This window comes from Neobacillus sp. DZ-9 (assembly GCF_059587065.1).
On record NZ_JCAIOL010000009.1, the window covers coordinates 1 to 115,343 of the forward strand.

General features: G+C 38.7%; 87 protein-coding genes, 7 pseudogenes and 1 riboswitch (1 of these 95 running past the window's edge). Of the genes and pseudogenes, 82 read left to right on the top strand and 12 right to left on the bottom strand.

The annotated features are described in order from the left end of the window. Positions 1–1,035: pseudogene (locus AC59HZ_RS22505) on the top strand (beta-galactosidase); the annotation flags it as partial. A 225-nt stretch (positions 1,036–1,260) separates the two neighbouring features. Here AC59HZ_RS22505 and AC59HZ_RS22510 read toward each other — a convergent pair. Continuing rightward, positions 1,261–1,437 (bottom strand): annotated as a pseudogene (locus tag AC59HZ_RS22510) (hypothetical protein); the annotation flags it as partial. 314 nt (positions 1,438–1,751) lie between these two features. Between AC59HZ_RS22510 and AC59HZ_RS22515 the strand changes: the two are divergent. The 16 genes and pseudogenes from AC59HZ_RS22515 to AC59HZ_RS22590 form a co-directional block, all read left to right on the top strand. Next, complete coding sequence (locus AC59HZ_RS22515) at positions 1,752–2,018, top strand: hypothetical protein (RefSeq protein ID WP_496548005.1); 267 nt, start codon at positions 1,752–1,754, stop codon at positions 2,016–2,018. A 41-nt stretch (positions 2,019–2,059) separates the two neighbouring features. Further along, positions 2,060–2,689, top strand: coding sequence for a hypothetical protein (locus AC59HZ_RS22520; protein ID WP_496548006.1), 630 nt, complete (start codon positions 2,060–2,062; stop codon positions 2,687–2,689). 25 nt (positions 2,690–2,714) lie between these two features. After that, positions 2,715–5,009 carry a helix-turn-helix domain-containing protein gene (locus AC59HZ_RS22525; protein WP_496548007.1) on the top strand — a complete coding sequence of 765 codons (2,295 nt, stop codon included), beginning with the start codon at positions 2,715–2,717 and terminating at the stop codon, positions 5,007–5,009. A gap of 236 nt (positions 5,010–5,245) precedes the next feature. Beyond that, positions 5,246–6,217 carry an ABC transporter permease gene (locus AC59HZ_RS22530; RefSeq protein WP_496548008.1) on the top strand — a complete coding sequence of 324 codons (972 nt, stop codon included), beginning with the start codon at positions 5,246–5,248 and terminating at the stop codon, positions 6,215–6,217. A gap of 11 nt (positions 6,218–6,228) precedes the next feature. Beyond that, positions 6,229–7,125, top strand: coding sequence for a carbohydrate ABC transporter permease (locus AC59HZ_RS22535; protein WP_496548009.1), 897 nt, complete (start codon positions 6,229–6,231; stop codon positions 7,123–7,125). 73 nt (positions 7,126–7,198) lie between these two features. Beyond that, positions 7,199–8,848, top strand: coding sequence for an extracellular solute-binding protein (locus AC59HZ_RS22540; RefSeq protein WP_496548010.1), 1,650 nt, complete (start codon positions 7,199–7,201; stop codon positions 8,846–8,848). 78 nt (positions 8,849–8,926) lie between these two features. Then, on the top strand, positions 8,927–10,834 hold the full coding sequence (locus AC59HZ_RS22545; RefSeq protein ID WP_496548011.1) for a right-handed parallel beta-helix repeat-containing protein: 1,908 nt from the start codon (positions 8,927–8,929) through the stop codon (positions 10,832–10,834). Positions 10,835–10,864: 30 nt separating this feature from the next. After that, entirely contained in the window at positions 10,865–13,234 is a 2,370-nt protein-coding gene (locus AC59HZ_RS22550; RefSeq protein ID WP_496548012.1) for a glycoside hydrolase family 95 protein, read from the top strand. Between the two features lie 29 nt (positions 13,235–13,263). After that, on the top strand, positions 13,264–13,674 hold the full coding sequence (locus AC59HZ_RS22555; RefSeq protein WP_496548013.1) for a Gfo/Idh/MocA family protein: 411 nt from the start codon (positions 13,264–13,266) through the stop codon (positions 13,672–13,674). A 243-nt stretch (positions 13,675–13,917) separates the two neighbouring features. Further along, positions 13,918–14,502 (top strand): DUF624 domain-containing protein, encoded by a 585-nt coding sequence (locus tag AC59HZ_RS22560; RefSeq protein ID WP_496548014.1) that lies wholly within the window; start codon positions 13,918–13,920, stop codon positions 14,500–14,502. A gap of 332 nt (positions 14,503–14,834) precedes the next feature. Beyond that, positions 14,835–15,995 (top strand): amidohydrolase family protein, encoded by a 1,161-nt coding sequence (locus tag AC59HZ_RS22565; protein WP_496548198.1) that lies wholly within the window; start codon positions 14,835–14,837, stop codon positions 15,993–15,995. Further along, positions 15,992–17,152 (top strand): UxaA family hydrolase, encoded by a 1,161-nt coding sequence (locus tag AC59HZ_RS22570; protein ID WP_496548015.1) that lies wholly within the window; start codon positions 15,992–15,994, stop codon positions 17,150–17,152. The genes AC59HZ_RS22565 and AC59HZ_RS22570 overlap by 4 nt, the downstream gene beginning before the upstream one ends. Before the next feature lie 24 nt (positions 17,153–17,176). Then, entirely contained in the window at positions 17,177–17,992 is an 816-nt protein-coding gene (locus AC59HZ_RS22575) for an SDR family NAD(P)-dependent oxidoreductase (RefSeq protein ID WP_496548016.1), read from the top strand. Then, positions 17,989–18,762: an SDR family NAD(P)-dependent oxidoreductase gene (locus AC59HZ_RS22580; protein WP_496548017.1), complete on the top strand. Its 774-nt coding sequence runs from the start codon at positions 17,989–17,991 to the stop codon at positions 18,760–18,762. The genes AC59HZ_RS22575 and AC59HZ_RS22580 overlap by 4 nt, the downstream gene beginning before the upstream one ends. 14 nt (positions 18,763–18,776) lie before the next feature. Continuing rightward, on the top strand, positions 18,777–19,685 hold the full coding sequence (locus AC59HZ_RS22585; protein WP_496548018.1) for a fumarylacetoacetate hydrolase family protein: 909 nt from the start codon (positions 18,777–18,779) through the stop codon (positions 19,683–19,685). Beyond that, a pseudogene (locus AC59HZ_RS22590) lies at positions 19,678–19,761 on the top strand (RbsD/FucU domain-containing protein); the annotation flags it as partial. The gene AC59HZ_RS22585 and the pseudogene AC59HZ_RS22590, both read left to right, overlap by 8 nt. A gap of 305 nt (positions 19,762–20,066) precedes the next feature. On the opposite strand, the gene AC59HZ_RS22595 reads toward AC59HZ_RS22590, so the two are convergent. After that, positions 20,067–21,086, bottom strand: coding sequence for a LacI family DNA-binding transcriptional regulator (locus tag AC59HZ_RS22595; protein ID WP_496548019.1), 1,020 nt, complete (start codon positions 21,084–21,086; stop codon positions 20,067–20,069). Between the two features lie 565 nt (positions 21,087–21,651). Between AC59HZ_RS22595 and AC59HZ_RS22600 the strand changes: the two are divergent. The 7 genes and pseudogenes from AC59HZ_RS22600 to AC59HZ_RS22630 all read left to right on the top strand — a co-directional run. Then, a pseudogene (locus AC59HZ_RS22600) lies at positions 21,652–21,799 on the top strand (RbsD/FucU domain-containing protein); the annotation flags it as partial. Positions 21,800–21,868: 69 nt separating this feature from the next. Then, a complete protein-coding gene (locus AC59HZ_RS22605) occupies positions 21,869–23,374 on the top strand; it encodes a sugar ABC transporter ATP-binding protein (RefSeq protein ID WP_496548020.1) in 1,506 nt (501 codons plus the stop codon). A gap of 40 nt (positions 23,375–23,414) precedes the next feature. Then, positions 23,415–24,413, top strand: a complete 999-nt coding sequence (locus AC59HZ_RS22610; RefSeq protein ID WP_496548199.1) for an ABC transporter permease — start codon at positions 23,415–23,417, stop codon at positions 24,411–24,413. 106 nt (positions 24,414–24,519) lie between these two features. Further along, on the top strand, positions 24,520–25,455 hold the full coding sequence (locus tag AC59HZ_RS22615) for an ABC transporter substrate-binding protein (RefSeq protein WP_496548200.1): 936 nt from the start codon (positions 24,520–24,522) through the stop codon (positions 25,453–25,455). 21 nt (positions 25,456–25,476) lie between these two features. Beyond that, positions 25,477–25,683, top strand: a pseudogene (gene fucI, locus AC59HZ_RS22620) (L-fucose isomerase); the annotation flags it as partial. A gap of 164 nt (positions 25,684–25,847) precedes the next feature. After that, positions 25,848–28,397 carry an alpha-1,3-galactosidase-related protein gene (locus AC59HZ_RS22625; protein ID WP_496548021.1) on the top strand — a complete coding sequence of 850 codons (2,550 nt, stop codon included), beginning with the start codon at positions 25,848–25,850 and terminating at the stop codon, positions 28,395–28,397. A 246-nt stretch (positions 28,398–28,643) separates the two neighbouring features. Next, positions 28,644–32,114, top strand: coding sequence for a glycosyl hydrolase family 95 catalytic domain-containing protein (locus tag AC59HZ_RS22630; protein ID WP_496548022.1), 3,471 nt, complete (start codon positions 28,644–28,646; stop codon positions 32,112–32,114). A gap of 562 nt (positions 32,115–32,676) precedes the next feature. Here the strand turns inward: AC59HZ_RS22630 and AC59HZ_RS22635 are convergent. Then, the gene (locus AC59HZ_RS22635) at positions 32,677–33,564 is read right to left on the bottom strand and encodes a DMT family transporter (protein ID WP_496548023.1); all 888 of its coding nucleotides are present in this window, start codon (positions 33,562–33,564) and stop codon (positions 32,677–32,679) included. 967 nt (positions 33,565–34,531) lie between these two features. On the opposite strand from AC59HZ_RS22635, the gene AC59HZ_RS22640 reads away from it, so the two are divergent. The 7 genes and pseudogenes from AC59HZ_RS22640 to AC59HZ_RS22670 form a co-directional block, all read left to right on the top strand. Then, positions 34,532–35,986 (top strand): YfcC family protein, encoded by a 1,455-nt coding sequence (locus AC59HZ_RS22640; RefSeq protein WP_496548024.1) that lies wholly within the window; start codon positions 34,532–34,534, stop codon positions 35,984–35,986. Between the two features lie 32 nt (positions 35,987–36,018). Beyond that, positions 36,019–37,143 carry a M20 family metallopeptidase gene (locus AC59HZ_RS22645; RefSeq protein WP_496548025.1) on the top strand — a complete coding sequence of 375 codons (1,125 nt, stop codon included), beginning with the start codon at positions 36,019–36,021 and terminating at the stop codon, positions 37,141–37,143. Positions 37,144–37,370: 227 nt separating this feature from the next. After that, complete coding sequence (locus AC59HZ_RS22650; RefSeq protein ID WP_496548026.1) at positions 37,371–39,467, top strand: sigma-54 interaction domain-containing protein; 2,097 nt, start codon at positions 37,371–37,373, stop codon at positions 39,465–39,467. A gap of 518 nt (positions 39,468–39,985) precedes the next feature. After that, positions 39,986–40,231, top strand: a pseudogene (locus tag AC59HZ_RS22655) (NAD(P)-binding domain-containing protein); the annotation flags it as partial. 97 nt (positions 40,232–40,328) lie between these two features. Next, positions 40,329–41,219, top strand: coding sequence for a LysR family transcriptional regulator (locus AC59HZ_RS22660; protein WP_496548027.1), 891 nt, complete (start codon positions 40,329–40,331; stop codon positions 41,217–41,219). A 58-nt stretch (positions 41,220–41,277) separates the two neighbouring features. Continuing rightward, positions 41,278–41,409: a hypothetical protein gene (locus AC59HZ_RS22665; protein ID WP_496548028.1), complete on the top strand. Its 132-nt coding sequence runs from the start codon at positions 41,278–41,280 to the stop codon at positions 41,407–41,409. An 85-nt stretch (positions 41,410–41,494) separates the two neighbouring features. Beyond that, positions 41,495–41,576, top strand: a pseudogene (locus tag AC59HZ_RS22670) (DDE-type integrase/transposase/recombinase); the annotation flags it as partial. A 570-nt stretch (positions 41,577–42,146) separates the two neighbouring features. On the opposite strand, the gene AC59HZ_RS22675 reads toward AC59HZ_RS22670, so the two are convergent. Further along, positions 42,147–43,451, bottom strand: coding sequence for an ArsR family transcriptional regulator (locus AC59HZ_RS22675; RefSeq protein WP_496548029.1), 1,305 nt, complete (start codon positions 43,449–43,451; stop codon positions 42,147–42,149). A 403-nt stretch (positions 43,452–43,854) separates the two neighbouring features. Here AC59HZ_RS22675 and AC59HZ_RS22680 point away from each other — a divergent pair, with 403 nt between their 5' ends. The 19 genes from AC59HZ_RS22680 to AC59HZ_RS22770 all read left to right on the top strand — a co-directional run bounded on the left by AC59HZ_RS22680 (position 43,855) and on the right by AC59HZ_RS22770 (position 70,252). Further along, positions 43,855–45,288: a histidine kinase N-terminal domain-containing protein gene (locus AC59HZ_RS22680; RefSeq protein WP_496548030.1), complete on the top strand. Its 1,434-nt coding sequence runs from the start codon at positions 43,855–43,857 to the stop codon at positions 45,286–45,288. Positions 45,289–45,291: 3 nt separating this feature from the next. Continuing rightward, positions 45,292–45,864 carry an ANTAR domain-containing response regulator gene (locus AC59HZ_RS22685; protein ID WP_496548031.1) on the top strand — a complete coding sequence of 191 codons (573 nt, stop codon included), beginning with the start codon at positions 45,292–45,294 and terminating at the stop codon, positions 45,862–45,864. Positions 45,865–46,059: 195 nt separating this feature from the next. Next, positions 46,060–46,950: a LysR family transcriptional regulator gene (locus AC59HZ_RS22690; protein WP_496548032.1), complete on the top strand. Its 891-nt coding sequence runs from the start codon at positions 46,060–46,062 to the stop codon at positions 46,948–46,950. Positions 46,951–47,814: 864 nt separating this feature from the next. Then, positions 47,815–47,991: a Spo0E family sporulation regulatory protein-aspartic acid phosphatase gene (locus tag AC59HZ_RS22695; RefSeq protein ID WP_496548033.1), complete on the top strand. Its 177-nt coding sequence runs from the start codon at positions 47,815–47,817 to the stop codon at positions 47,989–47,991. 366 nt (positions 47,992–48,357) lie between these two features. Next, complete coding sequence (locus AC59HZ_RS22700) at positions 48,358–48,528, top strand: hypothetical protein (RefSeq protein ID WP_496548034.1); 171 nt, start codon at positions 48,358–48,360, stop codon at positions 48,526–48,528. Between the two features lie 398 nt (positions 48,529–48,926). Then, positions 48,927–49,658 (top strand): GntR family transcriptional regulator, encoded by a 732-nt coding sequence (locus tag AC59HZ_RS22705; protein WP_496548035.1) that lies wholly within the window; start codon positions 48,927–48,929, stop codon positions 49,656–49,658. Positions 49,659–49,918: 260 nt separating this feature from the next. Further along, on the top strand, positions 49,919–51,034 hold the full coding sequence (locus AC59HZ_RS22710) for a LacI family DNA-binding transcriptional regulator (protein WP_496548036.1): 1,116 nt from the start codon (positions 49,919–49,921) through the stop codon (positions 51,032–51,034). Positions 51,035–51,128: 94 nt separating this feature from the next. Beyond that, positions 51,129–52,403 carry a Gfo/Idh/MocA family protein gene (locus tag AC59HZ_RS22715; protein ID WP_496548037.1) on the top strand — a complete coding sequence of 425 codons (1,275 nt, stop codon included), beginning with the start codon at positions 51,129–51,131 and terminating at the stop codon, positions 52,401–52,403. A gap of 204 nt (positions 52,404–52,607) precedes the next feature. Further along, on the top strand, positions 52,608–53,861 hold the full coding sequence (locus AC59HZ_RS22720; RefSeq protein WP_496548038.1) for an ABC transporter substrate-binding protein: 1,254 nt from the start codon (positions 52,608–52,610) through the stop codon (positions 53,859–53,861). A gap of 59 nt (positions 53,862–53,920) precedes the next feature. Then, positions 53,921–54,868: a carbohydrate ABC transporter permease gene (locus AC59HZ_RS22725; RefSeq protein ID WP_496548039.1), complete on the top strand. Its 948-nt coding sequence runs from the start codon at positions 53,921–53,923 to the stop codon at positions 54,866–54,868. 90 nt (positions 54,869–54,958) lie between these two features. Further along, a complete protein-coding gene (locus AC59HZ_RS22730) occupies positions 54,959–55,717 on the top strand; it encodes a carbohydrate ABC transporter permease (protein ID WP_496548201.1) in 759 nt (252 codons plus the stop codon). Positions 55,718–55,897: 180 nt separating this feature from the next. Continuing rightward, the gene (locus AC59HZ_RS22735) at positions 55,898–56,797 is read left to right on the top strand and encodes an ROK family protein (protein WP_496548040.1); all 900 of its coding nucleotides are present in this window, start codon (positions 55,898–55,900) and stop codon (positions 56,795–56,797) included. A 25-nt stretch (positions 56,798–56,822) separates the two neighbouring features. Next, positions 56,823–57,989: an SIS domain-containing protein gene (locus AC59HZ_RS22740; protein WP_496548041.1), complete on the top strand. Its 1,167-nt coding sequence runs from the start codon at positions 56,823–56,825 to the stop codon at positions 57,987–57,989. A 52-nt stretch (positions 57,990–58,041) separates the two neighbouring features. Further along, positions 58,042–59,220 carry an N-acetylglucosamine-6-phosphate deacetylase gene (gene nagA, locus AC59HZ_RS22745; protein WP_496548042.1) on the top strand — a complete coding sequence of 393 codons (1,179 nt, stop codon included), beginning with the start codon at positions 58,042–58,044 and terminating at the stop codon, positions 59,218–59,220. After that, positions 59,217–60,152 (top strand): tagatose-6-phosphate kinase, encoded by a 936-nt coding sequence (lacC, locus tag AC59HZ_RS22750; protein ID WP_496548043.1) that lies wholly within the window; start codon positions 59,217–59,219, stop codon positions 60,150–60,152. The genes nagA and lacC overlap by 4 nt, the downstream gene beginning before the upstream one ends. Before the next feature lie 15 nt (positions 60,153–60,167). Next, positions 60,168–61,154: a tagatose-bisphosphate aldolase gene (gene lacD, locus AC59HZ_RS22755; protein WP_496548044.1), complete on the top strand. Its 987-nt coding sequence runs from the start codon at positions 60,168–60,170 to the stop codon at positions 61,152–61,154. Between the two features lie 249 nt (positions 61,155–61,403). Next, complete coding sequence (locus AC59HZ_RS22760; protein WP_496548045.1) at positions 61,404–65,765, top strand: endo-alpha-N-acetylgalactosaminidase family protein; 4,362 nt, start codon at positions 61,404–61,406, stop codon at positions 65,763–65,765. A 339-nt stretch (positions 65,766–66,104) separates the two neighbouring features. Next, a complete protein-coding gene (locus tag AC59HZ_RS22765) occupies positions 66,105–68,861 on the top strand; it encodes a dynamin family protein (RefSeq protein ID WP_496548046.1) in 2,757 nt (918 codons plus the stop codon). 161 nt (positions 68,862–69,022) lie between these two features. Further along, entirely contained in the window at positions 69,023–70,252 is a 1,230-nt protein-coding gene (locus AC59HZ_RS22770) for an RtcB family protein (protein WP_496548047.1), read from the top strand. Between the two features lie 44 nt (positions 70,253–70,296). Here the strand turns inward: AC59HZ_RS22770 and AC59HZ_RS22775 are convergent, their stop codons facing one another. Together AC59HZ_RS22775 and AC59HZ_RS22780 are read right to left on the bottom strand one after the other, a co-directional pair. Then, the gene (locus tag AC59HZ_RS22775; protein WP_496548048.1) at positions 70,297–70,704 is read right to left on the bottom strand and encodes a DUF1761 domain-containing protein; all 408 of its coding nucleotides are present in this window, start codon (positions 70,702–70,704) and stop codon (positions 70,297–70,299) included. A gap of 198 nt (positions 70,705–70,902) precedes the next feature. Beyond that, positions 70,903–71,859 (bottom strand): D-2-hydroxyacid dehydrogenase, encoded by a 957-nt coding sequence (locus tag AC59HZ_RS22780; protein WP_496548202.1) that lies wholly within the window; start codon positions 71,857–71,859, stop codon positions 70,903–70,905. Positions 71,860–72,066: 207 nt separating this feature from the next. On the opposite strand from AC59HZ_RS22780, the gene AC59HZ_RS22785 reads away from it, so the two are divergent. The 11 genes from AC59HZ_RS22785 (at position 72,067) to yfkAB (ending at position 87,967) form a co-directional block, all read left to right on the top strand. Beyond that, the gene (locus tag AC59HZ_RS22785) at positions 72,067–72,834 is read left to right on the top strand and encodes a 3-hydroxyacyl-CoA dehydrogenase (protein ID WP_496548049.1); all 768 of its coding nucleotides are present in this window, start codon (positions 72,067–72,069) and stop codon (positions 72,832–72,834) included. Positions 72,835–73,140: 306 nt separating this feature from the next. Continuing rightward, complete coding sequence (locus AC59HZ_RS22790; protein ID WP_496548050.1) at positions 73,141–74,886, top strand: sigma 54-interacting transcriptional regulator; 1,746 nt, start codon at positions 73,141–73,143, stop codon at positions 74,884–74,886. A 153-nt stretch (positions 74,887–75,039) separates the two neighbouring features. After that, positions 75,040–76,563 (top strand): class I adenylate-forming enzyme family protein, encoded by a 1,524-nt coding sequence (locus tag AC59HZ_RS22795; protein ID WP_496548051.1) that lies wholly within the window; start codon positions 75,040–75,042, stop codon positions 76,561–76,563. 38 nt (positions 76,564–76,601) lie between these two features. Further along, positions 76,602–77,747, top strand: a complete 1,146-nt coding sequence (locus tag AC59HZ_RS22800) for an acyl-CoA dehydrogenase family protein (RefSeq protein ID WP_496548052.1) — start codon at positions 76,602–76,604, stop codon at positions 77,745–77,747. A 16-nt stretch (positions 77,748–77,763) separates the two neighbouring features. Continuing rightward, entirely contained in the window at positions 77,764–78,921 is a 1,158-nt protein-coding gene (locus AC59HZ_RS22805) for a thiolase family protein (RefSeq protein WP_496548053.1), read from the top strand. A 192-nt stretch (positions 78,922–79,113) separates the two neighbouring features. After that, complete coding sequence (locus AC59HZ_RS22810; RefSeq protein ID WP_496548054.1) at positions 79,114–80,688, top strand: fatty acid--CoA ligase; 1,575 nt, start codon at positions 79,114–79,116, stop codon at positions 80,686–80,688. A gap of 15 nt (positions 80,689–80,703) precedes the next feature. Next, positions 80,704–81,798 carry a CaiB/BaiF CoA transferase family protein gene (locus tag AC59HZ_RS22815; RefSeq protein ID WP_496548055.1) on the top strand — a complete coding sequence of 365 codons (1,095 nt, stop codon included), beginning with the start codon at positions 80,704–80,706 and terminating at the stop codon, positions 81,796–81,798. An 89-nt stretch (positions 81,799–81,887) separates the two neighbouring features. Then, positions 81,888–84,017 carry a DNA helicase RecQ gene (gene recQ / locus AC59HZ_RS22820; protein WP_496548056.1) on the top strand — a complete coding sequence of 710 codons (2,130 nt, stop codon included), beginning with the start codon at positions 81,888–81,890 and terminating at the stop codon, positions 84,015–84,017. Positions 84,018–84,125: 108 nt separating this feature from the next. Continuing rightward, positions 84,126–84,920 (top strand): ABC transporter ATP-binding protein, encoded by a 795-nt coding sequence (locus AC59HZ_RS22825; RefSeq protein WP_496548203.1) that lies wholly within the window; start codon positions 84,126–84,128, stop codon positions 84,918–84,920. Positions 84,921–85,000: 80 nt separating this feature from the next. Then, entirely contained in the window at positions 85,001–86,557 is a 1,557-nt protein-coding gene (locus AC59HZ_RS22830) for a hypothetical protein (protein WP_496548057.1), read from the top strand. A gap of 297 nt (positions 86,558–86,854) precedes the next feature. After that, complete coding sequence (gene yfkAB / locus AC59HZ_RS22835; protein ID WP_496548058.1) at positions 86,855–87,967, top strand: radical SAM/CxCxxxxC motif protein YfkAB; 1,113 nt, start codon at positions 86,855–86,857, stop codon at positions 87,965–87,967. Positions 87,968–88,112: 145 nt separating this feature from the next. On the opposite strand, the gene AC59HZ_RS22840 is transcribed toward yfkAB, so the two are convergent. Further along, the gene (locus tag AC59HZ_RS22840) at positions 88,113–89,327 is read right to left on the bottom strand and encodes an MFS transporter (protein ID WP_496548059.1); all 1,215 of its coding nucleotides are present in this window, start codon (positions 89,325–89,327) and stop codon (positions 88,113–88,115) included. Between the two features lie 195 nt (positions 89,328–89,522). Then, positions 89,523–89,630, top strand: a riboswitch (SAM riboswitch). Between the two features lie 124 nt (positions 89,631–89,754). On the opposite strand from AC59HZ_RS22840, the gene AC59HZ_RS22845 reads away from it, so the two are divergent. The 8 genes from AC59HZ_RS22845 (at position 89,755) to AC59HZ_RS22880 (ending at position 96,953) form a co-directional block, all read left to right on the top strand. Then, entirely contained in the window at positions 89,755–90,870 is a 1,116-nt protein-coding gene (locus AC59HZ_RS22845) for a sugar ABC transporter substrate-binding protein (protein ID WP_496548060.1), read from the top strand. Positions 90,871–90,953: 83 nt separating this feature from the next. Then, a complete protein-coding gene (locus AC59HZ_RS22850) occupies positions 90,954–92,438 on the top strand; it encodes a sugar ABC transporter ATP-binding protein (RefSeq protein ID WP_496548204.1) in 1,485 nt (494 codons plus the stop codon). 1 nt (position 92,439) lies between these two features. Further along, the gene (locus tag AC59HZ_RS22855; RefSeq protein WP_496548061.1) at positions 92,440–93,441 is read left to right on the top strand and encodes an ABC transporter permease; all 1,002 of its coding nucleotides are present in this window, start codon (positions 92,440–92,442) and stop codon (positions 93,439–93,441) included. A gap of 559 nt (positions 93,442–94,000) precedes the next feature. Further along, complete coding sequence (locus tag AC59HZ_RS22860; protein WP_496548062.1) at positions 94,001–94,744, top strand: alpha/beta hydrolase; 744 nt, start codon at positions 94,001–94,003, stop codon at positions 94,742–94,744. Positions 94,745–94,808: 64 nt separating this feature from the next. After that, a complete protein-coding gene (locus AC59HZ_RS22865; protein ID WP_496548063.1) occupies positions 94,809–95,039 on the top strand; it encodes a hypothetical protein in 231 nt (76 codons plus the stop codon). Positions 95,040–95,196: 157 nt separating this feature from the next. Continuing rightward, positions 95,197–95,802: a TetR/AcrR family transcriptional regulator gene (locus AC59HZ_RS22870; protein WP_496548064.1), complete on the top strand. Its 606-nt coding sequence runs from the start codon at positions 95,197–95,199 to the stop codon at positions 95,800–95,802. A gap of 14 nt (positions 95,803–95,816) precedes the next feature. Further along, the gene (locus AC59HZ_RS22875; RefSeq protein ID WP_496548065.1) at positions 95,817–96,476 is read left to right on the top strand and encodes a DUF2306 domain-containing protein; all 660 of its coding nucleotides are present in this window, start codon (positions 95,817–95,819) and stop codon (positions 96,474–96,476) included. Between the two features lie 138 nt (positions 96,477–96,614). Continuing rightward, positions 96,615–96,953 carry a YrdB family protein gene (locus tag AC59HZ_RS22880; RefSeq protein WP_496548066.1) on the top strand — a complete coding sequence of 113 codons (339 nt, stop codon included), beginning with the start codon at positions 96,615–96,617 and terminating at the stop codon, positions 96,951–96,953. Between the two features lie 41 nt (positions 96,954–96,994). Here the strand turns inward: AC59HZ_RS22880 and AC59HZ_RS22885 are convergent, their stop codons facing one another. Together AC59HZ_RS22885 and AC59HZ_RS22890 are read right to left on the bottom strand one after the other, a co-directional pair. Continuing rightward, complete coding sequence (locus tag AC59HZ_RS22885) at positions 96,995–97,198, bottom strand: YbdD/YjiX family protein (protein WP_496548067.1); 204 nt, start codon at positions 97,196–97,198, stop codon at positions 96,995–96,997. Further along, entirely contained in the window at positions 97,191–99,266 is a 2,076-nt protein-coding gene (locus AC59HZ_RS22890; protein ID WP_496548068.1) for a carbon starvation CstA family protein, read from the bottom strand. Before AC59HZ_RS22890 ends, AC59HZ_RS22885 begins: the two co-directional genes overlap by 8 nt. 201 nt (positions 99,267–99,467) lie before the next feature. On the opposite strand from AC59HZ_RS22890, the gene AC59HZ_RS22895 reads away from it, so the two are divergent. The 4 genes from AC59HZ_RS22895 (at position 99,468) to AC59HZ_RS22910 (ending at position 103,299) form a co-directional block, all read left to right on the top strand. Then, positions 99,468–100,229 (top strand): threonine/serine exporter family protein, encoded by a 762-nt coding sequence (locus AC59HZ_RS22895; protein WP_496548069.1) that lies wholly within the window; start codon positions 99,468–99,470, stop codon positions 100,227–100,229. Positions 100,230–100,241: 12 nt separating this feature from the next. Next, positions 100,242–100,685 carry a threonine/serine exporter family protein gene (locus tag AC59HZ_RS22900; protein ID WP_496548070.1) on the top strand — a complete coding sequence of 148 codons (444 nt, stop codon included), beginning with the start codon at positions 100,242–100,244 and terminating at the stop codon, positions 100,683–100,685. Between the two features lie 187 nt (positions 100,686–100,872). Beyond that, on the top strand, positions 100,873–101,619 hold the full coding sequence (locus AC59HZ_RS22905) for a C39 family peptidase (RefSeq protein WP_496548071.1): 747 nt from the start codon (positions 100,873–100,875) through the stop codon (positions 101,617–101,619). 651 nt (positions 101,620–102,270) lie between these two features. Next, positions 102,271–103,299: an ion channel gene (locus AC59HZ_RS22910; protein ID WP_496548072.1), complete on the top strand. Its 1,029-nt coding sequence runs from the start codon at positions 102,271–102,273 to the stop codon at positions 103,297–103,299. A gap of 368 nt (positions 103,300–103,667) precedes the next feature. On the opposite strand, the gene AC59HZ_RS22915 is transcribed toward AC59HZ_RS22910, so the two are convergent. Genes AC59HZ_RS22915 through AC59HZ_RS22925 form a run of 3 tightly spaced genes read right to left on the bottom strand, consistent with a single transcriptional unit; the run spans position 103,668 to position 105,557 of the window. After that, complete coding sequence (locus AC59HZ_RS22915; RefSeq protein WP_223589589.1) at positions 103,668–104,054, bottom strand: DUF350 domain-containing protein; 387 nt, start codon at positions 104,052–104,054, stop codon at positions 103,668–103,670. Positions 104,055–104,066: 12 nt separating this feature from the next. Continuing rightward, positions 104,067–105,287: a glutathionylspermidine synthase family protein gene (locus tag AC59HZ_RS22920; RefSeq protein ID WP_496548073.1), complete on the bottom strand. Its 1,221-nt coding sequence runs from the start codon at positions 105,285–105,287 to the stop codon at positions 104,067–104,069. Positions 105,288–105,290: 3 nt separating this feature from the next. Then, positions 105,291–105,557 (bottom strand): hypothetical protein, encoded by a 267-nt coding sequence (locus AC59HZ_RS22925; protein ID WP_496548205.1) that lies wholly within the window; start codon positions 105,555–105,557, stop codon positions 105,291–105,293. 137 nt (positions 105,558–105,694) lie between these two features. Here AC59HZ_RS22925 and AC59HZ_RS22930 point away from each other — a divergent pair, with 137 nt between their 5' ends. The 9 genes from AC59HZ_RS22930 to AC59HZ_RS22970 form a co-directional block, all read left to right on the top strand. Continuing rightward, positions 105,695–106,141: a hypothetical protein gene (locus AC59HZ_RS22930; protein WP_496548074.1), complete on the top strand. Its 447-nt coding sequence runs from the start codon at positions 105,695–105,697 to the stop codon at positions 106,139–106,141. Between the two features lie 92 nt (positions 106,142–106,233). Beyond that, positions 106,234–107,505 (top strand): ATP-binding protein, encoded by a 1,272-nt coding sequence (locus AC59HZ_RS22935; RefSeq protein WP_496548075.1) that lies wholly within the window; start codon positions 106,234–106,236, stop codon positions 107,503–107,505. Positions 107,506–107,597: 92 nt separating this feature from the next. Next, positions 107,598–107,765, top strand: coding sequence for a hypothetical protein (locus AC59HZ_RS22940; protein WP_496548216.1), 168 nt, complete (start codon positions 107,598–107,600; stop codon positions 107,763–107,765). A gap of 305 nt (positions 107,766–108,070) precedes the next feature. Further along, positions 108,071–109,486: a branched-chain amino acid transporter BcaP gene (gene bcaP, locus AC59HZ_RS22945; protein WP_496548076.1), complete on the top strand. Its 1,416-nt coding sequence runs from the start codon at positions 108,071–108,073 to the stop codon at positions 109,484–109,486. A gap of 186 nt (positions 109,487–109,672) precedes the next feature. After that, positions 109,673–110,914 carry an ATP-binding protein gene (locus AC59HZ_RS22950; RefSeq protein WP_496548077.1) on the top strand — a complete coding sequence of 414 codons (1,242 nt, stop codon included), beginning with the start codon at positions 109,673–109,675 and terminating at the stop codon, positions 110,912–110,914. A gap of 219 nt (positions 110,915–111,133) precedes the next feature. Next, on the top strand, positions 111,134–112,294 hold the full coding sequence (locus AC59HZ_RS22955; RefSeq protein WP_496548078.1) for an HD-GYP domain-containing protein: 1,161 nt from the start codon (positions 111,134–111,136) through the stop codon (positions 112,292–112,294). Positions 112,295–112,436: 142 nt separating this feature from the next. After that, complete coding sequence (locus AC59HZ_RS22960; RefSeq protein ID WP_496548079.1) at positions 112,437–113,618, top strand: hypothetical protein; 1,182 nt, start codon at positions 112,437–112,439, stop codon at positions 113,616–113,618. A gap of 149 nt (positions 113,619–113,767) precedes the next feature. After that, positions 113,768–114,856 carry a hypothetical protein gene (locus tag AC59HZ_RS22965; protein ID WP_496548080.1) on the top strand — a complete coding sequence of 363 codons (1,089 nt, stop codon included), beginning with the start codon at positions 113,768–113,770 and terminating at the stop codon, positions 114,854–114,856. Next, positions 114,843–115,343, top strand: the 5' end (the start) of a protein-coding gene (locus tag AC59HZ_RS22970; RefSeq protein ID WP_496548081.1) for a molybdopterin oxidoreductase family protein. It continues 1,680 nt past the right edge of the window; the window shows 501 of its 2,181 coding nt (coding positions 1–501); the start codon lies at positions 114,843–114,845; its stop codon lies beyond the right edge, outside the window. The genes AC59HZ_RS22965 and AC59HZ_RS22970 overlap by 14 nt, the downstream gene beginning before the upstream one ends.

A 115,343-nucleotide genomic window follows, 5' to 3' on the forward strand; every position in this document is an offset into this window, starting at 1 on the left:
AAGCTTTGTTTTTTTAGCGGAAACGTGAAAGAGGCTGACAAACCGCTTGATTTTAGCAGCTTCGGACAGTTTAGCGGCTATTTAGGTTATGAAAGTGAATTTTATGCTGAGGAAACAAAGGATACGACGATTGTTTTTACGAGAATCGAGGATCCCGTCATGGTCTTCTGTAATGATCAATACGTCGGCAAGCTTAGCAAGATTGGGGCTACAGCCATTGAGGTTCCAGTTAAGAAAGGGAAAAATACATTAACATGCCTTGTCCAGAATATGGGGAGATTCAATTATTCTCAAGCCATCGGTGAACCAAAAGGGATGAGTGAAGCGCCTGCTCTTAATGGAAAGTATTTATCAATACGGGAGGGATGGCAGGTTGAAGGGTGCGGTGTACCTCATCATTTATCCAAAATCCCAAAAATTGAAGGGCGTATTGGTTTTTTGAATTCCTTCTTCAATGACGGCTATGATCGTGCAATTCTTGTTGGTGAAGGAGTCTCACGAGTTCAGGTGAATGGAAGCTCCGTAAAAATATTGATGGAAAGTAAAACGGCTTGGTCTAGAGGCAGTTCTGTTCACGGGATTGCTGATATCAGCGATGCCTTAAAGCAGGGTGAGAATGTAATAGATTTAGATGCTCAGAACCTTTCTAGTATTAGTCGGTTTGATCTCTATTTATACAATGAAAAAGAGCAAATCCGTAATTGGAAAACAAAATCATTTGCTCAGCTGGGAGAAGAAAAGCAATGGACTATCGTCGCGAATCCACAATCGATTACTCCACGCTGGTATAAAAGTCAGTTTGACTGGATCCCAGAAAAAGGTCAGATTGTAAAGATTCGTTTTAATCATATGAGTAAAGGATGTTTTTGGGTCAATGGCCGCTGCTTAGGACGGTACTGGAACATTGGCCCGCAGGAGGAATATAAGATTCCGGCATCCTTATTAACTCAACATAATGAAGTTGTCATTTATGATGAAGAAGGCATGAGGCCAGATCAGGTGGTTATTCACTCATATATACCATTTGTAGAGTAAAAAATAGGAGTTCTTGCGTAATGGGATCCTGGTAGTTTTTTTCAGAGGTTATCAATATCCGATAGACAGTTATAATCATAGTTTGGCAGTTTAATAAAAAGCTTAGTATAAAAGCTGCAGTGACTTCACTATTGAAATCACTGCAGCTTTTATTGTAAGCCTTTAATTAAAGGTCGCTCTCATTGACGGGAATGTACGGAAATCAGATGTTGACTCTGATGTTCGCTAATTGATCGCGGACATGCTAAGTAAATGGGATAATAGCCGAATGGTTGTTTTTCGGATAAGCTTTGGAAGAACGTGAAAAGTATATGGCTTAATAACACGTTCTGTCCATTGGTGCCCGTCTTTGCCGTAGACGCCCATATTAATGGATGCGATGTTTAACTCGCGGATGTCCTTTTTATATTATCAGATTTTTTTGAACTGGTTTTATATTAGTATAGTGCTGAGTATCGATAAAATAATGTTATGGTTACCATAATGACTTTTGATTGTACATTAAACTCGTGAAAACTTAAAGTTTTCATATAAGCTGCAGCAGCCATTAACACGCACTGAAGCAGCTTATATTATTTATTTTAGGGAAGCAATTTTATTTGAAGTTTTCACAAACTATTGTACGCAAAATTAGCAAGAGCTTTGTAAACGGTCTAACAACAGTAGATTTGGGGAAACCCGATTATGAAAAAGCGCTTGAATAACACAGCAGCTATGTGGGTGCACTGAAGCAATGCGGTGTAAAAGTAACTGTCCTAGAGGCGGATGAGCGTTTTCCTGACTCTACTTATTTAAAAGACTCAGCGATTATTACGGAAAAATGTGCCATTATTACAAATCCTGGTGCAGAAAGCCGCAATGTGGAAATTGTAGAAATGCGAGAAGTACTCTCGAATTTCTATAGCGAGATAGAGTTAATTCAGGCCGGTACACTTGATGGCGGCGACGTAATGCAGATAGATAACTGTATTTATGTAAAGTAAATTTAAGGTACGCTAAATAGTATACAAGAGGTGACAGTATATTGAAAAAATTAAGAGAACGATTAAAACCTTTAACACTGAAAGGTAAAATAGAGTATTTAATTGAATATTATTCATTTCACATGATTGCCGTGATTGTGATCATTTTCTTTCTCGCCATGGGTATCCATACTTTTACGAATCAACCAAAAGAGATTCTAGGAGTACGTGTTGTTGGAGAAAATGTGAATGACACCCAAGCAAACGCTGTACAAAAAGTGCTAGAAAAATTATCACTTGAAAGTAAGCGGTTTCAAAATGAGAAACTGTCGGTTATTTCATACAACACAAGCAATGTATCGGGCAATCCCGAAGCAGTAGAGAGATTTCAAAAATTAGCAGCAGAAATGGCGGCAAAAGAAGTGGATGTGCTGCTAACAGATGAAGAGACCTTTCACCAATTTAATCAAGACGGCAATTTATATGATTTGAGCAGTATTAAGGACTTCAAAGATTGGAAAGGAACTATATTTTCTCCTGAACATGATCCTTCTAAAATTACAGGTGTGGATGTTTCAAGTGTGCCTTCTTTTTCTTCGTTATCTGATCATCATCAACCTCTCGTATTAGCGGTTGTAGCAAACACGGAGCGAATTAATGTTGTAAAAGAATTAAGCCATTTTCTAAAATAGATAAGTGGAGGAAAGGAGGAGGATTATGTTTAATAGACTTGAAAAAATAAATGTTTTTAAGAAGTTTTTATTATCTTATATTCTGATTCTAATTATTCCACTTTTAGCAAGTTTCATCATATATCAAGTAAATATCTATAAAATAAAAGAAAATGCAAGTGAGAACAGTCAAAATCTGCTGAATCAAACGAAGGAAATTATTGATCAAAAAAATGATGAGATTGAGAAATTTGTCTATCAGATGTCTTTGAATCCAGAAATTAATCAATTGATGGATCGAAAGTCAAATACTGATATGAATATAGCTTACGATATATATAAAGTTAAAAATAGTATTAATCCGTATTGGTATACGAATAAGTTGTTTAGAAATTTTTATATCTATTTTAACCAGATCGACACCATCGTATCTCCTAAGTCATCGTACACTCGAACAAAAGATTATTATCATACCCATCTCTATGAAGGATTAAGTTTTGAAAAGTGGAAAAAAGATGTCAATCAAACATATCTTTCCCGTTATTATTTTCCTTCTACAAAAGTAAAGATAGAGGGAGGTACAGAACCAATTATCACGTATGTGCAATCACTTCCTTTTAATAGCAAGGGAAAACCGTTAGCCAATATCGTGGTAATGATAAACAAAACGGAAATTACCAATTTATTGCATCGAATTTCTTCACAATATGATGGTTCAACTTTTATTCTCGGTGAAAACGGGAATTTACTTGTAGGAGATAATATGGATCGAAACCTGATTTCCTTAAATCAGTCTACCGGCAAATTTTCTCTGAAGAACCATGACAAGAAGTATATTTATATAGAAACGAAATCAAACACGAATAAGTGGACATATGTGGCCGTTATTTCAAAAGAGAAATTATCAGCGGATGTTAGTTTTATTCAAACGATCAGTTTCGTTATCGCATTTTTTACGCTGATTGTCGGATTATTTATGGCCTTTGTTTTTTCGTATAAAAATAGTATACCTCTTAATCGGCTTCTTAGTGTTATGAAAATAACAGATATTGGAAACAGTGCGGATCCGTATGATTTTATCCATAGCAATGTGGAAGATATCATCGCAAAAAATGATCTGCTAAAGGTTCAAATTCAAAACCAGTTACCAATCTTAAAGGATTCGGTGATTCGAAAATTAATGATGGGAAATTTGATTTCCCTGCAAAAAACACAGCTTTTAATTGATCAGGCTAAGCTGCCAATCAAAGGATCGTTTGGTTTTGTTGGGATCGTCCAAATTATTCACATGATGAATGAACTGGATAAGGATATGCTAGAAGAAATGAATGTTGCCCAACTATACATTCAAAATGAATTAACGGATTTTTTTAAGGGAGAGGTCATATGCTCCAATATTGATAAAGACCATGTCCTATTCCTATTATCATCTGATAAAAAGGTAGAACTTCGAGAAAGTAAAAAATTAGAAGAAACACTTCATTCATTTATTAAACAAATCGAAGAGAAATTCAGCTTGAAAGTGAATATTGGGATGGGCAGCCCTTTTGAACAGTTAACAGATATTCATCAATCGTTTGAAGAGGCAAAGCTAAGCTTACCATATAATCAAACTGTTCAGCATGGATCATTGTATAAGTATGAGCAGCAGCATCAAGAAGGTACGATAGATTTATACTATCCAATTGAGATAGAACTCCGCCTTTTTAATGCTGTGAAGAACGGAGAAATAACGGAAGTAAAAGAGCTGTTTGATAAGGTTGTTTATGAAAATGTAGAACGAAGGGTGTTAACATACCAAATTGGCATCCAACTTATAGCAGCTTTGAATGGAACGATTGTGAGAATTTTGTCGAAAAATATACAATTGAACGCGGTTAAGGTGGAAAACGTACGTGTTCATTTAGAGGAACTATTGTCAAACAAGGGAAGCTTTACGATAAAGATCGAGCAGATGAAAGAAGTGCTACTAGAAATAGCAGAGAATATTAATGAAAATAAGTCTGTTGGCAGACAGCAGGTCGTAAATAGGATGAAAACTTGGATTAAACAGAATTATAGTGATCCTGATTTAACGTTGTATAACATTTCCGAAGCTGTGGGCCTTCCTGAAAAAATGGTACCATTGACTTTCAAAGAGTCGGCTGGCGTCAATATTTCAGATTATATTGAGGAAGTACGGATTAATTTTGCCAAAACAAAATTGATGCATACAGAGGAAACGATTGAAGATATCGCTTTGCTTGCTGGCTATAATAGTGCCCATTCGTTTAGACGTGCCTTTAAACGGAATACGGGATCAACGCCATCAGAGTTTCGAAAAATGATGAACGATGCATAAATTATAGAAAAAAAACGAAAAAATTAAATTGTACCTTAGCGATTTTGTGTACGGTACTCTATCCTTTTACTGATAGAACCCTTGATACGAAAGGGTTCTTTTCTTGTACGTTTAAAAAAATATCGCCTCTTTCAAATTTTTGAAAATTTAATTATGATAGCGGTAACATTTGAAGTAACATTCAAATTAAAATTTTTTCAATTTAGTGAAAGCGTTTAAAAAATGGGGGGGGTTACATGAAAATAGCAGTAGTGAATGAACAAGGATTGAAAAAAGTAGATAGTACAATTGATGTTGTTTCAAAAAAATCGACGTGGAAAAAGATCAAGAAACACTGGCAATTGTATTTTCTAGTTGCGATCCCATTAGTGTTTTTGATTACCTTTAGGTATGTTCCGATGGCGGGGATTGTCATTGCCTTTAAAGACTTTAGTGTGGTAAAAGGGATCGCTGGAAGCGACTGGGTAGGATTGAAGTATTTCAAAGACTTTTTTGAGAGTCCGAACTTTTCCCTACTATTAAAAAATACACTTGGGTTAAGCGTTTACGGATTAATAGTAGGATTTATTTGTCCTATCATACTCGCATTGGCTTTAAATGAAGTCCAACATGCTCGTTTCAAAAAATTTGTCCAAACGATTACGTATGCACCTTATTTTATCTCAACGGTCATTATGGTGTCGATAATTATCTTGTTTTTATCACCAAATACCGGAATTGTTAATCATATTCTAGGTTTATTTGGAATCGAGCCCATTAATTTTTTAGGGAATCCATCATACTTTAAATCTATCTATGTATGGTCAGATGTGTGGCAAAACACCGGTTACGCAACAATCATTTATTTAGCAGCTTTAGCAGGTGTAGATACGCAATTGTATGAGGCAGCTAAGGTCGATGGAGCCAACCGCTTTCAAAAAATATGGAATGTGGACCTTCCGGGAATATTCCCAATTATTATTGTCTTATTAATTCTGAATGTTGGAAGTATCATGTCTTTAGGCTTTGAAAAAATCTATCTATTACAAAATCCATTAAATACGAATTCCTCTGAAGTCATTTCTACTTATGTATATAAAGTCGGATTGCTTGGAGCGAACTTTAGTTTTGCATCAGCAGTAGGGTTATTCAATTCATTTGTTAACTTCATTTTAATTTTTACTGCTAACAAAATATCCAAACGATTCTCGTCATCAAGCTTGTGGTAGGAGGGAAGCATATGGGGATTACGAAAAATACACGTATTAAAGAATCAAAAGTCGATCGTATTTTTGTGGGAGCTATTTACGTATTCTTAGCTCTAGTTTTACTAGCTGTTTTATATCCGCTTATCTATATTGTGAGCGCTTCATTTAGTAGTGCATCTGCGGTAACATCCGGACAAGTATGGCTTTTGCCTGTAGAACCAACCCTATTAGGGTACACGACGGTATTTAAGAACCCGCAAATTCTTCAGGGGTTCTCGAATTCATTATTCTATACAGTTGTCGGAACATTTATTAGCGTTAGTATCACGATTATGCTCGCTTATCCGCTTTCGAGAAAAACATTTTATGGACGCAAATTCATCATGATCTTGCTTGTTTTTACAATGATTTTTGATGGTGGATTAATTCCGTTATATCTCGTCGTAAAAAATCTCAACTTAATTGATACAATATGGGCTTTATTACTCCCTTCTGCATTAGCGGTGTTCCAAGTCATCATTGCTCGGACATTCTTCCAATCTACGATTCCAGATGAACTAGTAGAAGCAAGTGAAATGGATGGCTGCAGCGATATTGGCTTTATCTTTAAAGTGGTATTGCCGCTGGCGAAACCGATTATTGCTGTTCTTGTTCTCATGTATGCTGTTATGAAGTGGAATATGTACTTTGATGCATTGATATATTTGAAATCTGATGCGCTCTATCCATTACAACTTATTTTAAGAAGTATCTTAATTTTGAATACAGATCCATCAGCCAATATAGAAGATATATTGAAAATGCAAGGTCTTAAAGAATTAATGAAGTACTCCTTAATTGTGATTTCCAGCTTACCAGTTTTGGTGCTGTATCCTTTTGTCCAAAAGCATTTTGTGAAAGGAATGTTGATTGGATCAGTTAAAGGGTGATAAATAAAATCCTTTTTAAACTATGAACGTTAGAAGAATTCAAATAACGTAAAAAAACAAAGGAGAGGGTTAAATGAAGAAATTATCCATTAGTTTTATGCTTTTAGTTTTAGTTGTCATGCTTTTCGCCGGATGTGTTCCTAGTAAGAACACTTCATCAGAAAGTGCATCAGGTGAAAAGTCAGATCCAAATGGTCCGATGGAATTAAAGATTTTCACACCAAAATTATCGTATGAAGGTAAATTTGATAGCAAAGACAATGAATTTACAAGAATGATTGAAGAAAAATTTAATGTCAAAATTGACTGGGAGTATGTTAATGAAGATGCAGCAAAAGAAAAACGTCAATTATCTTTAGCTAGTGGTGATTTTCCAGACGCGTATTTGTTAGTCCCATGGATAGACAATATTTCAAAAGTGGATGCACAAAAGTATGGTAAAGAAGGTGTATTCTTACCTCTTAATGATTTAATTAAAGAACATGCACCCAATCTTAAAAACCTGATGAAAGATATTCCATATTTAGAAAAAGGGATGACAGCCCCAGATGGAAATATTTACGGATTGGCACCGGTAAACGAATGCTACCACTGTTCTAGATATGGTAAAATGTGGATCAATACTGAGTGGTTGAAGAAATTGAATTTAGAAATGCCTAAAACAACCGAAGAATATAAAACAGCGTTAGAAGCATTTAAGAATAATGATCCGAATGGAAACGGCAAGAAGGATGAAATCCCATTGAGCGGCGAAAGCACAATGTTAGGGGATAACCCAACCACATTTTTAATGAATGCCTTTATCCCGAATAATGGTAAGGATTATATTAATGTTAACGATGGGAAATTGTTATTAGGTGCAGTACAGCCGGCGTGGAAAGATGGATTGAAATACATTCATTCATTATATAAAGAAGGATTAATCGATCAAGGTGCATTTACGCAAAATCCAGACGCTTATAGACAATTGGGTACACCTAAAGGGGATGTAGTCCTTGGGGCTGGAGCAGCGAGTCACTTGGCTATCATTACAGATATAAAATTAGATGCAGCAAAACAATATGATGTTGTACCACCATTAAAAGGACCGGATGGAGCCCAATTCACACCATCTGATTACGGTAATGTTAATAGTTTTTCTTTTGCCATAACAAATAAAGCAAAAGGAAAGAAAGCAGAAGTATTAATGAAAATAGCGGATTACTTGTATTCTGAGGAAGGCACAATGTTATCCACTAGAGGGAAAGAAGGCGTGAATTGGAAAAAGGGTGGACCTGAGGACATTGATTTAACGGGCAAACAAGCAAAATATGCCTTCATTCCACAAGATCCTAATAAGAAAGATGAAGGTGAATTTGGCTGGGGAGAAAGAGGTCCTTTAGCATTGACTAGAGAACTTAGAGACTCGTTGGCAACTGAAAAGGATGAACTTTCTCCAAAAGGGTATGAGCGCAGATTATATAACGCAACACTGAAATATGATGGATTTGAACCAAAAGAACAATTTAATTTTGAAGCAGCTTGGGTTAGTCCTAAAGATGCTGAAGAAGTGGCATTGTTAAAAATAAATATCAATAAGTATATCGAAGAAAACATGATTCAATTCGTGACAGGCTCAAAAGACATTGATAAAGAATGGGATACGTATATTGCTGGCTTTAAAAATTTACAAGTTGATCGCTATTTAGAAATCTATCAAAAAGCATATGATTTAGAAAAATAAACATCAAACATAGTAAAAAAGAATACACATAAGTCTCGTACTAATGTGTATTCTTTTTTAAAAATTGAGGTGGCAGTGATGAAACCAAGGATCATTGATGTAAGAGAATACGGGGGAGAAGCAAATTCAGATAAAGATCATTCACCCATCGTGACTAAATTGCTGCAAGATATAAAAGAAATAAAAGAAGACATCATTCTTTCTTTTCCTACAGGAATCTATCATTTTTACCCAGATCATGCACTGAAGAGAGCCTTTCATACCTCAAATACGGATACGAGAAGGCACCCGATTAAAACGGTTTGCTTCCTCATTGAAGAACAAGAGAATGTTACCATTGAAGGGAATGGTTCATTCTTTTATTTTCATGGAGATGTGATGGGATTGGGGATTTTTCACTCGAAAAATATCACTTTACAAAACTTCTCATGGGATTATGAGGTATCAACACTATCAGAATTAGTCGTCGAGGGAACCGTTGCAGAGAATGGGCACTATTATGCTGATTATAAACTAGGAGAACATGTTCCCTATGAAATTAGTAAAAATCAGCCCTATTTTTACTGGTTAAGTGAAAAGAGTCCTTATTCAAATGAATATTATTGGAAAGAAGAAGGTTCTAAAAATGATATTGTCATCGTAGGATTTGATGAATCGACGGGAGTGAAAAGAAGATATTCAGTGAATGAAGGGCCTTTCGCAGATAATAGAATGAGAATAGAGGAATTAGAGAAAAGTAAAATTCGTATCCACTATCATCATACCCTTCCACAGGCAGTTGTTGACAATCGCGTGTTTGAATTTTGTAAAGTAATAGATCGGAATACGGCGGGTGCTTTTATTTGGGAAAGTGAAAGGATAAGTTTGTCAAACATAACTATTCATTATCTGCATGGTTTTGGCTTCTTAATACAAATGAGCGGTGATATTACGTTTCAGGCGACTGAGTTCGTCCCCAATAGTGCCATGGGTAAGCATGGATCAAGCTTTGCCGATTCTATCCATGCGTCAGGCGCTAAAGGTGTGATTACTGTGGACGGGTGTACCTTCATGCATCCCCATGATGACCCCATTAATATCCACGGAACGTTCACAAGAGTACAAAAAATCATCGATGAAAAATCTATAGAAGTCATTTATGCTCACCGTCAGCAAAGTGGGTTCCCACAATATCATATTGGTGATAGAGTGGCCTTTTTTAATCGAGCAATGATGGACGATGAATTCGGAGAAGAGTATGAAGTAACGAATATAGTGCATCCGGGACATGAAGGAAATGATCTTCAAACCATGCAAGTTACATTCAACAAGGAGCTGCCTTTTGATTGTGTGCATAATGAGACGGGTGAATTTTTATATGTTATGGAAAACGTGACGTATACACCAGAAGTAGTGATTAAGAATAATAGATTTGCCCATGTTCCTACGAGGGGGATCCTCTGTACAACACGGGGAAAAGTGTTGATAGAAGGCAATCATTTTCAAAATATTACAATGAGTACCATCTTCATTTCAAATGATTCGAACGATTGGTATGAATCTGGTCCTGTCAGGGATATGACGATTCGGGGGAACACCTTTCATGTGAATCCGGTTGAAGATTGGCAATATCGTAAACCAGCCATCTATATCCATCCGATCCCGCTTGGCGAGATCAAATCACCAGTACCAATTCATAAAAATATTACAGTGGAGAATAACACTTTTTATATGCAGCATGAATGTGTGGTTTCTGCAGAAAATGTGGAAAACTTAACGATAAAAGGCAATAAGATTATTAAGGTACTTCCATTTAGGAACTACGATGAAATTCAGGATATATTATTTGAATTTGATACATGTAAAAAAGTTTTACTAGAAGGAAATACCTATGAAGGGGACTTCACTGCGTACATTAGAATGAACGAAATGAATGAAAGTGATATAAAAATTAAGAATGAACAGACCGTTATTTTTGATTCTAGAAGTCTGTTTGAAACGAAATGAAAAAATAATTGAAAATGGGAGATTTGCCTAATGAATCTTTTAACCTATAAAAAAGCAGCAATGGAATGGACAGAGGCTCTGCCGTTAGGGAACGGGAGAATAGGCGCGATGCACTTTGGCAGAGTTGAGAATGAACGTTTCCAATTAAATGAAGATACATTGTGGTCAGGTCCGCCAAAGAGGAACCGAGAATACAACGATCAGGAATCTTTGCAAAAAGTAAGGAAATTGATTGATGAAGAGAATTATGAAGAGGCGGTCAGTGAAACGAAGAATATGTTTGGTCCTTATACACAGAGCTATATGCCGTTAGGGAATCTGACCATTCAATACTTGCATGGAGATGTGGCACGGAACTATGTGCGGACATTAGACATTAAACAAGCGATCTCTTCTGTAAAATATTCAGTTGGAAAAATCGAATACACACGGGAAGCATTTATTTCACATCCGCATCAGGTGTTAGCCGTCCGGCTTACTAGTTCCGTTGCCAACCAATTAAATGTGATCGTTTCATTAGATAGTACGTTAAAATATAAAACTTCCAATTCTTCAGAAGAGTTGGTTTTACAAGGAATTTGCCCTGAAAAATGTGCTCCAAACTATTTTCATGAGGACGAACAGCCAATTGTTTATGGTGATTTTGGTGAAACACAAGCGATTCATTTTGAAGGAAAACTAGGGGTTGTTATCGAGGATGGAAAGGTAGAGTCGTCGAATGGAAGACTATCCATCCAAAATGCAACAAATGCTGTTCTCTATTTTTCTATTTCCACCTCATTTAAGGGCTTTGATCAACTCCCTGGGACCGATTTTGAAGTATTAACTGGGCAAAATGAAGCCATTCTTTCAAAAGCCATGAGCATTCCTTATAAGCAGTTAAAAGAAACACATATTCAAGATTATCAAACTCTTTACAACCGTGTTGAATTTTCGTTAGGACATAAACAGACAGAAGAGCCGCTTGATACGGATGAAAGAGTGCAGAAATATAGTGCTGCTGATTTAGCGATGGTCGAGCTTTTATTTCAATATGGACGTTATTTGCTGATTTCCTCTTCACGAGAAGAAACGCAGCCGGCCAATTTACAGGGTATATGGAATGACTTGACTCGGGCACCATGGTCATCCAACTATACATTAAACATTAATACGGAAATGAATTATTGGCCTGCTGAGGTGACAAACTTGTCAGATTGCCATCGTCCGCTGTTAAAGGCAATCCAGGAGCTTTCGGTAACAGGGGAGAAAATGGTAAAGGAACGGTATGGCATCAATGGATGGACGGCCCATCATAATACCGATTTGTGGAGACATGCTGATCCTGTTGGCGGCGAGCGTCACGGAGATCCGAACTGGGCTTTTTGGCCGATGTCAGGGCCATGGCTGTGCAGCCACTTGTGGGAGCATTATCTCTATTCCGGGAATAAAGATTTCCTTCGAAAAGAGGCTTATCCGATTATGAAAGGGTCGGCACAATTTTGCCTTGATTGGCTGGTGGAGGATGAGGATGGCTATTTGATCACTTCACCATCAACCTCACCGGAACATCACTTCTATGCAGAAAATGGACAAGGGGGCTCGGTTACGAAGGGTTCCACAATGGATCTGCAGTTGATTTGGGATTTGTTCACCAATTGTGTGGAAGCAGCGGGGATCCTCGGCGTGGACGATGAATGGATTTATCAAGTAACTACAGCAAAAGAACGCCTTCATCCTTTACAGATTGGGAAGTATGGTCAATTGCAGGAATGGCTCCTTGACTATGAGGATGTCGAACCACGCCATCGGCATGTATCTCATTTGTATGGAGTCTATCCAGGTAAGCAAATTATCGATGGTCCATTTTTAGAAGCTGCTAGGCAGACGTTAAATCGACGCGGTGACGCTGGAACGGGCTGGAGTCTTGGCTGGAAGATGTGTCTTTGGGCTCGTTTGAAGGATGGGGAACGGGTAAATGCATTGCTTCATCAATTATTTAACATTTGTACAGCGAAAAGGGAAGTAATGGTTGGGGGAGGATTGTATCCGAATCTATTAGGAGCCCACCCGCCTTTCCAAATTGATGGGAATTTCAGTTATACAGCCGGGGTTGTAGAAATGATTATCCAATCACACAAAGGATATGTTGAATTATTACCGGCACTTCCTTCTACATGGTTGCAAGGTTCATTATCTGGAGTGCGGGTTCGAGGTGGATTTGAGGTCAATATTTCATGGGATAAACTGCAGGTCAGTCAATTGGGCGTAACATGCCATGCTGGAAACGAATTCATTTTCAAAACAAACAATGCTGTAATTGTTCGTGAAGAAGGAAAAGAAGATAAAAGAATAGAAGCTCTTGATGGGTTTATCGCCCTTAAGATGAACAAAGACCAAAAGCTCCTGCTGCTATTTTAAAAATAAAATCTATGAGATGAGGTACTAGTATGCAAACAGCTAGAATCGGTGTCATAGGCACAGGCGGGCGAAGTACAATTGTTGAATATTGGCATAAACCAGAGGGAAATTCGATTGTTGTTGGAGCGGCAGATGTGTCATTGGAAGCTCTAGAGAAGTTCAAAAAGGAAATTAATGAAGACGCTTTTGTTACAACCGATTATCGAGAGTTACTTGCAAGAGAGGACATCGATGCGGTTGCGAATTTATCACCTGATTATCTGTATGAAGAACATGCCATTGCAGCACTCCAAGCAGGAAAACATGTTTATTGTGAAAAACCATTAGCCATTACACCCGAGTCATGCGACAGGCAGGATGAGTGTTGCGGTCGGCTGTGCCGCAACAGAATCGATTCGCTCTGGCGGGAAGGTAGTCCATATCGACAAGGGAAGACATAAGCCAATTAAATCTGGGGAAGAAGGTGCAGTATGTCAGCATTAACCTATAATCATAAATCCCGCAACGAACACTTTATGTTCCAGCACCATTATCGCATGAAGGAGATATGTGAACATACATTTCCATTTTATGCTATAATAATCAGAATTAGTAGAAAATTAAGTCTTCTATGTTAAGAGGTGGAGGAAATTTTTAGTTTAGATAGTCGCTTGTATCGATTATGCATGTGGTTGTACAACTTCATGTATTTAAACATCCTATTTATTCTAAGTTGTATTCCCATTATTACTATTTTCCCTGCCATCGCTGCACTTTTTGGAGTAGTAAGAAGGTGGAGAATAACAAAAGAAGCAGATGTTTTTTCTCAGTATAAGGAAATGTTTGTTGAGAATTGGAAGCAAAGCTATTTAGTAGGGATTTTTTATACCCTTTTAGGAATGTTTTTAATTTTCGATTTACTGTTTTTACAACAAGTGACATTACCTTATAAAAACTTTATTCATGTTGCCATCCTATTTGTCAGTTTCTTGTTTGTTGTATCCTTTTTAAGCATTTATCCGCTTATGGTCAATATGGTCACATCCTTTAAACACTTGTGTCTTAATAGTCTTAAAGTAGGTTTATACAAAATTCATTTATCGATTTTTTGTATGATTATTCTTAGTGCATGGACCATTCTTTCATTACGCTTTTCATTTTTAATTTTCTTTTTCTTTTTCAGTGTTTCTGCTTTTCTGATTTACTGGATTGCTGATCTTAAATTCGCAAACTTAATACCACAAAAAGATTCTGGAAATAGGATAAATAAAACTCCGGCATTATACTGAAATCCAATAACCTTTTTACTAGTTATATTCGATAAAAAAGACAGATGGGCTGGGGAGCAAGGGCACTGAAACACTTGTGTTTTATATGACTACTAACAAAGACGACTTTACATTCAATATTTGAAGTAAAGTCGTCTTTTTCTTATCTCATCAGTAAAATTGATACCGTTTGGTCCTTTATCGAACTTACGAAGGACATTTTGCTTGGTTTTGAAGTGTGATTTGTCCTCAATAAGCATTATTTAATATATTGACAATTTCAAATTGTTTTGTTAATTTAGTGTTATCGATAACATTTAACTAACATTTAAGGAGGGAACAGTATCAATATCATTGATTCTCACCAACACTTTTGGAAACTGGAGCGAGGAGATTACGACTGGCTTACAGAAGATATGGGGATTCTTTACCAAGACTATTTTCCAGAGGATTTAAAACCTTCATTAGAAGAATACTCGATCTCTGGAACGGTCCTTGTTCAAGCGGCACCTACATTCGAAGAGACGTTATATCTCTTATCGTTATACGAAAACTATGAATGGATTTGTGGTGTTGTTGGCTGGTTAGATTTATCATCCCCTGCCTTCTCGAAACAGTTAGATTTTTTAATGAACCAACCAGGGATTGTTGGTTTACGCCCGATGCTGCAGGATATCGAAAATAGCGATTGGATTTTACAGGATCAGGTGGTAGAGAATTTGAGGCGTCTTATTCCATATGACCTGCCCCTTGATTTATTAATTACCGAAAGACATATTCCCTCTATTAAAGCTTTAATAGAGATGCTTCCAAATGTGCGCGTTGTCATTGATCATATCGCTAAACCGGCAATTTCAAAAAAGGATTTAAACAAATGGAAAGCGGATATGAGCAAGCTGGCAAAATTTCCAAATGTTTGGTGTAAATTGTCGGGTTTTATGACGCTGGCAGATTCTTGGGAGGCAGCCGATTTTAAGCCTTATATTCAACATGTTGTTCAAGCATTTGGTTCGGCCCGTATCATGTTTGGCAGCGATTGGCCGGTCTGTTTATCAGGAGGAAGTTATGAGAAAGCTTTACAGATTGTAACTCAAAACTTACCGAATTCGTTAAGAGACTCAGAAAGGGAGAGCATTTTTTCTGAAAATGCAAAAGCGTTTTATAAGCTGAATAAAGGAGTAAAAAATATGAAACTGGCAAATGATCAAGATGTAACTAGTATTGTAATGTCCGAGGTTGATAATGTAGCTACTCTTCTAAGGGAAGTAGAAGCTGGAGAAAGCTTACAGTACGTAATGAACGGTAAAAAAGGAGCATTAACTGCCAAACAAGTCATCCCATTTGGACATAAAATTGCCATCAAACCGATTCATCCATCTGAAAATGTCATAAAGTATGGGCAGGTTATTGGTGCAGCCACTGTGGAAATTTCCCCAGGTGAACATGTTCATGTTCATAATATCGAGGGAATTAGAGGCCGAGGTGATAAAAAGAAAGGGGATCAACATTCATGAACATGATCAAAGGGTATCGTCGGCCAAACGGGAAAATGGGGATTCGCAATCATTTATTAATTATTCCTACTGTTGTTTGTGCGAACCATGTAGCGAATCGAATTCAGCAAGCGGTACCCGATTCAGTGGCTATTCCGCATCAGCATGGCTGCAGCCAGATCGGAGAAGACAAGGAGCGTACCTTTAATATTCTCGCAGGGATGGGAAAAAACCCAAACGTCGGTGCTGTTCTTTTAGTCAGTTTAGGCTGTGAAGTGATTAACGCAAAGGAACTGCAAGAAGTAATTCAAGAAACAGGGAAACCAGTAGAGTGGATAGATATTCAAGATGCAGGTGGTTCAGTAAAAGCGATTCAAAGCGGAATGGAAATTGCGAAACAATTATTGAATGAGATTCAGAAAATATCACAGGTGGATATACCACTGGCAGAATTAATCGTTGGTGTAAAATGCGGCGGTTCCGATGCCACTTCTGGCTTGTGCAGTAACCCTGCATTAGGAAAAACATCAGATCTACTTTTGAATCAAGGCGGAACCATTGTCATGGGAGAAACAACGGAGATTATCGGCGCTGAACATATTGTCGCTCAAAGTTCGATCAGTGAGGAAGTAGCCAATAAGCTTTATGCCTTTGTAGATAAGTTTGAAAAGGAAGTAGAACGCATTGGAGCAGACATGAGAGGGGGAAATCCAAGCCCAGGAAATATTGAAGGCGGCTTGTCCACCATCGAGGAAAAATCCCTTGGCTGTATAAGTAAAGCGGGTACAGCCCCATTAAAAGATGTATTATCGTTTGCTAAAGAGATTCCGGGGAACGGCTATTACTTTATGGATTCTCCAGGGAATGATATTGAGTGTGTTTCAGGAATGGCTGCTGCCGGTGTTCATATGGTCTGCTTTACGACAGGTCGAGGGACACCAACAGGAAATCCGATTATTCCAGTCATCAAAATTACAGGGAATGACCATACGGCGGTCAAGATGAACGATAACATTGATATAGATACAAGTCCTGTGTTGAAAGGAAAAGAAACAATAGAAGAAGCGGGCAATCGTATTTTTGAAAAGATTATTAGGACGGCACAAGGTGAGTTGGTAAAAGCTGAAATTTTAGGGCATCAAGAATTTAGTATCAGCAGAATCAGTATTAGCCTCTAATCATTCATAGGGAGGAGAAGAGAGATGAGTAAATTAAAAAATCGCACAGCTCTTGTTACAGGCGGAAGCCGTGGAATAGGAGCAGCCATTGTAATGAGGTTAGCGGAAGAAGGCGCGAATGTGGCGATCAACTATGCTTTACCTAGTTTATTTGAAAAAGCAAACGCTTTAAAAGAACAAATAGAAAACCAGTTTCCTATTAAAGCGATGGTTGTAAAAGCAAACGTTGGGTTTAAAGAAGAAGTCGACCGAATGATAGACGAAGTGGAAGAAGAGTTAGGATCGGTTGATATTCTGGTAAATAATGCGGGCATTGCCCCATTTGAACCTTTTTTAACTCTTTCAGAAAAAACATGGGATGACACGTATCAGACGAACGTAAAATCTATTTTTTTAACGACACAGAGAGTGGCTCCTAAAATGATTAAAAACAAATATGGAAAAATCATTAATATCACATCAACTGCGAGTGTGCTGGTGACAAGCCCAGTGATCCCGCACTATATTTCGTCAAAAGCAGCAGCCGGACATTTAACAAAAGCGCTGGCGATTGAATTAGGTAAGTACAATATCAATGTAAACGCTGTCGGGCCGAGCACGGTTGCAACGGATATGTGCAAAGATTATCTCGAAGATCCTCATATTTTAGAAAAAGAGATTGAAGCGAATCCAATGAAGAGACTGGGTACAGAAAAACAAATTGGGGATGCTGTCGTCTTTTTAGCTTCAGATGAAGCCATGCAAATAAATGGGCATCTATTAATGGTCGATGGTGGATTAACCGTTAAGGCAGCGCAGCCTGAAGATCATATGAATCATGATATGGGGGTAATAGTATGAGACTGCTTGACAGAATAGCTGTTATCACTGGCGGCGGCAGCGGAATTGGCAAGGCAACAGCGCAATTATTCGCAAAAGAAGGAGCTTTTGTCATCATCACAGATATTCATCGTGAAAATGGACAGGGAACGGTATCTGAAATAGAAAAACAAGGCGGAAAAGCAGCCTTTTTCGAAGTCGATGTGGCGAACCCCGAAGTGGTTGAGTCTGCGATTCATCAGATCATAGAGACGTATAAAAAAATTGATATTTTATTTAACAATGCAGGGATCGGCAATGTGGGCAGAGTAGATGAAGTAGAGCCGGATGTTTGGGACCGAATGATGAATGTGAATGTGAAGGGGGTTTATTTGCCTTCTAAATACACGCTCCCTTATATGATGGAGCAAAGATCCGGAGTTGTCATTAATATGTCGTCGTGCGCTGCGGAAATGGGACTGGCAAAGCGGGCCGCATACTCTGCAACGAAAGGGGCGGTTCTTGCGCTGACAAAAGCCATGCAAGTGGATTATGCTCCATATAAAATTCGTGTTAACGCTTTGCTGCCGGGCACCATATTATCTCCATTTGTTGAAGATTATTTAAAAACCTCATACGCTGACCCTGAAGTTGCAATCGACGGTATTAAGAAAAGACAATTAAGCGGGGAATTAGGAAGACCTGAAGATGTTGCAAAAGCTGCACTTTTTCTTGCATCAGATGAGTCTTCTTTCATGATGGGCTCCCCTCTTTATATTGATGGCGGAGTTGTTTTTGGAAAAAATGCATAGGAGGAGATTAGAAAATGAAATTAGCTACTTTTATAAAGAATGAGAATGAAAGACTAGCAGTGAAGTTGGATAATCAATTAATCGATATCGAAGAAACGGCCAAAAAGGATCAATGGGATGAAGTAATCACAGATGTCATGCAGGTCATTCAGTTCAACCCATCACAATTACAGGATTTTGAGAAAAGGGTTAAAGAGGCAGTGGCAAGTGGCAAGGCGGTTGTAATAGAAGAGGAAGATATTAATTGGGGTCCATGTGTCACTCGTCCACATAAAATCATTTGCGTCGGATTAAACTATCGAAACCATGCGGATGAAACGAATGCCCCCTATCCAGAAGTGCCGATCCTATTTAATAAGTTTGATAATACACTAACAGGTCATCAAAGTGAAATTGCCATTCCATCCGTAACGAATGAATTGGATTATGAGGTGGAATTAGGAATCATCATTGGCCAAAAAAACAAAAATGTGGCCAAAGAAGAGGCGCTTTCTCATGTGTTTGGCTATTGTACCGTCAATGATTTATCAGCAAGAGATCTTCAAATGAGAACACATCAATGGCTGCTTGGCAAAACATGCGACGATTTTAGTCCAGCAGGTCCTTACCTGGTGACTGCAGATGAAGTAGGAGATCCAAACAATCTTAGTTTGAAAACATATGTTAATGATGAATTAAGACAGGACTCCAACACTTCTGACATGATCTTTTCATGCGCAGAGATTGTCAGCTATATTTCACAGCACATGACATTAGAACCAGGTGATCTTATTTTAACAGGTACACCTGAGGGAGTTGTATTTGGCCTGCCTGCTGACAAACGTGTCTATATTCAGCCAGGAGATGTGGTCACGGTTGAGATTGAAAAGTTAGGGAAGCTTACGAACAAATTTGTGCAAGAAAAGGCATTGACATATGCTTAAAGGGATTCCGCCAATTCTTTCACCAGAACTGATAAAAGTTTTGATGGAGATGGGGCACGGTGATGAAATTGTACTTGATAAAATAATGTTATGGTTACCATAATGTTTCTTGATTTTACAATAAACTCGTAAAAACTTAAAGTTTTAATATAAGCTGCATCAGCCAAGAACACGGACTGAAGCAGCTTATATTAATTATTTGGTGGTGGTGCAAGGACTTCAAAGCACCATTCCTACTCTGGAGTAAAAAAGCCGAACAATATTTTTTTAGTAGTGATATAACACCGTTATTAGTGGGGTGGTAACGTTAGGACAGGTGTATAGTCAAAAACTTGGAATTGATAGTGAAACAAAAGGGGGGCTTCAAAAGGTCCCACCCTTTTACTTTACTTGGTAAAGAGAAGATGCTCTTATATGGAATTCTGCAGGAAGTACAATTTTTCTTGGTTCCTCTGGACCTGTTTTTTCAATTCGTTCAATGAGCATTTGGGTTCCCATATATCCAAAATTATAGGAAGGCTGTTCGGCAGCTGTTAGAAAAAGTTCATTCTCAATATAATTGGGGACACCATCATAACAAACTACTGCCATATCCTCAGGAATTTTTATATTGTATTTTTTAAGAGCTTTTACTGTATTTAATCCCAAAAAGTTATTTGTTGCAAAAAGGGCTGTCGGGCGCTCATTAATGGGCAAATCAATGAGCTGCTTAATTTTACCGGAAACATCGCTATCATGGAATAATTGACTTTGATGAATCCAGCTATTATTGATTGTCAACCCATGTAAGCTAAGAGTATCACAATATGCTTGATGACGTTCCCTTGATGTGGCGACATCTAATGGACCATTTAGGATAGCAATTCTTTTATGCCCTTGCTTAATAAGATGTTCTATTAGCTTCCTAGTAGTTGTTTCATTATCACTTAAAACTTGATCGCACCTTAGGTCGCTGAGATATCGATCGATTAAAACAAAGGGGATTTGGTGTTTTGACAACTTTCGGATATTTTTTTTCGAAGAGTCGCTTGCAGGAGCAATTAGAACACCGTCAGTTCCCGTGGATATAAGCATGTCGATATATTTTGATTCTTTTTCAATATTTTCATCACTGTTGCAAAGCAATAGTTGATAACCCATTTGCATGGCTTTGTCTTCTGCACCACGTGCGACATTTGTAAAAAATGGGTTAGAAATATCTGTGATCATTAATGATAAAATTTTAGTCTTTTTTGAGATTAAACTTCTTGCTGAACTATTGGGTATATAATTCAATTCTTTAATGATCGCCTCCACTTTTTTTCGTGTTTTTTCACTTATTTTATCTGAATTATTAATCACTCTTGAGACAGTCATTGCAGAGACATTTGCTTTTTTTGCTATATCATAAATAGTTACCAATCGTAATCCTCCTGGTTATATCAAACTTTCATTTTTATTGTAAATAGTTATATAAAATATATCAAGGAATAATGTTAACGATAACATATGGTTGTTATTAGAATTGAGATTTCTATTCGAAATTTTTACGAAGTACATTAAAGAATTGATAATCGAGGTAGGTCATGGGACTGAAACATTTGTGTTTTATATGACTCTAAAAAAGACGACTTTACATTCAATATTGGAATAAAAGTCGTTTTTTTTTTGGATCTTATCAGTAAAAATAGATACCGTTTTTTATTGATCTTACAATGGAATTCGCTTAACTCCGAAACATTATTTTCCTAATTTACCAAATATATTGACATTTATTGATCTCTTTGTTATTTTAATGTTATCGATAACAATAATCAAGAGGGGGCACTATCAATAATATTGATTCTCACCAACACTTTTGGAAGTTGGATAGAGGAGATTATTATTGGCTGACAAAAGATATGGGGCTCCTTTACCAAGACTATTTCCCAGAGGGTTACAAAACCCATATTAAAAAAACTTTCTATCTCTGGAACGGTCCTTGTTCAAATATGAAAATCATTTTGATTGTTTTCAGATGGTTAAACCGTTTTGAATTTTATAAGCGGGCAAGGAAGGCTTATGCAATTGTTGCCACTAGTGAAAGCGCTCTCTATACCAATATTATTCTAAAAAAAGGAGTTGTTATCGATTAAAGAGTTAGTCAACTAATTAATATGAAAATAATTTTTGCTTACAAAATTGATAGAGTAGTAGGTGATAAAATGAGTAAATTGCTACTGAAAATGGAAGGGATAAGCAAATCCTTCCCGGGGGTGCAAGCGCTATCTAAAGTTCAATTTGACTTAAAAGAAGGTGAGGTTCACGCACTTCTGGGGGAAAATGGGGCTGGAAAATCCACACTTATGAAAATCCTGACGGGAATCTATCAAATGGATGCTGGAACCATTAAGTACATGGGTGAAGAAATTGCGATTCCAGACACAAAAGCGGCACAAAGGCTTGGGATCAGCATTATTCACCAGGAACTTAACTTAGCCCCGCATTTAACAGTTGCACAAAATATTTTTATCGGAAGAGAACCTAAAGGTTTTTTAAATCTTTTTTTAGATGAAAAGGAGCTTAATAACAGGGCAAAAAAATTATTTGAAAAATTAAATATTAACCTTGATCCTCGAGAACTGGTAGGTAATTTGACAGTTGCGAAACAACAGATGGTTGAAATCTCCAAGGCCCTTTCCTTTGATTCGAAAGTATTGATTATGGATGAGCCAACCGCCGCCTTGACTGATGCCGAAATCGATGCACTGTTTGTTATTATTAGGAAATTGCGTCAAGATGGTGTTGGAATTGTTTACATCTCCCACCGTATGGAAGAATTAAAGAAAATTACTGATCGTGTATCGATTATGCGGGATGGTACATATGTAGGGACCATAAATACCAAGGATGCAACCATTGATCAAATTATTTCGATGATGGTTGGGAGAAAAATTGATAATAATCAAAAACCAGAAATAAAACAACGAAATGGAGAAAAGGTGCTTGAAGTAAAGAATTTAAATAGGGGAAAGGCCATAAAGGATGTAAGCTTTGAACTTTATAAAGGAGAAATCGTCGGTTTTGCCGGATTGATGGGGGCCGGAAGAACTGAAGTAGCCCGTGCCATATTTGGGGCTGACCGATTAGATTCAGGGGAGATTCTCATAAAAGGTCAAAAGGTGAGCATGAAAAGTCCGACTGATGCAGTACAAAATAGAATTGGTTATCTTTCAGAGGACCGGAAACAATTTGGTCTATTGGTAGGGATGGATGTAAAAACAAATGTTGCAATTGCATCCATGAAAGACTATTTAAAACCTCTTGGGTTCATGAATGCTTCTAAGATAAATCAACAATCTGAGGAAATGATTAAAAAGTTAAGAATCAAGACCCCATCCGGTAACCAATTGGTAAAAAACCTTTCCGGAGGAAATCAGCAAAAAGTCGTAATTGGAAAGTGGTTGACGAGAGATTCTGATATTTTAATCTTTGATGAGCCTACCCGTGGAATTGACATAGGGGCAAAAGACGAGATTTACAGGCTGCTGAATGATTTGGCTGAGCAAGGAAAATCTATCATTATGATTTCCTCGGAGCTTCCTGAAATATTGAGATTGAGCCATAGGATTGTTGTCATGTGTGAAGGAAGAATTACAGGGGAATTGAAAAATGATGAAAAGGCAACGCAAGAATCGATAATGGCACTTGCTACAAGACGAATCGGGTAATGGGTACTAACTGATTTTAAAGGAGTGGACATGAATGGAAATGCAAAAAGCAGCAGTCATTCCAATTAAGGAGAGGAAGAAAAAAAGGATCAATTCAAATGCTCTTCAGCAAGTTCTAGCATTTGCAAGTTTAATTGTGCTTATTGTAATCTTTGCAATCTCTTCATCTAACTTTTTTCAATTTGATAATATAATAGGAATTTTTCTATCAACTGCTGTTACAGGAATCCTTGCACTAGGTGCAACGATTATAATCGTTACAAGCGGAATTGATTTATCATGCGGAACTGTACTGACATTGTCTTCGGTTATGACCGGCGTTTTTGCTGTCAACCTGGGGTTACCAGTTTGGTTAGCTATTATCGGAGGCATTTTAACAGGTGCCGTAGCTGGGTGGATTTCCGGCTCTGCGATCGCAAAATTCAAGATTCCGCCATTTATCGCAACATTAGCAATGATGATGATTGCCAAGGGGTTGGCACTTGTTATTTCTAAAGCTACTCCAATTTATTTCACTTCTCTACCGGGCTTTAACAAAATTGCTATGGGATCCATCATCCCCGGGTCTGGTATTCCAAATGCCGTTTTCATCTTTTTTGGAATGGCTATTATCGCAAGCATAATTTTAAATAAAACCATTATTGGAAGATTTACATTTGCACTCGGAAGCAATGAAGAAGCAACCCGCCTTTCTGGAGTGAGTGTTAATAAATGGAAGATCATCATCTACATGCTTGCAGGTGTTTTTACTGGTGTCGCAGGTATCGTAATGGCATCCCGGCTAAATTCTGCCCAGCCAGCTTTAGGAGCTGGATATGAGTTGGAAGCAATCGCGGCAGTAGTTATCGGGGGAACTTCCTTAAGTGGCGGGACAGGAACGATTCTTGGGACTGTTATCGGTGCATTGATTATGAGTGTGTTAACAAATGGTCTTCAAATCCTATCAGTACCTCAAGAATGGCAAACCGTAGTTGTTGGATTGGTTATCTTATTAGCAGTTTACGCAGATGTATTGCGGAACAAAAAAACAGCGAAATAACCGTGGCGATACTCTCTCAAGAGAATAAAAATTTGATCTTTCATAGGGGGAATTAAAGTTGAAAAAAAAATCAGGAATAGTTCTATCATCAGTTCTCGCACTCTCCATGGTTCTAGGTGCATGCTCTTCAAACAATGCAAGCACGGACAGTAATGCCCCGGCAAAAAATGACGGCAAGCGTTATATTGCTCTTATTTCAAAGGGCTTCCAGCATCAGTTCTGGCAGGCAGTCAAAAAAGGAGCCGAGCAGGCAGCAGACAAATATAATGTAAACATTACATTTGTTGGCCCTGAAACTGAAGCACAGGTTGATAAACAAGTTGAAATGCTTCGTAATGCACTTGATAAAAAACCAAATGCCATTGGCTTTGCGGCACTAGATTCTAAGGCTGCTCTACCTTTATTACAACAGGCACAAAGCAAAAAAATTCCAGTTGTAGCATTTGATTCAGGTGTCGATGGAGATATTCCTGTAGCAACAGCTGCAACAGATAACAAAGCTGCAGCGGCTCTTGCGGCTGATAAGATGGCTAAGTTAATTGGTGAAAAAGGGGAAGTGGCAGTTGTTGCTCACGACCAGACAAGTAAAACAGGGGTTGAACGCCGCGATGGCTTTGTAAATGAAATCAAATCAAAATACCCAAACATTAAGATTGTCGATATCCAATATGGTGCCGGTGACCAATTAAAATCAACTGATGCTGCCAAGGCTATTATGCAAGCGCATCCAAATATTAAAGGTCTTTTCGGTACTAATGAAGGTTCTGCGATTGGGGTAGTAAATGCTGTAAAAGAATTAAACAAAAAGAATGTAGTTGTGGTCGGTTTCGACTCTGGTAAACTACAAATCGATGCCATTAAGAGTGGCGTAATGGCAGGTGCGATTACACAGAATCCAATTGGAATTGGTTATGAAACGGTTAAAGCCGCTGTTGATGCTCTAGATGGTAAAAAAGTGTCTAAAACAATCGACACTGGTTTCTTCTGGTATGATAAAACGAATATCGATGATCCAAAAATTAAGGCCGTTCTTTATCAATAACATCTAAAATGGAGAGGATTTGGTGGAGTGGCCGAAGCAGCACAAACATCTGCAAAATTTGCGAGTGAAGGAGTGGGTGTGTCCATTACTGTGACACCATGTTGGTGCTATGGTTCCGAAACAATGGATATGACTCCGGATATTCCAAAAGCGGTATGGGGATTTAATGTCAAAGAGCGACCAGGTGCAGTGTACCCTGCAGCCGTTTTGGCCGGTCATAATCAGAAGTTTGGAAAAAGTATAATCAGCGGAGAAGACTGAACAAAACTACCTTACACCACACCTGGGCAAGATAACCACTCCAAGATAATTATTTACTCCCCTATCATCAGGACATTCAGAATCAGCACAATTATATACTAAACCAAGCAATTGGAGAAGGAAGGGAAAAAATGAATAAGAAAGTGCTGCAAAGTCTTATATTTACTGGGTTGGTTATATTTTTGATTTTTCAATCAAATGAAACCATTGCGGCTAAAGGAGATAATCCAACTATTATTAACGTAACTGATTTCGGAGCTGATCCTAATTCAGGTCAAGACGCTGGTATAGCTGTTCAAAAGGCCTTAGCAGCAGCAGACAAAGTTGAAGGACCTGTCATCTTAAATTTTCCAAAAGGTCAATATGATTTTTATCCTGAGGGTGCTATCAAAAAAAAGTATTATATCACAAATACCGCTTCTGAAAGTCAAAATCCAGATGTAACAAAAACAATTGGCATTTTAATTAAGGGAATGAAAGACGTTACGATTGATGGAAATGATTCACTTTTTCAATTTCATGGAGAGATGACATCGATTATAGTTGATGAAAGTGAAAATATTAAAATTCAAAATATTCATGTCGATTATTCACGTCCTACAACTTCTGAAATGGAAGTGCAAGAGGTTGGTAATGATTATTTAATTGCAAAGATTCACAAAGATTCTTTATATAAAATTGAAAATAAAAAAATTGTTTGGGAAAGCGAGCTAGATAAAAGTGGTAAACGGTACTGGACTTATACTTGGGGGAATGCTCAAGTATATGATCCTAAAAAGGACACACTTCGCAGGACATGGAACCCAGGTTATACTGCCAGTCAGGTTGAAGAAATAAAACCATTTTTACTTAAGTTTTACTATAAAAACAAGCCGGATGCAGAGGTTGGGCAAATTTTTACCATGCGCGAGGATGTGCGAGACCAAGTAGGAACATTTATCCATAAAAGTAAAAATGTCACCTTTAAAAAAGTGGGAATGCATTACATGCACGGTTTGGGTGTTGTGTCCCAATATAGCAATAATTTAACAATTGATACAGTCGATTTTGCACCGCGTGCAGAGACCGGCAGGGTGATTGCGGGATTTGCTGACTTCTTGCATGTTTCTGGTAATCGTGGACTAGTAAAGGTTATAAATAGTCATTTCTCAGGTGCGAATGACGACGCTATCAATGTTCACGGCACACATTTACGAATAGTGGATCAACCTGCTCCAAATCAGATTATAGTTCGCTTTATGCACCCTCAAACATACGGATTTGATGCCTTCAACCCTGGGGATAAAATTGCTTTTATTCATTGGGATAAACTAACAGAGTTTGGCAATGCAACAGTAATGGAAGTTGAAAAGAAAAGTGCAAGGGAAATACTGCTTACTTTAAATAAACCCGTTCCAAAAGGAATTGAAACAAATGATGTTGTAGAGAATGTTACCTGGACACCGGCAGTCGAAATTCGTAATAACTTTTTTGAACACATACCGACAAGGGGAGTTTTAGTTACAACCCGGAAAAAAGTCGAAATCGAAGAAAATGTCTTTCTCCGTCCACAAATGAGCTCTATATTAATAGCAGATGATGCCGGAAGTTGGTTTGAATCTGGGTTGGTAAAAAATGTTTCCATAGATAAAAATAAGTTTATTGAGGGTGGGAACCCGGTTATTCTTATTCACCCAGAAAACCATGTGATAGATTGGAACCATCCTGTTCATCAAAATATCCAAATTAAAGATAATATGTTTAAAATGATCAGTGGAATGACTGTAGATGTTAAAAGTACGAAAGGATTTAGGTTTGATAACAACGAAATTACCGCTAATGAAGTGAATTTAAATTTTGATGGAAGTAGAGATATTAAAATTGATAAAAACATGTTTAAAGGTGAAGTTGTTAATAAAAAGATAACCTTAAATCATTCATTTAGTAAAACATTCAATATTGATAAAAGACAGGGGTTTGAGGTTGTTGATTATGATGAATTGGCATCAGCTGATTTAACAACTCACTTTTTTGAGCTCGATAGATCAAAAATGTCTGCAACTGCAACGAGTTATCAAGGATTACCTTCTGGAAATTCCCCAGATAATGTGTTAGACGATAACAATTTAACGATTTGGCATAGTCAGTGGGATCCTTATTTGAAACTCCCTCAATCCATTACAATCAATTTGGGAGGAACATTTAATATTGATCGTTTAAGTTATTTACCTCGTAATGATGGTTCTATGAATGGAACCATTAATGCATACAACATATACGCTAGCACAAATGGAGAAAATTTTCTGAAAATTGCAAATGGCTCCTGGCAGAAAACAGTCGATCTTAAAGAGGCAAATTTTCCACCGATAGAAGCATCATATGTAAGACTAGAAGCAATTGAAGGCCAAGGTGGCTGGGCATCAGCTGCAGAAATTAACATTGATAGACCAAGAATAATTTCTCCTGGTGATCAAATCCCATTGGAATTAAACGTGAAGAAAAAGAATAGGGAAACTCAGGATTTAAAAAATGTAAAAATTGTTTATTCCAGTAATAATAATTCTGTAGCAAAGGTTGATAAGAATGGTGTGATTACGGCTATTAGCAACGGTACTGCAATAATAAAAGTTGAGGTTACAAAGAACGGAATAACAGTCGAGGATACGTACCCTGTTATGATAACCACTAATGGGTTAGAATAACTCTTTCTATCATCTTACCATTATGAAAGCTTCTTGCTGAGGATTGGCAAGAAGTATCAATTTCCTTTGCTTCTTTAAATCTTTGAATATATAACAACATGACCTAAAAGAAAGGAAAATTTATTAAAGGGGGAATAATAAGACGTCCTTTAATTGAGGATTTTACAATTTTCTATTTTAGAATTCTTAATTGGAAAAAGCTATGTAGCTATTTATTTTTAATATTTTTCAAAAGGAGATGGAAATTTGAAATTTAAAAACCTATTAATAGGAGGATTGCTTTCTAGTACTTTGTTATTTTCTTTAGGAAGCCCTGGTACGTTTGTTAAGGCAAAGGAAACATCACCTAGTTCCATTGAGACTCCAAAACATGAGGAAAAGAAACTATCACTCTGGTACAATCAGCCGGCAAAGGATTGGGAAACCCAAGCATTGCCAATTGGTAATGGTTATATGGGCGGAATGGTCTTTGGTGGAATCCAGCAAGAACATATTCAGTTTAATGAAAAAATGCTTTGGACTGGCGGACCAAACAGTACTAGTGATTATTCATACGGCAATCGGGATGGGGCAGCGGACCACTTGGATAGCATTAGGGGAATGTTATCAAAAGGTGATAAATCAGGGGCAGAAAAGGAGTCTTCACAATTTCTCACAGGTCTTCAAGAAGGGTTTGGTGACTATCAGAACTTTGGGGACATATACTTAGATTTTAATATGCCTGATCAGACTTCATTTTCAAATTATCGCAGGGAATTAAATCTAAATAATGGGATTGCCAGTGTGGCATATAACTATAAAGATGTTCACTATACTAGGGAATATTTTGCAAGTTACCCCGATCATGTTATGGTCATGCGTTTAAATGCTAGTAAATCCGGACAGCTTTCCCTAGATGTTAGACCCACTAGCGCACAGGGAGGTAAGATATCATCCATAGATAACACAATCACCATCAGGGGACAAATAGCGAATAATGGAATGAAATATGAGGCAGAATTCAAAGTCCTGAATGAGGGTGGTACGTTAACATCAGAGAATGGAAAAATTAAAGTGGCAAATGCAGATACACTAACAATTATTATGACTGCAGCTACTGATTATGAGAATAAATACCCTGATTATAAAGGGGAAGATCCACATCAAAAGATTGAGGAAATCATGGCCTCTATTTCTGAAAAGACTTACGATTCATTAAAATCTAAACATATTAAAGACTATCAATCTTTATTTAATCGTGTTTCTTTGGATTTAGGAGGAAAAGAGCCAACCATTCCAACAAATGAATTATTAGCATCTTACAGTAAAACAAACAATAAGTATCTGGAAGAATTATTCTTCCAATATGGAAGATATTTGCTCATTGCCTCTTCAAGACCCGGAACGCTTCCTGCAAATCTGCAAGGGGTATGGAATAATTCGAATACACCACCTTGGGATAGTGACTATCATTTCAACATTAACCTGCAAATGAATTATTGGCCTGCAGAAGTGACCAATCTTTCTGAAACCGCTTTGCCATTAGTGAATTATGTTGACTCATTAAGAGAACCAGGAAGGGTTTCAGCGGAAAAACATTTTGGTGTTACAGGCGGAGGATGGACCGTTAATACGATGAATAATCCATTTGGATTTACTGCTCCCGGATGGGGATTAGGCTGGGGATGGGCACCTAGTGCGAACGCCTTCATTTCCCAAAACCTTTGGGAACATTATAAGTTTACTGATGATAAAGAATACTTGAAAGAAAAGATCTATCCAATAATTAAAGAAGCGGCTGAGTTTCATAGTAAGTTTTTAGTCGAAGATCAAAATAAGAAGCTGGTCGTTTCTCCATGCTGGTCCCCGGAGATTGGTGGTATATCTGATGGATGTGCCTTTGACCAACAGTTAGTGTATGAGTTGTTTTCAAATGTAATTGAAGCTAGCGAGGTTTTGCATACCGATGAGGTGTTTCGAGATGAGTTAAAGGCCAAAAGGGATCAATTATTCCCACCGGTTCAAATTGGCAGATATGGTCAGGTGCAAGAGTGGAAGGATGATATAGATGATCCTGCGGAAACTCATCGTCATATATCCCAATTGGTTGCACTATATCCAGGAAGCATGATCAATCACAATACACCTGAGTGGCTTAAGGCAGCTAAAGTCACCTTAAACCATCGCGGTGACGAGGGGACAGGCTGGAGTAAAGCAAACAAAATTAACTTATGGGCACGTTTGTTGGATGGTGACCATGCCTATAAAATCCTTCAAGGACAGCTTACTGGAAGTACGTTGAGTAACCTGTTTGATACCCATCCACCGTTTCAGATTGATGGAAACTTTGGTGCGACATCGGGAATTGCTGAAATGTTAATTCAAAGCCATACCGACTCAATTCAAATATTGCCTGCACTTCCTAAAGCTTGGAAGGACGGTTCCTATAAAGGACTAAAAGCACGCGGTGCATTTACGATTGATGCAAACTGGAAAAATGGCGTCCCTAAAGTAATTCATTTGACTTCCGATCACGGAAACGATGCAAAGTTAAAAAGTCCAATGTTCAATGCACCTTTTACTCTGACAAGAATCGGAGATAATAAAAAGATGAAATTTACCAAGGATGGCGATACCATTTCGTTTAAAACTCAACCAGGTAAAACCTATAAAATTGAGTCTTTGCTCAATTTCGATTTAGAATCTACGAATAGTGTAACTGCAGGAAATACAGTTAAGGTAAAGGTTCATTTATCAAACCCTGGTACATTGGAATCCCCTTCAGGAGAAGTGATTGTAAAGGCCCCTGAGAGTTGGAATGTTAAACCGTTTAAGGTGGCTTTTGAAGGAATTGAACCAGGAAAATCCAAAACAGTTGAAACGGATTTATCTGTCCCTATTGATACAGTTTCTAATAATTATTCCATTGAAGCTGAATTAAGCACAGGTAATGGAACGATTAGTAAATCCAATCAAATAGAAGTAACCCCAGCAGTAAAGCTAATTTCGACAAATGTTGAACCGAATCCAATCAGTGTTGAAGGTGGTTCTACTACATTAAAGGTAAGGGTTCAAAATGAAAAAATGGAAACAGTGACACCTGGAAAAATTGAATTGCAATTACCAGATGGTTGGAATGCGCAGCCATCAACAAAGGACTTTCAATTACCTGCAGGAGGAGAGGAGACATATTCCTTTGTTGTATCCCCGCCTACTACGTTTAAGGGAATGAAAGAGGTTGGAGTCTCTGTAATATTGGGAAATTCGGTGGTGACTTCAGCAAAGGTACAAGTAGTTTCTGGCGGTGTCTATCTTAGTGATATTCCATGGGTAAAAGCAACTGTTGGATGGGCAACGATTCAGATGGACAAAAGTATCGATGGAAACCCACTTTCATTGCTGGAAACTAACGGGCCGATTACGTTTAACAAAGGGATAGGAACTCATGCAAAATCAGAGATTACCTATGATATCTCAAATTCAAATTACAAACGATTTAATTCATATGTAGGAATTGACCATGAAACTGGTGGTAATGGAGGTTCGGTCGTGTTTATGGTGCTGCTTGATGGGGTTGAAGTATTTAATAGCGGTACAATGTATTATAATACCCCAGCAAAATTTGTTGATGTTGACCTTACCGGTAAGAAAGAATTAACACTAGTGGTCGGGGATGCAGGTAATGGTAATGGAAATGATCATGCGGACTGGGCAGATGCTTGGTTGAGTAATAAATAAACAATTTCCAATATTAGTATCAAAAAAATACAAAGCTCGATTTGTGCTATGACAAATTGAGCTTTGTAAGGGGGCCTATTTTAACTAAAGGCTTCGGGTGGAATTAACCGTTCTCCTATGGAAAGAACAGCTAAAAATGAAAAATAAGTGAATCTGCATATGTATCGCTCCTATACCATCTAAAATATAAGTGGCAGTTGAAGTGTTATTTTTTATTAGGGGTCCCGTCACATCGCCATCAAAGTAAAGTAATTAAATATCCTCAAAACGAAAGAAATTCATTATTCTTTCTCTATCACCATGGAAAGGATGTATAACCTGCATTATTTCAGAGGATGTGTGGCAACAGTCAGCGATGCTCGTTGGATGTATTCGACTTGTTTGAGACACGGGGCTCTATCACCAAAAAAGAAATGGCCTGTATCCTGCTAAATCTATTATTGTCCTTAATAGATTTAGCTAGGCTGCAGGCCTAAAATATTTTCATTCGTGGTGGTGGCTGCTATGCCATGGAGGTTTGAACAACCTCGGATCTCAATAGGGAATAGCAGCAAATGATTTACTACATATTTTTGCTGTAATTATTTTGTTTTAATAAACTCTTAAAATCGAGTTCAGCAATTAATACACTCAATAAAATAAGTGTTGCCCCAAGGTAACCTTTAAGATCCAGCGTTTCTCCTGTGAAAAAATAGGCAAAGCCTGCAGAAAACACCGGCTCTAACGTAAAAATAAGACCTGTATGTGTAGGGCTGGTATACTGCTGGGCAATGATTTGAACAATGAACGTAATTGCAGTGCAAAATATGCTTAAAACGAGGATTGCAAACCATGATTCGAACGTATAGGGAAGTTTGGGGGTTTCCATAAACATGGAAAAAACGAAGGCGAACAATCCAACAAAACCTAGTTGTAGAACCCCAAGGGAAATGGAATCGGCATGCTTAGTCATCGCGCCCGTAACAAGGATATAAACGGCATAGAATAAGGCACATAAAATGCATAACAGATCCCCAAAACCGATTCTTAATTCGCTGTTTAATGTCAATAAGCCGATTCCCACTATGGTCAACAGGATTCCGACCACTACTTTTTTTTCGGGCCATTTCTTAAAATATACAAATTCTAGTACGGGGATGAATATGACAGTCAGACTCATTAAGAATCCGGCATTCGAAACCGATGTGTACTTTGTGCCAAACGTAGCACAAATATAAATGAGAAACAAAATCGAAGCTAATATAATTGCATATTTGACCGTTTTGAAATCTATTTTGATTAAATGCTTGTAAAATACGATGCCTGAAATGAAAAAGGCAATCAGAAAACGCAATGCGATTAAATTATATTCTTGAACATGATTGAGGCCAATCTTTGTAAGTAGAATGGATGCACCCCAAAAAAACGTAATCATTAGTAGTGCTAAATCAGCTTTTAATTGCAATTTCATCTCTATTTCCTCGTTCTTCATAAACTATTAATTATTTTAGCGTGCAATAAATATTGACGCAAATTTTTTTTTTCTAGTTTCTTGGATTATGGAAAAAACTGAAGCATGAACATGATCGACTGCTTTTACCAGAGTGCTAAACGCAGGAAGCTCATGATCAGATACTTTCGCTATATGCTTGATAATGAAAAATAGCCACTCAATAAGTGAACGTTTAGTATCGAAGCTTCTATAAAAAATCTCCCGTAATTCTGAGTGGCACCAAAAAGAACGAATTCTTGCCATACCCCGTTAAAAACCGATGTGTGCTACAAGCTGTGTGTATGATTAAAGATTATTTTCTGCTCCTTATCTGTGGGCTTTTTACTACAACTTATTAGCTACGATGGTACGTTCGCTTACTCAATTTTTTAAATTAAGTTGGAGTTTTTAAAGACATTGTGAAGGTTTGTACTTAAAAAGACAGGTGAGTTCAAAAAGCGCTTTATTATTTTTTGCTAATAAAGGAGCAGCCTGGGGAAAATAAATAGCGAAATAAACAACATAAGACGGTTCTTCTGACCTTTAAAGTAGGAGAATCGTCTTTTTAATTTCCAAAAGACGAATCCGCATTTTCAGAAAGAGATCTTACTTTCAAATACTTTCATTAGACCAAGTCTTTTCGAATAGGAGATTTTATCTGTACTAAGAACCTTGTTCAAAATATAATAATGGTTATATTTTAGGTTATCTAATAACCGATAAAACATCCTAAAAATTGACTGAAGATCAGCATTTAATAGATTATTTGTAGTAATAAAAATTGGCATGATTCTTGCGTAATAAAAAACTGTAACTTCTGAATTTTATAACACAATGAAATGAGGTGGAGGGCTTTTTGAGGAACCAATCAAAATTATGGGGTAAAAACTCCAAAGGATAGAGGATGAGCAAGATAAAAAAGAACTTTGGAATTGGAGGATACTACATGCAATCTATTAGGAAAGAGGCAGCAGTTGAAAAAACAGCTGATCAGGGGAGAGTAGAGAAGAAAAGAAGGTTCGCACAGCCTGACGCTTATGTTCTATTATTTTTTGTTGCATTTATCTGCGCTATTGCCACATACATTTTACCGGCAGGTGAATTTAAAAGGATAATAAAAGGAGACATCACCATAACGGTACCTGGAAGTTTTCATTTTGTTCATTCACATCCCACTGGTTTCGTAGACTTCTTTACTACAATCCAAAACGGAATGGTAATGGGCGCACCGCTTATTTTCCTTATTCTATTTACAAGCGGAGCCTTAGCTGTCATTGAAAAATCGGGTGCGATCGATGCGTTTCTTAAGTCCACCCTTACTCGATTCAGGCATCGCTTGCTGTTTTTAATTATCCCTGTAGGATTCATATTGTCTGCTTTGGGAACGACTGGAATTGTGGTCAATTCGGTAATCGCTTTCATACCATTAGGATTATTTATCGCTCGTGGATTGAAATTGGATGCTATTTTCGGCGTTTCCCTTATCTATCTAGGAACCTATGCTGGTTGGAACGTACCTGTTTTTGCTCCTCAAACGCTTGGACTATCCCAGCGTATTGCTCAACTTCCGCTTTTCTCGGGAATAGGCTACCGGATCATTATCTACCTAACAGTTTTGGCCGTTACTCTTTTCTATATATATTTGTATGCTCGCAAAATTCAAAAGGACCCAACCAAGAGCATCCTTGGCCCAGAATCGTTTACTTCTGAGATTGCAGTGAAAGGTACCGAAGTAGAGACTACGGTAAAGGTTTCCTTGCAGCAAAAGCTAATCTTATCGTTTGCGGGATTATCTTTGCTAGGTTTTATGATTTTCTCTCAGATATTTAAATGGACGGAAAATGAAATGGCTGGTCTTTTCATTTTTATTGCCATTGGCGCTGGTTTAATCGCGCGAATGAGTGCAAATGACATAGCATTGACATTTATTCAAGGCTGTAAACAAATGGTCTATGGAGCTCTAATTGTGGGGATGGCCAGAGCGGTGGGCTTAATCCTTCAGGATGCAAAGATATTAGACACCATCGTCAATGAGTTGGTCCACCTCCTTGAACCGTTGTCTCCGACTGCCGCTTCGATTGGAATGTATATCGGAAGTGCGGCTCTGCACTTTTTGATTTCTTCCGGTTCTGGGGAATCTACCGTGTTGATGCCGATTCTTGTCCCTTTGGCAGATTTGCTGCATATTACACGTCAAGTAGCTGTACAGGCGGTTATGCTTGGGGAAGGAGTAGTAAATACCATCAATCCGACATCCGGTGTGCTGATGGGTGTACTAGCAATGAGCGGCATCTCTTATGGAAAATGGCTGAAGTTCATGCTTCCATTAACGGCAGTTTGGTTTGTTCTCGGATTAATTTTCATCATTATCGGTATGATGATCAACTGGGGACCTTTCTAAGAAATAGAAGATAAATTTAGGGGATTTCAAATATGGATAAATTATTAGAATACTTTAAGCAACACCAAGAAGAGATCAATGAAGATCTAAAAACACTTGTGCTGGCTGAGTCGCCTTCGCATTCGAAAGTATGGGTGGATCAATGTGGAGAAGTGATTCAACAGCTGTTTAAGAAGCATCTTGACGTTGAGGCGGAAGTGATTCCCCAGGAGCATGCGGGGAATCACTTGCGGTTTAGTTATGGGAAAGGCGATGCCCAAATCTTAATCATAGGCCATTTTGACACTGTCTGGGAGGTGGGAAGGCTTTCCTACCGAGTAGAAGGAAACAAGGCGTATGGGCCGGGCATCCTGGATATGAAAGGAGGAATTATCCAGGCTCTATGGGCGTTGAAAGCTTGCCGTGAGTTGGGGATTTCCTTAAACAAGAAAATCGTTTTCTTATGTACAAGCGATGAAGAGGTTGGAAGCAAAACATCTAGGGCATTAATCGAACAGGAAGCTATAAAGAGCCAGGCTGTTCTCGTTCCGGAGCCGGCAGCGCCAAATACAGGTGCACTTAAAACAGCCCGAAAAGGAGTTGGCAGGTTTTCGATCCAGATTAAAGGAAAGGCGGCGCATGCAGGGCAAAATCATCAGGATGGAATCAGCGCGGTACAGGAAATGGCTCATCAAATTTTATTTTTGCACTCACTTACTGATTATGAGTTGGATACAACTCTAAATGTCGGCGCGGTACGAGGAGGGAGCGCCGGAAATGTGGTTGCAGAACAAGCGGAACTGGCTGTGGATCTGCGAATCAGCCAGTTCCGTGAGGCGGAACGTGTTTCGAAAATCATATATGGGCTAAAGCCGCATCTGGAAGGGATATCCTTACAAGTTGCAGGTGGAGTTACCCGCCCGCCTATGGAAAGAACAGCTCAAAATGAAAAATTGTTTAATCTGGCAAAAACGTGTTCATCTGAATTAGGGTTTCACTTAACTGAGGAATCAGTGGGTGGGGGCAGTGATGGGAATTTCACTTCCGCATTAGGCATTCCAACGCTAGATGGGTTAGGTCCAGTGGGAGAAGGTAACCATGCCGAAAATGAGCATATTGAAATCGATCAACTTCCCGTTAGGGCCGCCCTGATTACCCACCTTCTTCGTAAGCTATAATTTTAATAAACAAAAATGCAAGTGCCGGTTTGGTACTTGCATTTTTTTCGCATAGGAAAGTTTAAATTAGAAAAAGCGTGAAAAACAAACAAACAAATTTTCCTATCGGGATAAAAAACTTCCTCTAATTGCCGTCTCGTTTTCCACTAGGGATTTTTTAGGTATAGTTTTAGGTTTGTGTTTAGGTTATTATTATCCTAAAAAAGGGATTTTAAAAGGAGAGAAAAATGGAGAGACGTAGTATTTTACTGCTAACAAGAGGGGAAAAGCTAGCACAAACCTTTGAGACTAACCTGAGGATGTTTTTCGGTACCAATATTCAGATTTATATCGTTCATGAGCACGGGGAGCTGGATAGCCAATTAGTAGATAAGTGTGAACTGATTCTAGTTTCCGCCGAAAGTATATTGGATCGTTTACCGAAAATACTCCATGAGCGGACCCTGTTTGCCAGAAGAACCGTTCATTTGCCAAAGCTCGAACAACTGATGGATTTGGCTCCGGGAACCCAATGTCTATTTGTCTCGAACAGTATGGACACGATTGTAGATGCCATTGAGCTTTTGAATCGCCTGGGATTTGATCATTTGCACTTTATTCCATATGTTCCGCAGACAGCGGAAATCCGGCCTGTACTTGAGGATATCGATGTGGCGGTTACTCATGGATTAAAAGAACTTGTCCCGGAGACGATTGGTAAAGTGATTGATTTGGGCATACGCCCGATCGATCTTACAACGATATATGATATTGCTCAACAATTGAATCTTCCTATAGAAAATGCGCATTTCTATACAGCGGAGTTTTTCCGTGATTTTGTCCGCCTTGGAAGAAATTTAGCCAATTCCGTAAACAATGAGAAGCGGTTAAATCAAAAGCTGGAATCTGTATTTAATGCTGTTCATGAAGGAATTATCAGTATGGATGAATGGGGATATATTACTGTTTTTAATGAAGAAGCGGAGAAAATCCTAAGCCTGTCTGCAGAGAATTGCCTTGGAAAGACGTGCTGGGATGTAATCCCTGAGTTTAACTTGAATCAGATATTTCAATCCCACGCGGAGGAGTCCAATCAATTATTGGAGATACGGAACAAGGTTCTTCTGGTTACCAAAGTTCCCATGATGCTGGACGGGCGTTTGATGGGCGTCGTTGTTACGTTTCAAGACGTCACGATTGTTCAACGAATTGAACAGGAAATCCGCAAAAATAGCAGCCGTCTGGGATTAACGACAAAATATTCTTTTGAAAATATTATCGGTGTAAGTGGGTCCATCACCTCTACGAAACAGGTTGCTGTCAGACTGGCAGAAAGTGATTTTACCGTAATGATCACAGGAGAAAACGGTACGGGCAAGGAAGTATTTGCCCAAGCGATTCATAAGTATTCCACCCGGCGGGATGGCCCATTCGTCCCGGTCAACTTTGCCGGCCTTACAGAAAGTTTGGCAGAAAGTGAATTGTTTGGATACGAAGAGGGATCTTTCACAGGAGCTAAAAAAGGAGGGAAAATGGGTCTATTCGAATTGGCTCATAATGGAACCATTTTTCTGGATGAGATTGGGGATGCTCCTCTCAGTATTCAGGCCGCCTTGCTGCGTGTGCTCCAAGAGCGGCAAGTGATGCGGGTAGGAGGAAATCGCGTAATTCCCATCAATGTCAGGGTGATTGCTGCCACAAACCGAAACCTGAATAGTATGGTGTCAAAGGGTGCTTTTCGGGAAGATTTGTACTATAGACTCAATGTTTTGCCGTTAAATATCCCAAATCTTAGAGAACGGCAAGAGGATCTTTTTATCCTCATTGACTATTTCCTTCATGATAATGGGCGAAAGCTACGATTTACACCTGAAGTAAAAAATGTTCTATTAAACTACAACTGGCCAGGTAATATTCGGGAGTTGGAAAATTTTATTAAGTATCTGAAGGTAATCGTAGAAGGAGATACAGTGCAATTACAACATATTCCTGAACGTATATTGAATAGCAGTGGCATCTTGTCACTCCCTCACGGTCCGACAGACGGAGAGGAAACCGTGGAAAGAGAGGAAATCCTTCAATTCTTGTCACGTCACGGTTCCCTAATGGATTATGAGGATATATTGACAATCCTGTGGAATTTCAGTAAACGGCAAGAGCGAGTGGGACGAACCGTTTTATGCTCATTGATCTCCCGTCCTTTATCCGAAGCTCAAATTCGCAATAAGCTATCGATTCTCCAACGGTGTAGATGTGTCGAAGTAGGAGTCAAGAAGCAAGGTACAACGATCACTTCTATGGGAATACAGGTTTTACAATGGATCAAAGAGAAAATAATTAATTGAAAAGAAAATTATTTTTAAAACACAATATGCAATTACAAACGAAGAATCCCTTTTGATGTAATCTTTTTTCAAAATGAATTCTTTCTTTAATAAAATTGGATTAATGATCTTCCATAAAAGGGCGCATTACTGGAATACCGGTAATGCTTTTTTTCTTACCATCATTATTTAAATATCTTAGCAAGAGTACCTCACTTTCAAATACTTTCATTTGACCAAATCTTTTCGAAGAGGAGATTTAATCTGTTCTAAGAACCTAGTTCAAAAACTAATAATGGTTATATTTTAGGTTATCCAATACCCAATAAAACACCCTATAATTTGACTAAAGATCAGTATTTAATAGATTATTTGTAGTAATTAATATTGGCATGATTCTTGCTTAATTAAAAACTGTAACTGAATTAACAAAATAAAAATAACTAACACACAAAGTTTTTATGCAAGCGATTGCTTTCTGGAAAATTGTTCAATCGAGTATATATACATTTCCTAACATAATTTGGGAGGAGTACACCATGACAAGAAAGATTGGTTTTATCGGATTAGGTATTATGGGAAAACCGATGTCATTAAATTTAATAAAAGCAGGGCATCACTTAACCGTTCATGATCTCAATCAGGAGGCTGTAAACCCATTAGTGGAAGAAGGTGCAAAAGAAGCCCATTCAGCAAAGGAAGTGTATGAGAACAGTGAAATCATTATCACCATGCTGCCGGCATCTAAACATGTACAAGCTGTCGTTATGGGTGAAAATGGAATCTAGGCGGGTGCTAGGGAAGGCATTATTTAATAGATATATATAGCACTATACTATTATGCACAAGTCCAAGAAATTTGATAGATGGAGAGTAGCTATTATGGAATTGAGACATCTTAAAACTTTCAAATTCGCGGCAGAGTACTTAAATTATACAAAGGCTGCTCAACAGTTAAACTTCTCTCAACCTGCTGTAACCGCACAAATTCAGACGCTCGAACAAGAATTGAAACAGCAGCTATTTACACGAATAGGAAAGAAAACCTTTTTGACGCCTGCGGGTGAAATCCTTAGAACATATACAGATCAGATATTTTCCATAGTGGAGGAGATTGAATCATCTTTCTCCGAACTTTCAAATTCGTATGGCAATATTACGATTGCCGCTAGTGAAGGGTATTGTACGAATTGTTTTCCTTATGTAATTTCTGAGTACCAGAAGCTATATCCCCATGTACAGATTAAGGTGATTTCTTGTAACAGTGATGAAGTTATAAAAGGGATCGAATCAAACAAATACGATATAGGGATTATTTCTGGTGAGCTAAATAAAAATGGAATTACAAACATCGTGATTGCAGAGGAAGACATGGTTCTAGTGGTTTCTAAAGATTTATATGTTAGATACCCGGAAGACCAATTACTGACGAATTTTCCTTTTATTAAATATCAAGCGGGAGAATATTTTGAAACGATAATAAATAAATATTTGATACAATCGAAACTCGCATTACAAAATGTAATTGAATTTGGAAGTATAGATGCGATCAAAAAGGCTGTATTAATTAATATTGGGGTAGCGTTGTTAATCAGTGACTGCATAAAAAAAGAAATTAGCAATGGTGATTTAGTCCCAATCCTAGTTACTGAGAACAAAGTAAAAGTAAACACTTCTATCATTACGTTGAAGGAAAAAGAAAACGTAGTAACAATTCAATCTTTTATAACTGTAATCCAAAAAATTTGGAATAGAATTTCTACAATGGAGTAAAGGCCGAACGATATTCTGTTAGTAGTGATATAACACCGTTATGTAGGGAGGCAACTTTGTGACAGGTGGAACAGGAGACAACAGGGTCATATTAAAACATAGTGATGACTGCACTTTATTACAAATCAAGGAATCCGCTTTAAGAAAATATGCCTTACTGCTTCAGGAGGTTCTGGTACAAACACTTTAAAACAATTGCAATGAATCTCTAACTCTTCAACATACTGATACTATTACTCTAAACAAGGTGTGTAATCGGTATGGAAAAACAAAAATATTGTGCAGTCGATTCAAAAGGAAATACTATTGACTTTTTCCTTAGTAAAACGAGAGATGCCAAATCAGCCAAGCGCCTTGAAAAAAGCCAGGTTTTTATCACACTGACGAATAAAGCAGATTCATCCGATAAGTATCGCATTCTATTTAATTTCTTTATTAAAAGCAATGAATTTTATATTGAATTGAGAAAAGTCAAATCGACACCAGGTCTACAGTACATCAAAAGTATATCGACATTTTTAACTTCTTTAGTCCCCATGGTTTGGTTAGGCATTCCAACCTCCACACCCCTTGTGGGGACAAAAACCCCGTATGGACCTATTTGTTAAGGCTCTTTTCGTAAACTTTGTTGCTTTTGGAACTTAATATGGTGCATTTACTAAGTTTCTGGGCAATTTTCGCAAATGTTCTTACGAAAAGATGCGACGACGTTTCTGTTTATACGTGTATAAAAACTTATACGAAAAACAACAATTTATGCGAAAATAGCCTTTGTTAAAAATTAATTAACTTATTTCAAAGGATTGATGGCTATGGCATTCGATTTACTAATTAAAATGGAACCCTGATTCTAGTACAAATATGGTATAGCTTTGAAAAATTTATACCATATTGCACTAGAATCAGTATTTGTTCCAAATACTCCCTTTATAATAATAGTTTATAAATTTTCCTTGGACGCCCTTTTGTACTTGGATTTTCCTCAGCAATAACTTGAGCAAGTCCATTTACCTCTAACTCACTTAATATGCGCCGAGCACTACGTGTTGTAATTTGCATATATTGTGCGAGATCATTAGCACTCATTTCTTCATTTAAACGTTTTTTTATAATCGATTTCAATTTGTGAAGCGTAGCTACACTGAGAGAGGTTTTTTCTCTAATAGATTTTAATTCTTCTGATATGTAAGAAAAAGTAAGTTGTTCTTCTTGACCAAGTGGGCCTGCAATTCTTTTATCATCAAAGCAAACTGACCATGAACCTTTTCCCCACTTTCTACTTTGTAATAAAGCGTTCCATGCATTAATTTCAGCCTCATATGCTGAATGACCAATTCCAATTCCGCAAGTCTCCACTTCTTCCTTCAATCCCCTAAATGTATCTATTTCTGCTTTATGTGTAAAGTCGTTGGTGATGTCTTGCAAAAAACCTCTCGTTGAAAAGATCATGTATCGACCTGGACCAATTGTAAGATAAGATCCGTGAATTTTATTGGAATATGTACGCAATTTATTCAAAAATTCGAGTTCAATTTCATGAAGTTTGTTAGTTGTAAATGCTGTATTTGCCAAGTCTGCAAAAGCAGCATCATATTCAATGATTTGTACAGCAATTTGAGCTCGTTTAAAATGAAGCATTTCATACGTTCTGCGAATTTCATTTACAGAAAATTCAACTGAAATATCTGTTGGAAAGATTCGATAGGTAGGAACGCCAAGCTTTATTAATTGTTGCTGAATTGGAAGAAATGTAATAGCCAGTTTAGAATAGCCGTTATTATAGCATTGATAGTGAAAGTCGATTAATTCCTGTAATTCCATCGTATCTGATTCAACATATTTTATTTTTGTCTTAATATCAGCTTTTTGTATAATTCGTTCAATCTCATCACGTGAGATGGAGTCGTAGCTTATTTCGTCAGCTTTCAAATTATGCTCATGAGCCATATGCAACAATAATCTGGATAAAGCAATACCGGTAGATGAGAGGTGGAAAATAGGAACAGTTAATTTTCCCCAATTTTGAACTTTTTTATATGTAATTGGACCAGTACATAGCCACATGTTTATATCATGTTTACGTGGTAAAACACGTTTATCTAAATCCTCCTCGGTTAAGCACTCTATTGGAATAGGAATTGGAATACAAGTTATGTCGTTGTATTTCTTCAAATATTGTTGAACTACTTCGATAGAATCACTTACTCCAAGTAGACCTAGTAATATACTCAATGTTCTTTGCTCCCTTCTTTATATAGTGTAACAGAAATTGGTTATTTGAATCCTAAAAAGAAATCTTATATTTTTTCAGTATATTGTGTCGTAATTTAAACGATATGCTATAATAAAGGATAAGTCCATAAATAGACCGAAAATAGAAATACAAAATCTTTAATGTGGTAAGTGAATTTTTTCAGAAGATAATTAAGAGGACAACTATGGAAATAGTACAATAGTACAATTGAGCAATGGGAAATGCCATTTTATCTTTTCATTATTATTCTTAGGATGGTGGATTTTTTTCATCGTTTATCAAAAATAATATAAGAAAAGCGTTAAAAGGTTATTCAAGTGAGTGAAATTTTTTAACCAAAATATTTTTATTTATTTGAAGATTAAAGATTGGGGCGAAGACATGATTAAAACTGAGATGAACACCGTAGTAACTCTATGTCAGCTCCACACAGACCTATTGGAACAAGATATACAAAAGATCCAAGAAGTGGTTCAAAACCTGCAATTAATTGCCGATTTAAATCAAGCAAATGTGTTTGTCGATTGTCAAACGAGAGAAAAAAAGCATGCTATTGTGGTGGCAGAAGCAGCACCAGCAACGGCCAATTCTGTCTATAAAAATCCGGTAGTCGGCAAGTTTGCCTACGAAACGTTTGAGCCTGCTGTTTTTTATGCATTTCGGACAGGTAAGCCGCTTTTTCTCAATCATGCCTTAACCCAGGAAGGGAAAAAAGTCGAACAAAGCGTTGTTCCGATTGTTGGAATCCATAACCAGGTTATTGGCACGTTGATCATGGAGAAAGACAACAGCGATAAGCTTCAAAATCAAAATAAACTGAAAACGCTAACAGAAGCGAATGAAACGCTCAGTGAACTCTTATTGGGAATGGCTGAGAATCGCCCTTTTATCCCAGAAGTGATGGAGGAATCTCTATTCATTATTGACGAGGATTTACGGATTCAATATTCGAATCCTGCTGCGATGAATCTTGTGTTAGAAATGTATTCAAAGGAATGTAAAAGCGGAAATCTTTTTACTTCCTATTTTCCCAATCTTGCAGAAATGTGCAGGCTGCCGGATGAACTTGTGATCCAAGAAATCATCATACAAAATAAAGTCTTTCAAATGAAAAAAATTGCTCTTGTGCAGCATGAGAAAAATAGTGGATCATTCATCATTTTTCGTGATATAACAGAGCTGCGCGAAAAGGAGAGGGAGCTAACCGTAAAGACTGTGGCCATCCGGGAAATCCATCATCGCGTAAAAAATAACTTGCAAACCGTAGCGAGTCTTCTTCGTCTGCAGATGCGAAGAGGGGTCCCTGAAGAAAGCAAGTTTCATTTTATCAAGAGCCTTAACCGAATTTTAAGTATTGCCTCTGTCTATGAAATCATCTTATCCAATTCTGAAAATCAGGATGATGTAGAACTAGTTAGTTTAATAGAAAAAATCGGGAATATGCTGGTCTTTAGTGAAGATCATGAAGGAAAAATGATTTCAATCAACTATTCGGGCCCAAAGATCTTTATTAAATCGAATCTAGCTGTTTCCATTGCTCTTGTTATCAATGAATTAATCCAAAATTGTGTGAAGCATGCATTTGCGGAGATGACAGAGGGCCAAATTGATGTAGTCATCCAGGAAGAGGCTTCTGTAGTAAGAGTCCTCGTAAAAGATAATGGAATTGGCTATACCCCTTCCATGAAGCCGTCATTAGGACTAGAAATAGTTAAAATGATGATTGAACATGATTTTACTGGCCATTTTTCTATGGAAGGAACAAGGGAAGGAACGGAAGCAATTGTCGAATTTCCCTTTGCGAGGGAAGTTTAAGGAATGAAAAAGCGAATTATCGTAGTGGAAGATGAGTCCATCGTCCGATTGGATGTTTCTCTCATGTTAAAGGATGCGGGCTATAATGTTGTGGCGGAAGCAGCTGATGGCGAGGAAGCAATTGAATTGGCCTACAGCCTTAAGCCAGACTTAATGATCATGGATATTAAAATGCCGAAGCTGAACGGTTTAAAGGCCAGTGAGATTATTTCCAACAAATTTAATATACCGATTTTGCTGTTAACAGCCTATAGTCAAAAGGAATATATAGAAAAAGCAAAGAAGGCAAATATTTTAGGGTATCTTGTAAAGCCGATTTCGAAGGCTAACTTGATTCCGGCGGTTGAAATTGCTTTGAAGCAGGCTGAAAATGCGATTCTTTACAAAGAAAAAGTAGAAGAAATGAATCGGGAGCTGAAAAACCGAAAGCTCGTGGAAAAAGCAAAAGGAATTTTAATGAAACGACTAAATTTACCAGAAGAAACAGCTTACAATAAGATTAGAGGCCTCAGCATGAAAAAACAAATGCCATTGGAAAAAGTGGCAAAGTACATTATTTTGAAGTACCCAAGTTAGTTTACAAGTGAATAGATGAAGCAATGGTGCTTAGTAGGTTTTATTTTTTATAAAAATAAAGTCTATTAGGCTTTTTTTATTAATTTGAGAGGCGGGTTTTCATAATGATAAACAAAATATAAAAAACAGCAACAGATGAAAAATATTACATCTATTCTGGAGTCCGAAAAATTTGATAGATGGAGAGTAGCTATTATGGAATTAAGACATCTTAAAACTTTCAAATTCGCGGCAGAGTACTTAAATTTTACAAAGGCTGCTCAGCAGTTAAACTTCACTCAACCTGCTGTAACTGCACAAATTCAGACGCTCGAACAAGAATTGAAACAGCAGCTATTTACACGAATAGGAAAGAAGAACTTTTTGACGCCTGCAGGTGAAATCCTTCGAACATATACAGATCAGATATTTTCCATAGTAGAGGAGATTGAATCATCTTTCTCCGAACTTTCAAATTCGTATGGCAATATTACGATTGCCGCTAGTGAAGGGTATTGTACGAATTGTTTTCCTTATGTAATTTCTGAGTACCAGAAGCTATATCCTCATGTACAGATTAAGGTGATTTCTTGTAACAGTGATGAGGTTATAAAAGGGATCGAATCAAACAAATACGATATAGGGATTATTTCGGGTGAGCTAAGTAAAAATGGAATTACAAACATCGTGATTGCAGAGGAAGACATGGTTCTAGTGGTTTCTAAAGATTTATATGTTAGGTACCCGGAAGAGCAATTACTGGCGAATTTTCCTTTTATTAAATATCAAGCTGGAGAATATTTTGAAACGATAATAAATAAATATTTGATTCAATCGAAACTCTCATTACAAAACGTAATAGAATTTGGAAGTTTAGATGCGATCAAAAAGGCCGTATTAATTAACATTGGGGTAGCGTTGTTAATCAGTGACTGCATAAAAAAAGAAATTAGCAATGGTGATTTAGTCCCAATCCTAGTTACTGAGAACAAAGTAAAAGTAAACACTTCTATCATTACGTTGAAGGAAAAAGAAAACGTAGTAACAATTCAATCTTTTATTAATGTAATCCAAAAAATTTGGAATAGAATTCCTACTATGGAGTAAAAAAGCCGAACGATATTCTTTTAGTAGTGTTATAACACCGTTATTAGTAGGGAGGTAAATTGTGACAGGTGTGTAACATGAGACAACAGGGCTATGTTAAAAATCGTAGTATGACTGCACTTTATTACATATCAAGGAATCCACTTTAAGAAAGTATGCCTTACTGCTTCAGTAGGATCTGGTGCAAAAACTTTAGAACAATTGCAATGAATCTCTAACTCTTGAACATGCTGATACTATTACTCTAAACAAGATGTGAGATCGTATAGAAAAACAAAAATAACATTTACTTTTAATAGAAATATTAGAATTTCCTACTTATTTACGGAGGGACCAGCACCAGATTTTTTGGACTGGTGCATATTAGTATAGTGCTGAATTTCAATAAAATAATGTTATGGTTACCATAATGTTTCTTGATTTTACAAAAAATTTAAAAAAACTTAAAGTTTTAATATAAGCTGCATCAGCCAAGTACACGAAAAGATAAGGAAGGGAATACAGGTAAAGCGAAAAAGATTGCGGTAAAAAAATAAATTAGATCTGTATTTATTCATGATCAGATAAGAAACTCATCTGATCGATTTTAGACAATTACTAAGAGGGATGTAGTCAGGGATATGCATAATTACCACGCTAAGGTATTTTGAAACAAGTTGTATGGGACACTTTGAAGCCTTTCTATACGAGATTATGTATCTATCCCATTAGGGGTTACTCCATTGAAACCAACTACGGATGCTGACATATCAAGTTTTCTAATCTTTACGTTGTAAATCAACAAAATCCTAACGCTATCTCTTATTGTTGTACAAAATTGGCTGACTCAATTAGCACAGAAAATATATGAGGTGAGAGGGAACGATGCTATCGATAGACTTTTCAAGCCAATTAAGAGAATTACAAGAGTGTATAGAGAACAAACGGAAAGAATTGATTGAACTAGGAATGACTTATGGATTTGCAGATAAAATAACTATCAAATGCAGTCAAGATCTTGATAAGTTGATCAATATGCAGATGCATGAAGTTTTTTGTTAGTTGATATATGTCCATTATTGTCGGCTTATCATTAGTTATATCTATTTTTGCAACTATAAAAAAATACCTATCTTTATTAAAAGAACATTCCTTAAAGGACCTAAAATAATCGTATCTGTCGTTTGTTGGCTCTGTGAGTCGCGTATAGACCTAAATATTGTAAGTATTTTAATTTTGGTGTAGTTAAAATAACGTAAATTACATCGAACCACGCTAGTTCTTTCGTTGTAAAGTACTTTCCAGCCTTTAAGAAGCCCGCTTCGTTAAATTAAAAATAGCTTTTTCAAATACTAAAAAGGATGTATCCAGGGAAATACAGATTTACAATGGTAAGCTATTTAGCATTTTAAAAATGGAGGTATTTTTGTGAGTGAGAAAGAAAAAAGGTTACAGCTTAAAACTTCTATTATTCTGGGAAAAGATACTAGCCAAATGACGTTAAACAATATTATTGAGGAACTGACTCACGTTATTGAGGCAAAAGACAAAAGTATCAGTGAATTAAATAGAAAAATATTGGTGGAAATCACTTTATAAAACTTATTTGAAGTTGATTTGGCGGAGATTCATACTGTTTTAACAGATTACAAATTTTTCTAAAACTTAAGGTGATTTAAATTTGACTACTAAAATTGGATATGATTTTTAATAGTTTAAAACGAAAGAATTTCTAGTTCTAAAAAGAAGATAAGTAAATATATGTACAGGTAAAAAGTTAGTCCGGAAGATGGTCCGATTAAGGAGCTTATTAATATTTTACAAGCTTTTACAAGCGTAGAAGATATTAGTAGCGATTTTGATAAACCATTATTATTATATTTTGGTAGATACTATTCAGTAAAGAACCTGGTTGTTGGGTTGACTCCACAAGTGTTGGTGATATAATTTAGGTTATTAAAAGAATGTTAGTATGGTTTGGAGGCAGGTTTAGTAAAATGAAACCATTGCAGCATGAAAGTTTAATTCCGCTATATCACCAATTGATGGAAAGACTAAAGGATTCGATTGAAAAGGGACATTGGACTCCGGGAGATAAAATCCCTTCGGAAAATCAATTAATGGACCAATTTGGTGTCAGCCGTAACACGGCTAAAAAAGCGATTGAGGAGCTTGTACAGGAAGGGATACTTTACCGAATTCAAGGAAAAGGAACCTTCGTGGCAAAACCGAAATTGCAGCAGTCATTGATGGGATTTTACAGTTTTAGCAAAGTATTAAAAGAAAAAGGATTGAATCCTAAGGATATCATACTAAAAATAGAAGAAGTCAAACCAACTGTCAAAATCCAGGAAGCACTGCAGCTAGGGGAAGATGTGAATGTCATAGAAATGAAACGCCTTCGCTGTGCCAATGATGAGCCATATATTTTGGAATCATCTTTCATTCCGAAACACGTCGTTTCAGATATGGAGCAGCTAAAAAAAGTAGGGGAAATTTCTTTATATGATTTGTTTTCACAACAGTTTAATATCGTAGTAACCCGAGCAAAAGAGGCATTTGAACCTGTTCTTATTCGTGCAGAAGAAAGTGGATATCTACAAACGGAGGAAGGTCGTCCGGCACTCCTGCTTGAACGGACAGCGTATGATTTTAATGGTGTGCCAGTTGAATTTTGTATATCCATTGTACGTGGGGATCGCTGCCGCTTCTACACCGAACTAAGCTAATCGATAATGACTCATAGCATTTTGTCTATGAGTTTTTTTAAAAGTTAACCTATACCAACAACCCGATGAATTTAAACATAATTTTAGTTGGTGGGTTGACAGGTTAATGGTAAGGGATGTATATTCGAATTAGTTAAAATTTTCAGTTAGTATCGAAAATTATTTTTTTAACAAACCTTGTACCAACAACCCACCATTAAGCCGAGCGGGAGAGCAACCTCTTTCACAAAATATTTAATAATTTAAAAGAAATTTCCGAAATGGGAGAAAAATTTGTTATCCTATTAATGAAAGCGCATAAGTTCAACCTAAGAGGTGTTTTAAAAGTGGCAAGATTAAAGGATATTGCGGAATATGTTGGTGTTTCTATTTCGACGGTTTCAAGAGTGATTCAAAATGATCAGACCAGAAATGTTCATCCCGAAACGAAAGCAAAAATTTGGGAAGCTGTGAAGGAGTTAGGATACATACCAAATCAGCATGCCCGAAATTTAGTAACCAACAAGCAAGAAAAGAGTAAGGCAAGAACGATGAAAATTGGCTGGGTAGCCAATCCAAAACAAGCAGAAACGAATCCTTACTATGCTAATATTTATACAGGTATTCGTGATACTTTAGCAAATAATGACTACACCCTTATTAGTATTACCAAGGATGAAATCGAAAACGAGGCGCTGCTCCTTAAGGCGATTTATGAATTGGGAATTGAAGGACTCCTCTTGATGGATAGAATTGAGGACAGTCTTATTGAATATATTCAGCAACAAATTCCTGTAGTAGGGATGGACTTTCATTATTCAGATAAAAATATGGCCACTGTAGACTATGACCGTAAAGTAGCTATAAAAAACGTGGTACAGCATTTATTGAAACAAGGTCATCGGGACATCGGGTTTATTGGTGGAGGAACTGGAGAAACGTATGAAGATTTGTATGCTGAACATCGTTTTAAAGGCTTTCAACATGCCATGGAAGAAGCAGGATTAGCTATCCAACCAGAATGGGTAATGAATACGAAATGGCAAATGGAAAATAGCTACGAAAGTATGAAAAGTTTAATGAAAAGAGATCCCTTGCATTTGCCGACTGCAATGGTTTGTGCAAGTGACTTAATGGCCATCGCTGCCATGAGAGCAGTCATCGAACATAACTATAAAATCCCTGAGGACATCGCTTTCTTTGGAGTTGATAATATTGACATGGGGAAATATTCATCACCACCGCTTTCAACAGTAGATATCCCCAAATATGAAATGGGAAGAATGGCGGCTAAAACGATTATGGAAATGGTGGAAGAGGAAGTTAAACTTCCGATAAAGATGATCTTACCGTTTGAATTAGTCATTCGTGAGTCCTCTAACATAAAACGAACCTGAGAGGTTCTTTTTTAATCAATCACTGGAAAACGTTTGGATTAAATGAGGAAAAAATGTCAGGAAACGAAAATCCATAAAGATAGGAGAGTTAAACATGAAACCACTGACGGCCATTTTGATCGGAGCAGGTGACAGAGGAGCAAGAGCCTATGCGCCTTATGCCTTAGAGTTTCCTAATGAATTAAAGATTATAGGATTGGCAGAACCAAATGGAGAAAGAAGAAGCAGATTTCAACAAGCCTATCATATTTCTGATGAAAATTGTTATGAGTCGTGGGAAGAGGTATTGAATCAAGAAACAAAAATAGCGGATATTGCGATTATCTGTACCCTTGATCAACATCATTTCAAGCCGACCATGAGGGCATTGGAATTGGGGTATCATGTTCTTTTAGAAAAACCAATGTCTCCAGATCCGGCAGAGTGTATTATGATGGAACGCGCTGCCCAAAAGCATAAACGACAGCTTACCATCTGTCATGTCCTAAGGTATACGGAATTTTGGGCAACAATTAAAAAGATTATTTCTAAAGGAGAAATTGGGGAGATCGTATCGCTGCAACTGAATGAAAATGTGGAAGTCATGCATATGTCTCACAGCTTTGTCCGCGGCAATTGGAATAACAAGGGAAGAACAAGTCCGATGATTCTTCAAAAATCCTGTCATGATATGGATATTATTTCTTTTGTGATCGGCAAGGATTGTAACCGGGTTAGTTCATATGGTTCACTGATGCATTTTAATGAAGAGAATGCCCCCATTGGAGCACCAAATAGGTGTTTAGATGGTTGTCCTGCCGAACTGGAATGTCCCTTTCACGCTGGCAGGTATTATCTTGGAGAAGGCAAAGGATGGGCAAGAAAATTTACAGAAGATGATACAAATGAAGGCATCATAAAGGCATTAAATGAAACGCCTTATGGCAAATGTGTATATCGCTCTGATAATGATGTGGTCGATCATCAAGTAGTGAATATGGAATTCGAGGGTGGGGCGACAGCAACGTTCAGCATGTGCGGCTTTACAAGGGAACAAACACGGATTGTTCAAATCATGGGTACAAAAGGCGAAATACGTGGAAATATGGAGGAAAACAGTATATCCATTTTTGATTTTCTCACGAAACAGGAAACGGTCATCAAGTTTGACAATCCCATTGGGGGACACGGCGGTGGAGACCAGGGCATCATGAGAACCTTCCTGAGGGAGGTTCAATATGGACATAAACAAGATAGTGTTTCCTCCACTTCTGCATCCGTAAGAAGTCACCTAATGGCATTTGCTGCAGAAGAATCCAGGCTCACTCAGGGGCAATCGATTGATATTGACGATTATTATACTAGTTTAGTAGAAACCGTTAAGAATTAAAGGAATCTCCCAATATTAAAAACTATTTTATTTAGGGAGGTGGTCAAAGCTAAACATAATTCATTTCTCCATTATGGTTCCAGCATCATAATCAAGTTTAAAAAAATGTAAGGGTTATCAAAGGGTAAGAGGTCATTATACCATTCAAGTTCTAAGCGTATTTTTAGAAATCTACTAAACATTTATCAGAAGGAAGGGAAACAAATGAAAAAGTGGCTTATCATGCTTTTAACTGTAATTTTAGGATTACTAGGGTTAGCCGGATGCAGTAATAGTGATACGACTTCGGGTAATGGCAAAGATGACAAAGTGGAAATCACCTATGGATTTTGGGATAAGAAGCAAGTCCCTGCTGTTGAAGAAATTATTAAGTTGTTTAATGAAAAATACCCCAACATTAAAGTGAAAACAGAGTTGACTCCATATGCTCAATATTTCCAGAAACTCGAAACAGCTGCCACTGGGGGTGCCCTGCCAGATGTTATGTGGATGAATGGTCCTCATGTTGAACAATACGCGGAGGGAAAGGTTATTCTCCCGCTTAGTGACCTTGCAAAGAAAGATAACTTTAGTTTAGATAATTATCCGAAGTCTTTAGTTGATCTTTATACTGTTGATGGAAAACTTTATGGAATCCCAAAAGACTTTGACACTACAGGCTTATGGTATAACAAAAAAATCTTTGATGAAGCAGGCGTGCCTTATCCAGACGATTCATGGGATTGGAATAAATTAAAGGAAGTTGCTAAAAAGCTGACAAATAAAGATAAAAGTATTTGGGGCTATGCTGCTGTAATGGGAAATCAAGGCGGCTATTATGATTTCATTTGGCAAAATGGCGGTTATATTATTTCTGATAATGGCAAGTCTGTTGGTTTTGACAAGCCTGAGGCCATTGAGGCGCTTAAATACAATATTAGTTTTATAAAGGAAGGGTTATCTCCAACACAAGCTCAAATGACGGAAACAGCTGCTTCCGAATTATTCTCTTCAGGAAAAATAGCGATGATGTTTGACGGTCCTTGGATGGTTCCAGAATATAAGAATAATCCTGATTTAAACGTTGCGGTTGTGCCAAAAGGAAAACAGCGCGCGGTTGCGATTCATGGATTATCAAATGTCATTGCCACGAATACAAAGCATAAAGATGCTGCGTGGAAGTTTGTCCAATTCTTAGGCTCGAAAGAAGCAGCGGAAGTATACGCGAAAACAGGAACCGTGATTCCTGCTTACAATGGTACTCAAGAAGCTTGGCTTAAATCAGTTCCGAATTTGAACCTTCAAGCTTTTATTGATGGTGTCGAGTATTCTCACCCACTTCCAAGCGTGAAAAGCACAGGGGAAATTTGGCAGTATGAAACAGACGTTCTTAAAAAGGCTTGGAGTGAGGAAGAAAGTGTAGAAGATGCCGTAAAAGAACTAACGAAAAAGGCAAATGAAGCTTTATCTAAGAAATAAAAAAATTGAAGAGGAGAAATTGTTTCTTCTCTTCTTTTTTCTAATAAGGAGGGAATACAATGAAGGAACTTCCTCTACAGGTTGAAGTGAAAGCGAAAAACAAATTTAAGGTATCGAGCTTAACAAAGACAAGGAAACGATCGGATTATTTTTGGGCCTATCTTATGATTGCTCCTACCATGCTGGGCTTGTTTATTTTTTACCTTTGGCCCATCATTCAAACCTTTTACTTTAGTTTTACTGAATGGGGAGCATTTGGACAGTATGAGTGGACGGGGTTAGCGAATTATAAGCGGATGCTTGAGGATAGCAATCTATTAAAATCGTTTAAGAATACGGGAATATATATTATCTTTACGGTCCCAATCGGGATTTTCCTTTCTATTTTGGTGGCGGTGCTCCTAAATCAAAAAATAAAGGGGAAATCCGTTTACCGGACATTATATTTTTTACCTGTCATCACGATGCCTGCAGCCATCGCCATGGTTTGGAAATGGCTTTTTAACTCCGATTATGGACTACTAAACTATCTTTTATCTTTAATCGGAATAAAGGGTCCACATTGGGTAAGTGATCCGAAAATTGCCTTATATTCGATTATTGTGGTAGCCATCTGGAGTGGGATAGGTTATAACATGGTTATTTTTCTATCCGGGCTGCAAGGAATTCCGAAGACCTATTATGAAGCAGCGGAAATGGATGGGGCAGGCCCAATAAGGGTATTCTTTAAAATTACCCTGCCGCTGCTTTCACCAGTTATTTTCTTTGTGTCCATCATGTCTCTAATTGGGGCGTTTCAAGTGTTTGACCTGATTTTCATGATGATTGGAAAAGGCAGTACCGCCCTGGAAAGCACTCAGTCGATAGTTTATTTGTTCTATCAGCATGCTTTTGTATTGAATGATAAGGGATATGCAGCAGCCATCGCTGTTCTCTTATTAGTCGTTATTCTAATTATTACAGCGATTCAAATGGTGTTACAGAAAAAGTGGGTTCATTATGATTAAAAGGAAGTGGTACCATTGGAAAGAACAAGACAGCTTGTAACGAGTAAAACATTCCTAATCCATTTCATCCTCATTGTGGGATCGGTGGCAATGGTATTGCCATTTATATGGATGATTCTCACCTCGTTAAAAACCTATGCCGAGTCGATTCATGTACCGCCTGTTATTATTCCGGAGGATTTCAAATGGGGGAACTACAAAGAGGTATTTGGACTGCTGCCTTTTTTCAAATTTATGTACAACACTTTTATTGTTACAGTCGTACGAACCGCCGGGCAGCTGTTTTTGTGTTCGTTGGCCGCCTATGCCTTTGCCCGTATTGAATTTCCAGGCAGGAATTTTCTATTTATGATAGCACTATCAGTTCTCATGGTTCCCGGCCAAGTTTTTTTGCTGCCTCAATACATGATTATTGTGAAATTAGGCTGGCTGAATACATTGCAAGCAGTTATTGTACCTGGTTTGTTTAGCGCTTTTGGTACATTTCTTCTGCGTCAATTCTTTATGGGGCTTCCAAAAGAACTGGAAGAGGCAGCAAGGCTTGATGGCTGTAACCATTTCCAAATTTATTGGAAGATTATGCTTCCACTAGCCAAACCAGGTTTAGTTGCATTGGGTATTTTTACTACCCTTTGGAGCTGGAATGAATTAATGTGGCCGATGATTGTGAATAATTCCACTGAATCAATGACACTTTCTGTCGGATTGTCATCGTTACAAGGTCAATATTTAACCAACTATCCGATCCTTATGGCAGGCTCGTTTTTGGCCATCCTGCCAATGCTGATTTTATTTATCATTTTGCAAAAGCAATTTATTGAAGGCATTGCTGTAACAGGTGGAAAATAAAGAATAATCCTCCATATAGGGTTGACCCAACAAGTTGTGGTGATATACAATAAATAATGACAAGAATTTAAACTAAATTAAAAAAGACATTTATTAAAAACTCATAGCTTGTAGTCTATGAGTTTTTAATAAATGTCACTTGTACCAACAACCCATCTATATATGTTTGGAGGTGTACAATTGAAAAAGTCAATTGGTATAGATATTGGCGGGACAAAGATTGCAGCGGGCATTATTTCTGAAACAGGGGAATTACTGAAACGTACGGAGGTAAAAAGTGATCCTTCTGACAAAGAAAAGATGTTTGCTAAAGTGGTAGAAACGGTAGACCGAGTTCTTAAAGATTCTACTTATTCGTTAGCGGACATGGAAGGCATTGGTGTTGGGGTACCGGGCAAGGTGGATCGACAACTGGGCATTGCTGTCTTTCAAAATAATTTACCTTGGGCCCAGTTTCCTGTCACTGCCAGGCTGCGGGAGAAATTTGGACTTGAGCGGATTACGATCGACAATGATGTTTACATGGCGGCCTATGCCGAATGGAAGGCGTCCCAGACAAAAATCGATGAGACGTTTGTCTACGTGACGATTAGTACTGGCATCTCCTGCTCTATTATTCATAATGGTTCATTTTTCAGAGGTGCCGGATTTGCAGGAGAACTTGGATTAATTCCTGTTCCATCGACCGGGAAGAAATTTGAGCGGCTGGAAAATATGTCTGCAGGACCAGCGATCGAAAAATTAGCACAAAAGGAAATGCAATCGGCATCTCTGTCGACTAAGGATGTCTTTGAACGCTATAACGAAGGGGCACGCGGGTTTCAGCCCATTATTGATGAAATTACGGACAATTGGGTACATGGCTTGTATTCGATTTCCTGTTTACTAGACCCACATAAAGTGGTTTTCGGCGGCAGTGTGATCGCAAACAACCCTTTTCTGCTTGACATCATTAAAGAAAAACTGAAATCATTCCAAATCCCTGAACAACAACATTTATTAAGTCAAATGTCTATTAGCGCAATGAAGCAGAATAATGGAGTGATTGGTGCTGGGTTGCGGGTATTCGAAGGAATTTAACAAATCTTAAGAGGAGTGACACTATTTGTTTACTTTAAGTAAGGAAAATTTAAAGCCCATTGGAGCATCATTTACAACTCATGAGATCAAGCAGCAGCCTGAATTATGGGGAGAAACGTTTGCATTGTATTCTAAGAAAAGTCATGAGATTGAAGCATTTTTACAGAAGCTGACTGAAAAGCACGATCGTATCCGGGTCATTTTTACAGGAGCCGGAACTTCCGCGTATGTCGGTGACACTATTACCCCGTATTTAAAAGAAAAAGTCGATGAGAAAAAGTGGGATCTGATGAGTGTTCCAACGACAGCAATTGTGTCAAATCCTTACCAATTTTTAAAGGCAGACATTCCAACATTATTGATTTCCTTTGCGAGAAGCGGCAACAGTCCGGAAAGCGTTGCGGCAGTGGAATTAGCGGAACAAGTGATAACGGACCTCTACCAGATCACCATCACCTGCGCTAAGGAAGGGAAGTTAGCACAACGGGCAAAAGGGGATGACAGCAATCTCTTACTGTTGATGCCAGAAAGATCCAATGATCAAGGCTTTGCGATGACAGGAAGCTACACCTGTATGACCCTAACAGCGCTGCTCATCTTTGATTCCGTGTCTATGGAAGAAAAATTGACCATTGTTGAAACCATTCGCCGTATGGGTCAAGGTGTGATTAGCAGAGGAGAAGATATTGAAAAAATGATTGCTTCCGATTTTGAACGGATTATTTATCTTGGCTCAGGTGGTTTTGAGGGCTTGGCAAGAGAGGCACAATTAAAAATTTTGGAGTTAACTGCAGGTAAAATTGCCACTTCCTTCGATTCATCACTCGGATTCCGCCATGGTCCCAAATCATTTGTGAATGAAAAAGCTGCAGTGTTTCTTTTTGTTTCGAACCATCCGTATACACGCCAATATGATTTAGATATGTTAAATGAATTGAGACAGGATCAAATCGCAGGCTATATTTGTGCAATCGCCGTGGACGGAGAGACTAATTATACAGGTGATACGTTCTTATTCGAAAGCGACGACCGCATAATACCGGATGCCTACTTGTCACTGCCGTATGTCATGGTTGGACAAACGCTCGCTCTATTAGCTTCGATTAAGGTCGGAAATACACCGGATACTCCTTCACCTAGTGGAACGGTGAATCGTGTTGTACAGGGTGTAACGATACACGAATACAAGTAAATCAAGGGAATAGGAATGCATGTGGTTCCCATTCCTAAACAGAGGTGCAGCTATGGAACGATTTGTGTTTGCAGACAAAATTTTTCTTGAGGATGGGGTGTCAGGCCCCGGTTATTTGGAAATCAAAGAGGGGAAGTTTGGTTCCTTTTTTGTGACTTTGCCAACTGAATCGGCTGATGTCATCGATTATTCGGGAAAATGGATTGCCCCGGGTTTAGTCGACACTCACATTCATGGCTTTAAAAATCACGATATCATGGACAACGAACTTGATGGTTTGATGGAGATTTCTGAGGGGCTGCTTTCGTGCGGCGTGACTTCTTTTTTGCCCACCACGCTAACTTCTTCGCCCGATTTATTAAACGAAGTAGTGGCGATGATAGGGGAAAATTATACAAAGGTGAAAGGTGCAAAAATAAAAGGAATCTTTTTAGAAGGTCCATTTTTTACCGAAAAACACAAAGGTGCCCAAAACACGAAGTATTTTTGTGATCCTTCAATAGAAATGCTGGAATCGTGGCAAAAGTATTCTAATCATTTTATCAAAAAGATTGCGCTAGCTCCGGAAAGGAAAGGGGCAATTGAATTTATTGAGCATGCCGTTAACGATCAGGTTACGGTGGCATTGGCCCATAGTGATGCGACATATGTTGTAGCGAAACATGCGGTTGAGAAGGGTGCTTCGATATTTGTTCATACATTCAATGGCATGAGCGGGCTGCATCATCGTGAGCCCGGTATGGTTGGCGCCGCGATGAGCCTGCCGGAAGTGTTTGCCGAAATCATTTGTGACGGTCACCATGTTCATCCTGCTGCAGCTAACATTTTAATGAATGCCCGCGGCAGGAAGGAGACGGTGATGGTAACAGATTGCATGATGGCTGGCGGTATGCCGGAAGGCCGCTATCAGCTCGGAGAATTCCCTGTCGAAGTGAAGAACGGGGCTGCCCGGTTGGAGACTGGCAGTTTAGCAGGGAGTATTTTGCAATTAAAAGAGGCTGTCAAAAATGCCGTTGATTGGGGAATTGCGACACCTGAGGAAGCCATCTATATGGCCAGTACAGCTCCAGCTAAAAGTATTGGAATCGATGGGGAATGCGGCATGATTGCGACCGGTTATGATGCCGATTTTATCGTTCTTACACCTGAACTCGAATTAACGGCCACGTATCTTGATGGTGTTTGCCGGTTTCAAGCTGAAACCTTTATGGGGAAAGAGGGAGTTCGATGATTTTAGCAGTCACGATGAATCCTTCCGTTGATATTTCCTATCCCATTCAAAATTTCAAACTGGATGATGTTAATCGTGTTGAAAATGTTCGTAAAACCGCTGGCGGAAAAGGATTAAATGTGGCCCGGGTCATCAAGCAGATGGGGGAAGATGTCTTGGCAACAGGTGTAATTGGCGGAACCATTGGCGATTTCATTATTCAGGAATTGACGAAAAGTGATATCGGGAATCATTTTTTAAAAATAAATCAAGAATCAAGAAACTGTATCGCGATCCTCCATGATGGCAAGCAGACAGAAATCCTTGAATCTGGGCCAATCTTATCGGAGGAAGAAGGAGCAGCTTTTTTAGAAAAATATCGGGAACTACTGTCTGAAGTTTCACTTGTTACCATTTCGGGGAGCCTGCCGAAAGGACTTGAATCTGGATTTTACCGGGAGATGGTTGAAATTGCCCGAGAGAAGGGAATTCCCGTGATTGTGGATACATCAGGGGAGCCGCTCCGCCAAGTTTTGACTCATGATGTAAAACCCTTCGCTATCAAGCCGAATATCTCTGAGTTATCCCAGCTTCTTGGCATAGAAGTGGAGGAGAGTATAAGCAGCTTAAAGCAATTGTTAACCAATGAGTTATTTCATGGAATTGAATGGATTGTCGTTTCGATGGGCGGGACCGGCGCTTTTATCAAGAATGGTGGAGATTTTTACATGGTTACCATTCCTGCCATCAACGTCGTAAACTCTGTTGGCTCCGGTGATGCCGCTGTTGCAGGATTAGCGGTTGCCCTGAAACGAAAGCAATCCGTTCCGGACATCCTGAAAACCGCAATGACGACGGGCATGCTCAATGCGATGGAGGCGGAAACCGGTTATATAGATCGTGAGGAGTTCGGTCAATTATTTGAAATGGTAGAAGTTATTAAAATAGATTAATAGAGGTGATTGTCGGTGTTAGAATTAACAGAAAATAAAGTAGCAGCTCTTAAGCGTTTGTCGGATGAAAATGGGATTATCGGGGCTTTGGCAATTGATCAGCGCGGTTCATTAAAGAAAATGATTGCAGCAGGAAGTTCAAGTTCTATCGGAGATGAAGGCATCATCCGCTTTAAAGAATTGGTTTCCGAAGAATTAACACCCTATTCAACTGCTATTCTATTAGATCCAGAATATGGACTGCCTGCTGCAAAGGTTCGCAGCAAGGACGCCGGTTTATTGGTTGCTTATGAAAAGACCGGATACGATGCAAAAGCAGAGGGCCGTTTGCCTGATTTATTGCCAGAGTGGTCCGTAAAACGATTGAAGGACGCCGGTGCAGATGCTGTTAAGTTTTTACTGTACTATGATGTGGATGAAGACGAGAAAATTAACGAATATAAGCATGTTTATATGGAACGAGTAGGGTCCGAGTGTGTGGCAGAAGACATTCCATTCTTCCTGGAAATTGTGTCTTACGATGCCAAAAATGATGATGTGAAAAGTAAAGAGTATGCAAAAGTGAAGCCGCATAAAGTAATTGAAGCAATGAAGGAATTCTCCAAACCCAAGTATCATGTTGATGTATTAAAAGTAGAAGTTCCAGTGGATATGAAGTTTGTTGAAGGCTTCACGGAAGGAGAAATAGTCTATAGTAAGGAAGAGGCAGCTTCTTTTTTCAAAGAGCAAAGTGAAGCTACTGAACTGCCGTTTATCTTCTTGAGTGCGGGAGTAAGTGCGAAACTATTCCAAGAAACATTGAAGTTTGCCAAAGAATCTGCCTCTACCTTTAATGGCGTATTATGCGGCAGGGCAACTTGGAAAGATGGCGTCGCACCTTTTGCTGAAAATGGGGAACAAGCAGGTCGTGACTGGTTAAAAGATACCGGTATAAGGAATATTGAAGAATTAAATGACGTGTTGAAAGAGACCGCCAGCTCCTGGTTTGCTAAAGCGAATTGACTAGACTTCTATTTTTGAAAATTACCAAAATTGGATAGGTTTTTTAAGCGAACAGTGCCGGGTACTGTTCGTTTTTTTATGCAATTCTCTAAAAAACAATATTTCTAAAAATTTGGACAATATCTTTATTGTGGAAGCGCTTTAACAAAAGTAAGCTAGATTACAGATAGAAGGTGGTGTTACTGGATCTTTAATCATTACACAAGCATCGTCATCTATAAAACTATTATTATCAAAGGAGGAGAGGAATTGAGCAGGAACAATTACAGGAGATTTAGCCATACCCTACTTGCAATTGTGTTATTTTTGCCAACGTTCTTGACGGGATTTATTCCGCCGTTACGTGCGATTGCAGAGGTGACGAATCCATGGGTCACGATTTCAGCTGGAGGAAATGAAGTAAATGAAATGGTCACCCAGAATGGGAAGGCCTATGTAAGGCTTGGAGCTGGAGCAGGAAATGACAACGGGGCAAAAGCTGCCATTTTTCAAGAGAAAAATAAGACAGCTCAAGAAACAGGAACGATGGAATATACCTTTATTCCGGAATTGCAAGGAGCAGATACCAGATTTGGAATCTATCCTCATTATATTGACCCTAACAACTTTGTATTTGTAGGTTATGACTCATTTGGGTGGTTCTATGAATACAAATATAAAGGCACCGGAACCTGGTTAAACACTAGACCAAGCGTATCACTACCAGAAGCAGGATCTAAACATTCTATTAAAATTGATTATAGCGGAACCACTTTCAATGTTACTTTAGATGGCCAAGATTTATTTGGACCTGTTACTTTACCAAACGATGTAAATAATCTGCTTGCAGGTAAAGAAGCGGTTAAACTTGGTGCTTTTGGAGGGAAAAACAGCCAAGTACTCATTGAATTGGGGGATGCTCCAGGAGATGTAGGACCAAACCCAGGTGATGGGGAACCAGTCGACATTACGGATAACCAACTGACAGAAGGAGATTTTAAAATTATCTCAGGTGACGGCAGCATTACCTATAATCAAGATGGTTCAGCAACCTATAAGGTTACTTCCACTCAAAAAAACCGAATTGTCTACAATAAAATGAATACAATTAAAAATGGTATTTTTGAAGCGGATATTACTCCAGGAACTAGCGCCATGAATCGCTTTGGTCTCATCTACCGTGTTCAAAATCCATCTGCCTACACGTATGTGGGAACGGGAGATCAGAACAATCAGTATTTTGGCGAGATATTTGGCCCTGCTAACCGTTGGACGGATATGACCTCAGATGTGCCATTGGAAGCCAATAAAACCTATCATCTACGACTGAAATTCATAGATGATTCAGCAACCCTTTACGTTAATGATAAAAAGGTAAATACCTGGCCATTGGCAGGCGGTGTCGATAAAGCAGGTTTACTTGGATTTGAAAAAAGCCGCGGGTCAGCTAACATTACGATTTCAAACATTAAAATTAAGGAATATGTTCCACCTAAAGCACCAAGTACTCCACCAGTTAAAGATACAATAAAATCAGACTATATGGATGTCATAATTGACCAAGTATTCCCACGTGTCATCGAATACCGGGTTGGCAATAAGGTTATGGGGGGACAGAAATCTCCTGTTTACGGATTGAAAGTGAACGGTACGCTTTACTATCCTGAAGTAGGTTTTGAAAAGCTGAGCGAAAGTGAAGCACTGTATACCTTAAAAGTGAAGGATGAAATTGAAAACCTTGATGCTGTTCTCAAAGTTTCATTAAAAGTCAACAAAAATAAAGTAATTTATACTTTTGAGGATATTACCAATGCCGGAAGTGCAAAAATTGAAACGGTGGAATTTGCTGATCTAAACTTTATCTCTGTCAATTCTGCTCAACCGAATGCGAAAGCAAAATTAACAAATCTTAGCGGTGATGTAACGAAGCCGGGGGATGTTGATGTTACTGTTGATTCATCGATGGGGGGCATAGGTACATCAGCAAGCTATTATACTGGTTTCCTTTCAACGGACCAATTGAGTGCAGGTGTTTGGTCCAGTTCCGAAGTCAATGGCTACAGCAACCTAGTAGCCAATCGCTATCAAAGTGAAGATGGTACGAAAGCAATCGGGATCGGTTCAAGTTTGCTTTATTATCAAAGAGAATTTATGCAAAAACCGCAAGCAGTAAAACCTACCGTGAAAATTGCGATTGCTGACGATTTGAATCATGACGATGAAATTGACTGGCAGGATGGTGCGATTGCTTACCGTGACATCATGCAGGACATTCCAGGATCGAAGGATGTAAACAACCTAGTTGGAACACGTATTGCCATGAATTTTGGATCACAAGCCCAACAGCCATTCCTAAAAACGTTGGATAATGTGAAAAAGGTAGCACTCGCTACAGACGAGTTGGGGCAGTCCGTGCTTTTAAAAGGATACGGAAATGAAGGGCATGATAGTGCACATCCGGATTATGGAAATGTCGGTGAACGAATCGGGGGTGAGGACGATTTAAAAACACTGATTCGTGAGGGGCATAAGTACAATTCCGAATTTGGAGTCCATATTAATGCTCAGGAAACGTATCCTGAAGCTAAGGCTTTCAATGATGATTTTATTGATGGACCAAATTCTAGAGGCTGGGGCTGGTTGGATCAATCCTATACTATCAATAAATTAAAGGATTTATACTCAGGAACGAGGGCGAAAAGACTGGATGAATTAAAAGCAGCGGTACCAGGTCTTGACTTTATTTATTTGGATGTATGGTATCAAGATCAATGGGAATCTGATCGAATTGCAGAGCAATTTATGGACAGAGGCTGGCGAGTCTCAACTGAGTTTGGTACATCAGTGGCCAATTATTCTACATGGCAGCACTGGGCTACGGATAAGAACTACGGTGGACCATCAAGCAAAGGAATCAACTCTGAAGTCCTTCGCTTTATTAGTAATCACCAAAAAGATTCCTGGGTGTTGAATTGGCCTGAAGCAGGCGGAACGGCTGACCACCCATTACTTGGCGGATTTGAATTAGCCGGTTTCGAAGGATGGCAGTCGGATAAGAACTTTGACCAGTTTATCCGCATGACCTTCGATACCAATCTGCCGACTAAATTTTTACAAAAGTATTATGTCACCGATTGGACAGATGTTGAAGGAGACAAGCAGAAGACCAATCTGGAAAAGAAAATAAAATTGGCGGACCCAAGCAATGGTGATGAGGTTATTGTAACTAGAAAAGACAACTCCAGAGAACGAGTGATTACACTTAATGGAAATGTGGTCCTTGATGAACATTCGTATTTAATTCCTTGGGTGGAACAGGATTTTAAAAATCCAACTCCTGCTGCTGAAAAATTGTATCATTGGAATTTGGAAGGTGGTACTACAACCTGGACATTGCCTGATGGATTTGTTGGTCCATCTAAAAAGGTTTACGTGTACAAATTGACTGATAAAGGCCGAACTGATGTGCAGAAAGTCGAAGTGGTCAACAATCAGGTAACCTTAACAGCTGAGGCAGCAACGCCATATGTAGTTATTCCTGACAAAAAGGAGAAGGGCTTACAGGTCGACGATTGGAGCAAGGGAGCTCATATCTATGACACAGGATTTAATTCGGGTACGGTCAAAGATGAAAATACAAAAGTTGCTGGAGACAAGGATGCCGTCAGTGTTATCAGAACGAATCAAACTGGAAATGCCCGTAATTTGAGCAGCGGTGACTATTATTTGAATATGGAAAGTCCATCAAGGAATACAACCGTTTCCCGCACCATTACTGACCTGGTGCCAGGTAAAGATTATGTGGCAGAAGTCTACGTAGAAAACAATAGTGATGTAAAAGCCGGAATCAAAGTAACTGGCGGGGTAAAGGATGTAAGCAATTACACATTGCGCAGCCTGCAAAAGAACTTTGTAAAAGCAGACTCACATGCTTCAAATGATGGCTACAATAGCAAAATGCAAAGAATGCAAGTAAGCTTTACGGCTACATCTAAAAAGGCCGAACTGATTCTCAGCCGCGAGGCCGGAGAAGGAATAACCAAATTTGACGATATTCGCATCGTTCAAAAATCCGTGAATAATCAAGTATCGTCTAACGTATTTGAGCAGGATTTTGAATCGGTCGTGCAAGGAATTTACCCATTTGTTATTGGGAATACGGAAGGGGTAGAGGACAACCGAATTCACTTGTCTGAATTACATGCACCGTATACACAAAAAGGATGGGCCGGCAAAAAATTAGTAGATGATGTTATCGCAGGAAATTGGTCTGTTAAAGTCAATACTGGAAACAAAGGCTTAGTGTATCGCACCATTCCTCAGCACTTCCGCTTTGAACCGGGAGTAACCTATAGAGTATCCTTTGACTATCAAACTACTGCTAATGCTTATCGCTTTATCTCAGGTGATCAAGAAATTGATGTTCGAGATATTGTGGCTGCCAAGGGACTGAGTTTGAATAATACACTTACAGCTTCTACCGATACCAAAAGGGCTGAGTTTACTGTTACCGGTTCTGAGAACGGCCAAACATATATTGGAATTTTCAGTGATGGAACGAGCTTGAATGGAGATACTGGGGCAGGCACGTTTATTTTAGACAACATACGAATTGAACAGGTCAGCAACTGAAGTTTGCCTAGGAATCTATATACTATGGAAAAATAGAAAAGAGAAAAGAAACCAGCGGATTAATTTAGAGTGAATCTAAGCTGGTTTCACTTTTTTATTTTGAGGCAGCCGGAAGCAGTTGTGTAGGCAATAATATCCATAGCAAGTGATACATCCCCAACAAATCCCCTAAAGTTGTCTCCAAACTGAAATACAATTGACATCTTATTAAAAAATTCCTTTGATAAAATTGTAACAATTGGGACTTAAATTCTAACTTTTATTCGAATCGTATGAGGAATAATTATGCCTCTTTACCATATGAATGACATAGAGTGGTTGCCATTGGAGGGAATTTTAATGACGTTAGAGAAGCAATTGAAACAAAAGAAATACTATGAAATGTTCATTAATGAGCAAGAAAATATTCATCCGATTCAGGTCCTTGGTGAAGCCTTTCAAGAGGAAGCACAAAAGGATTTACCTGACCTATCTTATATACGCTTTGCACAGGGGGAAGTGTATTTTCACCATAAGGATTATGAAACGGCGATTTTTAAGTGGGAAAACATTGTCAATGACCTGGAGCTGTGGGCGAAGAAAAATACGGCAGATGCCTATTATGAGCTGGGAATGTTATCAACGGCAGAGGATCTTTATAGTGCCATAGAAACAGAAGATCTTACCTTAAAAACAGAAGTAGCCTTACAGTTATTTTCGCTCTATCTTGAACGCGGAAAGCTGGAGGCGGCTGTTGCGATTATCAAAAGGACGGTCAACTCTAACCCAGATTATCCGAATGTGACCGAAGTCGCCCGGGCATTCTTCGAAGAGCAGAGTGACTGGAACAATGCCATTGAGCTTGCGGTGAATGAAGCCAAGCGGACGGAATCTTTGGAATGGTTTGAAATTCTGCATACATATGTAGAAAATAGTGTAACGAAAAACTTTGATCCAAGTTATTTTTCGCATGCATTAAGTGTCCTGTTTAATCTGAATAAAAAAAGCTTTGAACAGCTTGTTTCTTCATTGTGGAACAGCTATCAGAATGAAGAATCTTATTTTGTCTGGTTGAGGGAAATCAACCACTTGCTCCTCAATCTTGAGCTGGTTCGAAATGAAAACTATCATGAGCTTTCAAAACGCCATAAAGAAACTTATTTCACTTTTATTGATGGAAGGTATTATATAAATCAGCTTAAGGATATCATTCCAGACTTGCTGACGAATTGGCTCCGTCTGGCTGACAATGCGAATAGTGTATTGGCGTCAGCAGCAGTCCTTTCTTGGAATGAACTTTTTCCAGCGAGCATCAGCCAGTCCATCGTTAGTGAAGCAGAAAAATTAATAAGTATAACGGAAACGGATATGGATGAGCTTGACGAGTGTTTGTCACTCTTTGATTCCATATTGAATTGGGCTCAGGAGCATGACATGGGCGAGAATAATCGTGTCAAGTGGCTTGCCCAGCAGTTAATTGATTTTGATACCCAGCATATCCTTCTTGCCGGGTTTAAAGGAAGTGGGAAATCTTCCTTTATAAACACGGTTCTCGGTGCCGAATTACAGGATGGAGCAACATCGTCTGTTGTTCTGTTCAAAGACGCTGAGGAAATGACCATAACTGAAATCACTGACAGGGAGATTAACGATCTAACTGGTTTAGAGGAATTCCAGGAAAAGATGGATCGAAGACGAAATGCATTAGAATCAATCATAGAATTGAAGCGTCCAATTCCATTTTTTAAAGATAATAAGGTTGCGTTCCTGGATACTCCTGGGCTTACCGGGTCTCTCCATTATGATCGCTATGAAGTGCTGAAGAACCTGCAGATTGCCGACACAATTCTTTTTGTGGTAGATGCAAATGCTTCGGTTACCGATAAGGAATGGGCAGCACTTGGACAAATACAAGAGATTGCACCGGATATTCCAATTCATTTCATGATTAGCAAAATGGAGACTATTGAAAATGAACAGGAAGCACATAAAATTTATGATGATATAAAAGCGATGGTCAACTCCTATTTACATGATGCTAAGGTATTTGCGTTTTCAACACAATATGAACAAAACCAGCAAATGAAGGAATTAAAAGTATTTATTCAGTCCATTAAAAATACAAGAAATCTAGCGGATAAGCGCCTTGCAAAGCTGTTGTATTTTATTCGGACAACAATCGCCAGTCTTTTACAAAAACGAATTGATGTTGAAAATCAGTTAATAGAATCGATTCGCTGGAACGAAGAAATGCTGATGAAGTTAACTGGTGCAGTGAACCAACTGAACGATACCGAAATACAAAGAACCAAATCAGCCATAAAATCGTATCGGGCAATTAAGGAATCCATTGAGACAGAAATCTCAGTGGCTGTGCCAAAAATGCTCCGGGAGTGCTCTTCTCTAATCAAGGAAGACAGTGATTTTAGTAAAATTCATCTTATGCTCAATGATGAGATGAATAAAAGGCTGCAGGAATATTTGGAGCAAAAGGTAATGCCGAAATATTACAGCTCACTTCAAGATTGGATTGAGCGCTCAAATGATGAGTTTAAGGAAAACCAAGAATTTCTGGTTGAGATGAAAGATGGATTTAATCAGATGTACGGGGAAGAGCGAATGGAGCTAGAGTGTGATTTTAGGGTGCTCGATGATTGGCGCCGCGATAACGATAGGATGACAACCAGGTTCCAGTTGGAAATAGTCAATATCCTGCTGCGCCGAACTCCTTCACAATTTTTATTAAAAAGTGCAGGGAAGCTTCTGGGGGCAATTTCGCAAAACAAAGCCATGCTTTTCAACAAATACCAATCCTTTATAGAAAATGAAGACTATTCCGAAGCAATCGCTGCCGTGAATAAGCAGTTTTTCCAGCCATTTGAGATGTTTGAAAAATCATTGGAGCGCGATGTTACCTTATTTTTCAAGGGTCCAAAGGCAATTTTAAACCGTTCTGTTGAGGAAGCACGTTCAGAGATTCAGAAGAAAAAAGAAATGCAAGATAAGATGAATGAGAATCCAGAAATGTTCCGCGATCCATTAACCTTATTTGACGTGAGGCTACGCCAATTCGAATGGATGACCGTCGCGGGAAAAGGAATGCAAACAATCTACTGATATGATTAAAATGGGGGATGCTTTAGGGCATCTTCCTTTATTTATAAAACTGGTATTTTGTTTTCAGTGCGTAATAAGATTACTTATGGAAAATCCATTGCTCAATCGGATTTCCCATGATAGCCTATTGTTAATTGTTTTTACAAAAGGAGGGGAAACTCGTGATAAAAGTAACAGGGTCTCAAACAGAAGCAAAAGTATTTTCCAACTATCCACAGGAGACGGCACTTGAACAAATACAAGAGCTGTGTAATCAAGCTTTCTTAAAGGATACAAAGATTAGTATTATGCCAGACTATCATGCTGGTAAGGGATGTGTGATTGGAACCACCATCCAGCTAAAGGATAAGGTAGTCCCGAACCTAGTAGGTGTTGACGTAGGCTGCGGCGTATTAACGGTTAAGCTGCAGGATAAAAAGGTTGATTTTAATAAGCTGGATCAGGTCATTCGGACCTATGTGCCAAGCGGAATGGAGATACATTCTGATGAGACTGCTCAGTTTATTAACACGAGTTTTCCATCTGCGGAGGAATTTAAAGCTCAGCACATTCTAAGCGAGAATAAAAGCCGTTATAGCCTAGGAACTCTTGGCGGCGGTAACCATTTCATCGAAGTCTCTGTCGATACCGATGGCTACCACTATTTAACCATTCATACTGGCAGCCGTTATGTAGGAGCAAAGATTGCCACCTATTATCAAAAAGTAGCCATTTCCAAGCTCAGGAACCATGATTTAACGGAGATGATTGATAAATTAAAGGCTGCTGGGCGTCAAAAGGAAATTCAAGCTGCCATTCAGAGCTACAAAGAAACCAATCCTGTAATTCCAAATGATTTAGCTTATTTGGAGGGCGAGGATTTTGAACATTATATTCACGACATGAAATTGGCACAGGCGTTTGCGAAGGCAAACCGTGAAGAAATTGCCAGAGCAATTACGGAGAATATGGGCTTTGATGAGCAAGATCGTTACGATACCGTCCACAACTATATTGATACAGATAACTTGATTTTACGAAAGGGAGCTGTTTCAGCTCAGAAGGGCGAGCGTCTCATCATTCCAATCAACATGAGAGATGGGTCGATTTTAGCTGTCGGTAAGGGCAACGAAGATTGGAATTATTCTGCGCCGCATGGTGCTGGTCGCGTCCTTAGCCGGACAAAAGCGATTAAAACGCTGAATATGGATGATTTCCATAATACGATGAAGGGCGTCTGGACGACATCTGTCTCCGAAGAAACATTGGATGAAGCGCCGATGGCTTATAAATCGATGAATGAAATATTAGAAAAAGTAGAAGAAACAGTTGAAATTGCGAGCATTATTAAGCCGGTCTATAACTTCAAAGCTAGCGAAAAATATGATATTGGCAAATATAGGAAATCATAAAGTCATAAGGAAAGGGTGCCTAAAAATTGGCACCCTTTTAATGATTATGCAAAAGCTGCGATTATAATCCCCATGATTGTTAATGAAACAATGTGGTAACCTGCACTAATGAAAAATAACGTGTATTTTCTTTGTTCAAAAAAGGTAGGCGAAAGCTCGCGAAAGGCAGCTACAACACCAACGAGGAATCCAATCAGCGCACCGTCAAGAATAGTGACAATATCTAAAACGTGAATAAATAATGATAGAATGATGGCTGTGAAGATACCGCCAAGTGTGGTTAAAGCATATCCAACGTTGGCACCTTTTTTATCGATATCCTCCATTTTCTTCCCCAATGCTTTCACCCAAATGTTAGCGAACAAAACGGGAGAATACCATAGTGCCCCAATCAACATGTTGGCAACAACGGCTATTACGATTGCTAATATACTTATCCCCGAGAAACTCATCCCAATGACCCCTTTTAAATTTTCTGTGTATTCGGTGAATTATACCATGACAATAGACTTATAAGAAAGGCCATCTACTATTTATTTAACAAGTTTAACAGCAAGGAGAGCAGGCAGGACCCACTTTAAAGCGTGTAACCTTCGCTTCTTATTTTGTTTTTTTTCGAGTGTTACTTGCTGCATTAAAAAACTCCTTTATTAATAACCTTTTGAAAAATCTACAAGATTTTTGGATGGTTTTTTTCCAGAAAGATAGTCTTTTAGGTTAGGAATTAAAATATTTTCTACCACCCTCTTGTTGTAATGCTCCGTTGACCCTGAAGTGTGAGGAGTGATAATTACATTTTCCATTTCCCATAAAGGACTGTCAGGACTTAATGGTTCTTTTTCAAATACATCCAGTCCCGCCCCTGCAATGGTACCATCTTTAAGAGCTTGTACGAGGTCCGCTTCAACGACAATCTCACCACGGCCGATATTAATGAAAAAGGCCGAGGATTTCATTTCCTTAAATTGTTTCGCTCCAAATAACTGATGAGTTTCCTTTGTAAGAGGTAAGGTTACCACCACATAATCGCAGTTTGGCAGAATTAGATCTAATTGATCTGAACCATACATTTCATCAACAAATTCCTCAGACCTTGCTGAGTGCCTGACACCAAGTACCTTCATTCCGAATGCTTTGGCAATTTTCGCTGCTTCTTTTCCAATCGCGCCAACACCGATGATAGCAACGGTTTTTTCATGTAGTTCTAAATTCATATTGGCATGATGCCATGTTTTCGTTTGTTGATTTTTTACATATGTATGGATTTTTCGCGTTAAACCAAGCATTAGTGCAAAGATGGTTTCTGAAATCGGAAAGGCGTGCACACCATTGGCGCTTGTTAACAAAATATCTTTAGCTTCAAATTCTTCAAGAGGCATAGAATTAACGCCTGCACTCCAGGATTGCAGCCATTTTAGCTTGGACTCTGGTGCAAGACAATCGTCTTTTAACCCATGTTTCCACCCTGCAATGATTTCTGCATCCTTAACGTGTTGTTGCCAAACTTCTTTATCTTTACCAGCAATCAGTTCCCAATCGGGAATAATCTGTTTAATTTGTTCAAGCAGGTTTAGTTCAAGATTGTGAGTAACCACTAATTTTCTCATCATGCCATTCCTCCGTTCAGTAAGTCATTCTCTCTTTTATGATAACAGGTTTATATTCTAAATGGTGTACAATTATTGGTCACTATTCATGTTAAAATGTCCACCCGAAATACAGTTGGGAATTGGAAAGGCTTTGCTATCTATTCATTTTTCTTGGCACAGAAATTGCAATTAAACTATTAGTAACTTTTATTGGAGGGATTGAATATGCAAATTCAAGATTGCCGTGCGATTGTGACAGGTGGTGCCTCTGGATTGGGGGAAGCGACAGTCCGGAATATTGTGAATAATGGAGGAAGGGCGGTCATTTTTGACCAATCAAAAGAAAATGGTAGTCGGCTTCAAGAGGAATTAGGAGAATCGGTTTTATTTTTAAAAACAGATGTTACAAAGGAAGAGGATATAGAAAGGGCAGTCAATAAAGCAGAGGACTTTATGGGAGTCGTGAATGCCGTTGTGAACTGTGCGGGAATTGGCATTGCTGAGAAAGTGCTTGGAAGAAATGGTACACACAATCTATCACTTTTTTCTAGAGTCATAAATGTGAATTTAGTAGGATCGTTTAATGTGCTTCGCCTTGCTGCCGAGAAGATGATAACCAATGAAGTGAATGATAAAAATGAACGAGGTGTCATCATCAATACTGCCTCCGTTGCAGCTTTTGACGGCCAAATCGGTCAGGCTGCGTATAGCGCATCTAAAGGTGGAATTGTCGGGATGACGCTGCCGATTGCGCGGGAGCTTGCCCGGTACGGTATCCGCGTTATGTCGATTGCTCCTGGTCTTTTTCATACTCCGATGTTTGATACACTGCCTCAAGAAGCGCGGGATTCACTTGGAAAAATGGTGCCGTTCCCGCCAAGGCTGGGGTACCCGACTGAATACGCACAACTGGTCCAAAGCATTATTGAAAACCCAATGCTTAATGGTGAAACGATCCGCCTTGATGGCGCGATAAGAATGCAGCCGAAATAATGATATTTTCCGAGAAGGCCCTTGGGTCTTCTTTTTATATTGGCTTTGTTAAAGACTATTGTTGATTTTTTACACTGTTGATTGGAGCGGAAGGCGCGAAGACTCCTGCGGGAGTACGGGGCAGGGGAGACCCCGCAGGCGCCAAAGCGCCGAGGAGGCTCCCTGGCACGCCCGCGGAAAGCGAAGCGCCTGTAGCGCAAATCAACAACCAAGTTTAACAGACCCTTTATATTAATAGTTAAAATATTCTAATAAATATGTATTTTTGTTACAATATAGGTATCTGAAAAAGTGAGGAGTGAAAAAATGCTCCAATTAAAAGAAATAATTACCCCAGTTGATTGTTTTGTAACGGAAAAAACAACTCTAAAAGAAGCTATCGGACTAATTGGTAAAAAGAAATGGAACCTGATCCCTGTAACAGACGCCTCTAGAAAATTAGTGGGAATTTTTACACGGAGTTGCCTTTATCAAATGATCTTAGAAGAATGTCCTCTATCCACCCCTATAAAAAATTACATAAAAAAGCAAGTTGAAACTGTTTCGGTCGATACCCCATATGCAAAGATTGAAGAAATGGTTAAAAACAGCAAGGTTGGAACCGGTATTGTCGTAGATGGAATGAACCACGTTGTCGGTATTCTAACGAAAACAGATATGGTCATGTCCCTGCTTGAAACCTCACAAGAATTACAAACGATCAAAAACTTAAAAAGAACATTAGAAACAACAATCAAACACGCATTTGACGGAATTGTGATGACAGATGAGAAGAAAATCATTCAAATGGTCAGCCCGCCGCTTCTGGAATTATTCAATCTTACTTTAGAGCAGGTACTGCACCAGCCGGTATCAAATGCGTTGCCGCAACTTCAATTAGACCATGTCTATGAATCGGAAACAGCTGAAGTAGGCGGCTTCTTGGAAGTGAGCGGCATTAAGTATATCGTCCACCGTATTCCGATTATTGAAGATGGAAAAGTCATCGGCGCAATTGGCAAGGTGGTATTTCGGCAATTAAATGAGGTAAGCGAACTATTCAAGAAGCTGCAGAAGGCAGAAAATAAAGCAAATTTTTATCATCAGGAATACCAGAAATCAGAGTCGGCTAAGTTTACCTGGGACCATCTTTTGACGATAGACCCCTATATGGAAAAGTTGAAAAAAAGCGGGGCTAAAGCTGCAAAAGGGCGATCAACGGTGCTTATCCGCGGGGAAAGTGGAACGGGGAAAGAGCTGTTTGCACACGCCATTCACAACAGCAGTGCTAGAAGTACCGGAAAGTTCGTCGTCGTCAATTGTGCAGCCATACCGGAGGATTTACTAGAATCAGAGTTTTTTGGTTATGAGGAAGGTGCCTTTACCGGAGCCAAACTAAAGGGGAAAATCGGCAAATTTGATTTAGCTAACGGTGGAACACTTTTTCTCGATGAAATTGGTGACATGTCCCTATCCTTGCAGGCAAAACTGCTTCGCGTCCTCCAAGAGAGGGAATTCTACAGGGTAGGCGGGACTGCAAGAATTCAAGTGGATGTTAGAATTATTGCAGCCACTAATCGGAATCTGGAAGAAATGGTCAAAGAGTGTCTTTTTAGGGAGGATTTATATTACCGCCTAAATGTAATATCCTTAAATGTCCCGCCGCTTAGGGATCGTCTATATGATACCGATTTCTTAATAGGCAAGATTATGTTTGATTTCAACCAAATATTAGGAACAAGTATTACCGGAATCGAGGACCACGCAAGAGCTGCCCTGCTTGGTTACGATTGGCCCGGGAACATCCGGGAATTACGAAATGTAATGGAGCGGGCGATGACCTTTGCGGAAAGTGGAAAAATTAAATACGAGGATCTTCCAGAGTATTTAATAAAGCAGGTCCATACACCTGTATCGGCAATAAAGGTTTCAATGGTTGAAAATGCAGAACTAGAAGCAATTAAAAAGGCGCTGGTTCAAGTACAAGGAAATAAAGTCCAGGCTGCAAGATTACTAGGAATCAGCCGTTCCGGCTTGTATGAAAAAATTAAAAAGTACCAACTGACGATTTAAAAGAATGTCCAATTAATGGACACTCAGTTGATTCTTGTGTATATAAGAACAACATCCAATGAACCATGTGCGGCGATATATCCATCTTTCAGAATAATGGCACAATAATTGCATATTTAAGGATGGAGTACATTTTTCTAGGGGGTTCCTTATATGAAGATTGGCAGCCTATTATCTCAAAGTGCTCGAAAGTTTCCAGAATTATTGGCGGTTGAATGCGAGGGAAGAAGCTATACATATCGTCAATTTAATGAGGAAGTGAACAGGTTTGCTCATGGCTTGATTTCCTTAGGATTTAAAAAAGGCGAAAAGATTGCATTGATGATGAAAAATTCGGATCACTTTGTGTTCACCTTTTTTGCTGCTGCAAAAATTGGCGCAGTGGCCGTCCCAGTTAACTTCCGATTAACCGCTTCGGAAGTCCAATACATTTTAGGGCAATCAGACGCATCCTATGTTGTTTGTGACAAGGAGTTTGAAAAAAACATTTCTGAAGCTAAACATGGTACGGCTGTCCGCTCAGTTATCGTGGTTGGTGAATCGGAAACCACAGGTTTTTATTCCTATGAAAAATTGTTATCCGAAAACTTAAACGAACCAGAAATTGAGCTTTCCGAAAAGGATGATGTAGAAATTTTGTACACCTCAGGGACAACAGGCCGCCCTAAGGGAGCCCTTTTTGATCATAGCCAAATTTTTAAAGTTGGAATCTCTGTTACCATCAATATGGGGCTTAGGCAGCATGAAAGGATTCTACATTTAGCACCATTATTCCATTCAGCCCAGTTAAATCTTTTCCTTATTTCAGGAGTTGCACTAGGTGCGACACATATTATCCATCGTGATTTTCATCCAATCAAAACACTTCAAGCGATTCAAGAGCATAAAATTACCCATCTATTTGCGGTTCCTGCGATGTTTACCTTTCTTCTCCAAGTACCTAATGCAGCCGAATATAATTTATCATCCATTAAGAGATGCGGGTATGGTGCTGCCTCAATGGCCCCGGAACTTGTCAAAAAAAGTATGGAACTTTTTAAAACAGATCAATTTTACAATTTATGCGGGTTGACTGAGGCAGGACCAGGAGGAATTCTCCTTGATCCTGAGGGGCATAAGAAGCATCTAGGGAAGGGTGGAAAACCAATTTTCATGACAGAAACAAGGGTTGTCAATGAGGAAGGCAAAGATGTGCTGCCAGGCGTTGTAGGTGAATTTATACTTCGAAGCCCAATGGTCATGAAGGAGTATTATAAAAAGCCGGAAGAAACGAAGAGTACCTTTAAAGATGGCTGGCTTTATACCGGTGATTTAGCAACGATTGATGAGGAAGGTTACATCACGCTTGTTGACCGGAAAAAAGATATGATCATTTCTGGCGGAGAAAATGTTTATTCAGTCGAGGTAGAAAGCGTTCTTTATGAGCATCCAGCTGTTCTCGAAGCAGCAATTATCGGACTGCCAGATGAGGTCTGGGGAGAAGCTGTGTGCGCTGTCATTGTACCAAAAGAAGGGGCTGTGGTTGATGAACAAGAATTACGCAGCTTCTGCCGTCAAAAGCTTGCAGGATATAAGGTCCCTAGGAGGATTTTTATCGAAAAGCAGCTGCCGCGGAATGCATCTGGGAAAATATTAAAATATCAGCTGCGTCAAAAAATGAATCAAATTAACGTTTAAATCGGAAGCGTTTTCATATTAAGAAAGGAGTTTTTCAAATGAAACATCCATACTTAAACGAAGATCACGAAATTTTCCGGGCGTCATTGAGAAAGTTTTTAGAGCGTGAAGCATATCCCTTTTATGAACAGTGGGAGGAGGACAGGATGATTCCCCGCTCTTTTTGGAGGAAGATGGGGGAGCAGGGTTTTCTTTGCCCTGATATTGATGAGAAGTATGGCGGCAGTGAGGTCGACTGGGGTTTCTCCGTTGTCATTAATGAGGAATTAGAGAAGGTTGGCACTGGTTTAGTCGGGATAGGTCTGCATAATGATATTGTTGTTCCCTACATTACCTCCTACGGAACTGAAGAGCAAAAACAGCGCTGGCTTCCGAAATGTGTCACTGGCGAGATCATTACCGCGATTGCGATGACTGAGCCGGGGACGGGTTCTGACCTGGCCAACATTAAAACGACGGCTAAACTGGACGGGGACCACTATATTGTCAATGGACAAAAAACGTTTATCACCAGTGGAATCCAATCGGATCTTATCGTTGTTGCTGTGAAGACCGACCTCCATGCTGTTCCGAAGCATAAAGGTGTTTCCCTGCTTGTCATTGAACGGGATACGCTAGGATTTTCAAGAGGCAGAAAGCTGAACAAAGTCGGTCTGCATTCCCAGGATACAGCAGAATTGATCTTTGAGGATTGCCGAGTTCCGAAGGAGAATTTACTGGGAGATGAGGGCAAGGGCTTTCTTTATTTAATGGAAAAACTCCAGCAAGAACGCCTGCTCACCGCAATTGGGGCGCAAACGGCTGCAGAGGTCATGCTTACAATAACTATTGATTATGTAAAAAGTCGAGAAGCGTTTGGAAAACCGATTAGTAAGTTCCAAAATACGCAGTTTAAAATTGTTGAAATGGCTGCAGACAATCAAATGGGGCGTTCCTTTTTAGATCAGTTAATTAGAGAGCATATCGAGGGGCAAAACATCGTGACAAAAGTGTCGATGGCGAAATGGAAGCTTACGGAAAACGCCAAGAAAGTTGCGACTGAATGCATGCAGCTCCACGGCGGCTACGGGTATATGGAAGAATACGAGATTGCGAGACGATTCCGTGATATTCAGGTCGCAAGCATTTACGCCGGCACAAATGAAATTATGAAAACAATCGTTGCAAAAAATCTAGGGTTATAGAGAGGGGATATTGAACATGCGTGAAGTAGTGATTGTAGAAGGTGTACGTACACCGGTAGGAAGAAGAAATGGTGTTTTAAAAGATATCCGTCCTGACGACTTAGCGGCGTTAACCTTAAAGGAATTAGTGGACCGCGCCGGAATAGATCCAGCCATTATTGATGATGTCATTTTAGGATGTGTTACTCAATCCGGCGAACAGGCCGGGGATATTGCTAGAGTTGCCGCTTTAATTGCCGGCTTTCCAATTGAGGTGCCAGGCACAACGATTGACCGCCAATGCGGTTCAAGCCAGCAGGCTGTCCATTTTGCAGCACAGGCTATTTTAGCAGGCGATATGGATGTAGTGGTTGCCGGCGGTGTAGAGAGCATGTCTCGTGTTCCAATGGGTTCAAATTATAAAGGTGTCGAAGAGCCTTTTAGTCCTAATTTAAGATCAATGTACGAAATGATCCATCAAGGGCTGTCTGCTGAGAGAATCGCCGAAAACTATGGTTTTACTCGTGAGGAGCTTGATCAATTTTCACTAGAAAGCCATCAAAAAGCATTAAAGGCCCAAGAGGAAGGCTATTTTGCTAGAGAAATTTTTCCTTTAGAAGTGATGCTTCCGGATGGAACAACAACAGTCATTAAGGAAGATTCGGGTCCGCGAAAAGGGACTTCACTTGAAGCATTGGCAGGCCTGCGGACATCTTTCAAAGAAGACGGTGTGATTCATGCCGGGAATTCCAGTCAAATTAGCGACGGGGCTGCTGCGGTACTGCTTATGTCCCGTGAGAAAGCAGATGAACTCGGTCTTAAACCGCGTTTCCGTGTTCATACCCGAGTGGTGGTTGGTTCTGATCCAACTTTGATGCTGACAGGACCGATTCCGGCGACCCAAAAAGCACTTGAAAAGGCTGGCTTATCTATTGACGATATTGATGTATTTGAAGTAAATGAAGCATTTGCTCCGGTTCCGCTGGCATGGTTGAGGGACACGGGTGCAAATCCAGCTAAGCTTAATCCTAATGGAGGTGCAATTGCGCTTGGTCACCCTCTGGGCGGCAGCGGTGCACGCTTAATGGTGACGATGATGCATGAGCTTGAGCGTTCAGGAGGTCGTTTCGGCTTACAAACAATGTGCGAAGGTCATGGAATGGCTAATGCGACAATAATTGAACGCTTAGCTTAATTAGCGAATTCGGATTCGCAAATAGAAGCGAGCTTTACTCAAATAAACCAAGTAGAATCGCAAATAAAATAGGAAATTTTGCGAATAAAAGGGTTTAATTAGCAAATATAGCCCAATTTTTCGCAAATAAAAGTCCCTAAAAGGCAGTCGGCCCCGCCGATTGCCTCAAAAATACCTGGTGGAGGCGATTTAATGAGCATAACGATTGGAAAAGTCTTCGATTTAACAGTGAAAAAGTTCCCAAACAAGGAAGCCATCTATGATGTCAGAAAAAATGTCAGGTACACCTATAGGGAATGGAACGAACAAGTAAATCGTCTTGCCAATGCCCTTCTCAAAGAAGGAGTAAAAAAAGGCGACCGTGTTTCCACGGTCATGTTTAATACGGAAGAATTAGGAACTGCCTTTTTCGCCTGCTCGAAAATTGGTGCCATTTTTAACCCGATTAATTTCCGACTAATGCCTGAAGAAGTAGCTTATATCCTTTCAGATGCCGCTCCTAAAGTTGTTCTTTTTGAGAAAGCCTTAGAGCCTGTTATTGGGGCAATTGAAAAGCGTTTTGAAAAAATGTCCTTCTGGTTTATTGATGCCGATGCCCCGTCTTATGCGGCCAGCTACCAAGATAAACTAGCTGCTTCAACAACAGAAGGCGTTCAAATCGAAGTAAACGAGAACGATTTGTATGCGTTTATCTATACGAGCGGCACAACAGGCAGACCAAAAGGTGTCATGCATAGCCACCGCAATATGCTTGAACAAAGCATCCTTTGCATAGCATCCTGCAAACTTGAGCCGAATGATGTTGGTCTAGTGACAGCACCGATGTTTCATTGTGCGGAACTTCATTGCAACTTTCTTCCAAGAGTACATGTAGGTGCAAGAAATGTCATTTTGCACCAATTTAATCCACCAAAAATTCTTCAATTAATGGAACAAGAAAAAATTACAAAGGTATTTGCAGCCCCTACGATGTGGAATATGCTGCTGCAAGAGGACTTAAGTCAGTACAACCTATCAAGTCTGAAGCTCGGTTTATATGGTGCAGCACCCATGGCGCCATCACTCGTACATGCTCTTCATGACCGTTTAGGAATCTCCTTAGTTCAAGCCTATGGGATGACGGAAATGGGTCCTGCAATTACCTTCCTGTCAGAGACTGACCAACTGAGAAAAGCAGGGTCTGCAGGCCAGGCCGCAATCAGCCATGATATCCGGATTGTCCGGACGAGAGAGGACGGGCCATCTGAGCCAGACGATGTTGTTCCAGCTGGAGAAACAGGGGAAATCATTGTTCAGGGTCCTAGTATGATGCTGGGTTATTACAATCGTGAAGAAGTGACAGAAAAAGCGCTGTATAAGGGCTGGTACTATTCAGGCGATATTGGGTATCTCGATGAAGAAGGCTACCTGTATGTCAATGACCGTGTTGATGATATGATTATCAGCGGCGGTGAAAACATTTACCCGCGTGAAGTTGAGGATGTATTGCATGCCCATCCTGGCGTTCTGGATGTTGCCATTGTCGGACAGCCTGATGACAGGTGGGGGGAAACCGTGACAGCTTTTGTTGTAAAAAAGGATCCGAATGTATCTGAACAAGAGCTCGATGAATTCTGTAAAGCTAGTGATAAGCTGGCGAACTACAAGCGCCCTCGGAAATATATTTTCATAGAAGTCTTGCCGCGCAATGCCAGCGGCAAAATCCAAAAATTTATATTGCGTAAACAGTTGGAGGAGCTTTTCGCACCAGGGTCACCGAATTCGTAAGAAAGGACTTTGAATATGCTGGAAGGAATTAGAGTCATTGATTTTACCAATTATCTGCCTGGACCCTTTGCCACATTACGGTTAGCTGACTTGGGCGCGGAAATCATCAAGGTGGAGCCGCCAGGAGGTGACCCAGCCCGCCACACAGGAATGTCCAAAAAAAGAGATGGGATTGTTTTTCAAGCTAATAACCGTCAGAAGAAAAGCATCACCTTAAACTTGAAGGAAAAAGACGGGCTGGAAACAGCTTTAAAACTTATTGCCAATGCTGATGTCGTCATCGAAAGCTTTAGACCGGGGGTAATGGGAAAACTCGGACTGGGTTTTGAAGATGTTCAAAGGGTGAAGCCTGATATCGTATACTGTTCAATTTCCGGGTATGGACAAAAGGGGCTATTAAGCGGGCTTGGAAACCACGATATCAATTATATGGCCTTAAGCGGGGTACTTGCTCAGTTAAAAGATAAACATGAAAGGCCAGTCCACCCTTCTATCACATTCGCAGATTATTTAGGCGGGTTCGCGGCAAATGAACGGATTTTAGCAGGACTTGTTTCTCGGTTTTTGACTGGGAAGGGAAGCTATCATTCTATTTCTATCACCGATCAATTGGTTTCTTTACTTGGGAATCATGTCATGGTCGAAAAAGAAGTGGGTGAGGGAACCGGCATTTCTGTTTTGAATGGCAGCATTATCGCATACGCTTTATATGAAACAAGGGATGGTCGCTTTATGAGCATGGGGGCACTGGAGCCGAAGTTTTGGGAGAATTTTTGTATGGCGCACGGCCGGGAGGATTGGATTAGAGCCCATTTTTCAAAAACGGATGGCGGCAATCCTGTTTTCTTTGAGGTATCGTCGCTATTCAAAAGTAAGACTTTTTATGAGTGGATTGAGTTCGCTCAGAGGGTCGATTGCTGTATGGCCCCAGTGCTTGAAATTGGAGAACTAACCGAAAACCAATACTTTAAAGAGAAGGAACTTATTTTCACGTCCTCATGGGGTGACTGCCAGGTAAAGATGCACAGTGACATTAAGCAGGAACAAATGGCGCCGCCGCCTAAAATAGGGGAGCATAAAGAGGAGATTTTAAATAATATTCTTATATAAAAGCTTTTTTGAGGCTGCCGCAGATATAAATCGGCAGCCAATTTGTTTATAATAGAATTAGTTACTAACATTTGAAAGGAGTCACAATCTTGATTGCCAAAACACTCCCCTTATTACAATCTCATTTCGGCTACAACTCTTTTCGCAAAGGCCAAGAACAGGCAATCCAATCAGTGCTGGATGGCAATAACACTATTTGCGTTATGCCGACTGGCGGCGGAAAGTCAATTTGCTATCAAATTCCTGCGCTCGCGCTTCAAGGCACCACGATTGTTATATCCCCATTGATTTCCTTAATGAAGGATCAGGTCGATGCTCTCAATCAAGTCGGAATTCCTGCCACATTTATCAATAGCTCCCTTAGTTTCAATGAAGCATATGAACGGTTGCGCAATGCACAGCTTGGGAAATTCAAATTACTTTACATAGCACCTGAGAGGTTAGATTCACGAGAATTTATCGAAGATCTTATAAAAATGGAAATCCCTTTAGTGGCTGTCGATGAAGCCCACTGTATTTCCCAATGGGGCCACGACTTCCGTCCGAGCTACCGCCATATCCAGCAAATGGTTCGAACCCTGCCTCAAAATCCAATTGTTATGGCGCTTACAGCAACAGCTACCCCAAGAGTACGGGAGGATATTTGCCATCTGCTTGATATTGATGAGGAAAATACCATTATCACGGGATTTGAACGGGAAAACCTTTCTTTTTCGGTTATTAAAGGACAGGACCGGCTAAAATATCTACTAGATTACCTTAAAAAGAACAACAACGAAGCAGGGATTATTTATGCGGCAACACGAAAGAATGTTGACCAGCTCTATGAACGACTGCATAAAGAAAATATTAATGTTGCGCGGTACCATGCCGGTATGGGGGACGCAGAACGTGCACGTGAGCAGGAACGTTTTTTAGAAGACAAAGCATCCGTCATGGTTGCAACATCAGCCTTCGGGATGGGGATTGATAAAAGTAACATTCGCTATGTCCTCCATTTTCAAATGCCGAAAAACATGGAAAGTTACTACCAAGAGGCAGGGCGTGCTGGCCGAGATGGACTTCCAAGTGAATGTGCACTATTATATTCTCCACAGGATGTGCAAATTCAACGCTTCTTAATTGACCAATCCATTGATCGAGGACGAATTCATGCAGAGCTGGAAAAACTGCAGCAAATGGTAGATTACTGTCACACGGAGAACTGTCTGCAGGAATTTATATTAAAATACTTCGGTGAAACGGAAACCGAGCCATGCGGAAGATGTGGAAACTGTACGGATTCACGGACAAGCATTGATGTGACGAAGGAAGCACAAATGGTAATGTCCTGCATCATTCGGATGGGCCAACGTTTTGGAAAAACACTTATTGCCCAGGTTTTAACGGGTTCAAAGAATAAAAAAGTAACAGAACTTGGCTTTGAAAGACTTACAACCTATGGAATTATGAAGGACAAGGGAGCAAAAGAAGTCAGTGATTTTATTGAATTTCTTATATCACAGGAGCTAATCGCGATTGAACAAGGGCAATTTCCTACCCTTTATGTGTCCTCAAAAGGCAAGGATGTCTTGCTGGGAAAAATTCTTGTATTCCGGCGTGAGACTGTCCAAGTTAAACAAGTTTCAAAGAGTGATCCATTATTCGAAGCCTTGAGGGAAGTAAGGAGGCAAATTGCTGAAGCTGAAAAAGTGCCGCCATTTGTTATTTTTTCTGATGCTGCTCTAAAGGATATGTGCGCCAAGCAGCCTAAAACAAACCAAGAGTTTTTACAGGTGAGCGGTGTAGGGGAACATAAATTGCAAAAATATGGACTTGAATTTATTCAAGCGATCCGAAATTTTTTACATGATCATCCGGATTATCAAAGTGAAATTCAAGCCGAAGTAAAAGTACCGAAAAAAAAAGCCCAAAAAGCGGTTGGTGAATCCCATTTGGAGACATTGACATTAAACCAAAATCACCTTTCGATAGAGGAAATTGCAGAAAAGCGCGAGCTTGCAATCAGCACAGTGGAAAGCCATTTACTTCAATGTGCCCAACAAGGGTTGGATGTCGACTTTTCAAGGCATGTTCCGAATGACTATATTCCTCTTTTAGAAAAAGCCGTGGCTGAAGTGGGACGGAATCAATTAAAGCCGATAAAGGATCTCCTTCCGGAAGAAGTAAGCTATTTCATGATAAAAGTATATGTATATTTTTTAAGTAAAAATAAATAGGTAAGACGGTCGACAAAATTTCTTTTGTCGGCTTTTTCCATCTTCACGCTTTTTATAGAAAAATAGGAAAAATATGTTAATGTTAAGCTATTAATATGTGAGAAGGTGATGAGCATCGAAACAAAACAAGACGTGGTACTTTGTTTGAAGGATTTGAAAAAGGATTATGGAACAAAAAATGTTTTAAAAGGCATTAATCTAACGGTACCTCGTGGGCAAATTATCGGATATATTGGACCAAACGGTGCCGGGAAAAGTACAACAATCAAGATATTGCTCGGGCTTGAAAGTGAGTATGGCGGCAAGGTTGAGATTTTTGGCGAGGAAATCAACGAGAACGATATTAACTACAAAAGAAAAATCGGTTATATTCCTGAGGTAGCGGAACTCTATGATAATCTTACCGCAATGGAGTATTTAACCTTTGTCGGCGAATTATACGGGATGGATCTACAAACGGCTGATGAAAAAGCCCAAAGCCTGATGAAGGTCTTTGGAATGGAAGCAGTATATCACTCACGAATCTCGTCCTACTCTAAGGGAATGCGGCAAAAGGTATTGATCATTTCAAGCTTATTACATAATCCTGACTTGTTATTTTTAGATGAGCCGTTAAGCGGTCTCGATGCCAATAGTGTCATGGTTTTTAAAGAAATTCTGGCTGTTCTTGCCTCCCAAGGAAAAACAATTTTCTATTCATCCCATATCATGGATGTCGTAGAGAAAATCAGCAACCGCATTATTCTCATTAACGATGGAAAAATTGTAGCCGACGGCAGCTTCAATGAGTTAAAGGAGCAAAATAAGGAAGGGACACTGGAGCAGATTTTTAATCAGCTGACAGGATTTAATGAATATAAGGTTTTGGCTGAAGAATTTGTGTCCATCGTTCAAAGGGTATGAGGATGAAAAACTTTCGCACGCTGAGATTCCTAGATTTATTTCGCGGTCTTTTTGAAAGCTTTGGCATCAATTACACTGTCATGAGAAGAATTTTAGCAGTCAAACTAACAATGGATGGAAGAAGGACTCCGACCATTTTTAACCAGCAGACCAAAAAGAAGAAGAAACCGGAAGAAAACGGGTTTATGAAATCATTAGGGATGTATGTGCTATTAAGCCTCATGCTCATCCCGTTTACCATGCTTGGAAGCAACTTTCTGTATCAAATGAGCATTTTTTACGGAATCGTCATGTTTCTTGTCATGACGTCAATGATATCCGATTTTTCGAATGTACTCCTTGATGTCAGGGACAAGGCGATTCTTTTAACAAAACCAGTTAATAAAAAGACATTAAATGTTGCAAAGACCATTCATATTTGTATTTATTTAATTTATCTTACGACCGCACTTACGGCTATTCCCTTAATAATTGGGACAGTTAGACATGGGGGATTATTCCTGCTCCTGGGGGTTATCGGTCTTGTTTTAGTAAATCTATTAATTGTTGTCGTAACGGCAATTATTTATTATTTCATTTTACGATTCTTTGATGGCGAAAAACTGAAGGATATTATTAACTACGTGCAAATTGGCCTATCTGTTTCAATTGCTGTTGGATACCAAGTACTGGCAAGGTCCTTCAGTGTAGTTGATATGAACATTACCTTTACACCAAGATGGTGGCAATTCCTAATTCCTCCAATTTGGTTTGGGGCACCTTTTGAATTATTCCTGCAGCACCACTTAAACTTCTATATTATTTCGTTCTCACTACTGGCTTTGTTTATTCCTATTATTGTGATTATCATCTATAGTCGAATGATGCCTTCCTTTGAAAGGAACTTGCAAAAGCTGACAAATAATAGCGGCGGAGGTAGCCGGAAGAAGCATTGGTGGATAAATGGCCTTGTTAATGTGATTTGCCGAAGCAAGGAGGAAAAAATCTTTTTTCGCTTCGCAGACAACATGATGAGGAACGAAAGAGAATTTCGCTTAAAGGTTTATCCGGCGTTAGGAATGTCATTGATTTTTCCGTTTATCTTTATGTTTAATGAAATACAAATGAATTCATTTGCCCATCTAGTTTCAAGTAAATGGTATTTAGCGGTTTACTTTTCTTGTTTAATGATTCCCAATGCTGTCGCTATGCTAAAATACTCGGGAAAATACAAAGGTGCATGGATATACCAAACGGCTCCACTCCAAAGTTTGGCTCCGTTATATAGTGCTGTTTTAAAGGTGTTTATTTCCAACCTCTTCCTGCCTATTTATATTATCATAAGTGCGATTTTTATTGGCATTTTCGGTTTGAAGATCATCGACGATTTATTGGTCGTACTGTTGACAGCTATTTTATTCACGATCATTTGTTCAAACTACCTAAAAGGTACACTGCCATTCTCTGAATCTTTTGAGGATGCCCTGCAAAGCGGGGGATTGAAAGTGATTCTTGCATTGCTTTGTCTAGCTGTATTTGCTGGTATTCATTTTGCTCTTACTTTTATTCCATTTGGTGTGCCGATTTATCTCATCATCCTTAGTATGATTACTATCTTTTCTTGGAAACGGGCTTATCGGACGGTATGGAATTTTTAAGTGCTTATGGCTGTCATTAGGGGAATACCTTGATGACAGCCAATTTTCTGGTGCTGATAATATTTTTTTGTTATTTTTAGAATATTCATAACATTTGTCGATATGAATCTGGTATTGTTGATATTTCCCTGGGAATTTGTCGATTGAAAGAAAAAATCTATAAAAATAGCATTGCTCAATTGAATAATCGCTTTTTGGAATTCATAAGCTTTTGTAACAGTTAGAAATAGCAATTGCATTCCCAAATCAGCTATAATGAAATGGTTTTGTGAAGACTGATTGTTAAGGAGTTTATTTATGTTAAATATGAAAAAGATTACCCCGTCCTATGATCCTTGGGAAGCATATTTAGATATTGAGGAATATGGAAAACCACAGCTTACAAATATTGAATTCACCACGACGACCCTTTGTAATATGCGCTGTGAACATTGCGCTGTCGGATATACGCTGCAGACGAAGGATCCAGATGCCTTACCTTTGGAGCTTATCTTAAAAGGGTTAGATGAAATTCCAACCCTTCGCTCTTTAAGTATCACAGGTGGGGAACCGATGCTGTCAATATCATCCGTGAAAAATTATGTCGCACCGATTTTAAAATATGCCCGCGAACGTGGGGTACGGACCCAGATAAATTCAAATTTAACCGTCGATTTGGCGCGGTATGAATTAATCATCCCCTATTTAGATGTCTTACATATCTCCCATAACTGGGGCACGGTGGATGATTTTGTTGAGGGCGGCTTCGCGAGAATGGAAAAGCAGCCTGATTTTAATCAACGGGAAAAATATTTTATGAGAATGATAGAAAATAGCCGCGAGCTTGTGAAAGCAGGAGTGATGGTGTCTGCAGAAACAATGTTAAATAAACGGACACTGCCGCATTTAGAAAAAATCCACCGCCAAATCGTTGAGGAAATGCTTTGTCAGCGCCATGAAGTGCATCCAATGTATCCAAGTGATTTCGCCAGCAATCTTGAAACCCTTACCCTCCATGAGATCAGAGGTGCCATCCATCAACTGCTCGATATTAGAAATGAAGAGGTTTGGATGCTGTTTGGAACACTTCCGTTCTATGCTTGCAGCAGTATACAGGAGGATTTAAATCTCTTAAAACGTTTATATAATAGTAAAAATGTGACAGTTAGAAATGACCCTGACGGCCGCTCACGCTTGAACGTCAATATTTTTAGCGGTGATATTATTGTTACGGATTTTGGCGATACTCCTGCGTTAGGAAATATTCAAAACACTAAATTGATAGATGCGTATCACACATGGCAAGCTTCGAATATTGCGAAGGAATTGAATTGCCATTGCCCGGCCGTATCATGCCTCGGCCCCAATATCTTGGTCAAAAATAGTTATTATCAGAAAATGGATTTTACAAAACTGAAAACCAATTTATAAATATAGCAGGATTTTCCTGCTTATTTATTTTAAGTTAAGCAAAGGGTACCGATAACGCGTTCTTCCCAGAACATTTTTAAAGTTTTTGAACAACAGATGAAATAAAGAAAAGTCCCATTTTTGTGGGACTTTTCTTTTGAATTTTTTAGGCGGTATGTTTTATAAGCTTTGGATTACGCTGCATAGATACGAGCAAGATAGCGCCGCTGATAATTAGTAATGCACTTGTGCTGATAAACACTGAGGAAAATCCAAAGTAACCGGATAGGAAGCCGCCCAGCATTGGACCGATTATATTGCCGAGAAATCTTAAACTATTGTTATAGCCTAGTACCTCACCTTGCATCGCAATCGGTGCTTCCTGGCGGATGTATGCAATTCTAACCGGAATAATTCCGCCAATCGTGATGCCGAGGGCGAAACGGATAATAACAAGCTGCCAAAGGCTCGTAACAGCTGCACCTGGTAAGTATACAATTCCTGCTAAGAATAAGAGGATGACAAGTATTTTTATATAACCGTATTTGTCAGCAATCTTTCCCCATTTTCTAGTCATCATTAGATTCCCAAGTCCAGCTGCAGAAAAAGCAATTCCGGAATAAAAGGCAACATTTGTTTTTCCATGCAAATCACTAACAAATAAAGACAATATTGGCTGAATGCTAAAGTGGGCAATTTGAACTAATGCAGAGATAAGAAGAACTGTTAATAAAACCGGATTACGGAAAATATGCTTAAAGACTTCCTTGCTTGAATAATGAGCTTTTGCTCCCGGTTTGATTTCAACACGAAATTCTTTTGTAGCAATAACAAGTATGGCCGAAATGAAAATGGAAATAGATGTCCACTTAAATGTGGTGGCATAGCCAAGCGAATCTGCTAATATTCCGCCGAGCATCGGTCCAAGTAAAGAACCGGTTATACTGCCTGTTTGCAATGTGCCAAGGACACGTCCGGCAATCTGTTTCGGCGTTTGTGTAGAAATAAATGCCTGTGACATCGGGATAAAGCCCGAAAAGAAACCCATGAAAAAGCGCAGCAGCAATAAATGCCAGACGGAATGGACGAAGCTGATTAGGAAAATGGATGCCGCCATTCCAATCCCTGAAATGATAAGAATTTTCTTTCTTCCATAACGGTCGCCAATTTTCCCCCAAATTGGCGAGAAAAGGAAGGCAGATACAAATGTAATTCCAAACGTTATCCCAGACCAATGCTGTACATATTTCTCTGAAAAATTTCCAAACGTCTCAATATAAAGTGAAATAAAGGGCATGACCATCGTCATACTTCCGGCAACAAAAAAGTTGGCAAACCACATGATCACTAAATTACGTTTAGCACTTTCCTGCTGGTTCATTGTTCATAACACTTCTTCCTTGAGAATATTTCGTTTCTCTAAATATTATAATACCGAAATTAGTTGATCATTTAAATGGTGGTATTGTAATTTTAAAAAAAGTAATTTATTAAAAATATTCATAATACTATTGACAACTTATTAATAGGAGTTTAAATTAAGTTTATTACTTAAAACAATTAAATCATTTACGTTCTCTTATCAAGAGTGGCAGAGGGACTGGCCCGATGACGCCCAGCAACCGTTCCGATTGGAATTGGTGCTAAATCCTGCAAAACAAGGAATTGTTTTGAGAGATAAGAGAGGAGTAGTCCGTTTATTTGCGATGAAACCTCTCTTTTCTGGAGAGGTTTTTTTATTTTTCATAAAATCAAACTTTTCCAATAGGAGTAACGAGAATTACGTAAATAAGGGGGAGTTTTACATCATGAAGAGAAAGTTATTAAAAAGTACACTTGTTTCAGCATTAGCCGCGACACTCCTGCTAACTGGCTGTACCTCAAACGGAGAAACAAAGCAAGCCAGCGGCAATAAAAATGTGTCATTAGAAGGGGTTCCAGAGCGATTTACCAAAGGTGATCCGGTTAAAATCAAGGTTATCCGTAAAATTGGCGGTGACGATCATACTGCCCAATTTCTAGCGGGTGCAAAAGAAGAAGGACAAGCATTAGGTTTTCAGGTGGATGTATTTACTGCAAATGGGGACACAGCGAAATTCCATGATGCAATCAATCAAGCATTAGATCAGAATTATGACGGATTTGTCATTTCCCATGGTGACGATGATGCAACTGTTAATGATGTGAAGAAAATCGTTGAAAAAGGAAAAAGCGTTGTGGCTTTTGACTCTAATCCAAAGCTTGCTGAAATTGATGGAGTGACATTAACTTCACAGGACGATGAAGCATTAGCAACCTTAGCTCTAAATCAGCTTGTAAAAGAAACAAAAGGAAAAGCCAATATTGCCTACCTTTGGGTGGACGGATTCCCGCCAATGGTAAGAAGAAATAAAGTTTATCAGGATGTTCTTGCGAAAAACCCTGGTATTAAAGAAGTCGAGCGCTTCGGTGTAGCTGCAGCAGACACAAGTGTTCAAACTCAAAATGCGGTTGCAGCGATGCTGAACAAATACCCTAAAGGAAAATTGGATGCCATTTTTGCCACTTGGGATGCATTTGCGATTGGTGCAGCTCGTGCTTTGAAGGAAGCAGGCCGGGAAGAAGTAAAAATCTATGGAATTGATGTTTCCAATGCTGACCTTCAGGAAATTCAAAGAAAAGGCAGCGCATGGAAGTACACCGCCGCCGTTGACCCTAAACTGATTGGTGCCGTAGATTTGAGATTACTAGCGAAAAAACTGGCGGGAGAAGAGACGCCAAAAACCTACGACTTAGAAGCTTCACTCGTGACGCAGAAAAACGTTCAGAATTCTAAAGGGGCAGTTAATATGGTGAATCTAGCGACAATCATTCCTGGCTGGGGCCAATCTACTGCCTTTGAAGAAGATTGGATGAAAACATTAAAGAAGCACTATAAGAAATAAATGGCATTACACTCTCTTTTTCACAAGATTAAGAGAGTGTTTGCTTAATAGGAGGTGGCATTTTGACGACTACAACCTTAGAAATGAAAAACATCTCAATAGAGTTTCCCGGTGTAAAGGCACTGGATCAGGTCCACTTTTCCACGGAAACAGGAAAAATTCAGGCACTGATAGGGGCAAACGGCGCGGGGAAATCGACATTAATGAAAGTTCTTTCAGGTGCGTATGATCACTATACTGGCGAAATAAGCTTAGATGGACAAAGCCTAAAAATCCGTTCCCCAAAAAATGCTCAGGATGCGGGAATACAAATCGTTTACCAAGAAGTCGATACAGCCTTGATTCCCTATTTAACTGTCGCAGAAAATATTATGCTGCTAGACACCGTTCATAGCATGGGGAAAAAACAATGGGTGAAATGGAAGGAGATTCATAATCAAGCTAATAAAATACTGGCAGAAATGAATATTCATCTTTCCACTAAAAAACTAGTAAGCGACTTAACCCTGGCTGAAAAACAAATGGTGTTAATCGCAAGGGCCATTTCTATGCAGTGTAAGTTTCTCATTTTAGATGAACCGACTGCACCGTTAAGTCATACCGAAACAACAGAACTATTTCGTATCGTCAAGGACTTAATAAAGCAAAATGTAGGAATTATATTTATCTCCCATCGTCTGCCGGAAATCTTTGAAGTTTGTAATGAGATAACTGTGATGCGCAATGGTGAAATTGTGATAAAAGAGAAGATTTCAGAAACCACTCCGAGCAAAGTGGTCGAGCAAATGCTCGGGCAAAAGCTGGAGGAGCAGTTTCCAGAGAAAAGGGCAACGTTCGGGAATACTGTCCTAGAGGTAAAAGGGCTATCCGACGAGGAGAAACTTAGAAATCTACATATTCAGGTTAAAGCTGGAGAAATCGTGGGAATCGCTGGGCTTGTCGGAGCAGGAAAAACGGAATTGTGCAAGGCGCTTTTTGGAGCAGCGAAAATTTCTGAGGGAGAAATTATTCTCAATGGTAAGAAGTTAAAAAGTAAGAGTCCTTACGATGCTGTTAAAAATGGGCTTGCTTTAGTTCCTGAAGAGCGGCGAAAGGAAGGAATTCTTGTTCTAGAATCGGTAGAATCCAATTTGTCGGCGGCCAATTTAGGTTTGTTTTCAAAAGCGTTGAGCTTTTTAGACCGGAAAAAGGAAAAAGAAACGGCCAAACAAATGATTCGCGCACTTGGGATTAAAGCACCATCGGAAGAAACGAAGGTTCAAAACCTATCAGGCGGTAATCAGCAGAAGGTAGCGATTGGAAAATGGCTAGTGGCTGAAGCCGATGTATATCTTTTTGATGAGCCGACAAAAGGTGTTGACGTTGGAGCAAAGAGGGATATCTTTAATTTAATTTCAGATTTAGCGAAGCAGGGTAAAGGAATTATTTATGCATCTTCAGAGCTTTCTGAAATTATAGGGATAACCGATCGAGTCTATGTTTTGTATGACGGTAAGTCAGTCAAGGAATTGAAAACAAACGAAACGAATGAAGAAGAACTATTATTCTATTCAACAGGGGGCAGATAAGATGGAAGCAAAAATAACAACAAGCAAACAGACCCCAGCGAAAAAGCAAATTGAACTTTTTCAGATCTTTTATAAATACGGGACCATTATTACAATTGTCGCACTTATTGTTATTTTTTCTCTGGCGAATCCAACCTTTATTCAAGGAAGCAATATCGTCAATATTTTACGTTCCATATCGATTGTGACCATTATTGCCATCGGGATTACGATTTCATTATCTGTAGATGGATTTGATCTTTCGGTCGGATCCGTTGCATCCCTTTCAAACGCGGTTGTCATTTCCATGTTTGTTTGGTTCTCGCAGAACACCTTGGTTGCAGTTATTTCAGCAATTGCGGCATCATTAGTGGTTGGCGCCATCAACTCATTTATGATTGTCAAGCTTCGAATTCCTGATATGCTGTTAACACTTGCTACGATGTTTATCATCCAAGGGACTGCTCTAACCTATACAAAAGGTGCAACAGTGTCACAAAACATGGTCATGCCGGATGGCTCGATGGCAGCCGGCCTCATCAGTCCATTTTTTGCAAAAATTGGCGAGGTACCATGGATTATTATCATCATGGCAGTGACTGTCATTTTGGTACATGTCTTTTTGACTTATACAAAACATGGCCGCTATATGTACGTTATCGGCGGCAATAAAGAAGCAGCCAGACTTTCCGGGATACCAGTAAATAAATATAAGGTGGCAGCATACTTACTTTCTGCTCTTTTTGCATCCATTGGAGGCATTGTTCTAGCATCACGTGTTATGACTTCAGAAATTAATTCAGGTGCACCTTATTTAATGGATTCTGTGGCAGCCGCATTTATTGGTTTTTCAGTCCTTGGGGCAGGAAAAGCAAACGCGTTTGGTACGTTTATTGGTGCGGTACTGATTGGGATTTTACAAAACGGTTTGGTGATGATGTCTGTTCCTTATTATGCGATGGACATTGTTAAAGGAGCAGTTTTGGCTTTTGCCTTGGCGATTACCTATTATAAACAGAAATAAATTAGAATGGCGATCCTATCCATATTGATGGATAGGATTTTTGCCTTTTATTGGTGCAAAAATTATGTAAAACGGAGTTTAGGTGGTAAAAAAGTGAAGTCCCAAATGCCCGTTAAGGTGAAAAAAAGAGCGAAGCGGTAATTAGGAAGGTCTCCAAATGCCCGTTAAGGTGGAAAAAGGAGAGGGACGGTAATTAGGAAGGTCTCCAAATGCCTGTTAAGGTGGAAAGAGGAGCGAAGCGGTAATTAGGAAGGTCTCCAAATGCCTGCTTAGGTGGAAAAAGGAGCGAAGCAGTAATTAGGAAAGTCTCCAAATGCCCGTTAAGGTGAAAAAAGAGCGAAGCGGTAATTAGGAAGGTCTCCAAATGCCTGTTAAGGCGGAAAAAGGAGCGCGACGGTAATTAGGACAGTCCGCAAAAGGCCTTAAAGGTTAATAAAGAGGCTTCACGGTCTTTGAGAAAGTTCTATAGAATCTCAATTAGTAATTTTTGAACAGGCAGGTTTTTTATCCATGAGAGCGAATACATATTGAATAGGACATGTTTGGAGGGATAAGAAAGATGACTGAAAAATATCCTGTTTTAGAAGGCGCAGAACCGTTTTATTTTGAAGGTAATCATGTCGGAATTTTAATATCACATGGCTTTACCGGGACAACCCAGAGTATGATCCCGCTTGGAGCGGCATACGCTAGAGCAGGTTACACGGTGTGTGGACCGCGCCTTAAAGGACATGGAACACATTATGAAGATATGGAAAAAACCACTTATCGGGATTGGATTGATTCGATTGAAGAGGGGTTCCAATGGTTAAAAGAGCGGTGTGATACCATATTTGTGACGGGACTTTCCATGGGCGGGACTCTTACGCTTTATATGGCTGAAAATCACCCGGAAATTCGCGCGATTATCCCAATCAATGCAGCGGTGGATATCCCTGGAATGAACCCAGTTCGCCAGTTGGAAGAGGTTAGATTTTTAGATGGCGTGGGATCAGATATTAAAAAGCCGGAAGTGAAAGAGCTGGCTTATGAAAAAACGCCAGTCCAATCGGTAAAGGAAATTTTAACTTTTATGGACCAAGTTAGAGCTGACCTCCATAAGATTAACTGTCCTTCATTAATATTTGTTTCTAATGAGGACCATGTCGTTCCTCCCAATAATTCGAAAATAATCTTTGATGGAATCAGTTCTGAGGAAAAAGAAATACATCACATGAATGACAGCTATCATGTGGCTACACTTGATAATGATCAACAGGTAATAATCGAAAGAACACTACAATTTATCGAAAAAAATCTTTAGGAGACAATTTAGTTGTCTTCTTTTTTATATTCTTGGAACAATATGAGAGAAAGGAGGCCGTTAAATGGAACATTACGAAGCATTTTTGCGAAGCAAGAACTGGATTGATAATGATTTGGATGCAAGGTACATAAATGTTAACCATCCATATGCTATCTTGATTTCTAGTGACGAAGGACAAATTACTTTAAGAGGTAACTCTGGCCTTGATAACGGTCAAAACGGCGAAGAAATTTTCTCTTTTACTTCCTTGAAAGATCTTCAGGAATGGTTTGAAAACAATATTGGGGAGTAGTGCAGTACACGACGGGTTGAATGAAACTCGTCCTTTTTTATTTTTACCAAAAAAAGTATTTACAAATTTTCCATTAGTTGTATAATTAACACTGTAATTTAAGTTAACGGTGTTAACAAAAAACTGTGTTAAAAATGTTTTGGAGTGTGAAGTAAATATGGGCACCAAAGAAAGACGAAAACGGGAAATTGAGGAGATGAGGCTCGAGATCATTGAAGCGGCGGTCCAGTTGTTTCTAATAGACGGGTACGAAAATGTTTCGATGAGAAAAATCGCACAGCAAATCGATTATTCAGCAACAGCTATTTATAAATATTTTGCCAACAAAGAGGAAATTTTGATTCATTTATTAAAACACGGCTATGCCATCTTTCTAACACACTTAAAAGAAGGTGTTGCTAATTGTACCTCTGGTGATGCTGGGGAAAGATTGAAAGCGTTGTTATATGCCTATATCGATTTTGGATTAAAGTATCCTGAATATTACCGGTTAATCTTCGTTGAAAATCTGCATCAGCTTCAAAAGGTAATGACAGAAGAAGATGACCGGGTAAGAGGGTTTGTATTACTAACCGGAATGGTAATGGCTGCAATGAATGAGGGAGTGCTGAAGAATCACGATGCACAAATGGCTGCACAATCTTTATGGGCGTCACTTCATGGCATCACAAGTCTTTTAATAACCTTTCCGGACTTTCACTGGCATGAAAAAGAAGGATTTGTAGATTTTCAGGTCAATGCGATGATAAAGGGATTAACGTGAGGAGGAAGAGGCAGATGGCAAATCGCAAAATAAATTGGAAGGTTTGGTTAAGTTATTTTGTTGTCTTTGGTTTCATTGGATACATTTTAGTGATGTATGGGTTGAACGATCCTCGCAAGACTGGAATTGTTTCCGGAAAGTTAGAAAATCCTAATTTCCATTATAATACATGGAAAGTCTTATTTTTCTTTCATATTACTACAGGATCGATTGCTCTAATTCTCGGGCCATTTCAGTTATTAAAAGCAAGCCGGAAAAAAATTAAAATACATCGTACTCTGGGAAAAATATATGCAACATCTATTCTTCTAAGCGTTCCCGCGGGAATTTACCTTGCGTTTTATGCAACAGGCGGGATTGGTGGAACAATTGGGTTTCTTATTCTTGATGCAGTGTGGTTTTTGACCACGTTCATGGGACTTAAAAGAATACGGGAACGAAAGATTCAGAGCCACCAGGAATGGATGATCCGCAGTTATGCCATAACACTTGTCTTTGTCACCTTCCGTTTCCTTGTACCAATCTTCATGTTTATTCTCCATCTAGGATTTTTCATTAGTTTTCCACTTGCCGTCATTGTTGGGATCGTCATTAATTTATCATTGAGTGAAAGATTTCTAAAAAGGATACGAAAAGGTAACATAAAAACTAATCCCATTATCATCAAGGGATAAAGAATTTGGTTTTTAACCGTTTTTGGCCTGCAAATTTGATTATTTTTTGTAAAAAACTATAAAAATTATGATGTACGAATACTCCTGCTCTGGAGTGAATATGAAATTATAGATTACATCATAAAAAGGGAGTAATAGATGGAAGCATTAAAAGCTATTAATCTCGGTATTCGATTCCTTTTAGAAATCATGGTGCTTGTGATATTAGGCTATTGGGGATTTCATGTTTCACAAGGAACAATCATCAAAATCTTACTCGGTATCGGAACACCCCTACTTGTAGCAGTAATATGGGGAATGTTTGGGGCACCGAAGGCACCATACGTACTAAGTGGATTCTCTTTTTTAATATTAGAGATTGTCATTTTTGGATTACCAGCAGTTGCTTTGTTTAATACCGAAAAGCAATCACTAGCCCTCCTTTATGGTCTAATCGTAGTTGTAAATCTATTTTTTTTGAAAATTTGGCACCAATAAAAAAACTGCCTGCACCTAAATAGGTGTCAGGCCGTTTTGATTTAACAGCACCTTGATACTTTACCGCCCTTTGCATTGTAACGGGCTTCCTGTGCCTCACAAAAAAACTCTTTTCGTGATTTTACTGTCTCACCAGGGTGATGCAATTCCATATGCTTAACGTAGGTTTCATAGCTGGGAACACCTACTAGGAGACTAATAAATTGCTTTCTGAAGGAATTAAGTTCCTTTAATTTGTTAAGCATATTTTTGAAAATCCCCTTTGTCTCGAGGCACATATGGCGATTCGTGCAGCGGTAATTTGTGGTTAGAGATTACTTTAAACCAAATCCGAATTGCTGAGATTAATACAACAATAACAACTGCCATGAATATTCCTGTTAGGGTAGCATCCACATAATCATTTATTAAAACTTGTTTCATTTGCGCAGCAGTCGTTGCTGGAGCAATTATTTTACCGCCATCATAAGCCTCTTTATAAATTTTCGCATGTGCCAAGAAGCCGATTTTTGGATTGTCATGGAATAATTTTTGCCATCCTGCTGTTAAAGTAACAATCAACAGCCATGTTGTTGGCAGCAGTGTCACCCAAACATACGCTTTTTTGCCCATTTTATAAAGAATTGTTGTACCTAAGAGGAGGGCAATGGCGGCGAGCATTTGATTGGCAATACCGAATAGCGGCCATAAGGTATTAATTCCTCCAAGCGGGTCAATGACACCCTGATACAAGAAGTAACCCCAGAAGAGCACGCAAAGTGCAGTCGCTATGATATTTGGAATAAGCGCTTCTGTTTTTGCAAATGGCTTATAGGCAGTTCCAATCAGGTCCTGAATCATAAAGCGCCCTACACGTGTTCCTGCATCAATCGTTGTTAAAATGAACAAAGCTTCGAAAAGGATGGCAAAATGGTACCAAAACGCCATTAAAGCTTTACCGCCAATTACCTTTGAGAAAATAACAGCCATCCCAATTGCAAGTGTGGGTGCACCGCCAGTTCTTGAGAGAATGGTTTGCTCCCCTACGTTACTTGCAATGGTTTTTAAATCATCCGGAGTGACCGTAAATCCCCAGCTTGAAACCGTTGAGGCCGCTTGAACAACATCGGTGCCTATAAGAGCGGCAGGGCTGTTGATGGCAAAATACACACCAGGGTGCAATACACATGCCGCAATCATCGCCATAACCGCTACGAACGATTCTGTCAGCATGGCTCCATAGCCAATCGGCTGGGCATGTGATTCCCTTTCAATCATTTTTGGCGTAGTACCGGAAGAGACCAGTGCATGGAATCCAGAAACAGATCCACAGGCAATAGTAATAAATAAGAATGGGAAAAGGTTTCCAGCAAACACTGGGCCTGTTCCATCAATAAACTTTGTAACGCCTGACATTTCAAGATTAGGGGCAACAATAATAATGCCCAAGGCAAGTGCAAGGATAGTCCCAACCTTTAAGAAGGTACTTAGATAATCACGAGGGGCGAGCAGCAGCCAAACAGGTAAAACCGACGCAACAAAACCATAGATAATCATCATGATGGCAATGGTTTCACCCTTAAAGGTAAACATCGCTGCCAGCGTTGGATTTTCAGCAACTGTTTGTCCAAAGAATAAGGAAAGGAGCAAAAGCACAATACCAATCGCTGATGCCTCACCAACGCGGCCTGGACGGATAAAGCGCATATAAATCCCCATGAAAATAGCAATCGGAATCGTTGCGGCGATGGTGAACATACCCCAAGGACTTCCTACAAGCGCTTTCACAACTACCAATGCTAAAACAGCTAATAAAATAATCATAATGCCTAAAATACCAATCATTGAAACAATACCCGTAAATTTTCCCATTTCATCCTTGATCATTTCACCAAGAGATTTACCGTTTCGGCGCATGGATCCAAAAAGAATAATAAAGTCTTGAACAGCACCAGCTAACACAACCCCCACTACTATCCAAAGGGTTCCCGGTAAATATCCCATTTGAGCTGCCAGGATTGGTCCTACTAATGGACCGGCACCGGCAATTGCAGCGAAGTGGTGTCCAAAGAGCACCCATTTGTTTGTGGGAACATAGTCTTTTCCATCATTATGTATTTCTGCTGGTGTTTTCCTTGAGTCATCAAGCTGGAAAACCTTTCGAGCAATAAACTTGCTGTAAAAACGGTAAGCAATCGCATAGACGCAAACAGCAGCTGTTAACAGCCAAATCGCATTGATGCTTTCGCCATTGTTTAAGGCCATCACTGCAAAGCCTGCCGCTCCTAGGGCTGCAATCACACCCCAGATTAGAATGGATCTTAATGCTTTCAAAACATATCGCCACCTTTTGCTAAAATATGACAATAGTATAATTCATTTTTTAAAATTTAAATAATTAATTTTTCCTAAATTAAACATTTTTGTGAATCTTTAAAACAAATCTTTAACACAGCCTAAATCAAAGATAATTGCTTCAAACCTTAGTTTTGATTAAACTAAGAAACAAATGTTGAAATATGTGGTGAAAAATTAATGGAAAAACAAGTTGAACAAACCTATGACATTATGGAGGTCTGCCTGCTAGCAGGAAAAATCATGCTGCAAAGCGGCGGGGAAACGTATCGGGTTGAGGATACGATGATGCGGATTGCTGCCTCCTTTGGCATTGTAAAAACACATAGTTATGTAACACCGACCGGAATCATTTTTTCTGCTGAAGGAGCGGAACCGACAAAGACTAAGTTAATCAGGATTTCCGAGCGGTCAACAGATTTGAAGAAGGTTGCCTTGGTAAACAGTGTTTCTAGAAGGATTAGCAGCGGAGAATTGAAACTTGAAGAAGCATTAGTTCAATTGAAAGAAATCGATTCCTTAAATCTTACTTTTCCTTTCATGGTTCAAGTGGCTGCTGCATCGTTGGCAAGCGGCTGTTTTATGATTATGTTTAATGGGGGCTGGAATGATTTTATCCCCTCGCTCATTTCGGGTGGAATTGGCTATCTTAGTTTTGTTTATTTTCACAGGTTCGTCCCAATTAAGTTTTTCTCGGAGTTTTTAGCTTCGTTCATAATTGGGTTGATGTCTTTTATATTTGTAAAAATTGGTGTTGGCCACCAATTAGATAAAATTATAATCGGTTCGGTCATGACCTTAGTTCCGGGGCTTCTGGTAACGAATGCGATCAGAGATTTAATGGCAGGACATTTAGTTTCAGGGCTGTCAAAAGGGGCAGAGGCGTTTCTTACGGCCTTTGGCATTGGGGCAGGAATTGCGGTCGTCCTATCATTTTTGTAAGGGTGGATAAAATTGGCTATACTGGCACAGTTAATCACGAGTTTTATTGCAACAGGTGCATTTGGCATAATTTTTAATGCACCAAAAGAATCTTTAGTAAAATGTGGACTTATAGGTATGGGCGGCTGGCTCATCTACTATCTTCTCGAAGATTTTTCAGGTGATGCCGTTTTCGCTACGTTGGCTGCGACTGTTTTTGTCGCTGTCATTAGTCAGGAGCTTGCAAAGTTTTATAAAATGCCTGTTATCATTTTTAGTGTGGCCGGAATTATTCCTTTAGTACCTGGCGGCTTGGCGTATGATGCGATGCGGAACTTTGTTGAGAACGACTATAATTCTGCTTTAGGGTCTGCGGCAAAAGTACTTATGCTTGCCGGATCGATTGCCTTCGGTTTAGTTTTTTCTGAAGTTATTAACCAGGTATTAAAAAAGCTTAATCTAAATAAAAGAACTTAAAAGAAATGCTCTTTTGCTTTTTTCAGCAAAAGAGCATTTCTTTTAAGGAAAACTTAAGATTATCTGATTATTATGTAATTGGAAATGATTTTCCTTTATCGTTTGGGGATTTTTTGGTATGGTAAAGTAGTATATTACTAGTATGAATTTTCAGCCAAGTCTATAACAAGGATGGAATTAATCTGATATGAAAAAAATGTTAATCATCGGTATTATTTTAATAATAACCTTTTTTAGCGCAAAGAGTATTTTGGCGGTGAAATCGAGCGAGGCTTTACCAGAATTTAAGGCTGTTAATACTCCATTGATTACGAGAGAGGTAGCTTTACAGAAAGGAAGCCCCATTTTACCCGATAATAAACTATTAGATGTACCCTTGTTAAATCAAATGGAAAAACCGCTTTTATATAATGGGTGCGAGGTTACTAGTCTAGCCATGATTTTAAATTACAACGGTGTAAAAGTAACGAAAAACGAATTGGCGGAAAATATTAAAACGGTTCCGTTAACCTACAGTAATGGCAAGAAGGGAAACCCAAATGCCGGGTTTGTTGGAGATATGGCACACGGTCCTGGTTTAGGTGTGTATAATGGTCCTGTTTATGAGCTGGCGCAGAAATATGCAGGGGATAAAGCAGTCAATTTAACTGGCAGTCCTTTTACGGATTTATTAAAGAAAGTAAGCCAGGGTCATCCAGTTTGGATTATTACAACGATTAGCTTCGCTCCGGTTTCTGTCTTTCAAACATGGGATACCCCGCAGGGAAAAATCGATATTACCTTTAGTGAACACAGCGTCGTGATCGCAGGCTACGATGAAAATTATATCTATATTAACGATCCATACGGGACCAAAAATAAAAAATTGGATCGAGACAATTTTATTAAAGCTTGGGAGCAAATGGGAAAACAAGCAATTGTAGTTGAAAGTTAATAAAAATTGGCGAAGGCAGAGGAATTATCATCCCTCTGCCTTCTATTTGCTTTGGTTCGCAATTTGAACCCTTAATGTAACTTGTGAGTGGTTGCGTATTTCTAGTCAGCCATCGCAAGGTAAAAACTTATATATAATCGTTGTTTATAAAAAACAAGCTTGCCGCGGTTATTCTTCCACCTGATGGTTTTATACCTAAACGACGTAAGCCCTACCTCTCTTACATCCTAACGGCTCCGAAGCCGATCCAGTGTGAATAAGTTTTTTATTTTAAAACATAAGCAGAATGCCAGAAAAATTCTTACATTGCGTTATTTTTTCTATTACAAGTTACTTTTATTTAAGCACGAAAGAATATTATATATTCTTTTATGTTGTTTTGTCAAATTATTATTTTTAAGCAGGATTTGTATGTAAGTTCCTCTAAATTAATGAAGAAATTATAAAAATGAGGTGAAGCCTATTATGAATCCGTTTGTTTTTGCCTGTATTACTCCCCATGGAGGAGAAATTATTCCAGAGCCTGTAAAAAATTCATTTAACAAATCATGATTTCAATTTTAATTCTCCACCTTTAATAACTGTATAATAAAATTAGAAAAATGAGGGATCGAAGAAATTTTATGGATATTAAAGGGGAGTGGGGCATTAATGATCTTTTTTCGAAAATTGTTTTTAACGGCGTCCCGGTACCGCTACAGAACGGTATTGCTGTTTACAATGTTTTATATTGTTATAAATGCTGAAATTATGAGAATTCTCGAGCCGAAGACCTTTGAAAATACCTTCCATGCCGTATGGTGGATTTTAACGACCATGACAACGGTAGGCTATGGGGATGTTTATCCCACAACACAGTTCGGAAGAACTTGGGCTATGCTCATTGTTTATACATTGGGGATTGGTGTGTTTGGTATGGTGATTGGCATGATTGTCGATGGCGTTTCCCAGTATAAACGGATGAAGGAGGAAGGGAAAATGTCTTTTAGAGGAGAAAATCATTTTGTCATTGTTGGCTGGACGGCTAAAAGTAAGAATACCATTAAGGAACTGTTTATAGCAGAACCAAAAACTGAAATTGTTCTGATAGATGAATTGGAGAAGACCCCTTATGAACATGAAAGGTTTCTTTATATTCAAGGGAGTCCAACTGATGAAGACATTTTGAGAAAAGCAAAGATTGAAAAAGCAAAAGCGGTTTTGTTGTTTGCCCCAGATGGTATCGACAATCCGGATTTAGCGGATGGAAAAACACTTTTAGTTGCTTCCTCCATTGAACGGTACGATGATGACACAGAAAAAGAGATTTATACAATTGCTGAGATTTTAAATGAAAAACATGTTGGTAATTTTAAGCATGTCAAAATCGATGAATTTATCCTCTCGCATGAATCGGTGTCAAACCTAATGGCGAAGTCTGCTCAGACGAAAGGGGCCAGCCACCTCTTCACTCAATTGTTAAGCCGCAAAGACGGTGAGGATGGAAGTGATCTCTGGGAGGTTGAAGTTAGTCCGGAATGGAAAACATATGGGGAGGCATACGAAAGCCTTAAACAAAAAGGGGCGCAGTTAATTGCAGACCGAAGCGATTTGAACATATTGAAAAAATGGAATGAACCTATTCCTAAGGACGCAAGGTTATTTATCATTTGCGACAAGAAGACCTATCTGGCCATATAAAAAATTCAACTTTCTATAAGTTTAAGGGGGACTATGCAGACAACGTCCACGGCAAAAAAGCAAAACCTGTCCTCATGGAGCGTTCATGAGGACAAAATCCACGGCAAAAAAGCAAAACCTGTCCTCATGGAGCGTTCATGAGGACAAAATCCACGGCAAAAGAGCAAAACCTGTCCTCATGAAGCGTTTATGAGGACAAAAACCACGGTAGAAAAGCAAAATCTGTCCTCATGGAGCTTTCATGAGAACAAAAACCACGGCAAAAAAGCAAAAACTGTCTTTATGGAGCTTTCATGAACAGCTCAAGAAAGGTGAACCTGTGGTCCTCATAAAAAGCCTACATGCAAAAGCATGTAGGCATATAGAAATTAATAAGTTAAACAGCCAGCAATAACAACACCGATGGAAATCGATAAAAACATAAGAAAAAGTCCGACTGCTTGGTTATCTTCCTCGATGCTTTGGTTGACATTAAATCGTGGTGTCAGCCATTCCGCTAGATAAAAAACTATAATTTGAGCAAGAATGCCAATCGCTCCCCAAATTACCATGTCCATAAGGGAGATTGAATTGGCAGCGGTTGAATACAAAACGATTGCAAGACCAAGGAGACGGCCGCCAAGTACATAGCTCGCTGCTTTATTTCCTTTCGCCATTAATGAAAATTCCTTAACCTTTGTTGTTACTTCCATTAGAAAAAGGCCCACTAGTAAAAGCCCAAGTGAAACGGCCAAGTATAATAAGAAATTTGCCATTTACGTTCCCCCTTATTTTTTAATTCCCACAGGTAAAAAGTAAGATTCATTCCCCGTGATTTTTCCGCCTGCGCGAATTCCAATGCTGCTTGGCTTGCCGGCAATAAGAAATGAACCGAACACGTAAGATAGCTCCTCCATTCCTTTTTCTGTCTCCAGCGAAACAGTTGGAAGAGGTACATAGGACTGAAAGACAGGAAGTTCATGTTCGTAGGTTTGAAAAGAATTTTGCTCAGTAATCTTGGAATGTTGATTCCAAATTTTAATGGAGTCTCCTTCTCTGCCAAAGGATGGTTTTTGGACAAAGGCACGAGTGCCTATAAATGAATCTGACTCAAGATAGGTAGGAAGCATATATTCCTTTATCCATTTTTGTTCGTCTGCTGAATAAAAGACTCCTTGCTCAGCTAAACCCCAAATTAGACTTTGAATGGATTTGGGCTGGAGAAGAAACGCGGAAACAGGATTGATAATCGAGATTTTCCCTTCCTTTGCAAGCTTTAGTAATTCAATTCCAACAAGGTCGCCTGATTTAGAGTCCTTGTCTTCGATTAAATGCTCAAGTGGATAGGTTTGCCGGTACAAAACATCTATGACTTCGCCGTCTAAATCGAATAAAGCATTATTTGTGATGCGAAGATCACTTAAGGGAACTGTTTTATTTTTAACCTGACAAAGTTGACTTAAATATAGAGTGGTGTTCCAATCCTCCATATGATCTTCGTGGGCCGTGAATACCACGTTCGGTGAGATTTTTCCGGCTGACGCCTCTATTACGGCTTTTGTAATTCCAGAGGAAAGAAGCCGTTCCCCGTCATTATTTGGATTTAGAATATCGAATTCCGCGCAAACCAGTCCGTTCATTTGAAAACATTCCACAATAAATGTTGGCGTGTCGCTATTGAATTCAAGTAATTTAATGCCATTTTTCGTCAGCGCGAAATCGAAACGGGAAATAACCGATTCCGGAAAAAGAGTTTTTTTTCTTAGAAAAGGAAGGCTTCCTTTTGGATATCCGAGTTCAAGCAGCTGATCATCCGTTAGATTCCTAAGCAGAAGGGCTGTCTTAAAAAAAATCTGTCCCATTCTCTCTGTTGCTTGTTTAATCCTAAGGTGGATTTCCTCCGTTATTGGGAATACGTGAAAAAGACTGTACTCGCTCCCGTATAAATCCGACCAAAAGAATGGATATTTCGTATAAAAACTTTTGCGTTTTGCTGCGTAATTGGTCATTTATTAACCCCCAAATCCACCCTTCGATCCGCTCCCGAACCCTCCCTTAAAGCTTGAGGAAGATTTATAGGATTTATAGGAGGAGGATTTTAAGAGGGAAGATTTATTTCGAAAATAGCTTCCCCCGTAATAATAATGTCCATAGTGACTTGAATGGTTGTCATCGCATTGCCACACGCCCTGATCATCGTCCCATTCCCAGTCTCTGCAGCTTTTGTCATTAGGCTTTGGCGGAAGATCATCGGAACAGCCTGAAAGCGTTCCCGCCATAAGAGAAGTAAGAACACCAGTTATTAATAATTGGGTTTTCTTCACCTTACCACTCTCCTTCATTGTTATATATTTTAATTATAAAAGTTAAATGGAGGAAGACAATGGTAAAATTAATGAAAAAGGAGTGATAATTTGTGAGACTGGAATATCGGCTTGATGATGACCACGAGTACCCAGCACTTTGGAATTATATGAATGTTTCTGGCGCAGAAGCAGTGGCAAGGATGTCCTGTGAATTTTTTGTGAAAGAAAGAGAGACCTATGTTGTCACTGCAACAGCGATGGACCCGGATGGGACTGCAGTCATATACATCAAAAAAGAAAGATTTACAAACGATCCAACGGAAATACACTATTCCCATATTGGCTTTGAAGTAAGAGAACTTAACAGAAGCGATTCAACCCTAATAGAGCATAAAGATATCTGGGATCATGAGGAAGTGCTCCCTGCCCTCCACTCGGAGTTTATTTATATACAAAGGGATGGGAAATTTTTCGAGTTTGCCATGGATTCAAGAGAAATAGACGAAGATCGTAATTGTTATGTGTACTATGGGAAATACACTGGTAATAGCAAATAATTTTTTCTAATATAATTTTTTGAAAATTGAAGGAATGTGACGATTTTTGTCGTATTGTTATCCTTATACATGGTTAACTGTGGGGGAATACAATGCTGGCAGAAAAACTTCTTTTGAATTTATTAATCACCATCGCACCTGTCCTTTTTTGTAGCGCACTTTTAGATCATAAGTACAAATTAAATAATCCCTACCTTGTTGGTATATTGCACAGTATTGCGGCACTTGCTTGTATGACTTTTTCATATGCAAACTATGGTTTCTATTGGGACCTCCGATATGTTCCTGTTATTATCGCCTTTTTATACGCAGGGCGGGCGGCAGGGGGTATGGTTTTAACGACCATTATTATCGCCCGTATATTAATGGGGGGAGATACCGTCTTATTTGGACTTGTAAACAGTATATTTACTGCTCTGATTCCATTCCTTATGCTCAAAAAGTTTTGGAACTGCCCGCCAAATAAACGTGTATTCTTAACCATCTTAGCTGGTGGCTGGTCTCTTGTTGTTTGCTATCTATCACTTAGAGCATCCCGCTATTTTGCGGGGGATTTATTTAAATTAGACTTTAATATTCCAGATGTAATCCTTGTTGGATTAATTGAAACAATTGCTATTGCCTTAGCCGCAAAGCTCAATGAAGGAATGATTGAAAGAAATAAAATGAAGCAAGAGATCCAGCGTGCCGAAAAGCTTAATACACTTGGAGAGCTTGCTGCTTCCATTGCACATGAGGTTCGTAATCCATTAACGGTTGTCAAGGGATTTCTTCAGTTGATGCAGCAACAGGAAGCAGGGAAGAATTATGAATATCTTTCACTTGTATTAAGTGAATTAGCTCGTGCGGAATCGATTATCAATGACTACCTGAATTTTGCAAAACCGAAATTTGAAAAAATAGAAGAATTTCTTTTGACCGAGGTATTATCAGAAGTAATGATACTTCTAGCCCCATTGGCATCACAACAAGGTGTTCAGCTAGAAAGCCAGCTTGATTATTCGGACTTTATCCTTTTTACTGATCGTAACCAATTAAAGCAAGCGCTCGTTAATTTGATTAAAAATGCTATTGAAGCAACCCCTGAAGGCGGTAAAGTTACTATACATAACAAATCAGATCAAACCTCGGCAGCGATATTAATCTCTGATACTGGCAAAGGAATGACCCCTGAACAATTATCACGGATTGGAACGTTATTTTATACGACAAAAGATAAAGGTACTGGGCTAGGCACGTCTGTTTCTTTAAGAATTATTGAAACGATGAGCGGGAAAGTTTCCTATAAAAGTGAACCAGGGGTAGGGACAATCGTGACGATGGTACTTCCGGCAGGGAGAAAAGAGGGTCTGGTAAATATTTAACAAGCAAAACTAACCGCACGTTTGACCGGTTAGTTTATTTTTTTTTGATATATTTATATTGTCAAAAAACGACTTTTAAAAAGGTGATTACTATGAATGAATTATTGCCGCTTATGTTAGAGCGTGTTGGAATCCTAATCATTGTTGCATTCCTTCTTTCTAGAATGAAATCTTTTCGTGAGATTATCCATAATGAGCATGGCATTTTTTATGTGGGGATATATTCACCGCGAGTACAGCTGGAATCGAAAGTTTCATAATAAAAAAACAAAAAAAGATGTCATCAGTTCCTAGTGATGACATCTTTTTGATTAAAAAACAGAATTATAAAATAATTATACTTTTTGAATATAGTGTAAAGTGTCATTGTATATTTTATTTGGATTTATATGTAATTGTTGAAGATGTTGTAGTTCCAGTATTTATCCATTGGAAGTAATTCCAAATAATTATATTTTTCAAAAAATATTGCTTTTTTTAGAAAAAGATTATATTATTTGTATATAATTTTTTTACGAGTTATTTTGTCAGAACATTTCGACAACATAACAAGGAGGTTTTCAAAATGAATTTATTTAGAAAGAAATCGATACAGGCACTGATCCAAGAAGTAGGCAAAAAGGATGTAACCTTAAAGAAGGATTTAGGAGCCTTTGATTTATCAATGCTAGGAATTGGAGCAATTATTGGAACTGGAATCTTTGTTCTTACAGGAGTTGCCGCTGCAGAGCATGCAGGTCCCGCTCTTATTCTATCATTTATATTATCTGGATTAGCTTGTGTGTTTGCAGCACTTTGTTATGCAGAGTTTGCTTCCACTGTACCGGTATCAGGCAGTGCCTATACTTACAGCTATGCAACGTTTGGTGAATTGATTGCTTGGATATTAGGTTGGGATTTAATCCTCGAATACGGACTTGCATCTTCAGCAGTTGCCAGCGGATGGTCGGGATATTTTCAAGGATTACTTGCAGGGTTTGGCATTCATTTTCCAAAAGCATTAACAAGTGCATATGATCCTGCGAATGGGACGTACATTGATGTTCCAGCCATTCTTATCGTTTTAGTGATTACATTTTTGTTAACGCAAGGTGTTAAAAAATCAGCGCGTTTTAATACAATTATGGTTATTATCAAGTTAGCGGTGGTTCTACTATTTATTGGTGTTGGAGTATGGTATGTAAAGCCAGGTAACTGGACTCCATTTATGCCATTCGGTTTCTCAGGAGTTACAGCCGGCGCTGCTACCGTGTTCTTTGCTTATATAGGTTTTGATGCAGTATCTACCGCTGCTGAGGAAGTAAAAAATCCACAGCGCAATATGCCAATCGGTATTATCGCTTCTCTTGCTGTTTGTACGGTATTATATATTGTTGTTTCTGCTATTCTGACAGGAATCGTTCCTTACACTGAGCTTGGCGTGAAAAACCCTGTTGCTTTCGCTCTTAGCTATATCCATCAGGATTGGGTAGCTGGCTTTATATCACTAGGTGCTATTGCTGGTATTACCACAGTATTACTTGTAATGATATATGGTCAAACTCGTTTATTCTATGCAATCAGCCGTGATGGTCTATTACCAAAGATATTTTCAAAGGTTGATAAGAAGAAGCAGACACCAATGTTCAACTCATGGATTACATGTTTACTAGTTTCCATTTTTGCTGGATTAGTACCATTAAATAAACTTGCCCATTTAGTAAACATGGGTACATTATTCGCCTTTATGACAGTTTCTGTCGGTATCTTGTATCTTCGTAAAAACAAGATGGCTCCAAAAACTGGTTTCCGTGTTCCATTTGTACCGTATATTCCGATTCTCGCTTTTCTTTTCTGCGGATATTTAACTCTTCAGCTACCAGCAGAATCATGGATCAGCTTCGGTATTTGGTTAGTAATTGGATTAGTGGTTTACTTTGGATATGGCCGCAAGCATTCTACCTTGAATACTCAAGTGGATCAATTGAAAAAAGTAAGTTAATAAAAATAGGGAAAGGGCTTGCAGCGCGCAAGCCCTTTTTTACATATTTTGCGAAAAATGTCGAAAACAATCGTTAGTACACAATAATTGTCTGTTCTTATTAGAGAAAAATGATAGAATAGTAGCATGATTAATTTACTTATTTCTTTCTTTCTTTCAAAGAACTTAATTGAGGGAGCAGCAAACATGAACGAAGGAGCCAGGAGTCCCAAACTCTTATTTGAAGAAAAAAAGGCGATAAAATTATTTTTATGGTTATTTTACTTCTTTTTTGTAACGTTTGATATTTTTTGGTATTTTGTTTTGCCGAAATATACATCATATGGCAAAACCGATTTTCCTGAAAGTGGACTAGGATATTGGCTGTATTTTTGGGTTTTTAGCTTACTTCCCATTTCTATTTCTTTTATTAAGAAAGGTAACCTATATATTGTAAAATACATATTCCTATTAGGCTACTTACTAATAGATATTATAGATAATCTGTTGATTTATTTCGGTACTTCAATTCCATTTGCTTCAGGTAATATTGTAGAACTATTATTTTTATTTTTCTCACCCATTTTTGTTAATAAAAAATACTTCTGGACTGTTTCGATGGGTATTGTCGGAAAATATCTTTTATTAGGTTTAGTTTTACAAGATGCCAATGTATTACCGCCAATAATAATAACGATCATTTTATCCGCAATCGCATTTATACTGTTAATTCGATTTTATTCTTATATTAGTTCTTTAACTTCAGTTCATGAAGAACTTCGCCAAAAAGAGAAGTTAGCTGTTGTTGGACGAATGGCTGCTGCAATTGGTCATGAAATTCGGAATCCATTGTCTTCTCTAAAAGGGTTTACACAATTACAGCAGGAACGAAATCCAAGTTCAAATGAGTTTTATCCGATTATGATTCAGGAAATTGACCGGATTAATTTAATAGTTAATGATTTGATGTATCTTGGAAAACCACGAGTAACTGAATTTGAAAAAGCGAGTATTGAAGAGGTTATTGCCTATACCCTCTCGATTACACAACAACAGGCAGAAAGACAAGGGGTAACAATTAACAAGATGGTGCCGGTACCCATTCCGCCTATCGAGTGTGATGAGAAGCAGTTAAAGCAAGTTTTTATCAATCTGATAAAAAATGCAATCGAATCCATGTCTGAAGGCGGAACGATAAAAATAATTACCAATGTCTTACAGGGACAAAAATTGCACATCATCATTCAAGATGAGGGCATTGGAATTGATGATGAGAACATTCTAAATTTAGGAGAACCTTTTTTCACTACTAAAAAGGATGGAACTGGTTTAGGATTAATGGTTTCAAATCAAATTATAAGAGATCATAATGGTGAAATTAATATTGAAAGTAATCTGGGGAAGGGAACGAAGGTCACGGTAAAATTACCTATATCCCAAAAAAGTTAAAAAAATGGTTCTATAAATATACAAAAATCTTAAATTTTAAGTATTACTTAGGTATTACGGATGATATATAATGTAGAAGAATACGGGAAATTAATAGATTTTGTAAATAATACCCGATATTCTTATGATGAAATTGTCGAAATTGTGGTAATATTACACCAATAAGACTTTAAACTAAATTGATATAGGGTAGATGTGTTAGATATCCTGGAGGATTTTATGATATCACATGAAGAACAGCGTACCGTAAAATGGATACTTTTATTTTTCTATATAATTTTATTGGGTTATGATTTATTTTTTTACTATCTTTTACCTGTGTTTATATCTCATAAAAAGAGTGGTTTACCTAGTAACTTTTGGATTATTAACTATCTAGTATTAGCTCTCTTAATTCCTGTCATGATGTATTTAAGTAAGGTGAAAAAGGAATCTTGGATCAAATATGTATTTTTTATCAGCTATCTAGTAACAGCTTTTTCAGTGGATATAATATCCTATTATCATAAAGCCAAGGAATATACCAGCGGGAATGTGGTAGAAGTGTTTTTAATTTTTACGCTGCCTTTATTCTTGAATACGAGATTCTTTTGGATTGTTAGTGCAGGAGTTGTAATAAAATACATTCTTACCAGTATTGTTTTAAAAAATTCCTTTCTTATCCTGCCAATTATATTAGTTGCTATCTTATCGATTATGTCCTTTTTCTTACTTGTTAGATTTCAACGCTATGTCCGTGCAATCAGCACTTCATACGATAATCAGTTACAGGGAATTGTTAAAGGGGTTATTGCTACACTTGAGTTAAAGGATCCATATACAAGGGGACATAGCGAACGTGTGGCCAGCTATGCATTAATGTTAGCTCAAGAAATCGGCAGGCTTTCAAAAGAGGACCAAAAATCATTTTATTATGCCTGCTTATTACACGATATTGGAAAGGTTCATATCCCAGATTCCATATTAATGAAACCTGGAAAGCTAACAAAAGAAGAATTTGAGATTATTAAATCACATCCTGGTGTTGGTGCAGAAGCAGTCAAGAATGTTGAGGGGATAAGAAATAGTATTTCTGTTATTCGTTCCCATCATGAACGCTGGGATGGAAAAGGGTATCCTGATCAGTTAATAGGTGAGGAAATTCCTTTACTTGCTAGAATTGCTTCTGTTGCTGATGCTTTTGATGCAATGACATCATCAAGATCTTATCGAGCAGCGATGCCAGTTGAAGAGGCATATCAACGTATCATTGAAAGTAAGGGTTCCCAGTTTGATCCAATATTAGTGGAAGAATTTAAGAAGGTATTCCCTGATTGGGTCAAATTTCATGAAAAATATCCATGGACAGAAAAGTGGGAAAAGCTTAAGGAGGTGGAATAATGAAAATCCGAAAGCTAAAGAAAGTGAAAACAACTTGTTGGTGGTGTCCATTTGTTGGAATTAAGCCTTAAATTTGTGTTGGATGCTAGTTTAAAGCCTGGCATCCTTCTTTTTTTTAAAATTCAAGTTAAAGGGTGCTAATATGAGCCTTACACTCGAGTCATTTCTTTCATTAGTCCCACTAGAAATTCGCAAGGATAAAAAACATTATATTGTCGAAGATAAAATTTCTGGTGAGTTCTATGAAATGCCGGAAGTATGTATTGATGCAATTAATTTGATTAATCAAGGTGAACAGCTCAGTGTAATTGAAGGTCTCCTAAAAGATAAATATCCTTCTGAAGAGATTGACCTCATGGATTTTGCTAAGCAGCTTTTGGAATTAGAATTGATCAATGAAATTGATGGCATAAAGGTTGAAGTAACGGAAAAGAACAAGGAAAGCCTTGGCTTTTTGTGGATATCTCCATTACTAGGAAAATTCTTTTTTAATAAAATAGCTCTTCTAATTTTTAGTGCACTTTTCGTCTCAAATATTTACTTATTCATTTCCCATCCGAATTTATTCCCAGATTATAAGGATCTATTTATTTTTGATTACATGATGTTTAATATTCCAGCTTGGATGATCATAACATTTATTCTTGTGTTAATCCATGAATTCGGCCATGTATTAGCAATGAGGGCACAAAATCTCCCAACTAAATTAGAAGTAGGTCACCGGTTATTTCTTGTTGTCCTTGAGACTGATATGTCTGGAGTATGGAAGTTGTCTTCAAAGGAACGCAATGTTTTATATGTAGCAGGGCTTTGTTTTGACACGGTTGTTCTTTCGCTTGCTTTAATTTGCCAATTAAATTTTGCGAGTGGATCAGGGATTTTCCTGAGCATCGTGAAAGTAGTCGTTTTGGATACATTTATTCGCATGGTGTACCAATGCTGCGTATATATGAAAACAGATTTATATTATGTTTTTGAAAATATATCTTCCTGCTATAACTTGATGGAAAATGCACAACGGAACATTAGAAAATGGCTTCCATTTCAAAAATCTTATTTAAGAGATGATGTTATTTTTGAAAGTGAAAGGAAAACTGTTTTCACCTATTCCATTATCTATTTTATTGGTGTAATCCTAACAGTGGCCTTATATTTTACCTTTTATATCCCACAATTATTGTTTGCGTTGAAGAAAGTTCTTCCAGGATTCTTGGAAGGAGCGACCTCGTTTCCTTTTTGGGATGCAGTCATATTCACGATGCAAATCATAATTGGTTTGTTATTACTCTTGTTCTCCTGGCGAAAAAAATACCTCGTTAATTAGTTTGTGACAGAACTTTGTCAAAAACGAAATATCTAGGGGTTTTTTCCCCCCATGATGGGGGAGTTCCCCTATATAGATAACACTGCCGTTTTTCTTACAATTAGCTTAAGAAAACGGAAGTGTTATTTTTTTTGAGGAGGATCAAGAAAATGCAGTCAACTATTTCAGCTACATCGACTAAAAAGCCGGCAAGAAGTGTAAATGATGCATTTGCATCTCATTATGCCAAATCCATGTTTTTAACTGTCGCAGGAATTGCCATTTTAGTGTTTATCGGAACAAGAATGTTTACACATATAGACTTAAACCTTTACGGATACATGGTCGGAACGATGGTATTCCTTGGAGGTTTTTTCTACCGCTTTATCGCTTGGGGCGAAAGACCGCCAACCAAAATTATCATTAAAAAAGGCTTAAAGCTTTTATTTAGAAAAAGCACCCCAAAAACAGCTGTAAATCATTTAGCTATTTACGATTTTATTCGCAACCGCGGTCTTTACCGTTGGATTCAGCATATTTTAATCGGCTGGGGCTGTGTGCTTGCTTGTTTAGTCACTTTCCCGCTTGTGTTTAGCTGGATGTATTTTACGATGGAAGAAAACGGCTACTACACAATCGTCCTTTTTGGAATGAATGTTTTGAAGGTGCCAGCAGAAGGAATTATCGCCTTCTTCTCCTACAATGCATTAAACATTGCAGCCATTATGGTTACTGCAGGGGTCTGCATGGCGCTTCGACGTCGCTTGAAAAATATGCAGGCAAGAGCGGAACAAAAATTTATGTACGACTTTTTACCACTATATCTATTGTTATTTATTTCAATTACTGGACTTTTATTAACAGTTCAAAACGTATTTCTACATGGCTGGATGCAGCCGCAAATGTCGTTGATCCACCAATTTTCCGTGATCGTAACTTTAATCTATCTGCCATTCGGAAAGCTTGCACATATTCCTTTCCGTCCAATGAGTGTTTTTGCAAGAAACTACCGAGAACATTATGGTGAACAAGAAATGAAAACATGTAAAGTGTGCGGCGATCATTTTGTATCAGTTGAACAATCAAACGATGTGATTCAAGTATTGGGAGTCAATGATATCGAGTTTAATATGAAAGACGGCTTTAATCTTGCTGAATTGTGCCTGCCATGCCGCAGAAAATACCGAATTGCAAGATTCTCAGGCTTCGCTACGCATCAAGTTAAGGTCAAGGAGGCAAATCAAAATGCAAGAGGTTAAGAATAGAGATAAATTTTTTAAAGAAATCGAAAATGTTCGTCATCCAAATGAAACTCTTATCAAAACACACTGTGCTTATTGCGGCATGCAATGTGGGATGAATTTACGGGTTAATACAAAAACAAACAAAATAATTGGTGTAGAACCTCGTTACGACTGGCCGGTAACAGTCGGAAAAATGTGTCCAAAAGGGGTTACCGCTTATCAGCAAACGAATCACCCAGATCGGATCTTAAAACCATTAATCCGCGATGATGCTTCCTTAAAAGGAACACAGAAAGGCTTCCGTGAAGCAACCTGGGAAGAAGCATATGATCTAATTGCGAAAAAGTTTTCTGAGTTACAAGTCGAGTTCGGTAAAGATACATTATCAGTATTCAGCGGTGTATCGATGACAAATGAAAAATGTTATTTAACAGGGAAATTTGCACGTGTAGCCTTGCAAACACGCTACATCGATTATAACGGCCGTTTCTGTATGTCGAGT

Excerpts from the sequence above, each read along its gene's own strand:
- AC59HZ_RS22925 (WP_496548205.1), bottom strand. The coding sequence starts at position 105,557 with ATGGCGGGAACGCTTTCAGGCTGTTCCGATGATCTTCCGCCAAAGCCT.
- yfkAB (WP_496548058.1), top strand. The coding sequence starts at position 86,855 with ATGTTAAATATGAAAAAGATTACCCCGTCCTATGATCCTTGGGAAGCA.
- AC59HZ_RS22810 (WP_496548054.1), top strand. The coding sequence starts at position 79,114 with ATGAGCATAACGATTGGAAAAGTCTTCGATTTAACAGTGAAAAAGTTC.
- AC59HZ_RS22850 (WP_496548204.1), top strand. The coding sequence starts at position 90,954 with ATGAAAAACATCTCAATAGAGTTTCCCGGTGTAAAGGCACTGGATCAG.
- AC59HZ_RS22625 (WP_496548021.1), top strand. The coding sequence starts at position 25,848 with ATGAATAAGAAAGTGCTGCAAAGTCTTATATTTACTGGGTTGGTTATA.
- AC59HZ_RS22895 (WP_496548069.1), top strand. The coding sequence starts at position 99,468 with ATGGAAAAACAAGTTGAACAAACCTATGACATTATGGAGGTCTGCCTG.
- AC59HZ_RS22910 (WP_496548072.1), top strand. The coding sequence starts at position 102,271 with ATGATCTTTTTTCGAAAATTGTTTTTAACGGCGTCCCGGTACCGCTAC.
- AC59HZ_RS22635 (WP_496548023.1), bottom strand. The coding sequence starts at position 33,564 with ATGAAATTGCAATTAAAAGCTGATTTAGCACTACTAATGATTACGTTT.
- AC59HZ_RS22830 (WP_496548057.1), top strand. The coding sequence starts at position 85,001 with ATGAGAAGAATTTTAGCAGTCAAACTAACAATGGATGGAAGAAGGACT.
- AC59HZ_RS22865 (WP_496548063.1), top strand. The coding sequence starts at position 94,809 with ATGGAACATTACGAAGCATTTTTGCGAAGCAAGAACTGGATTGATAAT.
- AC59HZ_RS22860 (WP_496548062.1), top strand. The coding sequence starts at position 94,001 with ATGACTGAAAAATATCCTGTTTTAGAAGGCGCAGAACCGTTTTATTTT.
- AC59HZ_RS22535 (WP_496548009.1), top strand. The coding sequence starts at position 6,229 with ATGGGGATTACGAAAAATACACGTATTAAAGAATCAAAAGTCGATCGT.
- AC59HZ_RS22955 (WP_496548078.1), top strand. The coding sequence starts at position 111,134 with ATGATATCACATGAAGAACAGCGTACCGTAAAATGGATACTTTTATTT.
- AC59HZ_RS22680 (WP_496548030.1), top strand. The coding sequence starts at position 43,855 with ATGATTAAAACTGAGATGAACACCGTAGTAACTCTATGTCAGCTCCAC.
- AC59HZ_RS22960 (WP_496548079.1), top strand. The coding sequence starts at position 112,437 with ATGAGCCTTACACTCGAGTCATTTCTTTCATTAGTCCCACTAGAAATT.
- AC59HZ_RS22905 (WP_496548071.1), top strand. The coding sequence starts at position 100,873 with ATGAAAAAAATGTTAATCATCGGTATTATTTTAATAATAACCTTTTTT.
- AC59HZ_RS22580 (WP_496548017.1), top strand. The coding sequence starts at position 17,989 with ATGAGACTGCTTGACAGAATAGCTGTTATCACTGGCGGCGGCAGCGGA.
- AC59HZ_RS22545 (WP_496548011.1), top strand. The coding sequence starts at position 8,927 with ATGAAACCAAGGATCATTGATGTAAGAGAATACGGGGGAGAAGCAAAT.
- AC59HZ_RS22585 (WP_496548018.1), top strand. The coding sequence starts at position 18,777 with ATGAAATTAGCTACTTTTATAAAGAATGAGAATGAAAGACTAGCAGTG.
- AC59HZ_RS22870 (WP_496548064.1), top strand. The coding sequence starts at position 95,197 with ATGGGCACCAAAGAAAGACGAAAACGGGAAATTGAGGAGATGAGGCTC.
- AC59HZ_RS22660 (WP_496548027.1), top strand. The coding sequence starts at position 40,329 with ATGGAATTGAGACATCTTAAAACTTTCAAATTCGCGGCAGAGTACTTA.
- AC59HZ_RS22550 (WP_496548012.1), top strand. The coding sequence starts at position 10,865 with ATGAATCTTTTAACCTATAAAAAAGCAGCAATGGAATGGACAGAGGCT.
- AC59HZ_RS22575 (WP_496548016.1), top strand. The coding sequence starts at position 17,177 with ATGAGTAAATTAAAAAATCGCACAGCTCTTGTTACAGGCGGAAGCCGT.
- AC59HZ_RS22840 (WP_496548059.1), bottom strand. The coding sequence starts at position 89,327 with ATGAACCAGCAGGAAAGTGCTAAACGTAATTTAGTGATCATGTGGTTT.
- AC59HZ_RS22570 (WP_496548015.1), top strand. The coding sequence starts at position 15,992 with ATGAACATGATCAAAGGGTATCGTCGGCCAAACGGGAAAATGGGGATT.
- AC59HZ_RS22935 (WP_496548075.1), top strand. The coding sequence starts at position 106,234 with ATGCTGGCAGAAAAACTTCTTTTGAATTTATTAATCACCATCGCACCT.
- AC59HZ_RS22695 (WP_496548033.1), top strand. The coding sequence starts at position 47,815 with ATGCTATCGATAGACTTTTCAAGCCAATTAAGAGAATTACAAGAGTGT.
- AC59HZ_RS22540 (WP_496548010.1), top strand. The coding sequence starts at position 7,199 with ATGAAGAAATTATCCATTAGTTTTATGCTTTTAGTTTTAGTTGTCATG.
- AC59HZ_RS22685 (WP_496548031.1), top strand. The coding sequence starts at position 45,292 with ATGAAAAAGCGAATTATCGTAGTGGAAGATGAGTCCATCGTCCGATTG.
- AC59HZ_RS22645 (WP_496548025.1), top strand. The coding sequence starts at position 36,019 with ATGGATAAATTATTAGAATACTTTAAGCAACACCAAGAAGAGATCAAT.
- AC59HZ_RS22940 (WP_496548216.1), top strand. The coding sequence starts at position 107,598 with ATGAATGAATTATTGCCGCTTATGTTAGAGCGTGTTGGAATCCTAATC.
- AC59HZ_RS22915 (WP_223589589.1), bottom strand. The coding sequence starts at position 104,054 with ATGGCAAATTTCTTATTATACTTGGCCGTTTCACTTGGGCTTTTACTA.
- AC59HZ_RS22715 (WP_496548037.1), top strand. The coding sequence starts at position 51,129 with ATGAAACCACTGACGGCCATTTTGATCGGAGCAGGTGACAGAGGAGCA.
- nagA (WP_496548042.1), top strand. The coding sequence starts at position 58,042 with ATGGAACGATTTGTGTTTGCAGACAAAATTTTTCTTGAGGATGGGGTG.
- AC59HZ_RS22765 (WP_496548046.1), top strand. The coding sequence starts at position 66,105 with ATGACGTTAGAGAAGCAATTGAAACAAAAGAAATACTATGAAATGTTC.
- AC59HZ_RS22790 (WP_496548050.1), top strand. The coding sequence starts at position 73,141 with ATGCTCCAATTAAAAGAAATAATTACCCCAGTTGATTGTTTTGTAACG.
- AC59HZ_RS22965 (WP_496548080.1), top strand. The coding sequence starts at position 113,768 with ATGCAGTCAACTATTTCAGCTACATCGACTAAAAAGCCGGCAAGAAGT.
- AC59HZ_RS22690 (WP_496548032.1), top strand. The coding sequence starts at position 46,060 with ATGGAATTAAGACATCTTAAAACTTTCAAATTCGCGGCAGAGTACTTA.
- AC59HZ_RS22525 (WP_496548007.1), top strand. The coding sequence starts at position 2,715 with ATGTTTAATAGACTTGAAAAAATAAATGTTTTTAAGAAGTTTTTATTA.
- AC59HZ_RS22610 (WP_496548199.1), top strand. The coding sequence starts at position 23,415 with ATGCAAAAAGCAGCAGTCATTCCAATTAAGGAGAGGAAGAAAAAAAGG.
- AC59HZ_RS22845 (WP_496548060.1), top strand. The coding sequence starts at position 89,755 with ATGAAGAGAAAGTTATTAAAAAGTACACTTGTTTCAGCATTAGCCGCG.
- AC59HZ_RS22855 (WP_496548061.1), top strand. The coding sequence starts at position 92,440 with ATGGAAGCAAAAATAACAACAAGCAAACAGACCCCAGCGAAAAAGCAA.
- bcaP (WP_496548076.1), top strand. The coding sequence starts at position 108,071 with ATGAATTTATTTAGAAAGAAATCGATACAGGCACTGATCCAAGAAGTA.
- AC59HZ_RS22555 (WP_496548013.1), top strand. The coding sequence starts at position 13,264 with ATGCAAACAGCTAGAATCGGTGTCATAGGCACAGGCGGGCGAAGTACA.
- AC59HZ_RS22795 (WP_496548051.1), top strand. The coding sequence starts at position 75,040 with ATGAAGATTGGCAGCCTATTATCTCAAAGTGCTCGAAAGTTTCCAGAA.
- AC59HZ_RS22785 (WP_496548049.1), top strand. The coding sequence starts at position 72,067 with ATGCAAATTCAAGATTGCCGTGCGATTGTGACAGGTGGTGCCTCTGGA.
- AC59HZ_RS22920 (WP_496548073.1), bottom strand. The coding sequence starts at position 105,287 with ATGACCAATTACGCAGCAAAACGCAAAAGTTTTTATACGAAATATCCA.
- AC59HZ_RS22780 (WP_496548202.1), bottom strand. The coding sequence starts at position 71,859 with ATGAGAAAATTAGTGGTTACTCACAATCTTGAACTAAACCTGCTTGAA.
- AC59HZ_RS22705 (WP_496548035.1), top strand. The coding sequence starts at position 48,927 with ATGAAACCATTGCAGCATGAAAGTTTAATTCCGCTATATCACCAATTG.
- AC59HZ_RS22530 (WP_496548008.1), top strand. The coding sequence starts at position 5,246 with ATGAAAATAGCAGTAGTGAATGAACAAGGATTGAAAAAAGTAGATAGT.
- AC59HZ_RS22800 (WP_496548052.1), top strand. The coding sequence starts at position 76,602 with ATGAAACATCCATACTTAAACGAAGATCACGAAATTTTCCGGGCGTCA.
- AC59HZ_RS22815 (WP_496548055.1), top strand. The coding sequence starts at position 80,704 with ATGCTGGAAGGAATTAGAGTCATTGATTTTACCAATTATCTGCCTGGA.
- AC59HZ_RS22650 (WP_496548026.1), top strand. The coding sequence starts at position 37,371 with ATGGAGAGACGTAGTATTTTACTGCTAACAAGAGGGGAAAAGCTAGCA.
- AC59HZ_RS22720 (WP_496548038.1), top strand. The coding sequence starts at position 52,608 with ATGAAAAAGTGGCTTATCATGCTTTTAACTGTAATTTTAGGATTACTA.
- AC59HZ_RS22825 (WP_496548203.1), top strand. The coding sequence starts at position 84,126 with ATGAGCATCGAAACAAAACAAGACGTGGTACTTTGTTTGAAGGATTTG.
- AC59HZ_RS22615 (WP_496548200.1), top strand. The coding sequence starts at position 24,520 with ATGGTTCTAGGTGCATGCTCTTCAAACAATGCAAGCACGGACAGTAAT.
- AC59HZ_RS22710 (WP_496548036.1), top strand. The coding sequence starts at position 49,919 with ATGGGAGAAAAATTTGTTATCCTATTAATGAAAGCGCATAAGTTCAAC.
- AC59HZ_RS22725 (WP_496548039.1), top strand. The coding sequence starts at position 53,921 with ATGAAGGAACTTCCTCTACAGGTTGAAGTGAAAGCGAAAAACAAATTT.
- AC59HZ_RS22775 (WP_496548048.1), bottom strand. The coding sequence starts at position 70,704 with ATGAGTTTCTCGGGGATAAGTATATTAGCAATCGTAATAGCCGTTGTT.
- AC59HZ_RS22950 (WP_496548077.1), top strand. The coding sequence starts at position 109,673 with ATGAACGAAGGAGCCAGGAGTCCCAAACTCTTATTTGAAGAAAAAAAG.
- lacC (WP_496548043.1), top strand. The coding sequence starts at position 59,217 with ATGATTTTAGCAGTCACGATGAATCCTTCCGTTGATATTTCCTATCCC.
- AC59HZ_RS22605 (WP_496548020.1), top strand. The coding sequence starts at position 21,869 with ATGAGTAAATTGCTACTGAAAATGGAAGGGATAAGCAAATCCTTCCCG.
- AC59HZ_RS22560 (WP_496548014.1), top strand. The coding sequence starts at position 13,918 with ATGTATTTAAACATCCTATTTATTCTAAGTTGTATTCCCATTATTACT.
- AC59HZ_RS22640 (WP_496548024.1), top strand. The coding sequence starts at position 34,532 with ATGCAATCTATTAGGAAAGAGGCAGCAGTTGAAAAAACAGCTGATCAG.
- AC59HZ_RS22730 (WP_496548201.1), top strand. The coding sequence starts at position 54,959 with ATGGTATTGCCATTTATATGGATGATTCTCACCTCGTTAAAAACCTAT.
- AC59HZ_RS22880 (WP_496548066.1), top strand. The coding sequence starts at position 96,615 with ATGGAAGCATTAAAAGCTATTAATCTCGGTATTCGATTCCTTTTAGAA.
- AC59HZ_RS22805 (WP_496548053.1), top strand. The coding sequence starts at position 77,764 with ATGCGTGAAGTAGTGATTGTAGAAGGTGTACGTACACCGGTAGGAAGA.
- AC59HZ_RS22875 (WP_496548065.1), top strand. The coding sequence starts at position 95,817 with ATGGCAAATCGCAAAATAAATTGGAAGGTTTGGTTAAGTTATTTTGTT.
- AC59HZ_RS22885 (WP_496548067.1), bottom strand. The coding sequence starts at position 97,198 with ATGCTTAACAAATTAAAGGAACTTAATTCCTTCAGAAAGCAATTTATT.